General features: G+C 72.0%; 101 protein-coding genes and 2 tRNA genes (1 of these 103 cut by a window edge). 32 read left to right on the top strand and 71 right to left on the bottom strand.

Annotation, left to right across the window (positions count from 1 at the left end; translation table 11 throughout):
• Window positions 1-81: 81 nt before the first annotated feature.
• A complete protein-coding gene (gene argH / locus AB0F82_RS11605) occupies window positions 82-1,512 on the bottom strand; it encodes an argininosuccinate lyase (RefSeq protein ID WP_356814542.1) in 1,431 nt (476 codons plus the stop codon).
• 99 nt (window positions 1,513-1,611) lie between these two features.
• Window positions 1,612-2,805: an argininosuccinate synthase gene (locus AB0F82_RS11600; protein WP_362625933.1), complete on the bottom strand. Its 1,194-nt coding sequence runs from the start codon at window positions 2,803-2,805 to the stop codon at window positions 1,612-1,614.
• A 175-nt stretch (window positions 2,806-2,980) separates the two neighbouring features.
• Here AB0F82_RS11600 and AB0F82_RS11595 point away from each other — a divergent pair, with 175 nt between their 5' ends.
• The 3 genes from AB0F82_RS11595 to AB0F82_RS11585 are packed head-to-tail and all read left to right on the top strand — an operon-like array spanning window position 2,981 to window position 5,765.
• On the top strand, window positions 2,981-4,435 hold the full coding sequence (locus AB0F82_RS11595) for a hypothetical protein (RefSeq protein ID WP_362625930.1): 1,455 nt from the start codon (window positions 2,981-2,983) through the stop codon (window positions 4,433-4,435).
• Window positions 4,436-4,478: 43 nt separating this feature from the next.
• A complete protein-coding gene (locus AB0F82_RS11590; RefSeq protein WP_356813792.1) occupies window positions 4,479-5,060 on the top strand; it encodes a pyridoxamine 5'-phosphate oxidase family protein in 582 nt (193 codons plus the stop codon).
• Between the two features lie 6 nt (window positions 5,061-5,066).
• Window positions 5,067-5,765 (top strand): L,D-transpeptidase family protein, encoded by a 699-nt coding sequence (locus AB0F82_RS11585; RefSeq protein ID WP_362626130.1) that lies wholly within the window; start codon window positions 5,067-5,069, stop codon window positions 5,763-5,765.
• Here AB0F82_RS11585 and AB0F82_RS11580 read toward each other — a convergent pair.
• The 8 genes from AB0F82_RS11580 to AB0F82_RS11545 form a co-directional block, all read right to left on the bottom strand.
• The gene (locus AB0F82_RS11580; RefSeq protein WP_362625927.1) at window positions 5,752-6,654 is read right to left on the bottom strand and encodes a hypothetical protein; all 903 of its coding nucleotides are present in this window, start codon (window positions 6,652-6,654) and stop codon (window positions 5,752-5,754) included. The two genes, AB0F82_RS11585 and AB0F82_RS11580, sit on opposite strands and share 14 nt — an antisense overlap.
• A gap of 78 nt (window positions 6,655-6,732) precedes the next feature.
• Window positions 6,733-7,269 (bottom strand): arginine repressor, encoded by a 537-nt coding sequence (locus AB0F82_RS11575; protein WP_030027366.1) that lies wholly within the window; start codon window positions 7,267-7,269, stop codon window positions 6,733-6,735.
• Window positions 7,270-7,276: 7 nt separating this feature from the next.
• Complete coding sequence (locus AB0F82_RS11570) at window positions 7,277-8,482, bottom strand: acetylornithine transaminase (protein WP_356813794.1); 1,206 nt, start codon at window positions 8,480-8,482, stop codon at window positions 7,277-7,279.
• A complete protein-coding gene (gene argB / locus AB0F82_RS11565; RefSeq protein WP_356813795.1) occupies window positions 8,479-9,411 on the bottom strand; it encodes an acetylglutamate kinase in 933 nt (310 codons plus the stop codon). Before argB ends, AB0F82_RS11570 begins: the two co-directional genes overlap by 4 nt.
• Window positions 9,408-10,577 carry a bifunctional glutamate N-acetyltransferase/amino-acid acetyltransferase ArgJ gene (argJ, locus tag AB0F82_RS11560; RefSeq protein ID WP_362625923.1) on the bottom strand — a complete coding sequence of 390 codons (1,170 nt, stop codon included), beginning with the start codon at window positions 10,575-10,577 and terminating at the stop codon, window positions 9,408-9,410. Before argJ ends, argB begins: the two co-directional genes overlap by 4 nt.
• Window positions 10,574-11,602 carry an N-acetyl-gamma-glutamyl-phosphate reductase gene (gene argC / locus AB0F82_RS11555; protein WP_362625920.1) on the bottom strand — a complete coding sequence of 343 codons (1,029 nt, stop codon included), beginning with the start codon at window positions 11,600-11,602 and terminating at the stop codon, window positions 10,574-10,576. Before argC ends, argJ begins: the two co-directional genes overlap by 4 nt.
• A gap of 289 nt (window positions 11,603-11,891) precedes the next feature.
• The gene (locus AB0F82_RS11550; RefSeq protein WP_356813798.1) at window positions 11,892-12,467 is read right to left on the bottom strand and encodes a histidine phosphatase family protein; all 576 of its coding nucleotides are present in this window, start codon (window positions 12,465-12,467) and stop codon (window positions 11,892-11,894) included.
• A 31-nt stretch (window positions 12,468-12,498) separates the two neighbouring features.
• Window positions 12,499-13,947 (bottom strand): PLP-dependent aminotransferase family protein, encoded by a 1,449-nt coding sequence (locus AB0F82_RS11545; protein ID WP_362625917.1) that lies wholly within the window; start codon window positions 13,945-13,947, stop codon window positions 12,499-12,501.
• Here AB0F82_RS11545 and AB0F82_RS11540 point away from each other — a divergent pair.
• Complete coding sequence (locus tag AB0F82_RS11540; protein ID WP_362625914.1) at window positions 13,946-14,875, top strand: DMT family transporter; 930 nt, start codon at window positions 13,946-13,948, stop codon at window positions 14,873-14,875. The two genes, AB0F82_RS11545 and AB0F82_RS11540, sit on opposite strands and share 2 nt — an antisense overlap.
• A 33-nt stretch (window positions 14,876-14,908) precedes the next feature.
• On the top strand, window positions 14,909-15,106 hold the full coding sequence (locus AB0F82_RS11535; RefSeq protein ID WP_362625911.1) for a DUF1918 domain-containing protein: 198 nt from the start codon (window positions 14,909-14,911) through the stop codon (window positions 15,104-15,106).
• Window position 15,107: 1 nt separating this feature from the next.
• Here AB0F82_RS11535 and AB0F82_RS11530 read toward each other — a convergent pair whose 3' ends face one another.
• On the bottom strand, window positions 15,108-16,349 hold the full coding sequence (locus tag AB0F82_RS11530) for a glycoside hydrolase family 10 protein (protein WP_362625908.1): 1,242 nt from the start codon (window positions 16,347-16,349) through the stop codon (window positions 15,108-15,110).
• Between the two features lie 138 nt (window positions 16,350-16,487).
• Between AB0F82_RS11530 and AB0F82_RS11525 the strand changes: the two genes are divergently transcribed.
• Window positions 16,488-17,381 (top strand): 3-hydroxybutyryl-CoA dehydrogenase, encoded by an 894-nt coding sequence (locus AB0F82_RS11525; RefSeq protein WP_045937043.1) that lies wholly within the window; start codon window positions 16,488-16,490, stop codon window positions 17,379-17,381.
• A gap of 20 nt (window positions 17,382-17,401) precedes the next feature.
• Here the strand turns inward: AB0F82_RS11525 and AB0F82_RS11520 are convergent, their stop codons facing one another.
• The 10 genes from AB0F82_RS11520 to infC all read right to left on the bottom strand — a co-directional run bounded on the left by AB0F82_RS11520 (window position 17,402) and on the right by infC (window position 28,511).
• A complete protein-coding gene (locus AB0F82_RS11520) occupies window positions 17,402-17,935 on the bottom strand; it encodes an NUDIX hydrolase (RefSeq protein ID WP_030029331.1) in 534 nt (177 codons plus the stop codon).
• Between the two features lie 53 nt (window positions 17,936-17,988).
• A complete protein-coding gene (locus AB0F82_RS11515) occupies window positions 17,989-19,329 on the bottom strand; it encodes a transcriptional regulator (protein ID WP_356813803.1) in 1,341 nt (446 codons plus the stop codon).
• 337 nt (window positions 19,330-19,666) lie between these two features.
• Entirely contained in the window at window positions 19,667-20,728 is a 1,062-nt protein-coding gene (locus AB0F82_RS11510; RefSeq protein WP_362625903.1) for a PP2C family protein-serine/threonine phosphatase, read from the bottom strand.
• Window positions 20,729-20,880: 152 nt separating this feature from the next.
• Complete coding sequence (gene pheT / locus AB0F82_RS11505; RefSeq protein ID WP_362625900.1) at window positions 20,881-23,409, bottom strand: phenylalanine--tRNA ligase subunit beta; 2,529 nt, start codon at window positions 23,407-23,409, stop codon at window positions 20,881-20,883.
• The gene (gene pheS, locus AB0F82_RS11500; protein ID WP_356813806.1) at window positions 23,409-24,536 is read right to left on the bottom strand and encodes a phenylalanine--tRNA ligase subunit alpha; all 1,128 of its coding nucleotides are present in this window, start codon (window positions 24,534-24,536) and stop codon (window positions 23,409-23,411) included. Before pheS ends, pheT begins: the two co-directional genes overlap by 1 nt.
• 151 nt (window positions 24,537-24,687) lie before the next feature.
• The gene (locus AB0F82_RS11495; protein ID WP_362626127.1) at window positions 24,688-25,944 is read right to left on the bottom strand and encodes a sensor histidine kinase; all 1,257 of its coding nucleotides are present in this window, start codon (window positions 25,942-25,944) and stop codon (window positions 24,688-24,690) included.
• A 65-nt stretch (window positions 25,945-26,009) separates the two neighbouring features.
• Window positions 26,010-26,870 carry a TrmH family RNA methyltransferase gene (locus AB0F82_RS11490; protein WP_362626124.1) on the bottom strand — a complete coding sequence of 287 codons (861 nt, stop codon included), beginning with the start codon at window positions 26,868-26,870 and terminating at the stop codon, window positions 26,010-26,012.
• 135 nt (window positions 26,871-27,005) lie between these two features.
• Window positions 27,006-27,392, bottom strand: a complete 387-nt coding sequence (gene rplT / locus AB0F82_RS11485) for a 50S ribosomal protein L20 (RefSeq protein WP_007263143.1) — start codon at window positions 27,390-27,392, stop codon at window positions 27,006-27,008.
• A gap of 106 nt (window positions 27,393-27,498) precedes the next feature.
• Window positions 27,499-27,693, bottom strand: coding sequence for a 50S ribosomal protein L35 (rpmI, locus tag AB0F82_RS11480; protein WP_030012385.1), 195 nt, complete (start codon window positions 27,691-27,693; stop codon window positions 27,499-27,501).
• Between the two features lie 104 nt (window positions 27,694-27,797).
• Window positions 27,798-28,511 (bottom strand): translation initiation factor IF-3, encoded by a 714-nt coding sequence (gene infC, locus AB0F82_RS11475; protein ID WP_362625895.1) that lies wholly within the window; start codon window positions 28,509-28,511, stop codon window positions 27,798-27,800.
• A gap of 326 nt (window positions 28,512-28,837) precedes the next feature.
• Here infC and AB0F82_RS11470 point away from each other — a divergent pair, with 326 nt between their 5' ends.
• Window positions 28,838-29,221 (top strand): DUF1844 domain-containing protein, encoded by a 384-nt coding sequence (locus AB0F82_RS11470; RefSeq protein ID WP_356813809.1) that lies wholly within the window; start codon window positions 28,838-28,840, stop codon window positions 29,219-29,221.
• Window positions 29,222-29,286: 65 nt separating this feature from the next.
• Here the strand turns inward: AB0F82_RS11470 and AB0F82_RS11465 are convergent, their stop codons facing one another.
• From AB0F82_RS11465 to AB0F82_RS11455, 3 genes are read right to left on the bottom strand one after another with little or no spacing between them, the layout of a single operon-like run.
• Window positions 29,287-30,027 (bottom strand): SseB family protein, encoded by a 741-nt coding sequence (locus AB0F82_RS11465; protein ID WP_362625892.1) that lies wholly within the window; start codon window positions 30,025-30,027, stop codon window positions 29,287-29,289.
• 21 nt (window positions 30,028-30,048) lie between these two features.
• On the bottom strand, window positions 30,049-31,290 hold the full coding sequence (mycP, locus tag AB0F82_RS11460; protein ID WP_362625889.1) for a type VII secretion-associated serine protease mycosin: 1,242 nt from the start codon (window positions 31,288-31,290) through the stop codon (window positions 30,049-30,051).
• Window positions 31,287-32,117 carry a hypothetical protein gene (locus AB0F82_RS11455; protein ID WP_362625886.1) on the bottom strand — a complete coding sequence of 277 codons (831 nt, stop codon included), beginning with the start codon at window positions 32,115-32,117 and terminating at the stop codon, window positions 31,287-31,289. The genes mycP and AB0F82_RS11455 overlap by 4 nt, the downstream gene beginning before the upstream one ends.
• 634 nt (window positions 32,118-32,751) lie before the next feature.
• Between AB0F82_RS11455 and AB0F82_RS11450 the strand changes: the two genes are divergently transcribed.
• On the top strand, window positions 32,752-33,954 hold the full coding sequence (locus AB0F82_RS11450) for an amino acid deaminase/aldolase (RefSeq protein WP_362625883.1): 1,203 nt from the start codon (window positions 32,752-32,754) through the stop codon (window positions 33,952-33,954).
• Between the two features lie 802 nt (window positions 33,955-34,756).
• Here AB0F82_RS11450 and AB0F82_RS11445 read toward each other — a convergent pair.
• From AB0F82_RS11445 to AB0F82_RS11435, 3 genes are read right to left on the bottom strand one after another with little or no spacing between them, the layout of a single operon-like run.
• Window positions 34,757-35,548: a 3-oxoacyl-ACP reductase gene (locus AB0F82_RS11445; RefSeq protein WP_030829941.1), complete on the bottom strand. Its 792-nt coding sequence runs from the start codon at window positions 35,546-35,548 to the stop codon at window positions 34,757-34,759.
• Between the two features lie 5 nt (window positions 35,549-35,553).
• A complete protein-coding gene (locus AB0F82_RS11440; RefSeq protein ID WP_362625879.1) occupies window positions 35,554-36,918 on the bottom strand; it encodes an aldehyde dehydrogenase family protein in 1,365 nt (454 codons plus the stop codon).
• Between the two features lie 43 nt (window positions 36,919-36,961).
• Window positions 36,962-38,332, bottom strand: coding sequence for a glutamine synthetase family protein (locus AB0F82_RS11435; protein ID WP_362625878.1), 1,371 nt, complete (start codon window positions 38,330-38,332; stop codon window positions 36,962-36,964).
• 77 nt (window positions 38,333-38,409) lie between these two features.
• Here AB0F82_RS11435 and AB0F82_RS11430 point away from each other — a divergent pair, with 77 nt between their 5' ends.
• The 4 genes from AB0F82_RS11430 (at window position 38,410) to AB0F82_RS11415 (ending at window position 42,467) form a co-directional block, all read left to right on the top strand.
• Complete coding sequence (locus AB0F82_RS11430; protein WP_356813817.1) at window positions 38,410-39,156, top strand: FadR/GntR family transcriptional regulator; 747 nt, start codon at window positions 38,410-38,412, stop codon at window positions 39,154-39,156.
• A 135-nt stretch (window positions 39,157-39,291) separates the two neighbouring features.
• Complete coding sequence (eat, locus tag AB0F82_RS11425; RefSeq protein WP_356813818.1) at window positions 39,292-40,770, top strand: ethanolamine permease; 1,479 nt, start codon at window positions 39,292-39,294, stop codon at window positions 40,768-40,770.
• 45 nt (window positions 40,771-40,815) lie between these two features.
• Window positions 40,816-41,523 (top strand): gamma-glutamyl-gamma-aminobutyrate hydrolase family protein, encoded by a 708-nt coding sequence (locus tag AB0F82_RS11420; protein ID WP_362625874.1) that lies wholly within the window; start codon window positions 40,816-40,818, stop codon window positions 41,521-41,523.
• Window positions 41,524-41,660: 137 nt separating this feature from the next.
• Window positions 41,661-42,467: a hypothetical protein gene (locus tag AB0F82_RS11415; protein WP_362625871.1), complete on the top strand. Its 807-nt coding sequence runs from the start codon at window positions 41,661-41,663 to the stop codon at window positions 42,465-42,467.
• 390 nt (window positions 42,468-42,857) lie between these two features.
• On the opposite strand, the gene AB0F82_RS11410 is transcribed toward AB0F82_RS11415, so the two are convergent.
• Entirely contained in the window at window positions 42,858-43,781 is a 924-nt protein-coding gene (locus AB0F82_RS11410; protein ID WP_362625868.1) for a LysR family transcriptional regulator, read from the bottom strand.
• 70 nt (window positions 43,782-43,851) lie between these two features.
• On the opposite strand from AB0F82_RS11410, the gene AB0F82_RS11405 reads away from it, so the two are divergent.
• On the top strand, window positions 43,852-44,970 hold the full coding sequence (locus AB0F82_RS11405; RefSeq protein ID WP_362625865.1) for a TDT family transporter: 1,119 nt from the start codon (window positions 43,852-43,854) through the stop codon (window positions 44,968-44,970).
• On the opposite strand, the gene AB0F82_RS11400 is transcribed toward AB0F82_RS11405, so the two are convergent.
• The 3 genes from AB0F82_RS11400 to AB0F82_RS11390 all read right to left on the bottom strand — a co-directional run bounded on the left by AB0F82_RS11400 (window position 44,967) and on the right by AB0F82_RS11390 (window position 47,765).
• A complete protein-coding gene (locus AB0F82_RS11400; RefSeq protein ID WP_362625862.1) occupies window positions 44,967-45,584 on the bottom strand; it encodes a signal protein in 618 nt (205 codons plus the stop codon). The two genes, AB0F82_RS11405 and AB0F82_RS11400, sit on opposite strands and share 4 nt — an antisense overlap.
• Before the next feature lie 905 nt (window positions 45,585-46,489).
• Complete coding sequence (locus AB0F82_RS11395) at window positions 46,490-47,212, bottom strand: helical backbone metal receptor (protein WP_362625860.1); 723 nt, start codon at window positions 47,210-47,212, stop codon at window positions 46,490-46,492.
• A gap of 4 nt (window positions 47,213-47,216) precedes the next feature.
• On the bottom strand, window positions 47,217-47,765 hold the full coding sequence (locus AB0F82_RS11390; protein WP_356815995.1) for a helix-turn-helix domain-containing protein: 549 nt from the start codon (window positions 47,763-47,765) through the stop codon (window positions 47,217-47,219).
• A gap of 313 nt (window positions 47,766-48,078) precedes the next feature.
• Between AB0F82_RS11390 and AB0F82_RS11385 the strand changes: the two genes are divergently transcribed.
• The 4 genes from AB0F82_RS11385 to AB0F82_RS11370 all read left to right on the top strand — a co-directional run bounded on the left by AB0F82_RS11385 (window position 48,079) and on the right by AB0F82_RS11370 (window position 52,840).
• A complete protein-coding gene (locus tag AB0F82_RS11385) occupies window positions 48,079-48,984 on the top strand; it encodes a 5'-3' exonuclease (protein ID WP_362626121.1) in 906 nt (301 codons plus the stop codon).
• A 47-nt stretch (window positions 48,985-49,031) separates the two neighbouring features.
• Window positions 49,032-49,871, top strand: coding sequence for a siderophore-interacting protein (locus AB0F82_RS11380; protein ID WP_362625857.1), 840 nt, complete (start codon window positions 49,032-49,034; stop codon window positions 49,869-49,871).
• A 427-nt stretch (window positions 49,872-50,298) separates the two neighbouring features.
• Window positions 50,299-51,834 (top strand): serine hydrolase, encoded by a 1,536-nt coding sequence (locus AB0F82_RS11375; RefSeq protein ID WP_362625854.1) that lies wholly within the window; start codon window positions 50,299-50,301, stop codon window positions 51,832-51,834.
• Window positions 51,835-51,853: 19 nt separating this feature from the next.
• Entirely contained in the window at window positions 51,854-52,840 is a 987-nt protein-coding gene (locus AB0F82_RS11370; protein ID WP_362625851.1) for an RluA family pseudouridine synthase, read from the top strand.
• Window positions 52,841-52,903: 63 nt separating this feature from the next.
• Here AB0F82_RS11370 and AB0F82_RS11365 read toward each other — a convergent pair whose 3' ends face one another.
• From AB0F82_RS11365 to AB0F82_RS11310, 12 genes are all read right to left on the bottom strand, one after another.
• Window positions 52,904-55,744, bottom strand: coding sequence for a DEAD/DEAH box helicase (locus AB0F82_RS11365; protein ID WP_362625848.1), 2,841 nt, complete (start codon window positions 55,742-55,744; stop codon window positions 52,904-52,906).
• 46 nt (window positions 55,745-55,790) lie between these two features.
• Complete coding sequence (locus AB0F82_RS11360; protein WP_362625845.1) at window positions 55,791-56,678, bottom strand: diacylglycerol kinase; 888 nt, start codon at window positions 56,676-56,678, stop codon at window positions 55,791-55,793.
• An 82-nt stretch (window positions 56,679-56,760) separates the two neighbouring features.
• Complete coding sequence (tatC, locus tag AB0F82_RS11355) at window positions 56,761-57,729, bottom strand: twin-arginine translocase subunit TatC (protein ID WP_356810899.1); 969 nt, start codon at window positions 57,727-57,729, stop codon at window positions 56,761-56,763.
• A gap of 47 nt (window positions 57,730-57,776) precedes the next feature.
• The gene (gene tatA, locus AB0F82_RS11350) at window positions 57,777-58,064 is read right to left on the bottom strand and encodes a Sec-independent protein translocase subunit TatA (protein WP_356810898.1); all 288 of its coding nucleotides are present in this window, start codon (window positions 58,062-58,064) and stop codon (window positions 57,777-57,779) included.
• Between the two features lie 167 nt (window positions 58,065-58,231).
• Window positions 58,232-58,432, bottom strand: a complete 201-nt coding sequence (locus AB0F82_RS11345; RefSeq protein WP_362625841.1) for a hypothetical protein — start codon at window positions 58,430-58,432, stop codon at window positions 58,232-58,234.
• A 26-nt stretch (window positions 58,433-58,458) separates the two neighbouring features.
• On the bottom strand, window positions 58,459-58,686 hold the full coding sequence (locus tag AB0F82_RS11340; protein ID WP_362625838.1) for a hypothetical protein: 228 nt from the start codon (window positions 58,684-58,686) through the stop codon (window positions 58,459-58,461).
• 14 nt (window positions 58,687-58,700) lie between these two features.
• Entirely contained in the window at window positions 58,701-59,669 is a 969-nt protein-coding gene (locus AB0F82_RS11335) for a helix-turn-helix transcriptional regulator (protein WP_030025909.1), read from the bottom strand.
• Window positions 59,670-59,771: 102 nt separating this feature from the next.
• Window positions 59,772-60,728 carry a helix-turn-helix transcriptional regulator gene (locus AB0F82_RS11330; RefSeq protein WP_362625835.1) on the bottom strand — a complete coding sequence of 319 codons (957 nt, stop codon included), beginning with the start codon at window positions 60,726-60,728 and terminating at the stop codon, window positions 59,772-59,774.
• A gap of 126 nt (window positions 60,729-60,854) precedes the next feature.
• Entirely contained in the window at window positions 60,855-61,235 is a 381-nt protein-coding gene (locus tag AB0F82_RS11325) for an FKBP-type peptidyl-prolyl cis-trans isomerase (protein ID WP_326479019.1), read from the bottom strand.
• A gap of 38 nt (window positions 61,236-61,273) precedes the next feature.
• Complete coding sequence (locus AB0F82_RS11320) at window positions 61,274-62,215, bottom strand: FKBP-type peptidyl-prolyl cis-trans isomerase (protein ID WP_362625832.1); 942 nt, start codon at window positions 62,213-62,215, stop codon at window positions 61,274-61,276.
• A gap of 115 nt (window positions 62,216-62,330) precedes the next feature.
• Window positions 62,331-63,692: a Pup--protein ligase gene (pafA, locus tag AB0F82_RS11315; RefSeq protein ID WP_356810893.1), complete on the bottom strand. Its 1,362-nt coding sequence runs from the start codon at window positions 63,690-63,692 to the stop codon at window positions 62,331-62,333.
• Between the two features lie 139 nt (window positions 63,693-63,831).
• Window positions 63,832-65,094: an MFS transporter gene (locus tag AB0F82_RS11310; protein ID WP_362625829.1), complete on the bottom strand. Its 1,263-nt coding sequence runs from the start codon at window positions 65,092-65,094 to the stop codon at window positions 63,832-63,834.
• A 135-nt stretch (window positions 65,095-65,229) separates the two neighbouring features.
• Between AB0F82_RS11310 and AB0F82_RS11305 the strand changes: the two genes are divergently transcribed.
• Window positions 65,230-66,228, top strand: a complete 999-nt coding sequence (locus AB0F82_RS11305; protein WP_362625826.1) for a LacI family DNA-binding transcriptional regulator — start codon at window positions 65,230-65,232, stop codon at window positions 66,226-66,228.
• 99 nt (window positions 66,229-66,327) lie between these two features.
• Here AB0F82_RS11305 and prcA read toward each other — a convergent pair whose 3' ends face one another.
• The 6 genes from prcA to arc form a co-directional block, all read right to left on the bottom strand.
• Entirely contained in the window at window positions 66,328-67,092 is a 765-nt protein-coding gene (gene prcA / locus AB0F82_RS11300) for a proteasome subunit alpha (protein WP_030655938.1), read from the bottom strand.
• Between the two features lie 46 nt (window positions 67,093-67,138).
• Window positions 67,139-67,978 (bottom strand): proteasome subunit beta, encoded by an 840-nt coding sequence (gene prcB, locus AB0F82_RS11295; RefSeq protein WP_134074766.1) that lies wholly within the window; start codon window positions 67,976-67,978, stop codon window positions 67,139-67,141.
• Window positions 67,930-68,163 carry an endonuclease VII domain-containing protein gene (locus tag AB0F82_RS38660; RefSeq protein ID WP_436842074.1) on the bottom strand — a complete coding sequence of 78 codons (234 nt, stop codon included), beginning with the start codon at window positions 68,161-68,163 and terminating at the stop codon, window positions 67,930-67,932. The genes prcB and AB0F82_RS38660 overlap by 49 nt, the downstream gene beginning before the upstream one ends.
• A gap of 396 nt (window positions 68,164-68,559) precedes the next feature.
• Window positions 68,560-68,772 carry a ubiquitin-like protein Pup gene (locus tag AB0F82_RS11285; RefSeq protein ID WP_030233608.1) on the bottom strand — a complete coding sequence of 71 codons (213 nt, stop codon included), beginning with the start codon at window positions 68,770-68,772 and terminating at the stop codon, window positions 68,560-68,562.
• A 174-nt stretch (window positions 68,773-68,946) separates the two neighbouring features.
• Window positions 68,947-70,458, bottom strand: a complete 1,512-nt coding sequence (dop, locus tag AB0F82_RS11280) for a depupylase/deamidase Dop (RefSeq protein ID WP_362625819.1) — start codon at window positions 70,456-70,458, stop codon at window positions 68,947-68,949.
• Window positions 70,459-70,720: 262 nt separating this feature from the next.
• Complete coding sequence (arc, locus tag AB0F82_RS11275) at window positions 70,721-72,487, bottom strand: proteasome ATPase (RefSeq protein ID WP_356810888.1); 1,767 nt, start codon at window positions 72,485-72,487, stop codon at window positions 70,721-70,723.
• A gap of 264 nt (window positions 72,488-72,751) precedes the next feature.
• On the opposite strand from arc, the gene AB0F82_RS11270 reads away from it, so the two are divergent.
• Window positions 72,752-73,072, top strand: coding sequence for a ferredoxin (locus AB0F82_RS11270; protein WP_356810887.1), 321 nt, complete (start codon window positions 72,752-72,754; stop codon window positions 73,070-73,072).
• Window positions 73,073-73,076: 4 nt separating this feature from the next.
• Here the strand turns inward: AB0F82_RS11270 and AB0F82_RS11265 are convergent, their stop codons facing one another.
• The 3 genes from AB0F82_RS11265 to AB0F82_RS11255 form a co-directional block, all read right to left on the bottom strand.
• The gene (locus tag AB0F82_RS11265; protein WP_356810886.1) at window positions 73,077-73,688 is read right to left on the bottom strand and encodes a hypothetical protein; all 612 of its coding nucleotides are present in this window, start codon (window positions 73,686-73,688) and stop codon (window positions 73,077-73,079) included.
• Window positions 73,689-73,877: 189 nt separating this feature from the next.
• Window positions 73,878-74,774, bottom strand: a complete 897-nt coding sequence (locus AB0F82_RS11260; protein ID WP_030833375.1) for a tRNA (adenine-N1)-methyltransferase — start codon at window positions 74,772-74,774, stop codon at window positions 73,878-73,880.
• 18 nt (window positions 74,775-74,792) lie between these two features.
• On the bottom strand, window positions 74,793-75,926 hold the full coding sequence (locus tag AB0F82_RS11255; protein ID WP_390079239.1) for a site-2 protease family protein: 1,134 nt from the start codon (window positions 75,924-75,926) through the stop codon (window positions 74,793-74,795).
• A 223-nt stretch (window positions 75,927-76,149) separates the two neighbouring features.
• Between AB0F82_RS11255 and AB0F82_RS11250 the strand changes: the two genes are divergently transcribed.
• On the top strand, window positions 76,150-77,040 hold the full coding sequence (locus tag AB0F82_RS11250) for a RecB family exonuclease (RefSeq protein WP_362625813.1): 891 nt from the start codon (window positions 76,150-76,152) through the stop codon (window positions 77,038-77,040).
• 156 nt (window positions 77,041-77,196) lie between these two features.
• Window positions 77,197-77,868 carry a response regulator gene (locus AB0F82_RS11245; RefSeq protein WP_030655915.1) on the top strand — a complete coding sequence of 224 codons (672 nt, stop codon included), beginning with the start codon at window positions 77,197-77,199 and terminating at the stop codon, window positions 77,866-77,868.
• Between the two features lie 127 nt (window positions 77,869-77,995).
• Here AB0F82_RS11245 and AB0F82_RS11240 read toward each other — a convergent pair whose 3' ends face one another.
• From AB0F82_RS11240 to metH, 4 genes are all read right to left on the bottom strand, one after another.
• Entirely contained in the window at window positions 77,996-79,579 is a 1,584-nt protein-coding gene (locus AB0F82_RS11240) for an ABC transporter substrate-binding protein (protein WP_362625809.1), read from the bottom strand.
• Window positions 79,580-79,650: 71 nt separating this feature from the next.
• Window positions 79,651-81,255, bottom strand: coding sequence for an ABC transporter substrate-binding protein (locus tag AB0F82_RS11235; protein WP_362625806.1), 1,605 nt, complete (start codon window positions 81,253-81,255; stop codon window positions 79,651-79,653).
• Window positions 81,256-81,827: 572 nt separating this feature from the next.
• Complete coding sequence (locus tag AB0F82_RS11230) at window positions 81,828-82,529, bottom strand: HAD family hydrolase (protein ID WP_362625803.1); 702 nt, start codon at window positions 82,527-82,529, stop codon at window positions 81,828-81,830.
• Between the two features lie 111 nt (window positions 82,530-82,640).
• On the bottom strand, window positions 82,641-86,150 hold the full coding sequence (metH, locus tag AB0F82_RS11225) for a methionine synthase (RefSeq protein ID WP_362625800.1): 3,510 nt from the start codon (window positions 86,148-86,150) through the stop codon (window positions 82,641-82,643).
• Window positions 86,151-86,424: 274 nt separating this feature from the next.
• Here metH and AB0F82_RS11220 point away from each other — a divergent pair, with 274 nt between their 5' ends.
• From AB0F82_RS11220 to AB0F82_RS11200, 5 genes are all read left to right on the top strand, one after another.
• Complete coding sequence (locus tag AB0F82_RS11220) at window positions 86,425-87,192, top strand: IclR family transcriptional regulator (RefSeq protein WP_362625797.1); 768 nt, start codon at window positions 86,425-86,427, stop codon at window positions 87,190-87,192.
• A 314-nt stretch (window positions 87,193-87,506) separates the two neighbouring features.
• A complete protein-coding gene (locus tag AB0F82_RS11215; RefSeq protein ID WP_356810878.1) occupies window positions 87,507-88,289 on the top strand; it encodes an MIP/aquaporin family protein in 783 nt (260 codons plus the stop codon).
• A gap of 79 nt (window positions 88,290-88,368) precedes the next feature.
• A complete protein-coding gene (glpK, locus tag AB0F82_RS11210) occupies window positions 88,369-89,895 on the top strand; it encodes a glycerol kinase GlpK (RefSeq protein WP_356810877.1) in 1,527 nt (508 codons plus the stop codon).
• Window positions 89,896-89,935: 40 nt separating this feature from the next.
• Complete coding sequence (locus AB0F82_RS11205) at window positions 89,936-91,543, top strand: glycerol-3-phosphate dehydrogenase/oxidase (RefSeq protein WP_362625792.1); 1,608 nt, start codon at window positions 89,936-89,938, stop codon at window positions 91,541-91,543.
• 126 nt (window positions 91,544-91,669) lie between these two features.
• Complete coding sequence (locus AB0F82_RS11200) at window positions 91,670-92,665, top strand: PAC2 family protein (protein ID WP_356810875.1); 996 nt, start codon at window positions 91,670-91,672, stop codon at window positions 92,663-92,665.
• A 268-nt stretch (window positions 92,666-92,933) separates the two neighbouring features.
• Here AB0F82_RS11200 and mshC read toward each other — a convergent pair whose 3' ends face one another.
• The 4 genes from mshC to AB0F82_RS11180 form a co-directional block, all read right to left on the bottom strand.
• Window positions 92,934-94,163 (bottom strand): cysteine--1-D-myo-inosityl 2-amino-2-deoxy-alpha-D-glucopyranoside ligase, encoded by a 1,230-nt coding sequence (mshC, locus tag AB0F82_RS11195; RefSeq protein ID WP_362625788.1) that lies wholly within the window; start codon window positions 94,161-94,163, stop codon window positions 92,934-92,936.
• Window positions 94,164-94,273: 110 nt separating this feature from the next.
• Entirely contained in the window at window positions 94,274-95,122 is an 849-nt protein-coding gene (locus AB0F82_RS11190; RefSeq protein ID WP_356810873.1) for an SCO1664 family protein, read from the bottom strand.
• The gene (locus tag AB0F82_RS11185) at window positions 95,086-95,676 is read right to left on the bottom strand and encodes a DUF3090 domain-containing protein (protein ID WP_030655891.1); all 591 of its coding nucleotides are present in this window, start codon (window positions 95,674-95,676) and stop codon (window positions 95,086-95,088) included. Before AB0F82_RS11185 ends, AB0F82_RS11190 begins: the two co-directional genes overlap by 37 nt.
• Window positions 95,677-95,753: 77 nt before the next feature.
• Window positions 95,754-96,473 (bottom strand): histidine phosphatase family protein, encoded by a 720-nt coding sequence (locus AB0F82_RS11180; RefSeq protein WP_053613248.1) that lies wholly within the window; start codon window positions 96,471-96,473, stop codon window positions 95,754-95,756.
• Window positions 96,474-96,528: 55 nt separating this feature from the next.
• On the opposite strand from AB0F82_RS11180, the gene corA reads away from it, so the two are divergent.
• On the top strand, window positions 96,529-97,521 hold the full coding sequence (corA, locus tag AB0F82_RS11175) for a magnesium/cobalt transporter CorA (protein WP_362625784.1): 993 nt from the start codon (window positions 96,529-96,531) through the stop codon (window positions 97,519-97,521).
• A gap of 9 nt (window positions 97,522-97,530) precedes the next feature.
• On the opposite strand, the gene AB0F82_RS11170 is transcribed toward corA, so the two are convergent.
• Together AB0F82_RS11170 and AB0F82_RS11165 are read right to left on the bottom strand one after the other, a co-directional pair.
• Window positions 97,531-98,319, bottom strand: a complete 789-nt coding sequence (locus tag AB0F82_RS11170; protein ID WP_362625781.1) for a ferritin-like domain-containing protein — start codon at window positions 98,317-98,319, stop codon at window positions 97,531-97,533.
• Between the two features lie 214 nt (window positions 98,320-98,533).
• Window positions 98,534-99,583, bottom strand: coding sequence for an LLM class F420-dependent oxidoreductase (locus AB0F82_RS11165; protein WP_356810870.1), 1,050 nt, complete (start codon window positions 99,581-99,583; stop codon window positions 98,534-98,536).
• Between the two features lie 99 nt (window positions 99,584-99,682).
• On the opposite strand from AB0F82_RS11165, the gene AB0F82_RS11160 reads away from it, so the two are divergent.
• Window positions 99,683-100,666, top strand: coding sequence for an aldo/keto reductase (locus AB0F82_RS11160; protein WP_356810869.1), 984 nt, complete (start codon window positions 99,683-99,685; stop codon window positions 100,664-100,666).
• 254 nt (window positions 100,667-100,920) lie between these two features.
• Window positions 100,921-103,119: an ATP-binding domain-containing protein gene (locus AB0F82_RS11155; protein WP_362626118.1), complete on the top strand. Its 2,199-nt coding sequence runs from the start codon at window positions 100,921-100,923 to the stop codon at window positions 103,117-103,119.
• Between the two features lie 73 nt (window positions 103,120-103,192).
• On the opposite strand, the gene AB0F82_RS11150 is transcribed toward AB0F82_RS11155, so the two are convergent.
• Entirely contained in the window at window positions 103,193-103,873 is a 681-nt protein-coding gene (locus AB0F82_RS11150; RefSeq protein ID WP_356810868.1) for a hypothetical protein, read from the bottom strand.
• Window positions 103,874-103,920: 47 nt separating this feature from the next.
• Here AB0F82_RS11150 and AB0F82_RS11145 point away from each other — a divergent pair, with 47 nt between their 5' ends.
• Window positions 103,921-104,109 carry a DUF5703 family protein gene (locus tag AB0F82_RS11145; RefSeq protein WP_030037337.1) on the top strand — a complete coding sequence of 63 codons (189 nt, stop codon included), beginning with the start codon at window positions 103,921-103,923 and terminating at the stop codon, window positions 104,107-104,109.
• Between the two features lie 40 nt (window positions 104,110-104,149).
• Here the strand turns inward: AB0F82_RS11145 and AB0F82_RS11140 are convergent, their stop codons facing one another.
• The 3 genes from AB0F82_RS11140 to AB0F82_RS11130 all read right to left on the bottom strand — a co-directional run bounded on the left by AB0F82_RS11140 (window position 104,150) and on the right by AB0F82_RS11130 (window position 106,764).
• Window positions 104,150-104,875 (bottom strand): chaplin, encoded by a 726-nt coding sequence (locus AB0F82_RS11140; protein WP_362625776.1) that lies wholly within the window; start codon window positions 104,873-104,875, stop codon window positions 104,150-104,152.
• Window positions 104,876-105,073: 198 nt separating this feature from the next.
• Complete coding sequence (gene chpH / locus AB0F82_RS11135; RefSeq protein WP_356810866.1) at window positions 105,074-105,307, bottom strand: chaplin ChpH; 234 nt, start codon at window positions 105,305-105,307, stop codon at window positions 105,074-105,076.
• 131 nt (window positions 105,308-105,438) lie between these two features.
• On the bottom strand, window positions 105,439-106,764 hold the full coding sequence (locus AB0F82_RS11130; RefSeq protein WP_362625772.1) for a M20/M25/M40 family metallo-hydrolase: 1,326 nt from the start codon (window positions 106,762-106,764) through the stop codon (window positions 105,439-105,441).
• A gap of 171 nt (window positions 106,765-106,935) precedes the next feature.
• Here AB0F82_RS11130 and AB0F82_RS11125 point away from each other — a divergent pair.
• Both AB0F82_RS11125 and AB0F82_RS11120 read left to right on the top strand, forming a co-directional pair.
• Window positions 106,936-107,023: transfer RNA gene (locus AB0F82_RS11125), tRNA-Leu, on the top strand.
• A 145-nt stretch (window positions 107,024-107,168) separates the two neighbouring features.
• Window positions 107,169-107,256 (top strand) — tRNA-Leu (locus tag AB0F82_RS11120).
• An 81-nt stretch (window positions 107,257-107,337) separates the two neighbouring features.
• On the opposite strand, the gene AB0F82_RS11115 is transcribed toward AB0F82_RS11120, so the two are convergent.
• The 5 genes from AB0F82_RS11115 to AB0F82_RS11095 form a co-directional block, all read right to left on the bottom strand.
• Window positions 107,338-108,789, bottom strand: coding sequence for a hypothetical protein (locus AB0F82_RS11115; protein ID WP_362625769.1), 1,452 nt, complete (start codon window positions 108,787-108,789; stop codon window positions 107,338-107,340).
• 37 nt (window positions 108,790-108,826) lie between these two features.
• The gene (locus AB0F82_RS11110; protein ID WP_362625766.1) at window positions 108,827-109,708 is read right to left on the bottom strand and encodes an aminoglycoside phosphotransferase family protein; all 882 of its coding nucleotides are present in this window, start codon (window positions 109,706-109,708) and stop codon (window positions 108,827-108,829) included.
• A 199-nt stretch (window positions 109,709-109,907) separates the two neighbouring features.
• Entirely contained in the window at window positions 109,908-111,347 is a 1,440-nt protein-coding gene (locus AB0F82_RS11105; RefSeq protein ID WP_362625763.1) for an amino acid permease, read from the bottom strand.
• Between the two features lie 209 nt (window positions 111,348-111,556).
• On the bottom strand, window positions 111,557-113,101 hold the full coding sequence (locus AB0F82_RS11100; protein WP_362625760.1) for an APC family permease: 1,545 nt from the start codon (window positions 113,099-113,101) through the stop codon (window positions 111,557-111,559).
• Window positions 113,102-113,232: 131 nt separating this feature from the next.
• Window positions 113,233-113,581, bottom strand: the end of a protein-coding gene (locus AB0F82_RS11095; protein WP_356810860.1) for a hypothetical protein. The gene runs 599 nt beyond the window's last position; the window shows 349 of its 948 coding nt (coding positions 600-948); the start codon falls outside the window, past its right edge — the gene reads right to left on this strand; the stop codon is at window positions 113,233-113,235.

Raw genomic sequence — 113,581 nt, 5'->3', positions numbered from 1 at the left:
GATTCCGGCGGGCGTGCGGGCCGCAGGGCGGCGGGGGCAGCGGGCGGCAGGAGCGGCGAGGGCGGCTCCTGCCGGTGGCGGCTACTGCTTGTGGACGGCCCAGGCGTGCTGGATGACCAGATCGGCCTTCAGCTCGGTGAGCTGGACCGCGACCGCCGACGGGGCGGTGCCGCCGCGGCCGTTGCGGGAGGCGAGCGCGCCCTTGACGTTGAGGACGGTGCGGACCTCGGGGGTCAGGTGCTCGGAGATCTTCGCGAACTGCTCGTCCGTGAGCTCCTCCAGCTCGATGCCGAGCCCCTCGCACTCCTTGACGCACTCACCGGCCACCTCGTGCGCCACCCGGAAGGGGACGCCCTGCTTGACCAGCCACTCCGCGATGTCGGTGGCGAGCGAGAAGCCCGCCGGGGCCAGCTCCTCCATCCGCTCCCGGTTGACGGTGAGCGTGGCCATCATGCCGGTGAAGGCCGGCAACAGGACCTCCAGCGTGTCGCAGGAGTCGAAGACGGGCTCCTTGTCCTCCTGGAGGTCCCGGTTGTAGGCCAGGGGCAGTGCCTTGAGGGTCGCGAGCAGGCCCGTCAGGTTGCCGATGAGACGGCCGGACTTGCCGCGCGCCAGCTCCGCGATGTCCGGGTTCTTCTTCTGCGGCATGATCGACGAGCCGGTGGAGAAGGCGTCGTGCAGCGTCACGAAGGAGAACTCCTTCGTGTTCCAGATGATGATCTCCTCCGCGATCCGGGACAGGTTGATCCCGATCATCGCGGTGACGAAGGCGAACTCGGCGACGAAGTCCCGCGAGGCCGTGCCGTCGATCGAGTTGCCGGCCGAGCCGCGCTCGAAGCCCAGCTCCGCGGCGACCGCCTCCGGGTCCAGGCCCAGCGAGGAACCGGCCAGCGCCCCGGAGCCGTACGGCGAGACGGCGGTCCGCGTGTCCCACTGCCGCAGCCGCTCCGCGTCCCGGGACAGGGCCTGTACGTGGGCCAGTACGTGGTGGGCGAAGAGCACCGGCTGCGCGTGCTGGAGGTGGGTGCGGCCCGGCATCGCCACGTCGGCGTGGCTCTCCGCGAGGCCGACCAGCGCGTCCTGGAGGTCGGCGATCAGGCCGCCGATGATCCGGGCGTGGTCGCGCAGGTACATCCGGAAGAGGGTCGCCACCTGGTCGTTGCGGGACCGGCCGGCCCGCAGCTTGCCGCCGAGGTCGGCGCCGAGACGCTCCAGCAGGCCCCGCTCCAGGGCGGTGTGCACGTCCTCGTCGGCGATGGTGCCGGTGAAGGAGCCGTCGGCGACGTCGGCCTCCAGCCGGTCCAGGCCGGCGATCATGCGCTGGAGCTCGTCGGCCGTGAGCAGGCCCGCCGTGTGCAGCACGCGGGCGTGGGCGCGCGAGCCGGCGATGTCGTACGGCGCGAGGCGCCAGTCGAAGTGGACCGACGCGGACAGCTTCGCGAGGGCCTCGGCGGGACCGTCGGCGAACCGGCCGCCCCAGAGCCGGACGTCACCAGCGTTGTTGCTGCTCACAGCTACTGCTCCTCAAGACTGCATGGGTGGATGGAGAACGGCCTCCCCGCCGCGGAGGTAACGGGGAGGCCGTCCTCGGGCCGGCCGGGCGGAGGGGGATCAGGCCAGGTCGCGCTTGGCCGCGATCTTCGACGACAGGGCGAAGATGTCGATGAAGCCCTGCGCCTTGGACTGGTCGAAGGTGTCGCCGGTGTCATAGGTCGCGAGGTCGAAGTCGTACAGCGACTCCTCGGACCGGCGGCCGGTGACGACGGCGCGGCCGCCGTGCAGGGTCATCCGGATGTCACCGGTGACGTGCTGGTTGGCCTCGTCGATGAAGCCGTCCAACGCCCGCTTGAGCGGGGAGAACCACAGGCCGTCGTAGACCAGCTCGCCCCAGCGCTGCTCGACCTGCCGCTTGTAGCGGGCGAGTTCGCGCTCGACGGTGACGCTCTCCAGTTCGCGGTGGGCGGTGATCAGCGCGATCGCGCCCGGAGCCTCGTAGACCTCGCGGGACTTGATGCCGACGAGGCGGTCCTCGACCATGTCGATCCGGCCGACGCCCTGGGCTCCGGCGCGCTCGTTGAGCTGCTGGACGGCCTGCAGGACGGTGACGGGCCGGCCGTCGAGGGCGACGGGCACGCCCTCCTCGAAGGAGATGACGACCTCGTCGGCCCCGCGCGGGACGGCCGGGTCCGAGGTGTACTCGTAGATGTCCTCTACGGGTCCGTTCCAGATGTCCTCCAGGAAGCCCGTCTCGACGGCGCGCCCGAAGACGTTCTGGTCGATGGAGTACGGGGACTTCTTGGTGGTCGTGATCGGCAGGCCCGCCTTCTCGGCGAAGGCGATGGCCCTGTCCCGGGTCATCGCGTAGTCGCGGACCGGGGCGATGCACCTCAGGTCGGGGCCGAGGGCCTGGATGCCGGCCTCGAAGCGCACCTGGTCGTTGCCCTTGCCGGTGCAGCCGTGGGCGACGGTGCCGGCGCCGTGCTTGCGGGCGGCGGCCACCAGGTGCTTGACGATGACCGGCCGGGAGAGGGCCGAGACCAGCGGGTACCGGTCCATGTACAGGGCGTTCGCCTTGACCGCCGGGAGGCAGTACTCGTCGGCGAACTCGTCCCTGGCGTCGGCGACCTCGGCCTCGACCGCACCGCAGGCCAGCGCGCGCTTGCGGATGAGGTCCAGGTCCTCGCCGCCCTGCCCGACGTCCACGGCGACGGCGATGACCTCGGCGCCCGTCTCCTCGGCGATCCAGCCGATGGCGACGGAGGTGTCCAGGCCGCCCGAGTAGGCGAGTACGACGCGCTCGGTCACGGGACTCCTCCTCGGCGGGGTGCGTTCGACGACAGGCATAACTATGCACTGCTCCGTATGTTTCGTCAATCGACGGGAGGTGGCAGGCGCGTGCCCAGGGGAGATATTCCGAGCCCGAAACCGGACCCCCGCCTACGATCGGGGCCCGGAACACTTTCGGGAGGGGTGGCGACAGATGAACCGCACAGGGGCCGGCGCAGCGGCCGGCACCGACGCCGCGAGGGGGCGCGCCCTGGCGGAGGAGCTGCTGGACGGGTGCGCGGCCGCGGTGCCGGCGCCCGGTTCGGGGCCGGACGTCTGGCTCGCCTTCGCCGAGCAGGTCCGCAGCGGGGGCCACGGCGGGCGGCGGCCGCCGGTGCCCGCGCCCCCGGCGCTGCGGCTGTGCCACCCGCGGGGCTGGGTCCGCGAGGCGGCCCTCGCCGAGCCGGACGCCCCCGCGGAGCTGGTCGCCGTCCTGACCACCGACTCGGCGGCGCCCGTACGGGACCGGGCCCGCGTCGTGCTGGAGCGCATTCTCGTCGCCCGCCCGGAGGCCACCCTGCGGGCGCTGACCCCGCTGGCGCTGCGGCTGGGGCGGCGCTCGCGGGGCGGATGGATCCTGCAACTGTTCGAGGAGGCGCTGCGCCGGCAGGCCGCGGCCGCCTCGCCCTGGTGGCACCTGCCCGGGCCGTCGGCGCCGCCGGGCGGCGGTACGGGCGCCGTCCTCGCCGAACTGCTGGACTGCCCCGACCGGCAGGTGCGGCAGTTCGCCGTCCGGCTCGCCCTCACCGGGCCCGGGCGGGCCGACGCCCTGGAGTGCGCCCGTCGGGCCGCCGCCGAGTCCGACCCGGCGGCGGCCGGACTCTGGACCGACGCCGCTCTGGCCGCGGCGGACGACGCGGTGATCGACGTGCTGGCCGGCGCCCGGATCCCCGCCGTGCGCGCCGCCGGCGTCACAGCGCTGCGCCGGGCCGGCCGGGCCGCCGAGGGCGTCTCGCACCTCGCCGACAGCTCCGGGCTCGTCCGGTCCTGCGCCCGCTGGCTGGTCGGCCAGGACGGCGGCGACCCCCGCGAGCACTACCGCTGGCTGGTCTCCGATCCCGCCGGGCCGTCGCCGTACGCGGTGGCCGGACTCGCCGAGTGCGGCCGCGGCGAGGACACCGACCTGCTGCGAGGGCTCGTGGCGCACCCCGCCGGGCCGGTCCGGGCCGCCGCGCTGGCCGGCCTGCGGCGCCGGGACGCCGTCGTGGAGGACTCCGTCCTGCTCGCACTGCTGGACGACCCGACGCCTTCCGTGGCCCGCGAGGCGAGCCTGGGCCTGCTGCCCGCGGCCGGGCGCCTGGACCCGGCGCACCTGGCCGAACGGCTGGACCCGCGCGGCCCGCTGCACATCCGGCGCGCCGCCTTCCGCCTGCTGCGCGCCCGGGGCGGGATCCACGCGCTGCGGGCCGCCGTCGCACTGATCGACGACTGGGACCCGAGGACGCGCGAAACGGCGCGGACCGCCGTGCGCGCCTGCCAGTGGCACCCGGCGCAGTTCGAAGGAGAGGCGGACAGGGCGGAGCTGGCAGCCCTGCTGAAGCGGTCCGCGAAGCTCTTCGGCGACTACGGACTGGGGTTGCGTCGCAGCAGATTGGGGCTCGCGACGTGAAATCCTCCGGCCCGTTCCACACGTGCGGGCCGATAATCAGCCCATGGGAAAGCTCTACGAACGCATAGACGGCAGGCTCCGCACGTTCATCGAGGAGCAGCCTGTCTTCTTCACCGCGACCGCCCCGCTCTCGGGTGACGGCCACGTCAACCTGTCCCCCAAAGGCCGCGCCGGCACCCTCGTCGTCATCGACGAACAGCGGCTCGCCTACCTGGACTTCGGCGGCAGCGGCGCCGAGACCATCGCCCACCTCCGCGAGAACGGCCGGATCACCCTCATGTGGTGCGCCTTCAGCGGACCCCCGAACATCGTGCGCATCCACGGCGAGGGCGAGGCCGTCTTCCGCGACGACCCTCGCTGGCCCGAGCTGATCGGCCTGTTCGGCACGGCCGACGGGCCCGGCGCGCGGGCGATCATCCTGGTGCGCGCCCGCCGGATCGCGGATGTGTGCGGGTACGCCGTCCCCTTCATGGAGTACCGGGGCGAGCGCACCCTCCATGCGGACCACCTCGCCCGCAAGAGCGACGAGGAGTTCGCCGAGTACTGCGAGAAGAAGGAGCACATCGCGACGAGCCTCGACGGCCTGCCTGCACTGCCCCTGCCGCTTCCTGCACGTACCGTCTGACATGTGCTGCGTACCGCTCTCGTCACCGGCTCACTGATCGTCACGGCGCTGCTCCCCCAAGGGGCCGCGCCCTCACCCGGGCCCCTGCCCACCCGTCTCGCCGACACCGGCGGCGGCAGTCAGCTGATCACCGCCGTCGCGCCCGCGCCCGGATCCACGACCGGCCGGGTGACCTGGTGGGACCGGTGGGCGGGGCGCTGGTACGAGGTCGGGAGCGCGCCCGCCCGCTTCGGGGCCGGCGGCCTCACCGAGGGCGCGACCCGTACGCAGGGCACCAACACCACCCCGACGGGGCTGTACGAGCTGCCGTACGCCTTCGGGATCCGGCGGGCGCCGGCCGGGACGGCGTACGTCTACCGGCGGGTGAAGGCGGACTCCTGGTGGTGCCAGGACAACGCCTCGGCGGCCTACAACCGCTGGGTGGAGCCGCTGCCGGCGGACTGCGCGCCGGGCGAGGCCGAGCATCTGGTCACCTACGAGAAGCAGTACGCGCACGCGCTGCTGATCGCCTTCAACTACGACCGGCCGGTGCGCGGCCGGGGCGCCGGAATCTTCCTGCACGTGAACGGCAAGGGTGCGACGGCGGGTTGCGTGTCGGTGCCGGCGCGCGACATGCGGAGGATCCTGCGCTGGGCGGAACCCGGCCGGCGCCCGCACATCGCGATCGGCACGCAGGACGGACCGCTCGCCGTCACCCGCTACTAGCGTCCCCCGCTTGCTCCGACTCGTCCTCGTCGGCGGCCCGGTACTCGTACGCGTCCTCCCACCAGACCTTGTCGTCCAGCCACTCGTCGCCCTCGTCGCCGGCCTCCTCGTGGACGACCGTGTCGGCGCCGCGGCACGTGTGGCGGTCGCCGAGGCTCAGCAGCACCAGCGCGCGCTGCTCCTCGTCCAGCGCCGCGAAGGCCGGGTGCGGCTCGGAGCGCACCAGGTCGCCCAGCGGGTCGCCGCAATCGGTGCGCTCCCGGACCACCCTGCCGGCCTTCTCGGCCGTCAGCAGCGCCGACAGACCGAGGGCGGCCACCACGGCGCAGGCCCATTCCCGCAGACCGTGCGGGCGACCGGTCACCAGCAGCGCGCTCGCCAGGACCCATAAGAACATCACCAGGACGATGCCCACACAACTGCAGCAGGCCAGAAACCGGTTCCCCGCGCCGTCGGGCATCCGCGGGAGCTCGGGCAGCAGAGCGTCCCGTTCGCTCCGGTACGCGCCGCGCCGCTCCACGTACCCGGCGTCGCACCAGTCGATCCAGCCGAGCGAAACGGGCTCGGGATCGTGCCGGCGTAAGGCCTCCAGCAGGGCGGCGGGCATCGGATGGGCGGGGGTCCGGGCGGGGTCGCGGCCCTGCTCGGTCAGGAACGCTGCACCTTCTTCGTCGATCCGGAGGTACCCGCCGAGGACGAGTTCGGCGGCGGCCGCCTCGGTCGCCTCTTGCCGCAACAGGGCCATGTGGTACGGCTCCAGCTCGACGGCGGCGACGAGCCGGAGCGTCCGGCTGCGGATCCGGGCACGGCGCCACCACAGCAGGGCGATGGGCCCGTAGACCGCGGCGGTCACGGCGGACACCACCAGGGCGAGGGCGAGTTGGCGCACGCCCCGAGGCTATGTCGGCGAACGACGGTCCGGCACGGGGATTTCCGGCGCCCCGGACCGCCCGCCGGCCCGTCCCGCTCAGCCCTCCTTCTGCGCCAGCCGCAGGAGGTGGTCGGCGAGGGCCTGGCCGCCCGCCGGGTCCCGGCTGATCAGCATCAGGGTGTCGTCGCCGGCGATCGTGCCGAGGATCTCGCGGAGCTCGGCCTGGTCGATGGCCGAGGCGAGGAACTGCGCCGCGCCCGGCGGGGTGCGCAGGACCACGAGGTTCGCGGAGGCTTCCGCCGAGATCAGCAGCTCCCCGGAGAGGCGCCGCATGCGCTCCTCCTTCGCGGACTCGCCGAGCGGGGCCTGCGGGGTGCGGAAGCCGCCCTCGCTGGGCACCGCGTAGATCAGCTCGCCTCCGGTGTTGCGGATCTTCACCGCGCCCAGCTCGTCGAGGTCGCGGGAGAGCGTCGCCTGGGTGACGCTCAGCCCGTCGTCGGCGAGCAGCTTCGCCAGCTGGCTCTGGGAGCGGACCGGCTGCCGGTTGAGGATGTCCACGATCCGGCGGTGACGCGCGGTGCGGGTCTGCGGGACGGCCTGCCCGCCGTGCTCGTTGTCCTGCGCCTGGCTCATCGTCGTCTCATTCTCCGGATCCGTCCCCGTGGGCTGCGTCGAGGACGCCGGGCAGCGCCCGGACGAACGCGTCCGCCTCGGCCTCGGTGAGTACGTACGGGGGCATGAGCCGTACGACGTCGGGGGCGGGCGCGTTGACCAGGAAGCCGGCGTCCTGGGCCGCTTGCTGCACCTTGGGTGCGAGCGGCTCGGTCAGCACGATACCCAGGAGCAGGCCGGCACCCCTGACGTGGGATACCAGAGGGTGGCCCGAGGACTCGATCCCCGAGCGCAGCCGCTCGCCCCGCGCCTTGACCCGGTCGAGCAGGTCGTCGGCGGCGATGGTGTCGATGACGGCGAGGCCGGCGGCGCAGGCGACCGGGTTCCCGCCGAAGGTGGTGCCGTGCTGGCCGGGCCGCAGCAGGTCGGCGGTGGGTCCGAAGGCGACGACGGCCCCGATGGGGAGGCCGCCGCCGAGCCCCTTGGCCAGCGTGACGATGTCGGGCTCGACGCCCTCGTGGGCCTGGTGCTCGAACCACTGGCCGCAGCGGCCGATGCCGGTCTGGACCTCGTCGAGGACCAGCAGGGTGCCGGTGGCCCGGGTGATCTCGCGGGCGGCCGTCAGATATCCGGCGGGGGGAACGACCACGCCGTTCTCGCCCTGGATCGGCTCGATGACGACGAGCGCGGTCTCCTCGGTGACGGCGGCCCGCAGGGCCTCGACGTCGCCGTACGGGACGTGGGTGACGTCGCCGGGCAGGGGCAGGAAGGGCTCCTGCTTCTTCGGCTGGCCGGTGAGCGCGAGCGCGCCCATGGTCCGGCCGTGGAAGCCCCCGTCGGTGGCGACCATGTGGGTCCGCCCGGTCAGCCGGCCGATCTTGAAGGCGGCCTCGATGCTCTCGGCGCCGGAGTTGCAGAAGAAGACCTTGCCGGGGCGGCCGAAGAGCTGGAGCAGCCGCTCGCCGAGCGCGATGACCGGCTCGGAGGCGAAGAGGTTGGAGACGTGGCCGAGCGTGGAGATCTGCTCGGTCACGGCCGTCACGATCGCCGGATGCGCGTGGCCGAGGGCGTTGACGGCGATACCGCCGACGAAGTCCGTGTACTGCTTGCCGTCGGCATCCCAGACCTGGGCGCCCCGGCCGCGGACGAGGGCGAGGGCGGGCGTGCCGTAGTTGTCGGCCAGCGCGCCCTGCCACCGTGCGCCGTACTCCTGGTTGCCGGTGCCCTTCGTCATGCTGCTCCCCCTGGCTGTCGGTCGGGCACGACCATCGTGCCGATGCCGGAGTCCGTGAAGATCTCCAGCAGGATCGAGTGCGGGACCCGCCCGTCGAGGACGCGGGCGGTGCCGACGCCGTTGCGTACGGCGTGCAGGCAGCCCTCCATTTTGGGCACCATGCCGCTGGACAGCTCGGGCAGCAGCTTCTCCAGCTCGCTGACGGTGAGCCGGCTGATGACCTCGTCGCTGTGCGGCCAGTCGGCGTAGAGGCCCTCGACGTCGGTGAGGACCATCAGCGTCTCGGCGCCGAGGGAGGCCGCGAGCGCCGCGGCCGCCGTGTCGGCGTTGACGTTGTAGACGTGGTGGTCGTCGGCGCTGCGGGCGATGGAGGAGATGACCGGGATCCGGCCGTCGGCCAGCAGCGCCTCGATCGCGCCGGTGTCGATGTCGGTGATCTCGCCGACCCTGCCGATGTCGACGACCTCGCCGTCGATTTCGGGGCTGTGCTTGGTCGCGGTGATGGTGCGGGCGTCCTCGCCGGTCATGCCGACGGCGAGCGGACCGTGCTGGTTGAGCAGCCCGACCAGCTCGCGCTGGACCTGGCCCGCCAGGACCATCCGTACGACGTCCATGGCCTCCGGGGTCGTCACGCGCAGGCCTGCCTTGAACTCGCTGACCAGGCCCTGTTTGTCGAGCTGGGCGTTGATCTGCGGGCCGCCGCCGTGCACGACGACCGGCTTGAGGCCGGCCTGGTGCAGGAAGACGACGTCCTGGGCGAAGGCGGCCTTGAGGTCCTCGTCGATCATGGCGTTGCCGCCGAACTTGATGACGACGACCTTGCCGTTGTGGCGCCTGAGCCAGGGCAGGGCCTCGATGAGGATCCGCGCCTTGGGCAGGGCGGTGTGCTTGCGGGCGGTGCCGGGCAGGCCGGCCTTCTCGTCGCTCATGAGGAGTACGCGCTGTTCTCGTGGACGTAGTCGGCGGTCAGGTCGTTGGCCCAGATGACGGCGGACTCGCCGCCGGTGGAGAGGTCCGCGGTGATGCGGACCTCGCGGTCCTTCATCGAGACCAGGTCGCGGTCCTCGCCGACGGAGCCGTTCTTGCAGACCCACACGCCGTTGATGGCGACGTTCAGCCGGTCCGGGTCGAAGGCGGCTCTGGTGGTGCCGATCGCGGACAGCACGCGGCCCCAGTTGGGGTCCTCGCCGTGGATGGCGCACTTGAGGAGGTTGTTGCGGGCGATGGAGCGACCGACCTCGACCGCGTCGTCCTCGCTGGCCGCGCCGATGACCTCGATGCGGATGTCCTTGCTGGCGCCCTCGGCATCGCCGATCAGCTGGCGGGCCAGGTCGTCGCAGACGGTGCGGACGGCCTCGGCGAAGTCCGCGTGGGCGGGCGTACGGCCGGACGCGCCGGAGGCGAGCAGGAGCACCGTGTCGTTGGTGGACATGCAGCCGTCGGAGTCGACCCGGTCGAAGGTGGTGCGGGTGGCGGAGCGCAGCGCCTTGTCGAGGGCGGGGCCGTCCACGTCGGCGTCGGTGGTGAGCACGACCAGCATGGTGGCCAGGCCCGGGGCGAGCATGCCGGCGCCCTTGGCCATGCCGCCGACGGTCCAGCCGTCCCGGGTCACGGTGGCCGTCTTGTGCACGGTGTCGGTGGTCTTGATGGCGACGGCGGCGGCCTCGCCGCCGTCCTCGGACAGGGCGGCGGCGGCGGTCTCGATGCCGGGAAGCAGCTTGTACATGGGGAGCAGGACGCCGATCAGGCCGGTGGAGGCGACGGCGACCTCGCCGGCGTTGTGCTCGCCGAGGCCGTGCTCGTTGAGGGTGGCGGCGACCTTCTCCGCGGTGGCGTGGGTGTCCTGGAAGCCCTTGGGGCCGGTGCAGGCGTTGGCCCCGCCGGAGTTGAGGACCACCGCGCTGACGGTGCCGCCGCGCAGGACCTGTTCGGACCAGTGGACGGGCGCGGCCTTGACGCGGTTGGAGGTGAAGACGCCCGCGGCGGCGAGGCGCGGCCCGTTGTTGACCACGAGGGCCAGGTCCGGGTTGCCGTTGGCCTTGATCCCGGCGGCGATGCCCGCCGCCGTGAATCCCTGTGCTGCCGTGACGCTCACGGTGCGACTCCGATCGTCGAAAGGCCCAGGCCCTCGTGAAGCCCCAGGGCGATGTTCATGCTCTGCACCGCGCCGCCGGCGGTGCCCTTGGTGAGGTTGTCGATGGCGCTGACGGCGATGATCCGGCGGGCGGACTCGTCGTAGGCGACCTGGACGTGAACGGCGTTGGAGCCGTGGACGGACTTGGTGGACGGCATCCGGCCCTCGGGCAGCAGGTGCACGAAGGGTTCGTCGGCGTACGCCTTCTCGTACGCGGCGCGCAGCGAGTCCGCGGTCGTGCCGGGCAGGGCCTTGGCCGAGCAGGTGGCGAGGATGCCGCGGGCCATGGGCACGAGGGTCGGCGTGAAGGAGACGGAGACCCGCTCGCCGGCGAGCGGGCTGAGGTTCTGCACCATCTCGGGCGTGTGCCGGTGGCTGCCGCCGACGCCGTACGGGGTCACGGACCCCATGACCTCGGCGCCGAGCAGGTGCGGCTTGAGCGCCTTGCCCGCGCCGGAGGTGCCGGTGGCGGCGACGATCACGGCCTCGGCCTCGGCGAGCTGCGCCTGGTAGGCCGGGTAGAGCGCGAGGGAGACGGCGGTGGGGAAGCAGCCGGGGACGGCGATCCGCTTGGCGCCTTCCAGTGCGGCGCGGCCGCCGGGGAGTTCGGGGAGCCCGTAGGGCCAGGTCCCGGCATGGGGGGCGCCGTAGAACGCGTCCCAGTCGGCCGGGTCCTTGAGGCGGTGGTCGGCGCCCATGTCGACGACGAGGACGTCGTCGCCGAGCTGGGCGGCGACGGCGGCGGACTGGCCGTGCGGAAGGGCGAGGAAGACGACGTCGTGGCCGGCGAGCACCTCGGGGGTGGTCGCCTCCAGGGTGCGGCCCGCCAGCGGCACGAGGTGCGGTTGCAGGGAGCCGAGGAGCTGCCCGGCGTTGGAGTTGCCGGTGAGTGCACCGATCTCCACCTCGGGGTGCGAGAGCAGCAGGCGCAGGACTTCTCCGCCCGCGTACCCGCTCGCTCCGGCCACCGCTACACGTACCACCATCGGACCCTCCTCATCGATGGCATGACTATACGTACGTCCGCACGTTTATGCAATGTTGTGGATCTCGGCGGGAGGGCCTGGCCGAAGGAACGGGCGCGACACGCTCCCTCCGAAAGATGTCTAGCAGCAAAGCCCGCCGTCCGGCGGCGATTGCGCCGGTCGCGTCAGGAGCGGGCCCCGGAAGGGGACCGCACCGGACCGTGGCGGTGCCGCGGAGGCGGTCCCGTCGACGAGACGGCTGCGGGCCCGCGCGGCCCCGGCCGGGCCCGCCCGGGGTCTCACGCCGCGATCAGGCCGGCGCCTGGAGGCAGAGGTGCCATTGGCCGGACCAGCCCGTGAGGGTCATCGTCGACAGCGGCCGGACGTCCACGTTCCAGTAGGTCAGCGGGGGCGCCTTCAGGGCGTAGACCAGGGCGGCGCGGACCACGGAGGGTTCCGCCACCGCCACGATCGCACCGCCGTCGTCGGCGGGCCGGGTGTCGAGCCACCCACCGATCCGGGAGATGAAGGCGAGCAGCGACTCCCCTCCGTGCGGGGCGGCCCGCGGGTCGCTGAGCCACTGGTCGACCGCCCCGGGCTCCTGCGCGGTCACCTCGGCGAGGGTCAGCCCCCGCCAGCGGCCCATGTCGCACTCGCGCAGCGCCGGCTGGGCCAGGGGCGCGTACCCGAGGGCCTCGCCCGTGGCCCGGCTGCGCGGGGTCGGCGAGCAGTAGCGCAACTCTGCCGCGCCCAGGGGTACGAGGCCCTGCGCGGCGGACTCGACGGCCCGCCAGCCGGTTCCGTCCAGCGGGCGGTCGTCGTCGAAGCGCTCGGCGAGCAGCGAGGAACTACGGGCTGCGGCGACAAGCGAAACCCGAACATGCATGCGGCGATGGTGGGCCGCGCGCGGCGGCGGGTCAAGCGTCCGGAGTGCGCGGCTCCTCTCCCATGCCCGCGCGCAGCCTCTGCACGGCCTCCACCAGTTCGGCCGGGCCGGAGACGCCGGCGAAGCTCAGCCGCACGTACGGAGCGGGCGGTTCGGCGCAGAAGTAGGGGCGGCCGGGAGCCACCGCGACTCCGGCGCGCAGGGCCGCGGCCGCGAAGGCCGCGTCGTCGCCGCCACCGGCCATCCGGGCCCACAACTGGTAGCCGCCCGACGGCAGATGGGGCAGGGTCAGCCCGACCGGCTCCCGCCGCAGCGCGCCCGCGAGCACGTCGCGCCGGTGACGCAGTTCGGCGGCCACGGCCTTCAGGTGGCGCGGCCAGGCGGGCGCGCCGACCAGTTCCAGTGCGGCCTCCTGCAGCGGCCGGGGCACGAAGAAGCTGTCCACCACCTGGATGGCACGGAGCCGGTCGACCACCGGGCCCCGGGCCGCCAGGGCGCCGACCCGCAGGCTGGGCGAGGTGGCCTTGGTCAGGGACCGGACGTGGACGACCACCCCGTCGTGGTCCTCGGCGGCCAGCGTCGCGGGCAGCGGACCGGAGTCGTCGTGGCCCAGGGCGCGGGCGTAGTCGTCCTCGACCACGAAGGCCCCGGCCGCCCGCGCGATCCGCAGCACCTCGGCCCGCCGCGCGGGCGCGAGGACCGCGCCGGTGGGGTTCTGGAACAGCGGCTGGCAGACGAACACCCGCGCACCGGTCGCCTCGAAGGCGGCGGCCAGCAGTTCCGGCCGGACCCCTTCGGCGTCCACCGGGACGGGCACGGGACGGCATCCGGAGGCGCGGGCGATGGCCAGCAGTCCGGGGTAGGTCGGGGACTCCACCAGGATCGGCGCCCCCGGCGGGGCCAGCGCACGTACGGCGGTGGTCAGCGCGCTCTGCCCGCCCGCGGTGACCAGTACGTCGGCGGCCCCGACGGCTCCGCCGATCTCGCGGGCGAACCAGTCTCGGAGCTCGGGCAGCCCCTCCATGGGCGGCCGGTCCCAGGCTCCCGGGCGCCGCCCGGCCCGGGCGAGCGCCGCGGCCATGGCCCGCTCGGGCTGGATGGAGGCGTGCAGGTAACCGCTGTTGAGGCCGATCACCGACGGCGGCGGCGCGGCCAGGCAGGCCAGCACCCCGGACGCATCCACCGAGCGCGGCACGATCTCCCCGGGGGTCTCCGCGCTGAGGGCGACCTCCTGCCAGGAGGTGTCCCCGGCCGCGGGGAGCGGTGTGCGCGGCGCGGCGCGGAAGACGCCGGCGCCGGGCCGGGTGACGACGAGGCCCTCGGCGGCGAGCTGCGCGAGGGCCCGGGAGACGGTTACGGGACTGACCCGGTACCGCTCGACCAGGGCCCGGCTCGACGGGAGCTTTCCACCCACCGAGTAGCGGTCAAGCTCGGACCGCAGGCAAGTTGCCAGCTCCGCCACACTGCTACGCTCATACATGACAGCACAGAATAGCGCTACTCTCCCGACCGCGATAGCGGTGAAGAATCCGCTGCTGCGCGGCACGGCTCTCGCCTCGCTCGGCGTCGTCGCCTTCTCGCTGACCCTCCCCGCCACCGCCTGGGGGCTGGAGAGCTTCGGCCCGTGGTCGCTGGTGGCCCTGCGCAGCGTCCTGGCGGCCGCGATCGCGGGCGTCTTCCTGCTGGCCCGCCGGGTCCGGCCGCCGGCCCGCGAGCACTGGGCCGGCCTCGCCGTCGTCGCCGGCGGGGTGGTCGTCGGCTTCCCGCTGCTGACGACCCTGGCGCTGCAGACCTCCACCACCTCGCACGCCGCCGTCGTGGTCGGCCTCCTGCCGCTGACCACGGCCGCGCTGTCCGCGCTGCGCACCGGCACCCGCCCCCCGCGGGCCTTCTGGGCCGCGGCGGTGGCCGGGGCCGTGGTGGTGCTCGGCTTCACCCTCGCGCAGAGCGGCGGCTCGCTCTCGGCCGGCGACGGCTGCCTGTTCGCCGCCCTGCTGGTGTGCGCCGCCGGGTACACCGAGGGCGGACGGCTCGCCCGTACGCTGCCGGGCTGGCAGGTGATCGGCTGGGCCCTGGTGCTTTGCCTGCCGCTCACCGTGGCCGGCTGCGCGCTCGGGCTCGTGTACGAGCCGGTGCACCTCACCGGCCACGGGCTGGCCGGACTGGTCTGGGCGGCGGCCGGCTCCACCTTCCTCGGCCTCTACGTCTGGTACCGGGGCATGGCGGAGATCGGAGCGCCGCGGGCCAGCCAGCTCCAGCTCGCCCAGCCGCTGCTGACCCTGGTCTGGTCCGTGGCGCTCCTCGGGGAGCGGCTCGCCCCCGCCGCACCGGCCGCCGCCTGCGCGGTTCTCATCTGCATTGCGGTGACCCAACGGGTCAAACAGCCCCGGAACGACCTAAACTGCTAGCACCGGATCGGAGCGCCACCGAGGAGGTCAGACATGCGAGCGACCGAGGGCGACCAGCTGGTGCAGCACGGCAGGATCGTCGGACAACCCGACAAGGTGGGCGAGATCACCCAGATACTCGGCGAGAACGGGACGCCCCCGTACCGGGTCCGCTTCCAGGACGGACACGAAGCGCTGATGGCGCCCGGACCCGACTGCGTGGTCCGCCACCCCGCAGAGCCCGGTCACTGATTCACCGCGGCGGCACGGCCGAGCCGTAATGGTCGGCGACCACACGTGCCATCGCCCCGTTGGGGTCCGCGGCCACCTGCTTCGCCGAGAAGTAGACGTGGCCGCGGACCTCGGGGTAGCCGCGGGCGAACCGCACGTGCCGAGACAGCTCCGCCGGATCGCGCCAGGCCGCGGTGGGGCTGTCGGCCTCGCAGCGGTACAGCGCCTCCCCCACGTACAGGGCCACGCGGGTGCCGGCGACGGTCCGGGCCCACCAGGGGACGAGCGCCGCGTAGTCGGCCGTCGGGTGCCCGATGTGCCAGTAGGCCTGCGGCACGACGTAGTCGATCCAGCCCTGCCTGACCCAGTTGCGGGTGTCCGCGTACAGGTCGTCGTACGCGGACAGCCCCCGGGTCCGCGAGCCGGCCGGGTCCCGGTCGGAGTTGCGCCAGATCCCGAAGGGGCTGATGCCGAACCTGACCGCGGGCCGCAGGGCGCGCAGCCGCTCGGACATCTCGCGCACCAGGGTGTCGGTGTTGCTGCGGCGCCAGGCCGCCCGCGACGAGAAGCCACCACCGTGCTCCTCATAGGCCGCGTCGTCGTCGAAGTACTCGCCGTCCACCGGATAGGGGTAGAAGTAGTCGTCCCAGTGGACCGCGTCCAGCGGGTAGCGGGTGACCGCGTCGAGCATGGCGTCCTGCACGAACCGCCGCACCTCCGGCACCCCGGGGTTGTAGTAGAGCTTCCCGCCGTACTCGACCGTCCAGCCGTCCTGCCGCGCCGGATGCTCGGGCACCAGCCGGTCGAAGTCGGTGTGGTTGGCCACCCGGTACGGGTTGAACCAGGCGTGCAGCTCCAGACCCCGGGCGTGCGCCTCGGCGACGGCCGTTCCCAGGGGGTCCCAGCCCGGATCGACCCCCTGCTCCCCCGTCAGCCACTGCGACCAGGGCTCGTAGGGGGAGGGCCACAGGGCGTCGGCCGCGGGCCGGACCTGCAGGACCACGGCGTTGAGCCGGCGGCGCACGGCGGTGTCGAGGAGGGCGAGCAGCTCCTTGCGCTGCGTCGCCGCGGACAGCCCGCTGCGCGAGGGCCAGTCCACGTTCGAGACGGTGGCGATCCACATGCCCCGGAACTCCGGGGTTCCAGCACCCCCGCCGGGGAGCGGACCGGAGCTCCGCGGCCCGGCGAAGGCCGGTCCCCCCGTCGCGGCGGCGATCACCGCCGCCGCTCCCGCCAGCAGTGCCCGTCGACCGATGTACGCCATGTGACAGCTCCGTTTCGCTGAGTGACGATGCGAGGTGCCCGCTCAGCATGCCCGCCCCGGCCCGCCGCGCCGCGCAAGGTCGGGAGTAACGTCGGGGGGCGTGGCGGGCGCCGGAATCGTACGGGGGACCCGCCGAGGATGAGCTGCGAAAGGCACGAAGTGACTGACCTCCCTTCCGACATCACACGAGTCGGCGTAGTGGGCTGTGGCCAGATGGGCGCGGGTATCGCCGAGGTGTGTGCCCGAAGCGGCCTTGAGGTCAAGGTCGCCGAGACCACCGGCGAAGCCCTGGAGATCGGCCGTACCCGGCTGCACAACTCCCTGACCAAGGCCGCCGAACGCGGCAAGATCACCGAAGAGGAGCGGGACGCCACCCTGGCCCGCCTCACCTTCACCACCGACCTCGGCGAGTTCGCCGACCGCGACCTCGTCATCGAGGCCGTCGTGGAGAACGAGCAGGTCAAAACCGAGATCTTCCAGGTCCTGGACCAGGTGATCACCCGCCCGGACGCGATTCTCGCCTCCAACACCTCCTCGATCCCGCTGGTCAAGCTGGCCGTCGCGACCTCGCGGCCCGACCAGGTCATCGGCATCCACTTCTTCAACCCGGCCCCCGTGCAGAAGCTCGTCGAACTGATCCCGGCGCTGACCACGGGCGAGGAGACCATCAAGCGGGCAGAGGCCCTGGTGCGGGACGTGCTCGGCAAGCACGCGGTCCGCGCCCAGGACCGTTCCGGCTTCGTCGTCAACGCGCTCCTCGTCCCCTACCTGCTGTCCGCGATCCGGATGTTCGAGTCGGGCATCGCGAGCCGTGAGGACATCGACAACGGCATGGAGCTGGGCTGCGCCCACCCCATGGGCCCGCTGAAGCTGTCCGACCTCATCGGCCTGGACACCATCGCCTCGATCGCCGACTCGATGTACGCCGAGTACAAGGAGCCGCTGTACGCCGCTCCCCCGCTGCTCCAGCGCATGGTCGACGCCGGCCGCCTGGGCCGCAAGACGGGCGCGGGCTTCTACCCGTACGGCTGACCGCCCGGGGCGAGGTCCCCCTACCGGCCCAGCCGCAGGTGGTGCAGCAGGAGCAGCCCGGCCGCCATGTTGGCGGCCGGGATCTCCCCGTCCGCGATCATGTCGGGCACCAGCTTGAGGGGGACCCACTCCCGGCGCGAGGACTCGAAGTCGTCCTCGGGGTGGCCGGTGTAGGTGGCCCCGTCCGCCCAGTAGAGGTGGTGGCGGGCGTCGGTCAGCCCGTTGGACGGCTCGACGGTCATCAGGTGGTGGAGCGGGCCGGGCCGCCAGCCCGACTCCTCCTCCATCTCGCGGGCCGCCGCGGCGGCGATGTCCTCGCCGTCCTCGACCACTCCGGCGGGCAGTTCCCAGCCCCAGCTGTCGGTGATGAAGCGGTGCCGCCAGAGCAGCAGCACCTCATTGGCCTCGTTGACGGCCGTGGCCACGGCCACCGGACGCAGCCGGATCACGAAGTGGTCCAGGTGCCGGCCGTCGGGAAGTTCCACATCGGCGAGATTCACGTCGAACCAGCGGTTCTTGTACACAGTCTGCTCACTCAGGTTCGTCCACTGCACGGCTGTGCCACCTTCCGTTCGAGTAGGTGGCAAACATCGCAGCAGCTGCCCTGTCACAGCGGAACGCGCAGCGCCCCGTCGATGAGCCGCACGGTCTCCTGCGCGTCCGAGCAACCGCTGGTCAGCAGCTGTTCGCGGACCGCCCGAAGCCGGTCGCGCAGCCGCAGCGACTCCATCCCGCGGGCCCGCTCGGCCATCTCGGCCGCGCCCGCCGCGGCCCGGTCCGCCTCTCCCTGGCGGAGCTGGATCTCGCAGAGCATCGCCAGCCGGTGCACCCGCCCCCGGTCGTGCGCCGGGGTGCCGACGGCGGCGGCCGCCTGGACCCGCGCCGCCTCCAGATCCCCCAGACTGAGCAGTGCCTCGGCGACCTGGACGTTGACGAGGCCGGGCTGTACGTAGCCGGTCTCGTCCGGTTCGCTGCCCGGGTGGATCCGGGCGGCGGCCGTCTCGGCACCGCGGATGCACGCCAACGCGGCCTGCGCGTCGCCTAGTTGGGCGTAGGCCTTGGCCTGCATGGCGTGCAGGTCGGCGGCGAGCGCCGGGGTGGTGTGCCGGCCCGCGGCGCGCAGCGCGGCCTCGGCGAAGGCGACGGCCTGGCGGTACTCCCTCAAATGCAGGGACTGGTTGACGATCAGGGCGATCACGTACGCCCCGAGCCCCCGGTCCCCGCTCGCCTTGGCCAGCCGCAGCGCCTGGTGGAAGTAGCGCTGGGCCAGCCCGTGCGCGTCGGAGTCGTACGCGCAGATCCCCGCCACCGCCACCAGGGACCCGGTGGCCCGGTGCAGCCGACGCCCGAGGTCGTCGGGGTAACTCCCGCGCAGCATCGGCGCGGTCTCGGTGCCGAGGAAGCGGACGATCCGGTCGCGGGTGGCCATGCCGCCGGCCCGGCGGTACATCAGCTCGTAGTGGGCGCGGGCGGCCTTCAGGATCTCCACGTGCTCGGGGCCGATCCGGTTCGGTCCGTCGCGCGAGACGTCGGCGTCCTCGGGCGGGTTCTCCCATTCCCAGACCGGAATGACGGCCGGGGTGCCGGTCACCGCCTCGGCGGTGAGCAGTTGGGGCCGGGCCTGCCCGTCGGAGCGCCACAGGGCCGCGGCCCGGTCCACGAACCCGCTGAGCGGGGAGGCGTGCAGTGAGACCGGGTGGTCCGCCGCGCCGAGGCCGATGTCGTCCAGGCCGAGGGGCCGCCGCAGCCGGCCTCCGAGCACCTCGCAGATCAGGTCGGGGACCTGGCCGCGGGGGCGCTGCCCCTTCAACCACCGCGTCACGGCGGTGTGTTCGTAGCGCAGGGCCAGCCCGCGGGTGCGCCCCGCCTGGTTCACGTAGGCAGCGAGCCCGGCGTGGGACATGCCCGCCTCGGCGAGGAGGGCGTCGAGCAGGACATTGGGCTGCATGGGGCGCTCCCGGAGCTCGTCGGTATCAGGCTAGTGGGTGCGCGGTTCACACGGGGTGTGAAGTGAGTACCCGCATAAATGCGATTCGCACTCTGCCGCACGGACCCCTGGAGGCGCTTGACTGAAGACCCTCGCCAAGAGGAGCTCGGGTCGTCGGCTCCCCCTCGTACAGTGCGACGACCCGTCACCGCGCCGCCCGTCCTGCTGTCTGCCCGACACTCCATGGCAGGCGGGCGGCGCCTTCCGGTCCCGCCGGCGCCCGGTTGGTCGCCGGGCGCCGGCGGCTGACCGGACCGGACGCGCGCCGGGCCCATCCACCGGGCCCGGCGCGCGTGGGTCAATGCCGGTCGTTGCGGAGCACCACAAGGGCGACGTCGTCGGCGAGCCGCCCGCCGGTGTGCCGCAGCAGGGCCGCGTGCACGCCCGCGACCAGCCGAGCGGGCGTGAGCGGTGCCCTCGCGAGGACGCTCCGCAGGGGGAAGAACCGCCCGGCGCCGTCACGGGCGTCCTCCGCCCCGTCGGTGTGCAGGAACAGCGTCTCCCCGGGCCGCAGTTCCCCGCACGCGAGGGCCCGCGGATCCCGCGGTAACGGCACCACGCCGAGCGGCGGCAGGGTCTCTCCGGCGAGGGCTCTCACGTCGATGGCGCGCTGCGCAGAGCCTCCCCCGGCGCCGGGCTCCGCCCGGGAGTACCTCTCGGCGGAGCCCCGGCAGCGCGCCGCGCAGGGCTGCGGTACCGGCACCGGGCGGATCAGGTAGGGCCAGGGATGGCCGCAGTTCAGGGCCGTCAGGGCACCGTCCGGAGCGATCTGGAGGAGCAGGACCGTCACGAACTCCTCCGCCGCCGGGGACTCCGGCTCGGCCGGACAGGCCGACGGGTGCCCCGACCGGGCCCGGTCCCGTACGTGCCGGTGCAGGGCCCGTTCCATCCGCCGCAGGACACCGCCGAGCGAGGGCTCGTCGTACGCGGCTTCGCGGAAGGCCCCCAGGACGGCTGCCGCCGCGCCCAGCGCCGGCAGTCCGTGGCCCCGTACGTCCCCGATGACCACCCGGATCCCGTGGGCCGTCGGGACGGCCTCGTACAGGTCGCCGCCCACCGCGGCGCCCCGGCTGGCGGAGAGCTGCGCCGCGGCCAGGGCCAGACCGTCGATGCGGCCCGGCAGCGGCCGCAGCAGGGCCCGTTGTACGGCGCCCGCGATTTCCTCGGACCGGCGCAGCTCGGCCAGCAGCCCGCGCCGGATGTGCAGGGCGCACCCGGTGGCCAGCAGCAGGAAGGCGGCGCAGGTGGCCAGGCTCGGCACCAGCATTCCCGGGGTGGACAGCTCCCAGGACACGGCGGCGCCGCCCCAGGCCGCGACGCACACCCGGCGCACCCGGGTCGTCTCCCCGCGCGTGATCATCCGTAGGTCTCCCCTCCGGCCGGATCGATTGTGTCGACCGGACGGCGGCCTCCGACACGGGCGGCGGAGGTTCTCACCCGAATGAGTGAGGGGCGTATCCGATAGCGGATACGCCCCTCACCAGGCCTCGAACAGGTCCGAGGACCGTGCGGCTACGCGCCCCGGAGCACCGCTCCGGTGCGCTCGCCGGCGAGCGCCACCGCCGCGTCGCGCGCGGCCGTGGACTCCTCGGCGGTCAGCGTGCGGTCGCTCGCGCGGAAGCGCAGCGCGTACGCCAGGGACTTCTTGCCCGCGCCGACCTGCTCACCGGTGAACACGTCGAACAGGCGCAGCGACTCCAGGAGTTCGCCCGCGCCCTTGCGCAGGGCCGCCTCCACCGAGGCCGCCGGAACGGACGCGTCGACGATCAGCGCGACATCCTGGGTCGCCACCGGGAAGGAGGAGATCCGGGGCGCCTGGACTGCCTCTCCGCCGGCCGCCGCGAGGCGGTCCAGGTCGAGTTCCATCGCACTGGTGCGGGCCGGCAGGCCCATCGCCTTGACCACCCGAGGGTGCAGCTCCCCGGCGTGGCCGATGACCTGCTCCACACCGTCGACGGTGACGACCAGCTCGGCGCAGCGGCCCGGGTGCCAGGGGCCGTACTGGCCCTGGCGGACGACGAGCTCCGTGCCGGCCTCGACGGCCAGCGCGCGGGCGGCCTGGACGGCGTCGGCCCAGTCGGCCGGGCGGCCCTTGCCCCACCAGCCGGCCTGCTCGCGGGCGCCGGCCAGCACGACCGCGGCGTACCGCGGCTGCGCGGGCAGTGCCGCGTCCAGGGTGGCGACCTCTTCGTCGGTGGGACGCCGGTCGACGGGCAGCCGTACGGCGACACCCGGCCGGGCGGCGGCCCGGAAGACCGAACCGATCTCGAAGAGCGCGAGGTCGTGGCTGCCGCGGCTGTCGTTGCGGCGCAGCGCGCCGAGCAGACCCGGCAGCAGCGTGGTGCGCAGCGCCGGCTCCTCGTCGGAGAGCGGGTTGACCAGCTTGACGACCTGGCGGGCGGCGTCGTGCGCCGGCAGCTGGAGCTGGTCGAAGACGCCCTCGCCGAGGAACGGGTAGCTGAGCGCCTCGACATAGCCGGCGCCGGCCAGCGCGCGGCCGACGCGGCGGTGCAGCTGCTGCCGGGCGGTCGGACCACGGCCGGAGGGCACCTGCGGCAGGGTCGACGGGAGGTTGCCGTACCCCTCCAGCCGGATGACCTCTTCGGCGAGGTCGTTGGGCGCGGCGAGGTCGGGCCGCCACGACGGCAGCGTGACGACGAGCTCGTCCTGGCCGTAGACGTCGCAGCCGATCTCCTGGAGGCGGCGCACGACGGTCTCACGGCCGTAGTCCATGCCCGCGACCCGGTCCGGGTGGTCGGCGGCCATCGCGACGGTGCGCGGCGCGCCCGGGGCGATGACCTCGGTGACCCCGGCCTCGGCGGTGCCGCCCGCGAGGAGCACGAGCAGGTCGACGGTCCGCTGTGCGGCCGCGGCGGCGGCCAGCGGGTCGACGCCCCGCTCGAAGCGCTTGGAGGCCTCGGAGGAGAGCTTCATGCGCCGTGCGGTGCGCGAGATCGACACGGAGTCGAAGTGCGCGGCCTCGATGACGACGTCCGTGGTCCCGGTGACGGCGCCGGTCTCCGGGTCGGTGACGGAGTCGGCGATCTCGGTGTTGGCGCCGCCCATGACACCGGCGAGACCGATGGGCCCGCTGTTGTCGGTGATCACCAGGTCCTCGGCGTCGAGCGTGCGCTTGACCCCGTCGAGGGTGGTGAACTTCTCGCCCTGCTCGGCGCGGCGGACGCCGATGGTGCCGTCGATCCGCGAGCGGTCGTAGGCGTGCAGCGGCTGGCCCAGTTCGAGCATCACGTAGTTGGTGATGTCGACGGCGAGCGAGATCGGGCGCATGCCGGCCTTCTGGAGGCGGCGCCGGAGCCAGATCGGGGAGCGGGCCTCGGGGTCGAGACCGGTCACGGTGCGGGCGGTGAAGCGGTCGCAGCCGGCCGGGTCGTCGATCTTGACCGGGTAGCCGTACGAGTTCGGCCCGGGCACGTCGAGCAGCGCCGGGTCGCGCAGCGGCAGGCCGTAGGCGGTGGCCACCTCGCGGGCGATGCCGCGCAGGGACATGCAGTAGCCGCGGTCCGGGGTGACATCGATGTGCAGCACCTCGTCGACGAGCTGGAGCAGCTCGATCGCGTCGGTGCCGGTCTCGTGCTCCGGCGGCAGCACGATGATGCCGTGCGTGCCGTCGTCGCCCATGCCGAGCTCCTCGCCGGAGCAGATCATGCCGTGCGAGGTCTTGCCGTACGTCTTGCGCGAGGCGATCGCGAAGTCGCCGGGCAGGACGGCGCCGGGCAGGACCACGACGACCTTGTCGCCGACGGCGAAGTTCCGGGCGCCACAGACGATCTCCTGCGGCTCACCGGTGCCGTTGGCGGCGCCGACGTCGACCGTGCAGAACCGGATCGGCTTGCGGAAGCCCTCGAGCTCCTCGATGGTCAGCACCTGGCCGACGACGAGGGGGCCCTTGAGCCCGGCGCCGAGCTGCTCGACCGTCTCGACCTCCAGGCCGGCGTCGACGAGCTTGGCCGCGACGTCGCGACCGGTCTCACCCGCGGGGAGGTCGACGTACTCCCGCAGCCACGAAAGCGGGACCCGCATCAGATCTCCATCCCGAAAGGCCGGGTGAAACGAACGTCACCCTCGACCATGTCTCGCATGTCTTCAACGTTGTGACGGAACATCAGCATCCGCTCGATGCCGAAGCCGAAGGCGAACCCGCTGTACTTCTCCGGGTCCACACCGCAGGCGGTGAGCACCTTCGGGTTGACCATGCCGCAGCCGCCCAGTTCGATCCAGCCCTCGCTGGAGCAGGTACGGCACGGGCGGTCGGGGTTGCCCACCGACTCGCCGCGGCACACGTAGCACTGCATGTCCATCTCGGCGGACGGCTCGGTGAACGGGAAGAAGTGCGGGCGCAGCCGGGTGGTGGTCTCCTCGCCGAACAGCTCCTTGACCATGTGGTCGATGGTGCCGCGCAGGTCCGCCATGGTCAGGCCCTCGTCCACGGCGAGCAGCTCGACCTGGTGGAAGACCGGGGTGTGCGTCGCGTCGAGCTCGTCGGTGCGGTACACGCGGCCCGGGCAGACGATGTAGACGGGGGGCTTGCGCTCCAGCAGAGAGCGCGCCTGCACCGGGGAGGTGTGGGTGCGCAGCACGACGCCGGACTCGTCGCCCTCGGTGCCCTCGGGCCCCTGGACGAAGAAGGTGTCCTGCATCTGGCGCGCCGGGTGGTCGGGCGTGAAGTTGAGGGCGTCGAAGTTGAACCACTCCGCCTCGACCTCGGGCCCTTCGGCGACCTCGTACCCCATGGCGACGAAGATGTCCGCGACGCGGTCCATCAGCGTGGTCAGGGGGTGCCGGGCGCCGGTGGGGACGCGGTCGTACGGCAGCGTGACGTCCACCGCCTCCTCGACCAGCACCCGCTCGTCGCGCTCGGCCTCGAGCTCGACGGTGCGGGCCCCGAAGGCCTTGTTCACGGCGCCGCGGGCCTGGCCCACGCGCTTGCCCGCCTCGGCCTTGGCCTGCGGGGGCAGGGCGCCGATCTCGCGGTTGGCGAGCGCCAGGGGCGAGCGGTCGCCCATGTGCGCGGTCTTCGCCTCGCGCAGCGCGTCGAGGTCGCCGGCGGACGCGAAGGCGGCGAGCGCCTCGTCCCGCATGCGCTCGATCTCTTCCGGTTTCAGTGCCTCGACCTCGACAGGGTCGTACGACTTGTTCGGTGCCGACATCTCTTCCCGTACTTCCGATGGCTGGCTGGTGGGTCCCCGTACGGTGCGATCAGACCGATCGACACAGAGACACAAAGGTGCCAAAGGACGAGTCTAAAGGTCGCCGGGGGTGAAGGAGCCCGTGGGCCGCCCGGTGAGACGCTCCGCAGGACTACTGCGTGAGGTAGGCCGGGGCGCTCACGGGCAGGATAAATCGGAACTCGGCGCCGCCGCCGGGGCCGCGGCCGACCGTGATGGTGCCGCCGTGCGCCTCCACGATGCCCTTGACGATGTACAGGCCCAGGCCGGTGCCGCCGCGCTTGCTCCCCCGCCAGAAGCGGGTGAAGACGCGGGCCATCGACTCCTCGGGGATCCCGGGGCCTTCGTCGGACACGGTGACGGCGGTTCCCTTCTCATGCGGCGATACCCCGATGGTGACCGTTCCGTCGCCGTGGCGCACCGCATTTTCGAGGAGGTTGCCGAGGATCTGGTCGATCTTGTCGGGATCGGCCCACAGGTCGGGGAGGGGGCGGCTGATGCTGACGAGGAACCGCTCGGGGGCCTGGCCGTTCGCCGTGAGCGCCTGCACGTGCCGGCCCACCGCGGTGGCGATGTCGACCGGCTGGCGGCGGACCTCCAGGCGGCCCGAGTCGATGCGCGAGATGTCGAGGAGCTCGGCGATCAGGCGGGTGACCCGGTTGGCGTCGGCGTCGACGGTCTCCAGCATCAGCCGCTTCTGGTCGTCGGTGAACCGCTCCCACTTCGCCAGGAGGGTCGCCGTGAAGCCCTTGACGGAGGTCAGCGGCGAGCGCAGCTCGTGGGCGACCGTGGCGATCAGCTCGGCATGGCTGCGTTCGGTGCGGCGGCGGGCCTCCGTACCGCGCAGGGTGACGACGAGGCGGCGCACCGGCCCGGTGGGGTGGGTGCGGATGTAGCTCGCGGAGACGAGCACCTCGCGGCCGCCCGGCAGCAGCAGGTTCCGCTCGGGCTGGCCGCGACGGGTGGCCAGGCCCCCGTACGGGTCGGTCAGCGCCCACCAGCGGCGGCCTTCGAGGTCCTCCAGCGGGAGGGCCCGGTCGATGGGGGCGCCGAGCGCCTGCTCCGGCGCGAGGGCGGTGATCCGCGCGGCGGCCGCGTTGAAGCAGACCACCCGGCCGGTGTCGTCGGCGACGACGAGTCCGTCGGGCAGGTAGTCGGGGTCCACGGCGAAGCCGGGGCCGAACCCCGCGGCCGGTGCCCCGGCGGCCGTCTGGGCTGCGCGGACCGGGCGGGCGGCGGGTCCGGCGCCGCGCGCGCGGGCCGAGTCCACGGCCTGCGGTGGCACGCCGCACAGCCCGTCGGCGGCTGCGGCCGGGGGTCCGGGAGCGTCCCGGAACCGCTCCTCGGCCGCGGCAGCGGCCCCAGGTGCGCTGTTCGTACCGACGGTCATGTCCGTCATGTCCCCGTACCCCACATCTCCGAGTAGCGCCGTGGGCCCCCCGGGCCGCCACACTACTAGCTGGGGGTCACGGAGCGGCACCCTCCGGGCGCCCGCTGTGCTCGCGCGGACGCGTAGAGACACACGGCGGCGGCCGTCGCCAGGTTCAGGCTCTCCGCCTTCCCGTGGATCGGGACCCGTACGACGGCGTCCGCGAGGGCCCGGGTCTCCTCCGGCAGGCCCCAGGCCTCGTTGCCGAAGACCCAGGCGGAGGACCCGCCCATGGTGCCCGCGTCGAGTTCGGCGTCGAGGTCGTCCTCGCCGGCGCCGTCGGCCGCGAGGATCCGCACGCCGGCCGCGCGCAGTCCCTGGACGGCCTGCTCCACCGGAACGCCGACGGCGACCGGGAGGTGGAAGAGGGAGCCCACGGAGGCGCGTACGGACTTGGGGTTGTAGAGGTCCACGGAGGCGTCGGTGAGCACGACCGCGTCGGCGCCGGCGGCGTCCGCGCAGCGCAGCACCGTACCGGCGTTGCCGGGGTCTCGGACGTGCGCGAGGACCGCGACGAGCTTGGGCTCGGCCTTGAGGATCTCCTCGAACGGCGAGTCGAGGAAGTGGCAGACGCCGACGAGGCCCTGGGGCGTGACCGTCTGGGAGACCTCGGCTAGCACCTCGTCGGAGGCGTAGTGGACGCGCGCGCCGGCGCCCAGGGCCGCACCGATGATCTCGGAGTAGCGCTCGGCGGCCTCGACGGTGGCGAACAGCTCGATCAGGGTCGGCTCTCCCGTGGGTCCGCGGTGCTCGACGGCCTCCCGGACCGCCTGGGGGCCCTCGGCGATGAACCGGCGCTCCTTGGTGCGGAAGTTGCGCCGCGCCAGTCGCCTGGCGGCGGCCACCCGCGGGGATCGGGGGGAGATCAGCTCGGCGGGGTGACCCAGGTCAGCCATGGTCTCTGCGGTTCTCTCTCGGGGTGCGGGCGCCCGGGGCGCGACGGTGCGGGGAAAGCACTCGGACCCGCAGGCGCATCGCCTGCGGGTCCGAGGGTGCCGACCGCTCATGCGGCCGGCCAAGCCTTACGCGGCGGCCTTGGGGGCGTTGACGTCGGCCGGGAGCGCCTTCTGCGCGACCTCGACGAGCGCGGCGAACGCGTTGGCGTCGTTGACGGCCAGCTCCGCGAGGATCTTGCGGTCCACCTCGATGTTGGCGGCCTTCAGACCCTGGATGAGGCGGTTGTACGTCATGCCGTTCTGGCGGGCAGCGGCGTTGATGCGCTGGATCCACAGCTGACGGAAGTCGCCCTTGCGCTTCTTGCGGTCGTTGAAGTTGTAGACCAGCGAGTGGGTGACCTGCTCCTTGGCCTTGCGGTACAGGCGCGAACGCTGACCGCGGTAGCCGGAGGCCGCCTCGAGGATCGCCCGGCGCTTCTTGTGGGCGTTTACTGCCCGCTTGACGCGTGCCACTTTTTAACTCCTTGTAGCGGGGCCGTGGGTGTCTTCACACGACCCGGAAATTCGATGGGGTCCCGGTCTCGACATGCTTCCGCTCCCGAGAGGGGAGCGGAGGACGTCAGATGCCGAGAAGCTTCTTGATCTTCGCGGCGTCGCCGGGAGCCATCTCCGCGTTGCCGGTGAGGCGGCGGGTGACACGGGACGACTTGTGCTCGAGCAGGTGGCGCTTGCCGGCGCGCTCGCGGAGCACCTTGCCGGAGCCGGTGACCTTGAAGCGCTTCTTGGTACCGCTGTGCGTCTTGTTCTTCGGCATGGCGCCGTTATCTCCTCGTCGGTGGCGCTCCCTCGCCGGCCCGGTCCGGACCGGCTTGTGGGAGCGTCATGTTGTGTAGGTGATTCGAGACAGGTGCCTCGGAATCAGGCCTCGGCGTTCGCCTCACCGGCGTCGGCCTCGGTGACCTCGGCATCCTTGGCGTCCGTCGCCTCGACCGGGGCGGCCTCCTCGGAAGGAGCCGCCTCGTCGGCAGCGGCGACGCCCTGGCGCTCGGCCTTGCGGGCGGCCTGCGCCTCGCGGGCTTCGGCCATCGCCTCGGTCTTCTTCTTGTGCGGACCGAGGACCATGATCATGTTTCGGCCGTCCTGCTTCGGGTTCGACTCGATGAACCCGAGGTCCTCGACGTCCGAAGCGAGACGCTGCAGCAGTCGGTAGCCGAGTTCCGGCCGGGACTGCTCGCGACCACGGAACATGATCGTGATCTTGACCTTGTCGCCCTGCTTGAGGAACCGAACGACGTGACCCTTCTTGGTGTCATAGTCGTGCGGGTCGATCTTCGGCCGGAGCTTCATTTCCTTGATGACCGTGTGCGCCTGGTTCTTGCGCGCCTCACGGGCCTTCATGGCCGACTCGTACTTGAACTTGCCGTAGTCCATGAGCTTGCAGACCGGCGGGCGTGCGGACGCCGCGACCTCGACCAGGTCGAGGTCGTACTCCTGCGCGAGCTCAAGCGCCTTGGCAAGCGGCACGATGCCGACCTGCTCGCCGCTGGGACCGACGAGTCGTACCTCGGGAACGCGAATCCGGTCGTTGATGCGGGGCTCGGTGCTGATGGATCCTCCTCGGTAGCACCACACGACTGCCTGGCAGACAGCCGCTGACGTGTATTTCCGTCAGACCGACCACGGCGGGAGAATGCAAAAAGCCCCGCCGGGCACAGGCGGGGGCTCCAAAACAACCGGAGCACCGCCGCATGCGAAGATGCGGGGCGCAAACTCGGGCGGCTTTCCATCGTCCGTACGGAACGATGGATGCCGCCTGACCGGTGACCCGCCGCCCCGGAAGGCGGTCAGGTGGGAGAACGGAGCCTCCACTTGTGGGCCGGACACCACAGCATCCGGCCGGTCGATGTACATACTAGCACCCGCGTTGCAAGCCCGCCGCACGGCATATCGTGGTCCGCATGACTGACGCGACGCCCTCCACCTCCACCGAAACCACTGCCGACGGCACCCCCGACTACGACGCCATGACCCGCGACATCGCGGACGTGCCCGCCGTCGAGGTGATCACCACGGTGGCCGTGCACCTGCTGAGCGCCGCGGCGGTCAACCTGGGCCTGGACAAGCCGGACTCCGAGCACAAGGACCTCGACGAGGCCCGCAAGCTGATCACGGCCCTCGCCGGCCTGGTCACCGCGAGCGCCACCGAGATCAGCTCCTTCCACGCCGCCCCGCTGCGCGACGGCCTGAAGTCGCTCCAGTTGGCCTTCCGCGAGGCGTCGATCGTCCCGGACGAGCCGGGCCAGGGCCCGGGCGAGAAGTTCACCGGCCCCGTCTTCGGCTGATCCCGCTTTGAACACGACGAAGGAGGGGCGGACCGTGACACCACGGTCCGCCCCTCCTTCGTCGTTCAGCGGGTGAAGAGCGCCTCGCCGGGCGGGGCCGGGGCGTCCGACGGCAGCAGTGCCAGGTTCAGGCCGCGCACCAGGCGGGCCCGCAGGGTGGTGTCCGCCGCCAGGGCCTCTGCGACGCGGCGGGCAGCTGCGGGGGCCTGGGCGTCGGCGGCCAGCACGATCGCGAGGATCCCGTCGGCGTCAGCGCCGGCCGGGCCGAGGTGGGCGCGGAGCACGGCGGGCTCGGCGGACACGGCGGCCCGTACGGCCTCCCGTACGGCGGGGTCGGCCAGCGGGTCGGTGTCGGTACGGCCCTCGGCGAGCGCGAGCAGCGCGGGGCCGGTCAGCTGGTAGGCGACCGGGCCGGCCAGGTCGAGCACCACCGTGTCGGCCTTCTCGTGCGCGGCGGCCGCCAGCGCCTGGTGCAGCGGTACGGCCACCGGCCGGGCGGCCGGGTCCCAGAGCGCGAGCGAGGCGATCGAGGTGAAGGCGGGCAGGGCCCGCCGGTCGCCCGCCCGCAGGGTCGGGACGGCCATGTCGCTGGTCTTCTCCCGCTTCAGGCCGGTTTCCGGGTCGGTCTCCACCTCACCGAGCACGGCGACCACCGGGACCAGCAGCCGGGCGCCCTTGAGCGCCGCCAGCACCCGCGGCTCCTGGGTGCGGTCCTCGGCCCAGGCGGCGAGGGCCGCGGTCAGCTCGGGATCGGCGGAGCCGTCGTCGTCGGAGAAGCCCGGGTCGGGAATGTTCTTGTTCGCCATATTCGCCACAGTTACCCGACCCTACTGTGCCGGGTGTGCGTCGTGGCCCCGGGGACCCCGGCGCGGGCGGCGGGCCAGTACGGCGGCCAGGACGAGCAGCGCGGCTCCCGCGACCGCCGCCGCCGGGGCGCCGAGCCGGGCGCCCCGCTCGCGGGGACGGACCGGCTCGGGGCCCGGGCCGAAGTACCGGCTCGCGGCGGCGGCCGGCGCGGGCACCGCGGCCTCCGCCCGCATCGCCTCCGCGACCTGCAGTGCGGCGGCGGGGTCCACCGTTCCGTGACCGCGGGCGTCGTCGCGGCCGCCGGCCGGGGAGTCGGAGGCGGTGTCCTCCAGCAGTTTCTTGATCTGGGCCGGGGACAGGTCGGGGTGCGCGGCCTTGACGAGGGCCGCCGCGCCGGAGACGAAGGCCGCGGCGGCACTGGTGCCCCAGCCCTCGTAGTAGGAGCGGTCGGGGTCGGCGATGACGACGTCGACGCCGGGGGCGCTCACGGTCGCGTACCAGTTGCGCGTGGAGAACTTGGCCTTCCGACCGCGGCGGTCGACCGCGGTCACGGCGATGACCCCCGGATAGGCCGCCGGGTAGGAGACGCGGTCGCCGGACTCGCCTCCGTTGCCCGCGGAGGCGACGACGACCACGCCCTTGGCGAGGGCGTACTGGACGGCCTCGTCCTCGCCGGCCTCGTGGTGGGCGGAGTCGCTGTCGTCCCCGAGGGACAGGTTGATCACGTCGGCGCCGTGGTCCGTCGCCCAGCGGATGCCTTCTGCCAGGGCACCGCCCTTGCTCTCGCGGGCCTTGGCCCGGCCCGGGTCGCCCTCTTCGAGGATCACCCGCACCGGAAGGATCCGTGCCTGCGGGGCGATGCCGAGCACTCCCTGGCCGCGGCTCGGGCCGTGGCCGTGCCCGGCGATGATGCTCGCCATGGCGGTCCCGTGGCGGGCCCAGGCGCGGTCGCCGGGGCCGGCGCCCATGCCGATCAGGTCGGTGCCGGCGAGGACCTGCCCGGACAGGTCGGGGTGGGACTCGTCGACACCGGTGTCGAGGACGGCGACGGTCACGCCGTCGCCCCGCGTGGTGCCCCAGGCCTCCTCGGCGCGCAGGGCCAGGAGTCCCCACTGGCGGTCGCGGATGGTGTCGGCGGCGGCCGGGACGGCGGTGGCGGTGGCGAGCAGGGCGGTGGCGGCGAGTACGGCTGCGCCGCGGAGAGTGCGGGTGCGGATGCGGGTGCCAGTGCGGGCGGGGCCGGGGGCGGGGGCGGGAGTCATCGTGCGGCCTTCGGCGCGGGCGGGGTGGCTGTGGCGGGGGCGGTGCCTGGGGCGGGCGGTGCGGCGAGGGCGGCCAGGCCGTCCCCGAGGCGGGCGGCGAGCGCCTTGGCCTCGTGGCCGAGGCCCGCCTGGGCGGCGGCTCCCGTGGCGTCCTTCTTGACGAGGTCCTCGGCGGGGCGGGGGGCGTCCTGCGGGCGGCCGTCGGCGAAGGCGGAGACGGCGTAGACGACGACGGGGGCCTCGGTGCGTACGGAGGTGGCCCAGGCGGCCCGCTGGTTGTCGGCGAACCCGTAGGCGGGCGGGGCGGTGAGCCGGCCGTCGAGCGAGCGCATCGTGGGCTCGTCGGCAGGGGTGAAGACCATGCCGACGGCGATCAGGGAGCTGCGCGTGGCGTCGGTGTAGGTGGCGCGTAGAACGCGGGTGCAGCCGGTGGGGGCCAGCAGTGCCTGCCAGTCGGCCGCGAGGGCGGCCGGGCAGTCGGCGTCGGGGGCGAGCGCGATGCGGGTCCATGTGCGGTCGGCGCCGCCGGGGCCGGCCGAGGGGCCGTCGAGGACGGGCGGGAGGAGGCTGTCCGCGGGGGCGGCGCGCCACAGCGAGCCGGCCTTGCGGTAAGCGGCGTCGGCGGGCAAGGGGCGGTTCGCGGCGCGGTGTTCGGCCCAGGTGGTGACGGCGGCTCCGCCGACGAGGCCGCCGCCGAGGACGAGGCAGAGGGTCGCGGCCGCGACACGGGCGGGGCGGCGACGCGGCGGGGCGTGTGCGGGCTGGGGCGGCGGGGACCAGGGGTCGGGCTCGCCCGGGATCGTGGTCCGCGGTGTCGTCGTGGTCATCCGGCGGCTCCGCCCCCCGTTCCGTACGGCTGCCTGCCCGTACTCTACGGGGTTCGCGGGTGCCGCCTGGCTGGGCGGGTCGGGCGGAGTCCGGGGTCCGGCGGGGGCGGGGGTCCGCGGGGGCGGTGCCGGGCCCGGCGGGCCGGGCGGCGGTGGAACACGGGGCCGGCGGGGGGCGGTGCCTGGCCGGGGGCTCGGCCGGGCGGGGGTGGAACACGGGGCCGGCAGGGGGTACCGGGCTGGTGCCCGGCCGGGGGGCTCGGCCGGGGCTCGGCCGGTCGGGGGTGGAACACGGGGCCGGCCCCGGGGCCGGGTCGGGGTGTCGTCCGGGACTGCATGATTTATGGCGCCTGGGGCGGACCGGCCCGTACAGGCGCCTACCGCGCCACAAATCACGTTTTACGTCCCGGCCAACACCCCGCCCCGTCCCCACCCCCGTCCAGCAGGTCCAGCCCGACCGACCACCCCCTCCAGCCCCACCGGCCTCCCCCTCAGCCACGCCGGCTCCCACTTCAGCCACGCCGGCCTCCCCTTTTCCAGTCTCGCCGGCGATTGAGGCGCGGGGTCCGGGGCGGAGTCCCGGGGTTGGGCCGGGGCCTACCCACCGGTAGAGACCTCTGGCAAGCTGCCGCCCATGAACTCCGCCGCCGCCGACCGCGCCCGGTACGACCGGGCGACCGCGCACCTGGACGCGCCGCTGGCCATCGTGGATCTCGAGGCCTTCGACGCCAACGCCGACGATCTCGTGCGCCGGGCCGGCGGCAAGCCGGTCCGGGTCGCCAGCAAGTCGGTCCGGTGCCGGGCCCTGCTCGAACGGGTACTGGCCCGGCCCGGGTTCGCCGGGGTCATGTCGTACACGCTCGCCGAGTCGCTCTGGCTGGCCCGCTCCGGGTTCGAGGACGTGCTGCTCGCCTATCCGTCCGCGGACCGGGCCGGTTTCGGCGAGCTGGCGAACGACGCCAAGCTGGCCGCCGCCGTGACCGTGATGGTGGACGATCCCGCGCAGCTGGAGCTGATCGACGGGGCCCGCGACGGCGGCGGCGAGGAGATCCGGGTCTGCCTGGAGCTGGACACCGCCCTGCGGCTGCTCGGCGGCCGGATCCGCGTGGGGGCGCGCCGCTCGCCACTGCGCGAGCCCGGGCAACTGGCCGCGCTGGCCCGTACGGTCGCCGGGCGGCCCGGATTCCGGGTGGTGGGGCTGATGGCGTACGAGGGGCACGTCGCCGGGGTCGGGGACGCGCTGGCGGGGCGCCCGCTGCGGTCGCGGGCCATCCGGCTCATGCAGGGCGCGGCGCGCAGGGAGCTGGTGGCGCGGCGGGCCGAGGTGGCGGCGGCGGTGCGGGCCGTCGTGCCGGACCTTGAGTTCGTCAACGGCGGCGGTACGGGCAGCGTGCAGCAGACCGCGGCTGAGGACGCGGTGACGGAGATCGCCGCCGGGTCGGGGCTGTACGTGCCGCGGCTCTTCGACAACTACACCTCGTTCAGCGGGTGTCCGGCGGCACTGTTCGCGCAGCCGGTGGTGCGCCGCCCCGGGGTGGGGGTGGTGACGGTGCTCGGCGGCGGCTATCCGGCCTCGGGGGCGGCCGGCCCGGACCGGCTGCCGGTTCCCCACCTGCCGCAGGGGCTGCGCTACGACCCCCAGGAGGGTGCGGGTGAGGTGCAGACGCCGCTCCTGGGGAGCCCGGCCGACGACCTGCTGATCGGCGACCGGGTGTGGTTCCGCCATGCGAAGGCGGGCGAGCTGTGCGAACGCTTCGACACCTTGCACCTCGTCGAGGGCGATCGGGTCACGCAGAGCGTCCCCACCTACCGGGGCGAGGGCCGCACCTTCCTGTGACGGTCTGCGGGAACACGGTGTCCGCCTGGTCCGGGACGACGCCGGTGTCGACGCGGCGGACCGGTCCGGTGGTGCCGTCGCTGCTGTCGTAGGCCCGGCACATCAGTTCGTTCTTGTTCCGGTTGAGGACGAGCCGCAGGGCGGTCGCGTCCCGCAGGAACGAGATGTCGGTGTCGGAGTCGCCCGCCGCGGACACCTGGCGGCGGGCGGCCGGCTGGAGCGGAGGCGGGTGGTGTACGCCCCGGCGCGGGCCGTGGTGTTGCGGATGCCGATGGCGTGGTCCGCGTCGATGCCGACGCCCTCGGCCCAGACCTCGACGACCGGCTGCGGGGAGGCCGAGCTGATCCAGACGTCGAAGCCGGCTCTCCGGAGGCCCTCGCTCAGGCGGCGGAGCCGCGGATCTCGCAGGCGGACCAGCCCTGCATCAGCTGGGGCAGCCGGGCGTGTCCGGGTTCCATGGTGCGGCGGTCCGGCCGGCGAAGGCGGCGGCTCCGGTGCGGTCGCGGCGGTGCCGTAGACCGCGTGGATCTCGTCCGCGCAGCCGGCGCCGGCGGGGGTCCCGGTGGGCAACCGGGCGCCGGGGCGGGTGAGGGCGTCGCAGGCGTCGGCGACTGGCCTGGCGCGCGGGACCGGTAGGGGTTGCAGCGGCCGTACCGGTCGATGAGCTGCTGGAGGCGCCGAGTGGTGTTGCGCGGAAACACGGGTGAACGCTGCTTGGCGGTGAAGGCGTCACGGGCGGTTGGAGCACGACAGCCGGGCGTCGTGCGACGCCCGGCTGTCGGGTGGGGGGAGGCTGCGGGGGCTACAGCGGGGTGACGTACGCGCCCGAGATGCCGCCGTCGACGAGGAAGTCGGTGGCGTTGATGAAGGACGAGTCGTCGCTGGCGAGGAAGGCGACGGCGGCGGCGATCTCGGTGGGCTCGGCGAACCGGCCCAGCGGGATGTGCACGAGCCGGCGGGCGGCGCGCTCGGGGTCCTTGGCGAACAGCTCCTGGAGCAGCGGGGTGTTGACGGGCCCGGGGCACAGGGCGTTGACGCGGATGCCCTCGCGGGCGAACTGCACGCCGAGCTCGCGCGACATCGCGAGGACGCCGCCCTTGGAGGCGGTGTAGGAGATCTGGGAGGTGGCGGCGCCCATGATGGCGACGAAGGAGGCGGTGTTGATGATCGAGCCGCGGCCCTGGCGCTGCATGTAGGGCAGTGCGGCCTTGCAGCAGAGGTAGACGGACGTGAGGTTGACGTCCTGGACGCGGCGCCAGGCGTCGAGCTCGGTGGTGAGGATGGAGTCGTCGTCCGGGGGCGAGATGCCGGCGTTGTTGAAGGCGATGTCGACGGAGCCGTAGGTGTCGAAGGCGGTCTTGAAGAGGGCGTCGACGTCTTCCTTGTCGGTGACGTCGACCTTGACGAAGAGGCCTCCGACCTCCTCGGCGGCGGCCTTGCCGGCCGTTTCGTCGATGTCCGCGCAGACGACGTCGGCGCCTTCGGAGGCCAGTCGGCGGGCGGTGGCGAGGCCGATGCCGCTGCCGGCTCCCGTGATGACGGCGGTGCGGCCGACGAGGCGGCGGCAAATGATCTCGGTGGGCTCTACGGACATGTGGTTCAGGCCTCCGTGCTGATGAAGACGTTCTTGGTCTCGGTGAAAGCGGTGAGGGCGTCGGGTCCGAGCTCGCGGCCGAGTCCGGACTGCTTGTAGCCGCCGAAGGGGGTCCAGTAGCGGACGCTGCTGTGGGAGTTGACGGACAGGTTGCCGGCGGCGACGGCGCGCGAGACGCGCAGCGCGCGCCCGATGTCGCGGGTCCAGAGGGAGCCGGAGAGGCCGTATTCGGTGGCGTTGGCGAGGCGTACGGCGTCCTCCTCGTCCTCGAAGGGCAGGACGACGGCGACGGGGCCGAAGACCTCCTCGGTGGCGACGGGCGCGGTGGGGGCGACGTCGGTGACGAGGGTCGGCGGGTACCAGAAGCCGGGGCCCTCGGGGGCGGTGCCGCGGACGGCGGTCAGGTCGTCGGGGACGAAGGACCGTACGCGGTCCAGCTGGGCCCGTGAGATCAGCGGGCCCATCTGCGTCTTCTCGTCGAGCGGGTCACCCACGGCGACGGCCTCGATGCCGGGGGCCACGAGGTCGAGGAAGCGGTCGTAGGCGGAGCGCTGTACGAGGATGCGGGTGCGGGCGCAGCAGTCCTGGCCGCTGTTGTCGAGGAAGGCCATGGGGGCGGCGGCCGCGGCGGCTTCCAGGTCCGCGTCGGCGAAGACGATGTTGGGGCTCTTGCCGCCGAGTTCGAGGGTGACGCGCTTCACCCGGCCGGCGCACTTGGCCATGATCTGCTTGCCGACGCGCGTGGAGCCGGTGAAGACGATCTTCGCGACGCCGGGGTGTTCGACGAGCGCGTCGCCCGCGGTGTCGCCGTGGCCGGGGAGCACCTGGAAGAGGTGTTCGGGGATCCCGGCTTCGAGGGCGAGTTCGGCGAGGCGCAGAGCGGTAAGAGGGGTGGTCTCGGCGGGCTTGAGGATGACGGCGTTGCCGGCGGCGAGCGCCGGGGCCAGGCCCCAGGCGGCGATCGGCATGGGGAAGTTCCAGGGGGCGATCACGCCGATGACGCCGAGGGGTTCGAGGAAGGTGACGTCGATGCCGCCGGCGACGGGGATCTGGCGGCCGGAGAGCCGTTCCACTCCCCCGGCGGCGAAGTCGAGGAGGTCGCGTACGTTGCCGGCTTCCCAGCGGGCGTTGCCGATGGTGTGCCCGGCTTCGCGGACTTCCAGCCGGGCCAGTTCCTCGATGTTCGCGTCGACGACCGCGGCGAAGCGGCGCAGCAGGCGGGCCCGGTCGGCGGGGGCAGCCGCCGACCAGGCGCGCTGGGCGGCGGCTGCCCGGGCGACGGCGGCGCCGACGTCGTCCCGTGTGGCGGCCGGGACGACGGCGACGAGTTCCTCGGTGGCCGGATTCAGTACTTCCAGCGCGTCGGACACGTGGTGCCTCACAGTTTCGGTTCGATGGCGAGCGTGAGCGTGGCTACAGGCGTTCGAAGGAGCGGCGCAGCTCCCAGTCGGTCACCGCGGAGTCGTAGGCGTCGAGTTCCACGCGGGCCATGTTGCGGTAGTGGGCGACGACCTCGGGGCCGAAGGCGGCCTTGGCGATCTCGCTGTTCTCCCAGAGGTCGGCGGCCTCGCGCAGGGTGGCGGGTACGTGTGCGTAGTCGCCGGTGTAGGCGTTGCCGGTGCACATCGGCGGCAGCTCCAGGCGGTTCTCGATGCCGTAGAGCCCGGCCGCGACCAGGCCGGCGACGGCGAGGTAGGGGTTGACGTCGCCGCCGGGGAGGCGGTTCTCGAAGCGCATGGAGCGGCCGTGGCCGACGACGCGCAGGGCGCAGGTGCGGTTGTCGAGGCCCCAGGCGACGGCGGTCGGTGCGAAGGATCCCGGCCGGAAACGCTTGTACGAGTTGATGTTCGGGGCGTAGAGAAGGGAGAAGTCGCGCAGCGCGGCGAGCTGGCCGGCCAGGAAGTGGCGCATCACGGGGGACATGCCGTGTTCCTCGTGGCCCTCTCCGGCCATCGCGTTGCGTCCGTCGGCGTCGGTGAGCGAGAGGTGGATGTGACAGGAGTTGCCCTCCCGCTCGTCGTACTTGGCCATGAAGGTGAGCGAGACGCCTTCCTGGGAGGCGATCTCCTTGGCGCCGGTCTTGTAGACGGAGTGCTGGTCGCAGGTGGTGAGCGCCTCGTCGTAGCGGAAGGCGATCTCGTGCTGGCCGAGGTTGCACTCGCCCTTGGCCGACTCGACGGTCAGGCCGGCGGCCTGCATCTCGTTGCGGATCCGGCGCAGCAGGGGTTCGATGCGGCCGGTCCCGAGGACGGAGTAGTCGATGTTGTACTGGTTGGCGGGGGTCAGGCCGCGGTAGTTGGCGTTCCAGGCCTGTTCGTAGGTGTCCTGGAAGACCATGAACTCCAGCTCGGTGCCGACCATCGCGGTGTATCCGTGCTCGGCGAGGCGTTCCAGCTGGCGGCGCAGGATCTGGCGGGGTGCGGCCACGACGGGCGTGCCGTCGTTCCAGGCCAGGTCGGCGAGGATGAAGGCGCTGCCGGGGTTCCAAGGGATGCGGCGCAGGGTGGCGGGGTCGGGGTGCATGGCGAAGTCGCCGTAGCCCCGCTCCCACGAGGACATCTCGTAGCCGTCGACGGTGTTCATGTCGGTGTCGACGGCCAGGAGGTAGTTGCAGCCCTCGGTGCCGTGCTCGAGGACTTCGTCCAGGAAGAACTGTGCGGCGAACCGCTTGCCCTGGAGCCGCCCCTGCATGTCGGGGAAGGCCAGGACGACTGTGTCGATCTCACCGCTGGCGACGAGGATGCGGAGCTCCTCGGGCGCGAGCGGCGGCTTGCGGTCTACCACGGGATTCTCTCCTTCGGTGAGCCGAGGAGGCCTAAGGTATTGAATAGAACCATTGCTTGGGAAGGGGAGGAGTCGAGATGACCGATACGGCGAGCGAAGGCGACGCCGCCCGGCGCCTGAACCCGGTGCTGCGCCAGGTGCGGGCGGGCAACGGGTTCGAGGAGGCGCTGGAGCAGATCCTCCAAGTGGTCCGCCTGGGGCTGGTCCCCGGCGGCGAGAGGCTCCCGCCCGAGCGCGAGCTCGCGGAGCGGATGGGGATCAGCCGGGTCACCCTGCGCGAGGTCCTGAAGGTACTGCAGGACCAGGGCCTGGTGGAGGCGCGGCGCGGCCGGTACGGCGGAACGTTCGTGCTGCCCCGCCCCGACACCCCGGCCGGCGGCACGGAGGAGGAGCTGCGCAGACGGGTGGCGGGCGTCGACATCGAGGACGCCCTGCGCTTCCGCGAGGTCCTGGAGGTGGGGGCGGCCGGGCTGTGCGCCTCCCAGGGGCTGACCGAGGAGGGCACCGAACGGCTGCTCGCCGCGCTCGGGGCCACCCACGACGCCCCGCTCGCCGACTACCGCCGCCAGGACACCCTCTTCCACCTCACGCTGTGCGAGCTCGCCGGGTCCGCCACCCTGACGGCCCAGTACGCCGCCGTCCGGGCCACCGTCAACGACCTGCTCGACTGCATCCCGCTGCTGGTGCGCAACCTGGAGCACTCGCAGCAGCAGCACAGCACGCTGGTCGAGGCGGTGCTGGAACGGGACGCGGCCGGGGCGCGGGAGACCATGCGCGAGCACTGCTGCGGCACGGCGGCGCTGCTGCGGGGGTTCCTCGCCTGAGGTGGACGGGACGAGGGGGGAAAGGGGTGTCCGAGAGGCTTTCGTAACGTCTGTTTTACGCAGAGGTCTTGCGCGCTCCGCTCCACTGCGGCAAAGGTACGCCCCACAACCATTGCCCTGAGGCAGGAGCGCACGATGGCCGACGACATCGAGGCACGGCTGACAGCCGTCCCCGCACCCACCACGTCACCCGCCGGCGGCGACGGCCCGGACGACTACCTGGAGCGCCGCACACTGCGCCGCGGCAGCGCCGGCTGGCTGCTCCTGACCGGGCTCGGAGTCGCCTACGTCGTCTCCGGTGACTTCTCCGGCTGGAACGTCGGCCTCGACAAGGGCGGCTTCGGCGGCCTCGCCATCGCCACCGTCCTCATGGGCGCCATGTACGCCTGCCTGGTGTTCTCCCTCGCGGAGCTGTCCACCGTCCTGCCGACCGCGGGCGGCGGGTACGGCTTCGCCCGCCGGGCGCTGGGCCCCTGGGGCGGCTTCCTCACCGGCACCGCCATCCTCATCGAGTACATCCTCGCCCCGGCGGCGATCGTCATCTTCATCGGCGACTACGTCGAGTCCCTCGGCCTCTTCGGCCTCACCTCCAGCTGGCCCGTCTACCTCGGCTGTTTCGTGGTCTTCATCGGCGTGCACCTGTGGGGCGTCGGCGAGGCGCTCCGCTTCAGCCTCGTCGTGACCGCAGTCGCCGTCGCCGCGCTGCTGATCTTCGCGGTGGGCGCCTTCACGGAGTTCAGCGCCGACGGCCTGAACGACATCCCGGTCGACACGAGCGCCTTCGGCTCCAACTCCTGGCTGCCGTTGGGCGTGCTCGGCATCTGGGCCGCGTTCCCCTTCGGCATGTGGTTCTTCCTCGGCGTGGAGGGCGTACCGCTGGCGGCCGAGGAGGCGAAGGACCCGGTCCGCTCCATGCCGAAGGCCCTGTCCATCAGCATGGGCATCCTCGCCCTGCTGGCCCTGATCACTTTCTTCGCGGCGACCGGCGCGCAGGGCGCCGACGCCGTCAAGTCGGCCGGCAACCCCCTCGTCGTCGCCCTGGAGGGGGACGGCGGCCCGACCGCGCTGAGCCGATTCGTGAACTACGCGGGCCTGGCGGGCCTGGTGGCCTCCTTCTTCTCGCTGATCTACGCGGGCTCGCGCCAGCTCTTCGCCCTCTCGCGCGCCGGCTACCTGCCCCGCTTCCTCTCGCTCACCTCGAAGCGCAAGGCCCCGTACCTGGGCCTGATCATCCCCGGCGCGATCGGTTTCGCCCTGGCCGCGGCCACCGGCAACGGCGCCCGCATGCTCAACATCGCCGTCTTCGGCGCCACCATCTCCTACGCCCTGATGGCGCTCTCGCACATCGTGCTGCGCCGCCGGGAGCCGCAGCTGGAGCGCCCCTACCGCACCCCGGGCGGGGTCCTGACCTCCTCGGTGGCCTTCGTACTCGCCCTGTCGGCCCTGGTCGCCACCTTCCTCGTGGACAAGGACGCGGCGTTCATCGCCCTGGCCGTGTACGCCGTCGCCCTGGCCTACTTCGCGCTCTACAGTCGCCGCCACCTCGTGGCGTCGGCCCCCGAGGAGGAGTTCGCGGCCCTCGCGGAAGCCGAGGCGGAACTGGCCCGCGACTGAAACCCTGTCACCGTCCGCCCCCGCCCCCTTCCGGAGGTATCGAACGTGCCCAGGCCGCTCATCGGCATCACCACCTACGTCGAGGAATCCACCCGTTACGGGGTGTGGGACCTCCCGACATCGCTCGTACCGACCGGGTACCACCAACTCGTCCAGGCGGCGGGCGGCGCGGCCGTGCTGCTTCCCCCGGACGAGCCCGGATCGGCGGCGGAGGTGCTGAGCCGGGTGGACGGCCTGGTCGTCGCGGGCGGCCCGGACGTGGACCCGGTTTACTACGGAGCCGCGCGCGACCCCCGTACGGGCGCCCCCGCGACGGTCCGCGACCAGTGGGAGCTGGCCCTGATCAACGCCGCCCTGGAGGCGGACGTGCCCGTGCTCGGCATCTGCCGCGGGATGCAGGCCCTGAACGTGGCCCTGGGCGGCACCCTGATCCAGCACATCGACGGCCACGTCGACACCCCGGGCGTCATGTCCCGGCACCCGGTCCGCCCGGTCCCGGGCACCCGGTACGCGGACCTCGTCCCCGAGGAGGCGCAGGTGCCGACCTACCACCACCAGGCGGTCGAGCGCCTGGGCCGCGGCCTGGTCGTCTCGGCGCACGCGCTCGACGGAACGGTGGAGGCCATCGAGCTGCCCGACCCCGCGCGCTGGGTGCTGGGCCTGCAGTGGCACCCGGAGCAGGACGAGGACACCCGGGTGATGGCGTCCCTGATCGAGGCCGCCGCCGTCCGCAGCGCGGTACCGGTGGCCTGACCGACCGCCGGCCGCGGGACTCCGGTGCCTTCCCCAGCGCCGGGGCCCGCGGCCGGCCCCCGCACCCCGCTCGCGCCCCGCGCCGGGCGCGGCCGCCACGAATGGCCCTCCGGCCGACGGGCGGGCACGCTGGACGGGTGAGCACCGACGCGCACCGCACGGCGAAGGGACCGGTGGCCCGGTTCCTGGACAACCCGGTCGTGGGCATGGCGCCGTGGATCATCTTCTCGCTACTGGTCGGCCCCGGACGGTTCGAACTGGCCGTCGGACTGGCCCTGGCCGCGGCGGTCGCCCTGATCGCGGTGGGCCACCTGGTCAACCGCGGCAGCTCCTGGAAGCTGCTGGAACTGGCCGACGTGGTCTTCTTCGCGTCGATGGCCGTCATCGGAGCCCTGGTCGACGAAGGGACCCTGCGCTGGCTGGAGACGTACGCGGGCGAAGTGGCCAACATCGCGCTGGCGGTGATCGCCTTCGGCTCGATGGCCGTGCGGATGCCGTTCACCCTCCAGTACGCCCGCGAGCAGGTCGACCCGTCCCTCTGGCACACCCGCGGCTTCCTGCGCACCAACTACATGATCACGGGGGCGTGGGGCATCGCCTTCCTGGTGGCCGCCGCCGCGGGCGCGTACGGGGACCTGGTCCTGCACAACCCGAGCAACCTCTGGACCGGCTGGATCATCCAGATCCTGGCGATCGTCGCCGCGGTGAAGTTCACCGTCTGGTACCCGGACGTCGCCCGCGCCCGGGCGGTCCGCGAAGCCGCCGGACTGCCTCCCGAGCCCACACGGTGGGCGGGCTTCCTGGTGCCGCTGGCGGGCCTGCTCGTACCGATCGGCATCGCGGTCCTGATCTTCGACACCATGTGGTGGCTGGGAATCGCCCTGATCGTCCTGGGCTCGCTCCTGACGAAGCGCCTGCAGTCGCGCTCCCAGGCCCCGGGCTGACACCCGCCGGGCCTGTGGCGGCGGCCCGGCGGGCGCGATACGTGCCGGAGCCACCTTTCTTCCGGGTCTACCCATAGCCCCCCGTGCCCCAGCGAATCGCCCCTCCTCGCCCTAACGGACGTACGCCCTCCGCCCCGGCTGTCCGGCCGGTCGGCCACGCCGAACAGATCCTCACCGTGCGCCCCCTGCCGGGAGGTCAGGGGGCTTCCTGTCGAGCAGGCCGGATCCAGGAGCGCAGTCCGGCGTCATAGGGCATCCCCAGCCCGCAGGGCCGAGGGGAAGGATCGCAAGGCGGATGAAGGAGGCTGCGCGGAGCGTCGTCGAGCGAGGACAACGCGGCGAGGCGCGGCGCAGGGCGCGCCGCCGGCCCGGCCTGACCCGGGGCACTCCTCAGGGGGTGCCCCGGGTCAGGGACAGCAGGTCCCGGGCGGGGCCGGCCGGGCGGGCGCCCGCCGGCCAGACGGCCCGCAAGGCCCGGCCGAGTTCCGCGCCCGACACCGGCACCTCCACCAGCCGGCGCGCCGCCAGCTCGTCCACCACCGCCAGCTCCGACAGCACGCACGGCCCCGCACCGCCCAGCGCGGCCGCCTTCACCGCCGTCGTCGACGCCAGCTCCAGCAGCGGCGCGGCCAGACCGCCGTGCCCGGCGAGCGCGGCGTCCAGTACCTGCCGGGTACCCGATCCCCGCTCGCGCAGGATCAGCGGGGTCGCCGCCAGTTCCGCCGCCTCCACGCCCCGCGTGCGCCGCGCCCACCGATGGACGGGCGCCACCGCCACGACGAGGCGGTCCTGCGCGATCACCGCCGAGTCCAGTCCCTCCGGCACCGTCAGGCCCTCCACGAAGCCGAGGTCGGCCTCGTGCGCGAGGACCCGCTGCACGACCACCGCGGAATTGCCCGCGTGCAGCGACACCGCCGTGTCGGGCCGCTGGCCGCGCAGCGCGATCAGCCACCCCGGCAGGAGGTACTCCGCGATGGTCATGCTGGCGGCCACCCGCAGCCGCGAGTCCCGCCGCCCCCGCAGTGCCTGCGCCCCCGCGTCGAGGGCCTCCGCCGCCTCCACCACCCGCCGGGCCCAGTCGGTGACCAGTGCGCCTTCGGCCGTCAGCGTCGACCCCCGCGGGGAACGGTCCACCAGCGCCACACCGAGCCGGGTCTCCATCGCGCGGATCCGGCTGCTCGCCGCGGGCTGGGTGATCCCCAGCCGCCGGGCGGCGCCGCTGAGGCTCCCGACGCGGGCCACCTCCAGCAGCAGTTCCAGCGCGCCCAGGTCCGGTACGCGGTGCGCCAGCGGAACCCACTTCTCATCACCCATAACATCAGTTTATGGCCTTATAGAAAGGTGATCCCTGCCGTTCGTCCCGCCCCGGCATGACGCTGGACCCATGGCCACCACCCTCGTGCGACCCCGCACCCTCTCCGAACCCGCGCCCACCGCCCACAAGGCACCGGCGCTGCGACACCTCGGCCCGAACTGGTACGCCTCCGTCATGGGCACCGCGATCGTCGCCAACGCCGGCGCGGCCCTTCCGTACCAGCTCCCCGGCCAGCGCGTGGCCTGCCAGCTCGTCTGGGCGCTGTCCGCCGCCGCCCTCGCCGCCCTGCTCACCGCGCGCGCCGGGCACTGGCTCCACCACCGCGACCAGGCCCGCGCCCACCTCCTCGACCCCGCCGTCGCCCCCTTCTACGGGTGCCTCTCGATGGCGTTGCTGGCCGTGGGCGGCGGCACCCTCATCGTCGGCAAGGACCTGATCGGGACCGGCGCCGCCGTGGCCGTGGACGCCGTGCTCTTCACCGCGGGCACCGCGATAGGCCTGGTCGCGGCAGTGACCGTGCCCTACCTGATGGTGGTGCGCCACAAGGTCGAGCCGAAGCAGGCCACCCCCGTCTGGCTGCTGCCCCTCGTCGCCCCCATGGTCTCGGCGGCCCTCGGCCCGCTGCTGATACCCCACCTGTCGCCCGGTCAGCCCCGCGAGGCCATGCTGCTCGCCTGCTACGCCATGTTCGGCATCAGCCTGCTCGCCACCCTGCTGATGCTGCCCCTGATCTTCGGCCGGCTGATCGTGGGCGGCCCCCTCCCCCTGGCCCTCACCCCGACCCTGTTCCTGGTCCTCGGCCCCCTGGGACAGTCGACCACCGCCGTGAACCAGCTCGCCGACATGGCCCCCCAGGCCATCGGCGCCCCCTACGCCGGCGCGCTCGGCGCCTTCGCGGTCGTCTACGGAGTGCCCGTGATGGGATTCGCCCTGCTGTGGCTGGCCCTCGCCGTGTGCATGCTGGTCCGGGCGGCCCGGGCCGGCATGGGCTTCGCGATGACCTGGTGGGCGCTGACCTTCCCCGTCGGCACCTGTGTCACCGGCGCCGCAGGCCTGGCCCGCCACACCGGGCTCAACGCGCTCGGCTGGCTCGCCGCGGCCCTCTTCCTCGCCCTGCTGACCGCTTGGCTCCTCGCCGCCGCCCACACCCTGCGGGGCCTGTTCTCAGGCCGCCTGCTCGCCGGCTAGTACGTCCACTTGCCGACCTCGAGCTCGTAGGTGACCGAGAGCGAGAAGGATCCCGCCGTACCGTCAATGGTCAGGGTGCCTGTGCCTCCGGGGACGGGCCCCAGCCGGACCCACAGCCCGCAACCGTACGTATTGACCGTCTCCGCCGTCTGCGTCACCGGGTTGCCTTCGACCCCCTTGATCCGGATGGCGGTGGGCTCCATGCGCTCCACCGCCACGTCGCTGCTGCCGATCACGACCTTGCCTTCCGCTTCGGCCATCTTCGCCGCGCACTCGGCCTTCGTACCGGTGAAGTTGACCACCGGGAAGACCACGGGCCGTGCCACCGGGATCGCGCAGCGGCGCCCGGCCTTGCCGCCGAAGGTGCCCGCGAGGAACCAGGCGTCGGCAGGCTGGTTCTCGGCGCAGAAGCGGCCGTCCGGGTCGGACACCGGGTTGGTGGCGGCCGGACTGGAGGCGGCCCAGCTCCACCAGCGGCTCTGGATCTCGGCGGTGCTGAGCTCGGCGATCCCGCGCGGCGGGCGCCGGGGGTCGTCCTCGGCCTGCCCGGCCGAACACCCTCCGACGAGCAGGGCCGTCACCGCGAGCAGCATGAATGATCTTCCAGTACGCATCCGCGCATGCTAGTTCGCATCGTCAGGCGGACCGACCCAAGGACCGAAATCCGACCACGGCGCCCTTCCTTCGGCGGGGCGGGCGGGTACATCGCCCTGCGGACCGGCCCGCTCACCGGGATCCGGGTGCGGCGCCCTTCCTTCGGCGGGGCGGGCGGGTTCGGATCGTCCTGCGGACCGGTCCGCGGGCCCGGATCCGGGCGCGGTGCCCTTCCTTCGGCGGGGCGGGCGGGTTCGGATCGTCCTGCGGACCGGTTCGCGGGCCCGGATCCGGGCGCGGTGGGGGCGGGTCCGCGGGGCCGGGCAGGGGTGTCTCCTCGGCTCGGCGCGTGCGAGCGATCGCGGCAGTACCCGGTGGTTGCGCGCTCGTCCTGCGGGGACACCCCTCCCCGCCCCCGCTCCCCACGCGTCGGGCCCGCTCCGGGAACCATCCGGCCAGTCCGGGGCCGGTTCCCGGGGCGGGATCCGGGCACGGTGGGGGCCGGTCCGCGGGGCCGGGCAGGGGTGTCTCCTCGGCTCGGCGCCTGCGAGCCATCGCGGCTGTGCTCGGTGGTTGCGCGCTCGTCCTGCGGGGACACCCCTCCCCGTCCCCGCTCCCCACGCATCGGGTCCCGCTCCGGGAACCGTCCAGTCGGTCGGGGGTGTTTTCGGGGCACTGTCGGAGCCCTGCCGTGGGGTGGGGACACGGCGGAGTGTCCCCGCAGGACGAGGCGCGACCTTGCCCGCCTGGCCGCGACATGCCCGCGGGCGCCGAGCCGAGGAGACGCTCCGGCGGGGCACCGCCCCACACCACCAAGCCCCGCCGGCGATTGAGGCGCGGGGTCCGGGGCAGCGCCCCAGCACCACCGGCCAGCCCCAGCCGAACCGCAGGGCCCGGGCGGCAGCCACCGGCGGACCGGCGAGGATCAGCCCGCGGAGCGCAGCGCCTGCGCCAACACCCCCGGCGCCTCCGCCAGCGAAGGCCCGTACCAGGTCAAGTGCCGTCCGCTGACCAGGGCCGCCGGCAGGCCGGGGAAGGCCTCCGGCCCGTCGCCCGCCGCGAAGGCGTACGGCTCGTCCGGCAGCACCACCAGATCGCAGCCAGCCGCGGCCAGCTCCTCCACCGCGATCCTCGGATACCGCTCCGCGTGGCCGGCGTAGACGTTCCGGACGCCGAGCCGGCCCAGCAGGTCACCCGCGAAGGTGTGCCGGCCCAGCACCATCCACGGCCGCCGCCACACCGGTACGAAGGCCGTGAGCTCTCCCACCCGCTCCGCCCGGGCCCACGCGGCCTCCGCGTCCGCCAGCCACGCCGGCCTCGCCAGTCCCAGCGCGCCCACCAGTACCCGGTCCAGTTCCCGCAGCGCCTGCGGCAGGTCCCGGACCTCGGTGACGAGCACCTCCAGTCCCGCCGCGCGCAGCGCGGCCAGGTCCGGTGCCCGGTTCTCCTCCTCGTTGGCGATCACCAGGTCGGGCCGGAGTTCCGCGATCCTGCGCACGTCGGGGTTCTTCGTCCCCCCGATCCGCTCCGCCGCCCCGAGATCGCCGGGGTGCGTGCACCAGTCGGTGACCCCGACCAGCAGCCCCGGCGCGCTCACGGCCACCGCCTCGGTCAGCGACGGCACCAGCGACACGACCCGCCGCCGCACCCTTTCAGCGCCCCGGCGACGGCGGCTCGGACGTCGCGTGGATGTGGTCGCCGACGGCGACCACCAGGATCCGGGTGTCCTCGGAGACGGCCCGCCACCGGTGGCGCACGCCCCCGGACAGGAACAGCGCGTCCCCGCTCTCCAGCCGGTACGCCCGTCCCTCGGCCTCCACCTGGCAGGCGCCCTCGACCACGTACATCAGCTCGTCGTTGCGGTGCTGGTACTCGCGCCCGGCGTCCTGGTCCCCGGTGAACTCCAGTGCGTGCAGCTGGTGGTGTCCGCGGACGAGGGGCCGTACGCCCGGCACCGGGGTCAGCGCCGACTCGTCGCCGGCCCGCACGAGGTCCACCGTGCGCGCGGTGTCGGAGGCGGCCAGCAGCTCGACGGCCGTAGTCTCCAGGGCGTCCGCGACGCGCTCCAGGGACCGCATGCTGGGCCGGGCCCGCTCGTTCTCTATCTGACTCAGGAAGGGCACCGACAGACCGCTTCGCGCCGACACGGCGGCCAGCGTCAGGTGGAGCGCGCGGCGGCGCTTGCGCACGGCCACACCCACCCGCAGCGGTTCCTTGCCGTCCTTGTCCTTGCGCTTGTCGTCCACGTCGTTCAGCTTGCCGCTCAGACCGTCCGTGCCGTCCCTGTCGTTCATGTCGGGGCTGCCCTCCCCATGTCCGTCGCACATCGGTGTGCTGTAAGCACCTTACGCAGCAACCGCCTCCGGTTTCGCCCGCACCGACCTTCCCGTATCCGCCCGCTCACCGTCAGTGGCGCTCCGGGGGCGTTCGGGCGCGCGCCGGGGCGCCCCGGCGACCGGAAACGCCCCCGCGGACCGTTGCGGCATCATCGTCTCCGTGACGACACGACGCCTGATGCTCCTGGACACCGCCTCCCTCTACTACCGCGCCTACTTCGGCGTGCCGGACTCCGTGAAGGCTCCCGACGGCACCCCGGTCAACGCCGTGCGCGGGCTCCTCGACTTCATCGGCCGGCTCGTCCAGGACCACCGGCCGGACGACCTGGTGGCCTGCATGGACGCCGACTGGCGGCCGCACTGGCGGGTGGAGCTGATCCCCTCGTACAAGGCCCACCGGGTCGCGGTCGAGACCGAGACGGGTCCCGACGTGGAGGAGACCCCGGACACGCTCGCCCCACAGGTGCCGATCATCGAGGCCGCCCTGGACGCGTTCGGCATCGCCCGGGTCGGCGTCGCCGGCTACGAGGCGGACGACGTGATCGGGACGCTCACCGCCCGTGCGACGGGGCCGGTCGACATCGTCACCGGTGACCGGGACCTCTACCAGCTCGTGGACGACGCCCGGCAGCGGCGGGTGCTGTACCCCCTCAAGGGCGTGGGCACGCTCCAGGTCACGGACGAGGCGTGGCTGCGGGCGAAGTACGGGGTGGACGGCCCCGGTTACGCAGACCTCGCCCTGCTGCGGGGCGACCCCAGCGACGGCCTGCCGGGCGTCCCCGGGATCGGTGAGAAGACGGCGGCGAAGCTGCTCGACGCCTACGGCGACCTGGCCGGGATCATCGCGGCGGTCGACGACCCGAAGTCGAAACTGACGCCCACCCAGCGCAAGCGGCTGGACGAGTCGCGGCCGTATCTGGCGGTGGCTCCGAAGGTGGTCAAGGTGGCCTCCGACGTGCCGCTTCCGCGGTTCGACGCGGCTCTTCCGGCGGTCCCGGCCCAGCCCGAGCTGGTCGACGCACTAGCCCATCGGTGGGGATTGGGAGGCGCTGTCTCCCGTCTGAGCGGCGCCCTGCACCCCTGAGGTGCTAACTTAGGTAAGGCTAAGTTTCATGGGAGTCAGGGGATACCGTGGCAGAAGGACGCGGCCGCACTGTCGGCACCGCCGTTGTCGTACGCACCGAGCGGCTCTCGCCGCACATGGTGCGGCTCGTGCTGGGTGGTGAGGGCCTGGCGGACTTCGGCGCGGGCGAGTACACCGACCATTACGTGAAGCTCCTTTTCGCTCCCGAGGGTGTCACTTACCCCGCCCCGTGGGACCTGGAACGCATCCGCGGCGACTTTCCGCGGGCGCAGTGGCCGCGCCAGCGCGCCTACACCGTGCGCAACTGGGACGTGCTGCACCGGGAGCTGACCCTGGACTTCGTCGTCCACGGCGACGAGGGCCTGGCCGGCCCGTGGGCGGCCCGGGCCCAGCCGGGCGACCTCGTACGGTTCCTCGGCCCGGGCGGCGCCTACGCCCCGGACCCGGCGGCGGGCTGGCACCTCCTGGTGGGTGACGAGAGCGCGCTGCCGGCGATCGCCGCTGCGATGGAGCGGATGCCGGCGGGCGCGGAGGTCCACGCCATCGTGGAGATCGACGGCCCGGCCGACGAGCTGAAGGTCGCCACCCCGGACGGCGTCGTACCGGTCTGGCTGCACCGCGGCGACCGCCCGGTCGGCGAGGCCCTCGTGGAGGCGGTCCAGGCCCTGGAGTTCCCCTCGACGGACGTCCACGCCTTCGTCCACGGCGAGGCCGGCTTCGTCAAGGACCTGCGCCGCCACCTCCGCCTGGAGCGCGGCATCGCCCGGGAACGCCTGTCGATCTCGGGCTACTGGCGCCTGGGCGAGACGGACGAGGGCTGGCGCGCGATCAAGCGCGACTGGAACGCGTCGGTGGAGGCCGAACAGGAACACCGCGCCGCCGCCTGACCCCTCCGGGGCGGTCGGCGGTCATGGGGCCCCGTTCCCGCCGGGCTCGCCCCGGCCCTTGCCCCACAGGCGCCATGGGCCCGGGCCTGCCCCGCCCGTCCGGCCCTCCGGGTCCAACCCAGCCCCGCCGACGTTCGGAGCGCGGGCGCCAAGGGGCGGCGCCCCCACCCAGCCCAGCCCCGCCGACGTTCGGAGCGCGGGGGCCGGGAGGCGGCGCCCCCGCCCTACCCCAGCCCCGCCGACGTTCGAGGCGCGCGGGCCCGGGGGCGGCGCCCCCGCAGAGACGGCGCCCCCGCCCCGTGACGTCCGCGCCCACGGGGCCGGGGCAGCGCACCACCCGCGCTCCAGGCGCGCCGGCCCGGCGGGGCCGGCACCCTCGGAGGTGGCGCGCCGCGCGCCGCGAGGCGTACGGCGGGACAATGTCCCCATGCGTACGCTCCGCGCCCTCGGGGCGGCAGCGGCCGCGGCCCTCCTCACCGCCTCGGCGGCGACGGCCGCACCGAGCCCGCCCCCACCCCCGCAGCCCCAACTCACGGACGCCGCCGTCGACAAGGCCGTCGCCCGGCTCGACGGCACGGTCACGGACATGATGCGCCGCACCGGCGTTCCCGGCGTCGCGGTGGCCGTCGTCCACGACGACGAGGTGGTCCACCTCAAGGGCTTCGGCGTCCGCCGCACCGGCGAGCCCGCCAAAGTCGGCCCCGACACCGTCTTCCAGATCGCCTCCGTCTCCAAGCCCGTCTCCTCCACCGTCATCGCCGGCGCCTTCACCACCCCCGACGAGTGGGACCGTCACGTCACCCTCCCCGGCTTCGCCTTCAAGGACCCCTGGGTCACCGACCACGTCACGACCGCCGACCTGTTCTCCCACCGCAGCGGCCTGCCCGACCACGCCGGCGACCTCCTAGAAGACCTCGGCTACGACCAGTCGTACATCCTCGACCACCTGCGCCTGGAGCCCCTCACGCCCTTCCGCGCGAGCTACGCCTACACCAACTTCGGCCTGACGGCCGCTGCCGAGGCCGTCGCCCGCGCCAAGGGCACGAGCTGGCAGAAGCTCGCCGACGACACCCTCTTCAAGCCCGCGGGCATGGCGCACACCAGCACCGAGTTCTCCGCCTACGTCAACGCCCCTAACCACGCGGCCACCCACGTCAAGAATTCGGACGGCACCTGGAGCCCCCGCTACGTCCGCGACCCGGACGCCCAGGCCCCCGCCGGCGGCGTCAGTTCCACCGCCCGCGACATGTCCCGCTGGCTGCGGCTCCAGCTGGCCGACGGCACCCTCGACGGCAAGCGGATCATCCCCGCCGCCACGCTCGCCCGCACGCACGTTCCCGAGATCGTCTCGCAGCCGCCCACCTCCCCCTCCGGCCGCGCCGGCTTCTACGGCCTCGGCTGGAACGTGTCCTACGACGACGCGGGCCGGCTGCGCCTGAGCCACTCCGGCGCCTTCGAACTCGGTACCAACGCCAACGTCACGATGCTCCCCCTGGAGAAGCTCGGCATCGTCGTCCTCACCAACGGCGCCCCCGTCGGCCTGGCCGACGCCGTCGCCCTCGATTTCTTCGACGTCGCCCAGCACGGCAAGGCCACGACCGACTGGCTGCCCCTGCTCGCGTCCGTCTACGCGAAGGAGGTCGACAACGCCCGGTCCCCCACCGACTACGCCCACCCGCCCGCCTCCGCCAAGCCCGCCAAGGACAGCGCCGCGTACACCGGCACCTACGACAACCCGTACTACGGCAAGGCGACCGTGACGGCCGACGACAAGGGCGCGCTGACCCTCGCCCTCGGGCCGAAGCCGCTGCGCTTCCCGCTGACCCACTACGACGGCGACACCTTCAGCTTCGAGACCACCGGCGAGATGGCGGCCGGCCGCACCGGGGTGACCTTCGCCGACGGCACGGTCCGCGTCGAGTCCCTCGATGCGAACCACCTGGGCACCTTCACCGAGCAGTAGCCGCATAGCCTGTTCCCCGATGAGACGCAGATCCCCGGCACCCCCCTCGCCCCTCCCCCAGCGGGCCGGCATCGACCCGGTCCGGCTCCGGCTGCCACCCGACCCGGACGGGACGTGGCCGGACCTCGGCAGCTACCTCGCCGCCCGCTACGCCGGCACCCGCGGCGAGGAGTCCATGGCGCGCCTGCTGGCCGCGGGCCGGGTCCTCGGCCCCGGCGGGCGGGTGCTGCACGCCGGGGACCCGTACGAACCGGGCACCCACCTGTGGTTCCACCGGGACATGGACCCGGAACCGCGGGTGCCGTTCCCGGTGCGCGTGGTCCACCGGGACGCGCACCTGCTGGTCGTGGACAAGCCGCACTTCCTGGCGACCACTCCGCGCGGCAGCCACATCACCGAGACCGCCCTGGCCCGGCTGCGCGAGGAGCTGGACCTGCCCGGGCTCAGCCCGGCGCACCGCCTCGACCGGCTCACCGCCGGCCTGGTGATGTTCAGTGTCCGGCCCGAGGACCGGGGCGCCTACCAGCTCCTCTTCCAGCGGCGCGAGGTGCACAAGGAGTACGAGGCGCTCGCCGCCCGCGACCCGGCGCTCACCTTCCCGCGCACGGTCCGCAGCCGGATCGAGAAGGTCCGCGGGGTGATCGCCGCGACCGAGGTCCCCGGCCCACCCAACGCCGAGACCCTGGTCGAGCTCGTCGGCGTCCGCGGCGGCCTGGGCCGCTACCGGCTGACCCCGCACACCGGCCGTACCCACCAGCTGCGGGTGCACATGAGCGGCCTGGGCCTGCCCATCCTGGGCGATCCGGTGTACCCGGAGGTCACCGACCCGGCCCCGGACGACTACCGGCGGCCGCTGCAACTCCTCGCCCGCGTACTGGCCTTCACCGACCCGGTCACCGGCGCGGCGCACCGCTTCGAGAGCGCCCGCACCCTCCAGGCCTGGCGCGACCGTCCCGGCTGGGAGACCGGCCCCCGGGCGGACACCCCGCCCACGCCAGCGCCCTGACACAACTCGGCCGCCGCGCGGAGGAGTTCCCCGCACGGCGGCCGATCACTGCATGTGTGCCGTCTAGCCGACGGAGCTGTAGGCCACCACGCCGCGAAGCAGCGCGTCCACGGCCTTGCGGGCGTTCTTCGCCACCGTGCTGCCGCTGTCGCCGGAGGCCGAGGGGGCCGCCGCCGCGACCTGGCCGAGCACGTCGATGACCTGCTTGCACCAGCGCACGAAGTCACCGGCCGGCATCTCCGCCTCGCGCAGCACCTCGTCCAGGCTCTTGTCGGAGGCCCACTGGTACGCCGCCCACGCGAAGCCCAGGTCCGGCTCGCGCTGGCCCACGCCCTCCGCCTGGTTGATGCGGTGCTCCTCCTCCAGGGCGTCGAGCCGGCCCCAGATGCGGACCATCTCGCCGAGCGCCACCTTCGCCGCGCCGCCCGGGACCTTCGGCGCGACCGCGTCGTCGGACTGCCGGGCCTCGAAGACCAACGCCGAGACACAGGCGGCCAGTTCCGCCGGGTTCAACCCCTCCCAGATCCCGGCGCGCAGGCATTCGGACGCCAGCAGGTCGAGCTCCCCGTACAGCCGGGCGAGCCGCTTGCCGTGCACGGTGACCTCGTCCTCGAGCAGGTAGTCCAGCTCGGTCAGCAGGGCGTGGATCCGGTCGAAGGTGCGGGCGATCGTGTTCGTCCGGCCCTCGATCCGCCGCTCCAGCTGCTGGGTGTCCCGCCGGAGCCGGTGGTACCGCTCCGCCCAGCGGGCGTGGTCCTCGCGCTCGTCGCAGCCGTGGCAGGGGTGCGCCCGCAGCTCGGCGCGCAGCCTGGCGATCTCGCGGTCGTCGGCGGCCGCGGCCCGGCCGCGGGAGCGCCGCTCCGGCGCGATGTGCCCGGCCTTGCTCCGCAGCTGGGAGGCCAGGTCGCGACGGGACTGCGGCGAGCGCGCGTTGAAGGACTTGGGGATCCGCATCCGGTCCAGCGCCTCGACCGGGACGGGGAAGTCGATCGCGGCGAGTCGCTTGACCTGCCGCTCGGCGGTGAGCACCAGCGGCCGCGGGCCCTCCGCGTACTCGTACCCGCGGTGCCCGTGGACCCGTCCGGCCGGCACGCCCGGGTCGAGGACCAGCGCCAGCCCGGCGAACTTGCCCGTCGGCACGTGGATGATGTCGCCCGGCTTGAGCTTCTCCAGCGAACTGGCCGCCTGCACCCGCCGCTGGGCGGCGCCCTGCTTGGCCAGCTCCGTCTCACGGTCCTTCAGGTCGCGGCGCAGCTGCGCGTACTCCTCGAAGTTCCCCAGGTGGCAGGTCATGCCCTCCCGGTAGCCCTCCAGGCCCTCCTCGTTGCGCTGCACCTGCCGGGAGATCCCGACGACCGAGCGGTCGGCCTGGAACTGCGCGAAGGAGGTCTCCAGCAGCTCGCGCGAGCGGTGCCGCCCGAACTGGCTGACCAGGTTGACGGCCATGTTGTACGAGGGCTTGAAGCTGGAACGCAGCGGATACGTACGGGTGCCCGCGAGCCCGGCGAGGCCGGCCGGGTCCATGCCCCGCTGCCAGAGCACGACCGCGTGGCCCTCGACGTCGATGCCGCGCCGTCCGGCCCGGCCGGTCAGCTGGGTGTACTCACCGGGGGTGATGTCGGCGTGCTGCTCGCCGTTCCACTTGACGAGCTTCTCCAGGATCACCGTGCGCGCGGGCATGTTGATGCCCAGTGCCAGGGTCTCCGTGGCGAAGACGGCCTTGACCAGGCCGCGGACGAACAGCTCCTCCACGACCTCCTTGAAGGTGGGCAGCATGCCCGCGTGGTGCGCGGCGATGCCCCGCTCCAGCCCTTCGAGCCATTCGTAGTACCCGAGGACGTGCAGGTCCTCGGTGGGGATGGAGGCGGTCCGCGCTTCGACGATCTCGCGGACCCTGATCCGCGCGGATTCGTCGTTGAGCCGCAGGCCCGCGAACAGGCACTGCTGGACCGCGGCCTCGCAGCCGGCCCGGCTGAAGATGAAGTTGATGGCGGGCAGCAGCCCGTCGTTGTCGAGGCGGGCGATGACCTCGGGGCGGGACGGGGTCCAGATCCGGCCGCGGGAGCGCCGCTCGCGCTCGCGGTCGGCCTCGCGGACCATCTTGCCGCGCCGCCGGTCCTTCGGGCTGTAGGTGCGGCTGTTCTCCTCGCGCGCCATGCGCAGCAGGTCGGGATTGACCTCCCGGCGCGCGGAGCCGCGGCCGCCGTGGTCGGACTCCTCCTCGAAGAGGTCGTAGATCCGGCGGCCGGCCAGGACGTGCTGCCACAGCGGTACGGGCCGCTCCTCGGAGACGATCACCTCGGTGTCGCCGCGCACGGTGTCCAGCCAGTCGCCGAACTCCTCGGCGTTGGACACGGTGGCCGACAGGGAGACCAGGGTCACCGACTCGGGGAGGTGGATGATCACTTCCTCCCAGACGGCTCCGCGGAACCGGTCGGAGAGGTAGTGGACCTCGTCCATCACGACGTAGCCGAGGCCGCGCAGCGACTGGGAGCCCGCGTAGAGCATGTTGCGGAGCACCTCGGTGGTCATCACGACCACCGGCGCCTCGGAGTTGACGCTGTTGTCACCCGTCAGCAGGCCCACCTTGTCGGCGCCGTAGCGCTTGACGAGGTCGGCATACTTCTGGTTCGAGAGCGCCTTGATCGGCGTCGTGTAGAAGCACTTGCGGCCCTGTGCGAGGGCCAGGTGCACGGCGAACTCGCCGACAATGGTCTTGCCCGAGCCGGTCGGAGCGGCGACGAGGACGCCCTTGCCGGCCTCCAGCGCCTTGCATGCCTCCACCTGGTAGGGATCCAGGTCGAAGTCGTACATCTCCCGGAAGGGGGCCAGGGCGGTGGCCTCTTCGGCGGCGCGGATCCGGGCAGCGGCGTACCGCTCGGCGGGTGAGAGTTCTTCGGTCATCTTGCTGTCGAGCCTACCCGCCGGGTCTGACAACAGTCGCGATCATTTATGTGAGGAGCCGGACCGCTCCGGGCACGCACTCGGCGGTCACCGGGAGGGGCCCCAGCGGCTCCCCGTCGGCGTACGCGGTCAGGCCGGGCGCCTCCAGGGTGATCTTCCGGGCCCGGTGGACGCTCACCTTCGGGTGGGAGATGTGGCCGCCCCGGTAGACCTGCGGGAACACCTTCAGCAGGGTGGCCCGGCTGCAGTCGCCGACGACCGTGACGTCGAAGAGGCCGTCGTCGGGGACCGCGCCGGGGCAGATGCGCATGCCGCCGCCGTAGGAGGAGCCGTTGCCGACGGCCACCAGCGTGGCCCCGGTCTCGATCACCGGGCCGTCGTCGAGGGTGATGCGGTACGGGAAGGGCCGGAAGGCGGCCAGTTCCGCGATCATGGCGAGGTCGTACTTGAAGCGGCCCGCCGGCAGCCGCATCCGGTTGCCCCGGTCGTTGACCCTCGAGTCGAAGCCCGAGCACAGCACGGTGCCGTACCAGGTGCCGCCCACGCGCCCCAGGTCGATCTCCCGGGTCCGGGCCTCCTTGAGCGCCTCGGCGGCCGTCCGCCCCGCCCGCGCGGGATCCCGTACGGGCAGTCCCGTGGCCCGCGCGAAGTCGTTGCCGGTGCCCACGGCGACCACACCGAGCGGCACCCGGGTGCCCGCGACCGCCTGGAGCGCCAGGGAGACCATCCCGTCGCCGCCGACCGCGACGACGGCGCCGGCGCCTTCGCGGACCGCGGCCGTCAGCCGGGCCAGCGCGTCCGGCGCGTCGGTGCCCACCAGGGTCCGTACCGAGAATCCTGCGTCCCGCAGAGCGGAAGCGGCCGGCTGCGCGGCGTGCGCGCCCCGGCCGCGCCCCGCGGTGGGATTGACGAAAAGGGTGACCTCGTAGCTCACCCACGGGAATGTACCGGAGCCCTTCCCCGGACCCCGGTGACCCCCGTGGGGCACCTCCCGGCCGTGGCCGGGGGCATACCTGTCAGGTGGCGTCGTCGTACCCGTTGATCCGCTGTCGTCCGCCGTCGGCCTGTTCGGGCAGGGCGGCGGCCGGGGCGGGCACCGCGTCGATCGCGCCGATCGGCGCCGGGGTGAGGTCGAGCTCCGAGGCCTCGTCGTCGCTCAGCCCCGCGTCGGGGTCGTTGCGCCGACGGCGGCGGTCGTTGAGGAGGCAGATGCCGACGGCCGCGAAGTAGAGGGCCACGATGGGCAGGGCCAGCGCGAGCATGGTCGGCGGGTCACCGGTGGGCGTGGCGAAAGCGGCGAAGACGGTGATGCCGAGGACCATGCCCCGCCACCAGCCGGCGAGCCGCTTTCCGGTGAGCACGCCGGTGAAGTTCAGCAGGATCAGCAGCAGCGGCAGCTCGAAGGCCAGGCCGAAGACGATCACCATGCGGGTGACCAGGTCGAGGTAGTCGTCGACGGGCAGCAGGTTGCGCGCGTGGTCGGGGGTGAACTCGAGCATGATCGTCGCGGTCTGCGGGAGGATCTTGTACGCGAGCACGGCGCCGGCCATGAACAGGGGCGCGCCGACCGCGACGAAGCTGCGCGCGTACTTCTTCTCGTGGCTGTGCAGCCCGGGCGCGGCGAACGCCCACAACTGGTAGAGCCACACCGGAGCGGAGAGCACCACACCGGCCATCAGCGAGACCTTCAGGGCGATCGAGAACGCCGAGATCAGGCCGTTCACGGTCATGTCGGCGCAGGGGCGCCCGTTGCGCTGGGTCACCACCCCGTTGGTGCAGCCGACGGAGTCCAACATCGGCTTCAACAGGAAGTTGATGATGTCCCGGTAGAAGAAGGCCGCGACGATCGTGATGACGAGGATCGCCAGCACCGACTTCAGCAGGCGGTTACGCAGTTCACGCAGGTGCTCGACGAGAGGCATGCGCCCTTCGGCGTCCTTTGCCTGTCGTTCTTGTTTCCCCTGCTTGCGGGCAGACTTGAGCAACCCACGTCCCTTGTCTCGTTGCAGATGACTGGCGTGAAGGGCGTCCGTCAGCCCTGGGCGGTGCGGTTCGGCTCGCTGACCGGCCGGGAGCTGGTGACGTCACCGGGCGCGGCCTGGATGGTGCGCGGGGCGACCGGCTGCTGCGCGGACTGGTCGGCCGGGGCGGCGGCCGCGTCGTCGGCTTCGCCGTCCTTCTTCATGGCCTTGGCCTCGCTCTTGAGGATGCGGGCCGACTTGCCGAGGGAGCGGGCCATGTCGGGGAGCTTCTTGGCGCCGAAGAGCAGGATGATGACTCCGACGATGACGAGGATTTCCCAACCCCTGAGGTTGCCCATGAAGTCTTCCTTTTCTCCGAGGTTTGCAGCGCACCGGTACGGGCGCCTGGGACTGTCTCTACCGAGGATCGTAACCCCCGGGGGTTAACGCCCGGCAATCCCCCGACGTATCCCGTCTTGCGTCCTGGCCGGTTGTCAATCCCCCGGTCACACGCCTGTCGCGTTCGTTACGGCCGCGCGTCGTGGCCCGCCCGGGCCAGACCCGCCGCCTCCCGCTCCAGATCGGCCGACGCGGAGGCGATCCGGCGGCTGGCCAGCGCGACCTCTGCGGAGAGCCGGCGCACCTCCACGTACACGCGCACGGCCAGCACGGCGAGCACGGACACTCCGAGGAAGCCCAGGGCAATTGCGAACATCGGCCACAGCATGGGCCGAGCCTAGGCCACCGGGCGCCTCAGATGCTGCGCAGGGTGCTCACGCCGCCACCGGTCAGCAGCTCCACGATGCGGTCCCCGGCCGGTTTGCGGACGGCGGCACCGCATTGAGGACACGTGAAGGAGTAGAAGGTGGCCCTGCGGCTGCCGCCGATGGCCAGCCGCAGGGCTCCCGCGTCCAGCTCGAAGCGGGCGCGGCACTCGGGACAGGAGGCCTTGAAGGCGACGGGCCCGGACGTTGGCGACATCGACCGCGCTCCCCTCAGACCTGTTCCCCGTACCCCGCGAGGGCCTCCCGGGCGGCGCTGCGCGCGCTGTCCGCCAGCTCGGCGGGGGCGGTGATCCGCCCCTCTCGGCCCAGCCGCAGCGCGAGGCGGCGCAGCGAGCCCGGGTCCGGGGTGCGCAGCGTGATCCGCAGGCCGCCGTCCGCGAGCTCCTCGGCGCTGTCGTGCGGGTAGTACTCGGCGACCCAGCGTCCGCCCGGTCCGACCTCGACCACGACCTCGGGGTCCTCGGCGGACGGCTGGACGAGGCCCACCGACAGGTCGCGCGGCTCGATGGCGGGCGGCTCCGCCCGCTCGTCCAGCAGCCGGATCTCGGCGACCCGGTCGAGGCGGAAGGTGCGCCGGGCCTCGGAGAGGTGGCACCAGCCCTCCATGTAGGTGTGTCCCACCGCGAAGAGCCGGATCGGGTCGACCTCGCGCTCGGTGAGCTCGTCACGGGCCGGCGAGTAGTAGCGCAGCCACAGCCGCCGGCGTTCCGCGATGGCCCGGTCGACATCCGCGAAGACCCCGCCCTCGGACTCGAAGGTCACCGAGAGCCGGGAGCTGGCCCCGGCCGCCTCGCCCGCGGCCGCCTCCAGCTTCGCGGTCGCCCGCAGCAGGGCGTCCCGGTCGCTCTCGCGCAGCCCCGGCAGGGTCGCCACCGCACGCGCGGCGACCAGCAGCGCGGTCGCCTCGTCGGCGGCGAGCCGCAGCGGCTCGGCGGTGGACTCCCCCGAGGCGTCGGGATTGCGCCACCAGATGCGCTCCCCGTCGGTGTCGATGTCGAGCAGGTCCCCGCCCCGGAAGCTGGTCCCGCACATGGGCAGCACGTCGAGGTCCGAGATCAGCTCGTCCTCGGTGATGCCGAAGGCGCGCGCGACGTCGGCGACGTGCGCACCCGGGCGCTCGCGCAGGTACGTCACCAGGGACAGCATCCGGCGGGTCTGGTCGATGGCGTTGGCAGCCATGCTGGTACGTCTCCCCCTCAGGGCACGTCTGTGGATGTCGCGGTTCGAAAAAGGGTGCGGCGGCGGACGGGCGCCGCACGGGCGGCGGTTCCGGGAAGCCCGTCAGGCCCCGGCGACGGCCCGCAGCCGGTCCACCACGTCCGCCCGCAGATCTGCCGGCCCGACCACGACGACGTCGGGCCCGAACTCCACCAGCCAGGCGTCGAGCCCGTGCCCGTAGGGGATCTCCAGCTCGTCCCAGCCGTCCGTGCCCTCGCGCACCGCCGAGGCCTTGGCCCGCAGCGGGTAGCCCGCCCCGGCCCGCAGCCGGATCAGCGCGGAGCGGTCCGCGCTCTCCCCGGCCCAGCTCGCCACGGTCTCCCGCACGGTCACCACGTCCGGCACCTCCGCGGTGTACTTCGCCGCGCGCGAGCGGACCTTCCCGGTGATCCGGGAGAGGCGGAACACCCGCTCCGCCCCGCGCTCACGGTCGTAGCCGGCCAGGTACCAGTGACCGCGCCAGCACTCCAGCGCCCACGGCTCCACCTGGCGGGTCTCGGGCCGGGCAGCGGTCGACTTGCGGTAGTCGAAGACCACCGGCCGGCGGTCGCGGCACGCCAGCATCAGCGGCTCGAAGGCCGCCTCGTGGACCGGGATGCGCGGCTCGATGGCACTGTGCTGGCCCTCGTACGGGTTACCGGCCTCGGGCATCCCGCCCGCCCGCAGCTTCTGCAGGGCGCCGCTGGCGGCCCCCGCGAGACGGGCCTGCTGCCAGACCTTGGCGGCCAGGCCCAGGGCGGCGGCCTCCTCGGCGTCCAGGGAGACCGGGGGCAGCCGGTTGCTGTCCCGGCGGGCCATGTAGCCCGTCTCCCCCTCCAGGTTCTCCACCGTCTCGATGACCAGACCGAGTTCGCGCAGGTCGTCCTTGTCCCGCTCGAACATCCGGTTGAAGGACTCGTCGTTGCCGGCTTCCATGTAGGCCTCGATGGAACCGCGCAACTCGCGCTTGCTCAGCGGCCGGCGGGTCCCCAGCAGACACAGCGCCAGATTCATCAGCCGCTCGGCCTTGGCAATCGCCATCGACGCCCAACCCCCGTTCTCGACACACACCCGTGACCGCTGACCGTACCGCCCCGGCGGTCGCGGACAAAAGCGAGGGCCCCCGCCTCACGGCGGGGGCCCGGCAACTGCTCACGGATGTTCCGCTCAGCCGACCTTGACCAGGTCGCAGACGAAGATCAGCGTCTCGCCCGGGGCGATCGCACCGCCCGCACCACGGTCGCCGTACGCCAGGTGGGCCGGGATGACCAGCTTGCGGCGGCCGCCGACCTTCATGCCCTGGACACCGCGGTCCCAGCCGCTGATTACCTGACCGACACCGAGCTTGAACTGGAGCGCGGAACCGCGGTTCCAGGAGGCGTCGAACTCCTCGCCGGTGGAGAAGGCCACGCCCACGTAGTGGACGGCGACCATGTCGCCGGCCTTGGCCTCGGCACCGTCACCCAGCCAGATGTCCTCGATCACGAGGTCCTTGGGGGCCTCGCCCTCGGGGAAGTCGATCTCGGGCTTTTCGAGCTTGTCGCTCACGGAACTGCTCCTCAAACTATGGGACAACCGGGACAGTCTTACATCACCGCGAGGATGTCGAGGCTGAAGACCAGCGTCGAGTTCGCCGGGATGGTCCCCTGCTCCTTGTCGCCGAAGCCCATGTCCGGCGGGATCACCAGCAGGATGCGGCTGCCGACCTTCTTGCCGACGATGCCCTCCTTGAGGCCCTTCACCTGCAGCTGCTCCAGCGGCCAGGTCACCGACTGGTCGGAGGTGTAGGTGCTCTCGAAGGTCTTGTCGTCCTTCCAGGTCTTGCCGTGGAACTTGACGACGACGCTGTTCTTGTCCGTCACGGCCGGGCCGTCGCCCTCCAGGACGTAGTTCGACACGAGCTTCGCCGGCGGGGTGACGTCCTTCGGGACGGCCACGGAGACTTCCTTGCCGTCCGTGTTCGTACCGACCTTCGGCAGGTCCTTGTTGTCCTGGGCCACTTCCTTGCCCGTGGCCGAGACCGGGACCGTGGCACCCTTGACGATGTCCACGACGAACACCAGCGTGGCGTTCCCCTTGATCTTCGGGGGCGACCCCTGCGCTCCGTAACCGAGGTCCGGCGGGATCACCAGCTCGACGCGGCTGCCGACCTTCTGGCCCTCGAGGCCCTGGTCCCAGCCCTTAATGACGGCGCCGGCGCCGATCGTCACGTCGAACGGCTGGCCCTTGCCGAAGCTCTGGTCGAACGGCTCGGTACCGTCCCACACCTGGCCGTAGTAGTTGACCTGGGCGATGTCGCCCTTCTTCAGCACCTGCCCGGTGCCCTCCTTGACGGTCACCACCTTCAGCTCCTTGGGCGGCTCGCCCTTCCCCTTCGACAGGGTGGGCGTCTCCCCGAACTCGGCGCCCTTCGTGATCGCGGGCGCTCCGTTCTTCATCTGGGCGGAGTCGGAGCCGCTGTCGTCGCCACACGCCGCTGTCGACAGCAGCAGAAGGGGTACGACAAGCAGGCCGGCAAGTCGGCGCACGTGTTCCTCAGATCTCAGACGGCAAGGCGGTCGCCCGCCACTCTAAGCCGTGCGCAGGGCCCCGTACGAGAGACGTACGGGGCCCTGGCGAGATGGGGGACGTCACCCCGCCCGCTCACATACCGGCGATGAGCTTCTCCACACGGTCGTCCACCGACCGGAACGGGTCCTTGCACAGCACCGTCCGCTGCGCCTGGTCATTGAGCTTCAGGTGCACCCAGTCGACCGTGAAGTCCCGCCGCTGCTCCTGCGCACGGCGGATGAAGTCGCCGCGCAGCCGCGCCCTCGTCGTCTGCGGGGGCACCGACTTGCCCTCGAAGATCTTGAGGTCGTTGCAGATCCGCGCCGCCTGCCCCTTGCGCTCCAGCAGGTAGTACAGCCCGCGCCGGCGATGGATGTCGTGGTAGGCGAGGTCTATCTGGGCGACCCGCGGATTCGACATGGTCATGTTGTGCTTGCCCCGGTACCGCTCGATCAGCTGGTACTTCATGACCCAGTCGATCTCGGTGCCGATCCGGTCCAGGTCCTCCGCCTCGACCGCGTCCAGCGTGCGGCCCCACAGCTCCAGGACCTGGTCCACCACGCCGGTACGGATGCCCCGGCGCTCGGCGAAGTCCACCGCCTTGTCGTAGTACTCCCGCTGGATCTCCAGCGCGGAGGCCTCCCGGCCGGACGCCAGGCGCACCTTGCGCTGGCCCGTGATGTCGTGGCTGACCTCGCGGATCGCCCGGATCGGATTCTCCAGGGTCAGGTCCCGCATCACCGTGCCCGCCTCGATCATGCGCAGCACCAGGTCGGTCGCCCCGACCTTCAGCAGCATGGTCGTCTCGGACATGTTCGAGTCGCCCACGATCACGTGGAGGCGGCGGTACCGCTCCGCGTCCGCGTGCGGCTCGTCGCGCGTGTTGATGATCGGCCGGGAACGCGTCGTCGCGGAGCTGACGCCCTCCCAGATGTGCTCGGCCCGCTGGCTCACGCAGTAGACCGCGCCCCGAGGGGTCTGCAGCACCTTGCCGGCACCGCAGATCAGCTGCCGCGTGACGAGGAACGGAATGAGGATGTCCGCCAGGCGGGAGAATTCCCCGTGCCGGGCCACCAGGTAGTTCTCGTGGCAGCCGTACGAGTTGCCCGCCGAGTCGGTGTTGTTCTTGAAGAGATAGACGTCGCCCGCGATTCCTTCCTCGTGCAGGCGGCGTTCGGCGTCGACGAGCAGTCCTTCGAGAATGCGCTCGCCTGCTTTGTCGTGCGTGACCAACTCGGTCACGTTGTCGCATTCGGGAGTTGCATATTCCGGATGCGAACCCACGTCGAGGTACAGGCGGGCGCCGTTCCGCAGGAAGACATTGCTGCTGCGGCCCCATGACACGACACGGCGGAAGAGGTAGCGCGCCACTTCGTCAGGAGACAGTCGGCGCTGTCCCCTGAACGTGCACGTGACGCCGTACTCGTTCTCCAGCCCGAAAATGCGGCGGTCCATGACTGAACATTACGCCTTCTGCCCTCTTCTGAAACCGGGTTCGCAGCCGCCGTTTCGATCAGTTCCCCCGAGGAGGTCGCCGAACGGCGGGCGGGAGCCCCGCGAACCCACGGGCGCGCCGCACCGACGCGCCCGCCCGTCACTGCGCCGACCGGGCCTGCGCAGCCACCTCACCAGAGCCGTCCGGCACTCCCCGGGCCGAACCCGCCACCGCACGGCTGCGCCCCGCAGTTGACAGCGCCCCCTGAGTCACCATCAGCACCAGCAGCGCCGAACCGCCCGCGGCACACGCCACGCCGAAGCCCCACGCCGTGCCCCCCAGCTCCACCGCCGGTCCCGCCGCCGCCGTGCCGATCGCCGCCCCCACCCCGAAGAAGGTGACCAGCCACGAGAACGCCTCCGTCACCGTGCCCGCCGGCGCGTGCCGGTCCACCACGATGAACGCACACGCCAGGGCCGGCGCCAGGAACACACCCGACACCGCCGCCAGGGCGGTCATCGCCACCGGCCCCGGAGTCAGCAGCAACGGCAGGTAGCAGACCGCGAGCAGCGCCACCAGCAGCCGCAGCCGCCGCTCGGGCGCACCCACCCACTGCCGCGCACCGTAGAACACACCGCCGATCAGCGCGCCCAGACCCAGCGCCGCCATCAGCCAGCCGTACACCGCCTGGCCCCCGTGGCCGTCGGCGTACGCCACACCGGCCACCGTGATCGAACCCAGCGCCATACCCACGAAGAAGAACGAGCCCAGCAGCGCCAGCAGCCCGCGCGAGCGCAGCGCGCCCAACCAGTGCGCATCCCGCGGCTCCGAGCGCCACGCCCGCGACGGCTCGCTGACCACCACCGACAGCGCGCCCAGCACCCCGATCGCGTTCAGTGCCAGCAGCGCCCCGGCCGGCGACCACACCGCGACGAACAGCGTCACCAGCAGGGGACCGACGGTGAACATGATCTCCTGGGCCACGGCGTCCATCGCGTACGCCGCGTGCACCCTCTCCTCACGGCCCCCCAGCACGCTCGGCCACAGGGCTCGCAGCCCGCCCTCCAGCGGGGGCGTGAAGAGCCCGCCGACCACCACGGCGGAGTACGCCGCGACCACCGAGCCGGTGCCCGCCAGCGCCAGCCACACCATTCCCAGCGCGGACAGCAGCGCGGCCGGCAACTGCACCCGCGGCTGGCCGAACAGGTCCACGGCCCGCCCGAGCAGGGGCTGACCCACCGCGTTCGCCAGCCCGTACACGGCGGCCAGCGCCCCCGCCAGGCTGTAGCTGCCGCCCTCCGCACGCGTGAACAGCACGATCGCGATCGGCGCGGTGGCGTTCGGCAGCCTGCCGATCAGCGTGCCCGCCAACAGCCTCGCGGCGTGCCGGGTCCCCAGCAGCTCCGCGTATCCCGCGGCCATGACTGCCCCCTTCTGCCCGGACCCAGCCGGGGTAATACGTATAACTTGACGCGTCATACGTACCATGGCCCCAGTCCACGGGTCCACCCCGCGGACCACGAAACCACCCCTGACCTCGCACTACAGGAGCACCGTGTGACGAGACCCACCAGCCGGGACGTGGCCACCGCCGCCGGGGTCTCCCAGGCCACCGTCTCCCTCGTCCTCGGCGACAAATGGCCCGGCCGCGTCTCCGAACGCACCGCCGCCCTCGTCCGCGAGACCGCCACCCGGCTCGGCTACCGCCCCAACCTCGCCGCCCGCAACCTCCGCCTCGGCTCCACCCGCACCGCCCTCCTCGTCGTCCCCGCCCTCACCAACGAGTTCTTCGCCCGCGTCTACACCGGCGCCGCCCGCGTCGCCGCCGAACACGGCTTCGGCGTGGTCCTCTACCCCTCCCCCGACGGCACCGGCCCTGCCCGCGACCCCTTCGCCTCCGCCCGCGCCGCCCTCGACGGAGTCATCGCCTCCTCCATGGCCGCCCACGCCCTCCACGCCATCGGCGGCGACACCCTCCCCCTCGTCATGCTCGACAGCGACCCCCGCGCCGGAGCCGCCGCCGCCCACGTCAACCTCGCCATGGCCGACGGCATGCGCCAGATCACCGAACACCTCCTCGCCCTCGGCCACCGGCGCCTCCTCCACCTCGCCTCCGCCGTCGACTCCTGGACCTTCGACACCCGCGCAGAGGCCCTCACGACCCTCCTGGGCCCCGGCACCGAGCTGCGCACCGTACGGTCCCCCCTCACCGTCGACGGCGCCCGTACGGCCATGGAGGCCTCCCTCGCGGCCCCCGAGGGCCGACCCACCGCCATCGTCTGCGACGACGACATCCTCGCCGCCGGCGCCTGCAAGGCCGCCCGCCGCCTCGGCCTGCGCGTCCCCGAGGACCTCTCCGTCACCGGCTTCGACGACCTCGCCCTCGCCACCGCCGTCGAACCGGAACTCACCACCGTCCACCTCCCCGCCGAACGCGTCGGCGAACAGGGCATGACCGCCCTCCTCGCCGTCCTCGAAGGCACCCCCTGGACCGCCCCCGACATCCCCGTCACCCTCGTCCCCCGCGACTCCACGGGCCCCGCCCCCACCCCGTAGCGCGCCGCGACCTCCGCCCGGACACGACGAAGCCCCGGCCACCCCCTGCGGGGCGACCGGGGCCGCATACACGTCCTGCCCGGCGTCCTACTCGACGTCCTACTCGGCGTCGTCCTCCGGCGCCTCGTCGTTCGACACCGCGTCCGCCTGCGCCGCTGCCGGCACGTCCGCCTCCAGCAGCCGCGACAGCTGCCGGCCCCGAATCCGCTTGAACTTGCGCTGCTGCGAGCGCGTCCGGTCCAGCACCGCCACCTCCAGCCGCTCGGCCGGAATCGCCTTGTCGGCACCGTTGGCCTGGCTGGACAACGCCGCCACCGCCAGCTTCAGCGCCTCCGACAGCGTCATCCCGTCCTGGTGGCGCTGGTCCAGGTAGGTGCTGATCTGCTCGGCGTTGCCGCCGACCGCGACCGAGCCGTGCTCGTCCACGATCGACCCGTCGTGCGGCAGCCGGTAGATCTGGTCACCGGCGGCCGTCGCACCGACCTCCGCCACCACCAGCTCCACCTCGTACGGCTTCTCACCGGCCGAGGAGAAGATGGTGCCGAGGGTCTGCGCATACACGTTGGCCAGCCCACGCGCCGTCACATCGTCACGGTCGTAGGTGTATCCGCGCAGATCCGCGTACCGCACACCGCCGATCCGCAGGTTCTCGTACTCGTTGTACTTGCCGGCGGCCGCGAAGCCGATCCGGTCGTAGATCTCGCTGAACTTGTGCAGCGCGCGGGACGGGTTCTCACCGACGAACACGATGCCGTCGGCGTACTGCAGCACGACAAGGCTGCGACCGCGGGCGATGCCCTTCCGGGCGTATTCCGCCCGGTCGGCCATGGCCTGCTGGGGTGACACATAGAACGGAGTCGACACCGGCTTTCCGTCCCTTTCTTCTGGGTTCCTACGAAGCGACGGATGGTCAGAGCAGGGCGGCGCGCGGGCCGTCGGGCTGCTCCAGCCGACGGTTGGTGACCGTACGGGCGAGCTCCTGCGACTCGTCGTCGGTCAGCCTGCGGAACCCCTCGTCCGTGATGACGGTGACGATCGGGTAGATGTGGCGGTACAGGTCCGGCCCGCCGGTCGCCGAGTCGTCGTCGGCGGCGTCGTACAGCGCCTGGACGACCAGGGTGGTGGCCTGCTCCTCCGTCAGATCGGGGCGGAAGAGCTTCTTCATGGAGCCCCGCGCGAAGATCGAGCCGGAGCCGGTCGCCGCGTAGCCGTGCTCCTCGGAGCGACCGCCCGTGACGTCGTAGGAGAAGATCCGCCCCTTCTCCTTCGCCTCGTCGTAGCCCGCGAACAGGGGCACGACGGCCAAACCCTGCATGGCCATCCCCAGATTGCTCCGGATCATGGTGGAGAGCCGGTTGGCCTTGCCCTCCAGGGAGAGCGTCGTCCCCTCCACCTTCTCGAAGTGCTCCAGCTCCAGCTGGAACAGCTTGACCATCTCCACGGCCAGGCCGGCCGTACCGGCGATGCCGACGGCGGAGTACTCGTCCGCCGGGAACACCTTCTCGATGTCCCGCTGCGCGATCATGTTCCCCATGGTCGCCCGCCGGTCACCCGCGAGCACGACCCCGCCGGGGAAGGTGGCGGCCACGATGGTCGTCCCGTGCGGCGCCTCGACGACACCTTCCGGCAGCTTGCGGTTCCCGGGCAGCATCTCGGGCGAGTGCGCGCCCAGGAAGTCCATGAAGGACGAAGACCCCGGCGTCAGGAAGGCTGCCGGTAGACGCCCTGTGCCACGATTGTTGGCTTCCACGCGTGTCCCTCCAGGTATGAGATGGCCCGACGCAGAGTGTCGGGATCGTCTCCCAACTTGCCGATGGCCGAATTGCAGTTGAAGCACAGTACGCCTCGGACCTTACCCGTCTCGTGGCAGTGATCCACATGCACGGCCGGAGCCTTTAGGCAGATACAGCAAAGCCCACCCTGAGCTGAGATCATTTCGTCACGTTGAACCTCTGTGATGCCATAGGCGCGCATGAGGTGGCCCGCCCGGCCTTCGACGGCACGACACGCCTTGCATCGCGTCGACAGCCCGTCCGAGGCCGTCTTGTTCCGGTCCCATTCCGCGTGAGGCTTGATCTCCCCACACCGACGGCAATACTTGTGCCCCGCTGGGGCTTCGACGCGGGGACGTACGTTCTTCCCCTTGGCCTTCTGGCGCTGCTGGTGGTACTCGGCTGCGCACGGCCTGCAGTAGCACTGCAGGCCGTCACGCATGGCCTTGGTCGAAGCGAAATCCGCGAGCGGCTTGAGTAAACCGCACCGTGGACACTGCTTCCCCGCCCCCGCCACTCACCCTCCCCTAGCGATCCAACCTTCGATTCGAAGGTGAAATCACTCGCCACCCTTCTGAACGAAGGAGCGCACGAAGTCCTCCGCGTTTTCCTCGAGCACATCATCGATTTCGTCGAGTACGGAGTCGACGTCGTCGGAGAGCTTTTCCTGGCGCTCCTTGAGGTCGGTCGATTCCTCGACCGCCGCCTCCTCGACCTCCTCGGTCGAGCGCGTCGCCTTCTGCTGTCCGCCGCCGGTGTCCTTGGTCGCCATGTCTACCTCACCCCGCTCGGTTCGCACGCTCATGTCGAGAGACCCCGGGATTCGGGATCTCTCAAGATCAGACCCTACGTCGGACCCTATAGGGAGGGTCCGACATTCGTCCCGGCACTTTCACAACGTCCGGTTCTCCTCATGATTCCCGGACCGATCGCATTTCAGGCCCGCTCACTGCCCCGAAAGCACCCGGACCAGGTCCTCCGCCGTGCGACAGCGGTCCAGGAGCTCCTTGACGTGGTTGCGGGTCCCCCGCAGGGGTTCCAGCGTCGGGACGCGCTGCAGCGAGTCCCGGCCCGGGAGGTCGAAGATCACCGAGTCCCAGGAGGCCGCCGCCACGTCGTCCGCGTACTGCTCCAGGCAGCGCCCGCGGAAGTAGGCCCGCGTGTCCTCCGGAGGCTTGCTCTGAGCCCGCTCGACCGCGGTCTCCTCCACCAGCCGCTTCATCTTGCCGCGGGCCACCAGGCGGTTGTACAAGCCCTTCTCGGGCCGTACGTCCGCGTACTGGAGGTCCACCAGGTGCAGTCGCGCCGCGTCCCAGTCCAGCCCGTCCCGGCGCCGGTAGCCCTCCAGGATCTCCCGCTTGGCGATCCAGTCCAGCTCACCGGACAGGCTCATAGGGTCGCTCTCCAGCCGGCCCAGCACGTCCTCCCAGCGGGCCAGCACGTCCTTGGTCTGCTCGTCGGCGTCGGTCCCGAAACGCTCGTCCACGTACTTGCGGGCCAGCTCGAAGTACTCCATCTGGAGTTGCACCGCGGTGAGTGTCCGGCCGCTGCGCAGCGTGATGAGGTGCCCCAGGTCCGGGTCGTGGGAGACCTGGTGGAGGGTGCGTACGGGCTGGTCGACGGCGAGGTCGACGCTGATGAACTGGTCCTCGATCATGGACAGGACCAGGGCCGTCGTGCCGAGTTTGAGGTAGGTGGAGACCTCGGAGAGGTTGGCGTCTCCGATGATCACGTGGAGCCGGCGGTACTTCTCGGCGTCGGAGTGCGGCTCGTCGCGGGTGTTGATGATGGGCCGCTTCAGGGTGGTCTCCAGGCCGACCTCGACCTCGAAGTAGTCCGCGCGCTGGCTGATCTGGAAGCCGTGCTCGCGGCCGTCCTGGCCGATGCCCACGCGTCCCGCTCCGGTCACGACCTGTCGCGAGACGAAGAAGGGGGTCAGGTGGCGCACGATCTCCGAGAAGGGGGTTTCCCGCTTCATCAGGTAGTTCTCGTGCGTGCCGTAGGAGGCGCCCTTGTTGTCGGTGTTGTTCTTGTAGAGGTGGATGGGCTGGGCCCCGGGCAGCTGGGCGGCCCGTACGGCGGCCTCGGCCATGATCCGTTCGCCGGCCTTGTCCCAGAGCACGGCGTCCAGCGGGTTCGTGATCTCCGGGGAGCTGTATTCGGGGTGTGCGTGGTCGACGTAGAGCCGTGCGCCGTTCGTCAGGATGACGTTGGCGAGGCCGATGTCCTCGTCGGTCAGCTGGCTGCTGTCGGCGGCCTCGCGGGCGAGGTCGAAGCCGCGGGCGTCCCGCAGCGGGTTCTCCTCCTCGAAGTCCCAGCGGGCGCGTCGCGCCCGGTGCATCGCCGCCGCGTAGGCGTTGACGATCTGGGACGAGGTGAGCATGGCATTGGCGTTCGGGTGACCGGGGACGGAGATCCCGTACTCCGTCTCGATCCCCATTACTCGCCGTACGGTCATGCGGCCCTCCTTGCCCGGCGGCGCCCCCCTCCGGGGGCGGCGCTCAAGTACCGCTGGTGCTCCGGTGCGTGTGACTGTGCGGTGCCCGTCCCCGCACTGCGCGACCGGCGGTACGGAAGAGCCTAGAACCACTGCGCGCTCGTGGGGAGATCATTTCCGTCATTGAATCTGCCCTGTCACCGGCTGGAATACGGCCGGTCAATCGGTCGGGTAAAGCAGTCGGCTGCGGATGCCCGGGGAGGGCATCCGCAGCCGCTCCGGTTCAGAGGTACTGACCGGTGTTCGCCACCGTGTCGATGGAGCGTCCGGTGTCCGCGCCTTGCTTTCCGGTGACGAGAGTGCGGATGAATACGATCCGCTCGCCCTTCTTGCCGGAGATTCGGGCCCAGTCGTCCGGGTTGGTGGTGTTGGGCAGGTCCTCGTTCTCCTTGAACTCGTCCACGCAGGCCTGGAGGAGGTGGGAGACCCGCAGGCCCTTCTGGTTGTGTTCGAGGAAGGCCTTGATGGCCATCTTCTTGGCCCGGTCGACGATGTTCTGGATCATCGCGCCCGAGTTGAAGTCCTTGAAGTACAGGACTTCCTTGTCGCCGTTGGCGTACGTGACCTCGAGGAAGCGGTTCTCCTCGGTTTCGGCGTACATCTGCTCGACGACGGTCTGGATCATGCTGTGGACGGTGCCGGCCGTGGAGCCCTGGTGTTCGGACAGGTCGTCCGTGTGCAGGGGCAGCGAGGCCTTGAGGTACTTCGCGAAGATGTCCTTCGCGGCCTCGGCGTCCGGACGCTCGATCTTGATCTTCACATCGAGGCGGCCGGGGCGCAGGATGGCCGGGTCGATCATGTCCTCGCGGTTGGAGGCGCCGATGACGATGACGTTCTCCAGGCCCTCCACGCCGTCGATCTCGGCGAGGAGCTGCGGGACGATGGTGTTCTCGACGTCGGAGCTGACTCCGGATCCGCGGGTGCGGAAGAGGGATTCCATCTCGTCGAAGAAGACGATGACTGGGGTGCCCTCGCTGGCCTTTTCGCGGGCCCGCTGGAAGACCAGGCGGATGTGCCGCTCGGTCTCGCCGACGTACTTGTTGAGGAGCTCGGGGCCCTTGATGTTCAGGAAGTACGACTTCCCCTGGGCCTGTCCGGTCACCTCGGCGACCTTCTTGGCAAGGGAGTTGGCGACGGCCTTGGCGATGAGCGTCTTGCCGCAGCCGGGCGGGCCGTAGAGCAGGATGCCCTTCGGGGGCCGCAGTTCGTGTTCCTTGAACAGGTCGGGGTAGAGGTAGGGGAGCTCGACCGCGTCGCGGATCAGCTCGATCTGGTCGCCCAGGCCGCCGATCTTGTCGTAGTCGATGTCGGGGACCTCTTCGAGGACCAGGTCCTCGACCTCGCTCTTGGGGACGACCTCGTAGACGTAGCCGGAGCGGGGTTCGAGCAGGAGGGCGTCGCCGGGACGGATGGTGATGTCCAGGAGCGGCTCGGCGAGCCTCACCACCCGCTCCTCGTCGGTGTGCCCGACGACCAGGGCGCGCTCGCCGTCCTCGAGGATCTCCTTGAGGGTGACGATGTCCCCGGCCCGCTCGTAGGCCATGGCCTCGACCACGTTGAGGGCCTCGTTGAGCATGACCTCCTGGCCGCGCCGGAGGTCTTCCGGGTCGACGCTGGGGCTGACGTTCACGCGGAGCTTTCGGCCTCCGGTGAAGATGTCGACGGTGCCGTCCTCGTTCGCCTGGAGGAAGACACCGAAGCCTGCCGGCGGCTGTGCGAGCCGGTCGACTTCTTCCTTGAGGGCCACGATCTGGTCCCGGGCCTCACGGAGGGTATTCGCCAGTCGTTCGTTCTGCGCGGAGACGCCGGCCAGATTTGTCTGGAGCTCGACGATCCGCTCTTCGAGAATCCTCGTGTGTCGCGGAGAGTCGGCGAGCTTGCGTCGCAGGACGGCGATTTCCTGCTCGAGATAGGCAACCTGGCCGGCGGGGTCCTCGGACCCTCGCGCGGGCCGGATGCCGCGGTTGATGTCGTCGTCGTGGGCTGCCACGGTCCTCACCTCCTCCAAGGGGAGCTGGACGCTTCCTGACCCTACCTGGGCTGGTGGTGATTGAAACCCCTAGATCACAAAGACGATAGAGGTGTGTCCGATCTTCACCCTTGCGTACTCCCTCACGCCAAGGAAATACCCACCCATCAAACTCGGGAAGCCGCCGGTTGTAAGGTCGAAGTGTTCAACACCCGTCAGGGCCCGTGCGACTTGCTGCGGGTTGTGACCGGGATGGATCACTCACCGCAGGGAACGGCAGGAGATATGACCGTGCAGCAGGAGGCTCCGACGGGCGGCGCCGGTGGGGCGGGCGAGCCGCTTGAGGTCTGGATCGACCAGGACCTCTGCACCGGGGACGGCATCTGCGCGCAGTACGCGCCCGAGGTGTTCGAGCTGGACATCGATGGTCTGGCGTACGTGAAGAGCGCGGACGACGAGCTGCTGCAGGAGGTGGGGGCGACCGCTCCGGTGCCGCTGCCGCTGCTGCGGGACGTGGTGGACTCGGCGAAGGAATGCCCGGGCGACTGCATTCACGTAAGGCGCGTTTCGGACGGTGTGGAGGTCTTCGGTCCGGACGCGGAGTGACGTTTCAAACACTCCTGGCGGCTGAGTCCGTCAGCTCCTGGCGGAATTTTCCGTCGCCCCAGCGCCACTTGGCAAGCTGCTTCTTGTCGGGGCAGCAGCGGGGGACCTCGGGTCCGGAGTAGCCGAGGAGGGTCGCGGTGACGGTGCGGTCGCGCACGGTGAGTTCCGTGGCGGTCCGGCGCTGCGGGGTGTCCAGGAGGGTGGCCACGACGCGGGGGCGGGAGCCTTCGGCGGGGTCCTGGGTGAGTACGTAGATGGCGTGCGGCGGGGTGCCGGAGCCCGCGTCGCAGCGGACGGCCGCCACGGTCTCGGGGCGGCCGTCGCCGTCGAGGTCGCCCTGGGCGGTGGCGGTGACGGCCCGGGGTGCGCCCTTGCAGTCGAGGGGGTAGGTGGCGGCCGCGGCGTCGGGGGCGGTGGCTCCGGGACCTTGCGCGGCGGGTTCCCCGGCGGCGGTGGTGGCGGTGGCGTCGGCGGGGGTGCCGGTGGCCGGCTGTACGAGTCCCGCCGCGGCGATGACGGCGGCCAGGGCGGTGGCCGTGGCGAGCCAGTGGAGGGGCCTGGTCCGGGTGTGGGCCGGGGTGTGGGGCGTTGCCAGCGTGGCGGGGGTGTGCAGCACGCGGGGTGTCTCCTGTGCGAAGGGTGACGGGGAGCCAGCATCGTGCCACACGTCACACGGGGGTGGAACGGCAGGGTCCGGAGTCGGTGCGCAGACAACCGAAAGGCGCTGCGGCGCAGTTCCCCGGTGGTGGGGGGAACTGCGCCGCAGCGCCGTCGTGTTGGGTCGGCGGAGGGTCCTTGGGGGCCGTTACGCGGAGCGGTCGCTGCCGGGGCCCTCGTAGTCCTCGCCGTAGGCGCCCTTGGCGGGGCGGCGGCGGCGCATGGGGGGCTCGACGCCGTCCGCGAGGCGGCGGGCGGTGACGAGGAAGCCGGTGTGGCCGATCATGCGGTGGTCCGGGCGGACGGCGAGGCCTTCGACGTGCCAGTTGCGGATCATCGATTCCCACGGCTGCGGCTCGGCGAAGCAGCCGATCTCGCGGATGGACTCGACGGTCTTGGACAGCTGGGTGGTGGTGGCCACGTAGCAGCAGAGGATGCCGCCGGGGACGAGGGCCTTGGAGACGGCCTCCAGGCATTCCCAGGGGGCGAGCATGTCGAGGATGACGCGGTCGACGTCGGTGTCGGACAGGTTGTCCTGGAGGTCGCCGACGGTGAGCTGCCAGGCCGGGTGGGGGCCGCCGAAGTAGCGTTCCACGTTGGCGGTGGCGATCTCGGCGAAGTCCGCGCGGCGCTCGTAGCTGTGGAGCATGCCCTGGTCGCCGATGGCGCGCAGCAGGAAGCTGCTCAGGGATCCGGAGCCCACACCCGCTTCCACGACGCGGGCGCCGGGGAAGATGTCGGCGAAGGCCAGGATCTGGCCCGCGTCCTTGGGGTAGACCACGGCGGCGCCGCGGGGCATGGACAGGACGTAGTCGGGGAGCAGGGGGCGCAGCGCGAGGTACGCGACGTTCCCCGTGGTACGGACAACACTGCCTTCGGGAGCACCGATCAGCTCGTCGTGGGGGAAGGAACCCTTGTGGGTGTGGAAATTCTTCCCGGCTTCGAGCGTGAACGTGTAGTGGCGGCCCTTGGGGTCGGTGAGCTGAACCTGGTCCCCGACCTTGAAGGGCCCGCGTCGGCGGGCGGCACCGGTCGGTTCGGACATGTGAACAGTGTATTGGCTTCAGGACTGGGGCCGTGCCATGGCCTTCACGAAGGCCTTCTCGACGTCGAGGGTGGACAGGACGCCGTAGATGGCGCCGCCGGGTTCGAGGACGAGGTATTCGGTGGCGGGGGTGGCGCGGAGGTGGTCGAGGAGTTGTTCGCCGGTGAGTTCCGAGGAAACCTTCATGCCGTCGGTGAGGTCCTGGGCGAGGGTGCTGACGGCGACCCAGGGGCGGCGGTGTTCGGGGACGGAGGCGATGGCGCTCTCGCGGACGATGGCGGTGGGGTCTCCGTGGCCGTCGACGACGACGAGGGCGCGGGCTCCGGCTTCGTTGGCGCGGCGGAGGGCTTCGGAGAGGGGGGTGGCGTTCTCGACGGGGATGGCGCGGCGGGTGAGGGTGCGGGCGCGCAGTTCGGGGAGGTGTTCGCGCAGGCGGGCCATGCGGAGGCTGTTGCCGGCGCCGGTCCAGATGATGGCGGCCAGGATGGCGGCGAGGAGGGCGTCCATGACGGTGTCCATGCCGCCGGTCTCTTCGGTGCGGTTGCCGAGGAGTCCGGTGTGGGTGAGGAGGGGCAGGCCGAGGAGGACGGCGACGGCGAGGGCGCGGCCGACCCAGGCGGCGGCGACGGTGCCGGCCATGGGCTTGCCGGTGATGCCCCAGATGACGGCGCGGAGCATGCGGCCGCCGTCGAGGGGGAGGCCGGGGAGCAGGTTGAAGGCCGCGACGAGCAGGTTGGAGATCATGAGGCCGGCGAGGAGGACGCCGGGGACGGTCGCGGGGTCGACGGCTTTCATGCCGAGGTAGAAGGCTCCGGCGAGGAGGAGGGAGAGGAGGGGGCCGACGAAGGCGAGGACGAATTCGCGGCCGGGGGTCTCGGACTCCTTCTCGATCTCGGAGACTCCGCCGAAGAACTGGAGCTGGATGCGGCGGACGGGGAGTTTGAAGCGGAGGGCGGCGACCGTGTGGGCGAGCTCGTGGACGAGGACGGAGGCGTAGAAGGCGACGGCGAAGAAGAGGGAGACGAGGTAGCGGACGGGTCCGAGGTCGGGCAGGACGCGGTCGAGCTGGTCTCCGAAGACCCAGGTGATGAGGGCGGCGACGAGGAACCAGCTGGGTGAGACGTAGACGGGCACGCCGAAGGGGCGGCCCATGAGGAGTCCGCCGCCCGGTCCGGAGCGCCGGTTATCGCGCTCGCCGGTCTGGTCGGTGTCTGCCACGTCTGTCCTTCGTTCGGTGCCGGGGGTTCGCGTGTGGTTCTCGTGGTGTACGGCGCGGTGTGGACAGCGCCTGGTGATGCTCCGATCATGCAGTGCGAGGGGGCTTGGCGTCGATGGTATGCGCGTGCTGTCGGTCGCGGGTCGTAGGGTTTTGTCCATGACGACGAGCCCCGGTGCCGTGCCCGGCGCGGCCCAAGCCGCAAGCCCGAGCGCTGTGGCACCTTCTTCCCTCTCTCCTTCCCGGGCGAGCGATTTCATGCAGTGCCCTTTGCTGTACCGGTTCCGGGTGATCGACAAGCTGCCGGAGAAGCCGAGTGCGGCGGCGACGCGGGGGACGCTGGTGCACGCGGTGCTGGAGCGGCTCTTCGATCATCCCGCGATGGAGCGGACGGCGCCGCGGGCGAAGGAGCTGATTCCGGGGCAGTGGGACCGGTTGCTGGGGTCGCGTCCGGAGCTGGCGGAGCTGTTCCCGGAGGGTGACGAGGGGGCGGGGCTGGCGCGGTGGCTGACGGAGGCGGAGGCGCTGGTCGATCGCTGGTTCACGTTGGAGGACCCGACGCGGCTGGAGCCGGTGGAGCGGGAGTTCTTCGTGGAGACGGAGCTGGAGTCGGGGCTGCGGCTGCGCGGGATCATCGACCGGGTGGACGTGGCGCCGACGGGTGAGGTGCGGATCGTCGACTACAAGACGGGGAAGGCGCCGCGGCCGGAGTACGCGGAGGGTGCGCTGTTCCAGATGAAGTTCTACGCGCTGGTGGTGTGGCGGCTGAAGCAGGTGGTGCCGCGGCGGCTGCAGCTGGTGTATCTGGGCAGTGGGGACGTGCTGACGTACGACCCGGTGGTGGCGGACCTGGAGCGGGTGGAGCGCAAGCTGCTCGCGTTGTGGGAGGCGATCCGGGAGGCGACGGAGACGGGTGAGTGGCGGCCGCGTCCGACGAAGCTGTGCGGCTGGTGTGATCACCAGGCGTCGTGTCCGGAGTTCGGCGGTACTCCCCCGGTGTATCCGCTGCCGGTCGTGCCGCGGCCCGGCGGTGCTTCGGCGGGTAGCTAGGCCTCTTGGGGATCGCGTCGGCCGGTCCGGGCGTTGATTCGCCGCATACCCCCTGGACGGCCAGGGGCCCGGGGCGGGGGCGGATTTCTTGATCGTCGGGTCAGGGCAGAATGGGCGTGTCCGCCGAAGCCGTCCGACGAATACGAGGTATCGCCCGTGGCCATCCGCGTTCTTCTGGTCGACGACCAGCCACTGTTGCGCACCGGTTTCCGGATGATCCTGGAGGCGGAGGAGGAGCTGGCTGTGGTCGGCGAGGCCGGGGACGGCCTGCAGGCGCTGGACCAGGTGCGGGCGCTGCAGCCGGACGTGGTGCTGATGGACATCCGGATGCCGCGGATGGACGGGGTCGAGGCGACGCGGCAGATCACGGGGCCGGGCCGGGACGGTCCGGCGAAGGTGCTGGTGCTGACCACGTTCGATCTTGACGAGTACGTGGTGGAGGCGTTGCGGGCGGGGGCGAGCGGCTTCCTGTTGAAGGACGCGCCGGCGAACGAGCTGGTGCAGGCGATCCGGGTCGTGGCGGCCGGCGAGGCGATGCTCGCGCCGAGCATCACGCGGCGGCTGCTGGACAAGTACGCGGGGCATCTGCCGTCGGGTGAGGAGCGCGTCCCGGACACGCTGGGGACGCTGACCGAGCGCGAGGTGGAGGTGCTGAAGCTGGTGGCGCGGGGGCTGTCGAACGCGGAGATCGCGGCGGACCTGTTCGTGAGCGAGACGACGGTCAAGACGCACGTGGGGCACGTCCTGACGAAGTTGGGGCTGCGTGACCGGGTCCAGGCGGCGGTGTACGCGTACGAGAGCGGTCTGGTGCGGCCCGGGGCGCAGTAGCCGGTGGCCGGCTGTGGCCGCGGGCACAGTGCCCGTGACGGCCGAGGGGCCGCACGCGCGGCGGAACGTCGGTGGACGTCCGCGCCGCTGCGTGCGGCCCCTCGGTGCGTTCGGGGCGCGGCCCGCGTCAGCCCTTGCTGATCTCCCAGAAGCGGAAGACCGTCGAGGCGTCCAGGGACCACTGGAGGCCGTTGACGTTCTGGCGGGTGACGGCGTACTGCTTGCCCTGCCAGAGCGGGAGGAGCGGGAGCTCCTCGGCGACGATGTCCTGGAGGCGGTTGTAGTCGGTGTTGGCCGCGGTGCGGTCGGACTTCGCGGAGGTCGACGGGATGATCGTCCCGGTGATCTCCTTGTTGTCGTAGTTGTTGTTCAGGACGTTGCCCGGGCCGAAGAACGGCTGGGTGAAGTTGTCGGCGTCCGGGTAGTCGGGGACCCAGCCCTTGACGTAGATGCCGTACTTGCCGGCCTGGATGTCCTTCTCGTACTGCTCGTACTCGACGGACTTGACGTCGGCTTCGAAGAGGCCGCTGTCGTTGAGCTGCTTGGCGATGACCTCGAACTGCTGGTCGGTGGAGGGGCCGTAGCGGGACGGGGTCGAGTACAGGGTGACCTTGACCTTGCCGTTGATGTTGGCGGCCTTGAGGACGGCCTTGGCCTTCTCGGGCTGCGGGGTGCCGCCGTAGCGGTCGAAGAACGGCGTGGTGTGGCCGGCGATGCCGGTGGGGACGATGGAGTACAGGGCGGTGGCGGTGCCGGCGTACACGTCCTTGACGAGGGCTTCGCGGTCCACGAGGTAGGCGATGGCCTTGCGGACGGGGAGCTTGCCGACGACGGGGTCGTTCACGTTGAAGACCATGTGCTCGACTTCGGCGCCGGTGCCCTGGACGACGTCGACCTTGTCGTCGCCGGTCTTGGTGGAGGCGAGGGCGGCGATGTCCTTGGCGGCGAGGCCGCGGAAGGCGAAGTCGACGTCTCCGCTTTCGAGGACGGTCTTGAGGCCGGCCTGGTCGCCGTTGAAGAACTTCAGCGTGACGCCGGTGTTCTTGGCCTTGGCCTTGCCCGTGTAGGACTCGTTGACGGAGAAGGTGGCGCTCTTCTCGCTGAAGGAGTCGAGCTTGTAGACGCCGGAGCCGACGGCCTTGTTGTCGGTGCGGAGCTTGTCGGCCGGGTACTCGCGGTGGTCGACGATGGAGCCCGCACCCGAGGCGATCTTGCTCGGGAAGGTGGCGTCGGAGGTCTTCAGGCGGAAGACGACGGTCTGCGCGTCAGGGGCGTCGATGCCGGCGATCGAGGCGAGCATGACGGCGGGGCCGTTCTCGTCGTTGATCTTCAGCGTGCGCTCGAAGGAGTACTTGACGTCCTTCGAGGTGAGCTCGTGCCCGTTGCTGAACTTCAGGTCCTTCTTCAGGGTGCACTTGAAGAGCTTGCTGTCGCCGCCCTCGAAGGCGCAGCTCTGGGCGGCGTCGGGCTCGGGGGTGGTGCCGCCCTTGGGGAAGCTCAGCAGCGACTGGAAGACGTTGTTGAAGAGCAGCCAGGAGCCCGGGTCGTAGCCGGACGCCGGGTCGGTGGACTTCACCTTGTCGGATATGCCCATGACCACGCCCTTGCCGCTGCCGGCATTGGAGCCATCGGTCGAACCGCAACCGCTGAGCAGCGCGGCGGCGGTGGCTGCGCCGAGCGGGGCCGCCAGCCACTGGTTACGTCGATTCACGCGAACGTCCTTCACAGTCGAACTGTTTCGTTGCTCCGGCCCGCGACACCCGCTGCCGGTCTTTGCCTTGCTCAGCCGCTTACGCCGCGGCCGAGCTCCCACAACTGGAGGTCGGAGATGGCGTTGACCGACCACTCCACTCCGGTGATCCCGTCGCGTGCGGCGACGTACTGCTTGCCCTGCCACAGGGGCAGGACGGGTACGTCCTCCGCGACGATGTCCTGCATCTCCGTGACCGCGGGCGCGGCGACGTTACGGTCGACCGCGCGCCGGGACTCGGGGAGGAGCCTGGTGCGCACCGCGCTGTTGGCGTACGGCGTGCCCAGGAAGTTGTCCTGCTCCAGGAACGGGGCGAGGAAGTTGTCGGCGTCCGGGTAGTCGGGGAACCAGCCGAGCCCGTAGGCGGCGTGGTCGCCCTTCTTCTGCGCGGGGCGGAAGTCCGCCCATTCGCTGCCCTGGACGGTGATGTCGAAGAGCTGGGTGGAGTTGAGCTGGGCCTTGAGGGCCTCGAACTCGGCCGCCGTGCCGTCGCCGTAGTGGTCGCTGGTGTAGTGCAGGGTCAGCTTGACCGGGGTCTTGATCCCGGCGTCCTTCAGCAGCGCGGCGGCCTTGGGCGTGTTGGCGTCGCCGTACTTGTTGTAGAAGGAGTTGACGTGGCCGGTCACGGCGGTGGGCACTAGCGAGTAGAGCGGCTGGGCGGACTTGCCGTAGACCTTGGAGATGAGCGCGCTGCGGTCGACGGCGGCGGCGAGGGCCTGGCGGACGGCCTTGTCCTTGACGACGGGCGCGTCGGTGTTGAAGCCGATGTAGCGGATCTCCAGGCCGGGCATGGGGACCAGCTTGACGCCCTTGGGCGGGTTGGCGCTGAGCTCGTTGATCTGGGCGGGCGACAGGGTGCGGGAGACCACGTGGATCTTGCCGTCGGTGAGTGCCTTGCCCATGGCCGGGGAGTCGGGATAGGTGCGCAGCTCGACCTTGTCGTTCTGCAGCTTGAGGTCGCCCTTGTAGTGGGGGTTCTTGCTGAAGACGGCGCGGACGAGGTGGTTGTCCTTGACCTCGGCCTTCATGGTGTAGGGCCCGGAGCCGTCGACTGCGAAGCCTTCGCGGAGCTTCTTGGCGTCGTAGTTCTTCTCGCTGACGATGCCGGCGGCCGGGGTGGAGAGTTTGAAGGGGAAGGTCGCGTCCGGGGTCTTCAGGTGGAAGACGACGGTTTCCTGGCCCTTTACCTCGACGTTGTCGAGGGTGGAGAGGAGCGAGGAGGGGCCGTTCTCGTCCTTGATCGCGAGGACGCGGTCGATGGAGAACTTGACGTCCTTGGCGGTGAGCGGGTCGCCGCTGGCGAACTTCAGACCGGGGCGCAGGGTGCAGCGGTAGCTCTCGTTGCCGGAGTCGGTGAAACGGCAGGCGGAGGCCGCTTCGGGGACGGGCTGGCCGCCGCCGCGCGGGGTGTGCATCAGCGTCTGGACGGTCTGGCGCAGGATGTTCCAGGCGCCGGCGTCGTAGGCGTATGCGGGGTCGAAGGGGGCGGGAGCGAAGTCTGCGGCCTCGAACCGGTCGGTGGTCCCGACGACGATCGCCGCGGATCCTGCTCCTCCGCCGCTCGCGGTGCCGCATGCGGCCAGCGAGGGGGTGAGCAGTCCGGCCGCGGCCGTCAGCACCATGGTCTTGCGGTTCATGCTGGAAGTACTCCCTGTAACCGGCGCTTGCTCAAAGCGGTGTGAAGGGCACTTCGCGGCGGTCGCCCGTTCGGGGCGGAACGATCGGGCCGGTGTTGTGACGATCGGTCCACGCGGTTCCGGCACAGGGGTGTGTGTCCGGGACGGCTGGGTGCGGCGCAGTGCCCGGCTCGACACTAGTGGTCCGGGGCGGGATGGCTGGAACTGGCCGGACTTGGGACGTAATCGCACTGTGATCGGAGCGAACTGCCTGTTCACAGGCAGGGCTGCGCAGATGCGGTCAGGGGCTGATCAATGTGGACACATGGGAAGCCGTGGGGGCCCCTGGACAGGCCCGTCGGGGGTGTGACGCGTGACCAAGGTCACCCTGTGCAACAGCCCCGGAGAGGATGGAATTTCAGCCTCCGGGGCCTACGGCGGAAGATCCTTCCGTCAGAGCGCGGCGCGACAGGGTTCCGTTCGGCACGGAGCGTACTCGGGAGATTCCGGTGCGTGGTGATGCATACCGATGTAGGTCAGTGCATGCCGATGTGTCCGCTTGGGTGGGCGCAGGTCCGGACGGACGCGCGGGCTCAGTTCATGGGGACGATGAGGGAGCGCAGGAACTCCAGGTCGACCTCCTCCAGCGAGCGGACGACCGTGCGCCCGGGGGCCGGTTCGATGACGCCCACGGAAGGGACGGCCACGACCCGGCAGCCGGCGGCCTCGGCGGCCGCCACACCGGTGCTGGTGTCCTCGATGACCGCGCACCGCGAGGGGTGGGCGCCGAGCGTCCGCGCCGCGAGCAGGTACGGGTCGGGGTGCGGCTTGGTACGGGCGACCTCGTCGCCGGCGACCGTCATCGTGAAGCGGTCGCGGCCGAGGGTGAGGAGCACCTGGTCGATGACCCGGCGGTGGGAGGCGGAGACGAGGGCGGTGGGCACGTTGTGCCGGGCCAGCTCGGTCAGCAGCCGCTCGGCGCCGGGCATCAGGGGGACCCGGTCGGCGATGCGGGCCTCGAAGCGCTCGTTGAGCAGGACGCTCAGCTCGGCGATGCCGATGGCGGCGCCGGTCGCCTCGATCAGGAAGCCCGCGCTGCGGGTCATGGGGCCTCCGACGACCACGTGGCGCCAGGCGTCCTCCAGGCGGTGGCCGAGTTCGCGGAAGATCTCCGCCTCGATCTCCCACCAGAAGCCCTCGGTGTCCACCAGGGTGCCGTCCATGTCGAGCAGCACCGCCTGCAGGGCCGAGCCGTCGGCCGTACGGGTGACCGGGGCGGGAACGGTGCTCGTCATGCGCGTACCTCTCTGAAGGGACGAGAAGGCCGGTCACCTCTTCCCGCGGGGCATCCCCGGGGGAACAGGCGACCGGCCTGTATGGGACCGACAAGTCTACGTCGGTGAAGCTCAGCGTGCGTTGAAATACTTCGCTTCGGGGTGGTGAATCACGATGGCGTCCGTCGACTGCTCCGGGTGGAGCTGGAACTCCTCCGAGAGGTGGACGCCGATCCGCTCCGGCTGGAGGAGGCCGGCGATCTTCGCGCGGTCCTCCAGATCGGGGCAGGCGCCGTAGCCGAGGGAGAAGCGGGCACCGCGGTACTTGAGGTCGAACATGTCCTCGACCTTGGCCGGGTCCTCGCCACCGAATCCGAGCTCGGCGCGGACGCGGGCGTGCCAGTACTCGGCCATGGCCTCGGCGAGCTGGACGGAGAGGCCGTGCAGCTCCAGGTACTCGCGGTAGGAGTCGGACTCGAACAGCTTGGCCGTGGCCTCGCCGATCTTCGAGCCGACGGTGACCACCTGGAGGCCGACGACGTCGGTCTCGCCGGACTCCTCGGGGCGGAAGAAGTCCGCGAGGCACAGGCGGCGGCCGCGGCGCTGGCGCGGGAAGGTGAAGCGGGTCCGCTCGTTGCCGTCGTCGTCGAGGATGATCAGGTCGTCGCCCTTGGAGACGCAGGGGAAGTAGCCGTAGACGACGGCCGCCTCCAGCAGGTTCTCGGTGTGCAGCTTGTCCAGCAGGCCGCGCAGGCGCGGGCGGCCCTCGCTCTCGACGAGCTCCTCGTACGTGGCACCGCCCGCGCGGGCCTGCTTGAGGCCCCACTGGCCCTTGAAGAGGGCTCCCTCGTCCAGCCAGGAGGCGTAGTCCTTGAGCGGGATGCCCTTGACCACCCGGGTGCCCCAGAACGGCGGGGTGGGCACCGGGTTGTCGACGGCCACGTCCGAGCGGCCGCCGGACTCCTCCGGCTCCTCCACCTGCAGGGGGGTGTCCCGCTTGGCGACGCGGCGCTGCTTGAGCTCGGGCAGGGCGGCGCCGGGCACGCCGCGCTTGACGGCGATGAGGGCGTCCATGAGGCGCAGGCCCTCGAAGGCGTCGCGGGCGTAGCGGACCTCGCCCTCGTAGATCTCGTGGAGGTCCTGTTCGACGTAGGCGCGGGTGAGGGCGGCGCCGCCGAGGATCACCGGGTAGTCGGCGGCCAGCTTGCGCTGGTTCAGCTCCTCCAGGTTCTCCTTCATGATCACGGTCGACTTCACGAGCAGGCCGGACATGCCGATGACGTCGGCCTTGTGCTCCTGGGCGGCTTCGAGGATCGCGGAGACCGGCTGCTTGATGCCGATGTTGACGACGTTGTAGCCGTTGTTGGTCAGGATGATGTCGACGAGGTTCTTGCCGATGTCGTGGACATCGCCGCGGACCGTGGCGAGGACGATGGTGCCCTTGCCCTCGTCGTCGGTCTTCTCCATGTGCGGTTCGAGGTGGGCCACGGCCGTCTTCATGACCTCGGCGGACTGCAGGACGAAGGGGAGCTGCATCTGGCCGGAGCCGAAGAGCTCGCCGACGACCTTCATGCCCTCCAGGAGGGTGTCGTTGACGATGTCGAGGGCGGGGCGGGTCTGGAGGGCCTCGTCGAGGTCGGCCTCCAGGCCGTTCTTCTCGCCGTCGATGATGCGGCGCTGCAGGCGCTCGTCCAGGGGCAGGGCGAGGAGTTCCTCGGCGCGGCCGGCCTTGAGGGACTTGGTGTTGACGCCCTCGAAGAGGGCCATCAGCTTCTGCAGCGGGTCGTAGTCCTCGGTGCGCCGGTCGTAGATCAGGTCGAGGGCGGTGGTGACCTGCTCCTCGTCGAACCGGGCGATCGGCAGGATCTTGGAGGCGTGCACGATGGCCGAGTCGAGGCCGGCCTTGACGCACTCGTCGAGGAAGACCGAGTTCAGCAGGACGCGGGCGGCCGGGTTCAGGCCGAAGGAGATGTTCGACAGGCCCAGCGTGGTTTGGACGTCGGGGTGGCGGCGCTTGAGTTCGCGGATCGACTCGATCGTGGCGATGCCGTCGCCGCGGGACTCCTCCTGGCCGGTGCAGATGGTGAAGGTCAGCGTGTCGATGAGGATGTCCGACTCACGGATGCCCCAGTTGCCCGTCAGGTCCTCGATGAGGCGTTCGGCGATGGCGACCTTGTGCTCGACGGTGCGGGCCTGGCCCTCCTCGTCGATGGTCAGCGCGATGAGAGCGGCGCCGTGCTCCCGGGCCAGGCGGGTGACCTTGGCGAAGCGGGACTCCGGGCCGTCGCCGTCTTCGTAGTTCACCGAGTTGATGACGGCGCGGCCGCCGAGCTTCTCCAGGCCCGCCTTGATAACGGGAACCTCGGTGGAGTCCAGGACGATCGGTAGGGTGGAGGCGGTGGCGAAGCGTCCGGCCAGCTCCTCCATGTCGGCGACGCCGTCGCGGCCGACGTAGTCCACGCAGAGGTCGAGCATGTGCGCGCCCTCGCGGATCTGGTCGCGGGCCATCTCGACGCAGTCGTCCCAGCGGCCCTCCAGCATGGCTTCGCGGAACTTCTTGGAGCCGTTGGCGTTGGTGCGCTCGCCGATCGCCATGTACGAGGTGTCCTGGCGGAAGGGCACGGTCTGGTAGAGCGAGGCGGCCCCGGGCTCGGGCTGGGGGTCGCGCGGGGCGATCGCCGTGCCGCGGACGCGCTCGACGACCTGGCGCAGGTGCTCGGGGGTGGTGCCGCAGCAGCCGCCGACCAGGGAGAGGCCGTACTCGCGGACGAAGGTCTCCTGTGCGTCGGCGAGCTCGGGGGCGGTCAGCGGGTAGTGCGCGCCCTGCTTGGTCAGGACGGGCAGGCCGGCGTTGGGCATGCAGGAGAGCGGAATGCGGGCGTTGCGCGCGAGGTAGCGCAGGTGCTCGCTCATCTCGGCGGGGCCTGTGGCGCAGTTCAGGCCGATCATGTCGATGCCGAGGGGCTCCAGCGCGGTGAGGGCCGCGCCGATCTCGGATCCCAGCAGCATGGTGCCGGTGGTCTCGACGGTGACGGAGCAGATCAGCGGGACGTTGACGCCGAGCGCCTCCATGGCGCGCCGGGCGCCGATGATGGAGGACTTGGTCTGCAGGAGGTCCTGGGTGGTCTCGACGAGCAGCGCGTCGGCGCCGCCCGCGAGCAGGCCCTCGGCGTTGGTCTGGTAGGCGTCGCGGATCTGCGCGTAGGTGATGTGGCCGAGGGTGGGCAGCTTGGTGCCGGGGCCCATGGAGCCGAGCACCCAGCGCTGCTGCCCGGTGGAGGCGGTGAACGCGTCGGCGGCCTCGCGGGCGATGCGGGCGCCGGACTCGGAGAGTTCGAAGTTGCGTTCGGCGATGTCGTACTCGGCGAGGGCGGCGTAGTTCGCGCCGAAGGTGTTGGTCTCGACGCAGTCCACGCCCACCGAGAAGTACGCCTCGTGCACCGTGCGGACGATGTCGGGGCGGGTGACGTTGAGGACCTCGTTGCAGCCTTCGAGCTGCTGGAAGTCGTCGAGGGTGGGGTCCTGTGCCTGGAGCATCGTTCCCATGGCCCCGTCGGCCACGACCACGCGGGTCGCGAGCGCCTCCCGGAGGGCGTCGGCCCGGGTCTGGGTGTCGGCGGGCGGGTTCGGCAACGAGGCCATGGAGTGCTCCCTGGGATGCGACGGCTGTCGGCTTTGCACCCCCTCTGCGTCAGGGGTGCACGCGGCCAGCGTAACCGCGGGGCACCGGCCCCGGTGCGGGTGTCCCACGTGGCGGACTGCATTCTGTGGCGGGGGCTTGTCCGAGGTGTCCCGGTGGCGGTACGGCGAACAGATCTCCTACGGTGCGCGAGGTCGGCATCGACCGATACTGTTCAGCATTGTCGAACCACGTCAAGATGGTCAGTGATACCGAAGGTCAGCAGGAGGCTGCGCGATGGCACGGAACATCCAGTCGCTCGAACGAGCCGCTGCGATGCTGCGACTCCTGGCGGGCGGCGAGCGCCGGCTGGGGCTCTCGGACGTGGCGTCCTCGCTGGGCCTGGCCAAGGGCACGGCCCACGGCATCCTGCGCACCCTGCAGGCCGAGGGCTTCGTGGAGCAGGATCCGGCCTCCGGGCGCTACCAGCTGGGCGCCGAGCTGCTGCGCCTGGGCAACAGCTATCTGGACGTGCACGAGCTGCGCGCCCGCGCCCTGGTGTGGACGGACGACCTGGCCAGGGCGAGCGGCGAGAGCGTGTACGTGGGCGTGCTGCACCAGAGCGGGGTGCTGATCATGCACCACGTGTTCCGGCCCGACGACAGCCGCCAGGTGCTGGAGGTCGGGGCCATGCAGCCGCTGCACTCGACCGCGCTGGGCAAGGTGCTGTCGGCGTACGACCCGGTCGCGCACTCCCAGGCGATGGAAGTGGAGCGGGACCCCTTCACCCCCCGTACGGTCACGGACGCGGTCGGCTTCGAGGAGATCCTGGGCCTGACCCGGGCGCGCGGCTGGGCCGCGGACGTCGAGGAGACGTGGGAGGGCGTCGCCTCGGTGGCGGCGCCGATCCACGACCGCCGCCGGATGCCGGTGGGCGCGGTGGCGGTCGCGGGCGCCGTGGAGCGGGTCTGCGGCGAGTCCGGGGAGCCCCGCGCGGCCCTCGTCGCCTCGGTACGGGACTGTGCGCGCGCGGTTTCACGCGATCTCGGCGCAGGCCGGTTCTGACCTCCCTTTAACAGGCGCCGGCCATCACCTGGCCCCCTTCTGCCTATTTTTCGCCATAACTCGACCTTGAGATGGCCGGATTTGGCTGATCGCACGTGCTGGTAACGATCCGACACATTGGCCTGCCCGACCCTTGACGCTTTCTTCACCTGGGCGGAAAACTGCCGTTCACCGGTCGGCATTGTCGAACACCTAACGGCAATACGCGCTAGGATGCGGCAAGGCCAAGGACCGGTGCAGCACTCACCGAGTGCGCGGAACCACCGGAGGGACCCGGGTTCCGCCCACCCCTGGACGTACGTAAGGAGTCGCGGGTGTCCAGCTCCGACATCTTCATCGGCGAGACCATCGGTACCGCCCTGCTCACTCTGCTCGGCGGTGGCGTCTGCGCCGCAGTGACACTCAAGAGCTCCAAGGCCCGCAACGCGGGCTGGCTCGCCATCACCTTCGGCTGGGGCTTCGCCGTACTGATCGCGGCCTACGTGTCCGCGCCGCTCTCCGGTGCGCACCTCAACCCGGCCGTCACCGTCGGCCTCGCCGTCAAGACCGGCGAGTGGGGCGACACGCCCGTCTACTTCGCCGGCCAGCTGCTGGGCGCCATGCTCGGCGCGGTGCTGATGTGGGTGACCTACTACGGCCAGTTCCGCGTACACCTCTCCGACCCCGAGCACATCCGCGACGCCAAGCTCGGCCCGGAGGACCCGCACCCGCACGACGTGGCCGGCCCGGTGCTCGGCGTCTTCTCCACGGGCCCCGAGATCCGCAACGTCGTGCAGAACCTCGCGACCGAGATCATCGGCACCGCCGTGCTGATCCTGGCGATCCTCACCCAGGGCCTCCAGGACGGCGGCAAGGGCCTCGGTGTCATCGGTGTCCTGATCACGTCCTTCGTGGTCGTCGGCATCGGCCTCTCGCTGGGCGGCCCGACCGGCTACGCCATCAACCCGGTCCGCGACCTCGGCCCCCGAATAGTCCACGCCCTGCTGCCGCTGCCCAACAAGGGCGGCTCCGACTGGGGATACTCCTGGATCCCGGTGGTCGGCCCGCTCGTCGGTGCCGTGCTCGCCGGCGGTCTTTACAACATCGCGTTCGCCTGATCAGCATCTGCCGCGCTCGTAAGATCCGCACCGCACTCCTGATTCCGCCTACTCACCAGACCTGCCAGGAGCAGCCATCATGACCAGCAGCACCGGCCCCTTCATCGCCGCGATCGACCAGGGCACCACCTCCTCCCGCTGCATCGTCTTCGACCGCGACGGCCGCATCGTCGCCGTCGACCAGAAGGAGCACGAGCAGATCTTCCCGAAGCCGGGCTGGGTGGAGCACGACGCCACCGAGATCTGGACCAACGTCCAGGAGGTCGTCGCCGGCGCCATCGCCAAGGCCGAGATCACCGCCGCGGACGTCAAGGCGATCGGCATCACCAACCAGCGCGAGACCACGCTGATGTGGGACCGCCACACCGGCGAGCCCGTCCACAACGCGCTGGTCTGGCAGGACACCCGCACCGACACCCTGTGCAAGGAGCTCGGCCGCAACGTCGGCCAGGACCGCTTCCGCCGCGAGACCGGCCTGCCGCTGGCGAGCTACTTCGCGGGCCCCAAGGTCCGCTGGCTGCTCGACAACGTCGAGGGCCTGCGCGAGCGCGCCGAGGCCGGCGACATCCTCTTCGGCACCATGGACTCGTGGGTCATCTGGAACCTCACGGGCGGCGCCCAGGGCGGAGCGCACGTCACCGACGTCACCAACGCCTCGCGCACCATGCTCATGAACCTGCACACCCTCGCCTGGGACGAGAAGATCGCGGAGTCGATGGGCGTCCCGCTCAACGTGCTCCCCGAGATCAAGTCCTCCGCCGAGGTCTACGGCCACGTCAAGGACGGCGTGCTCGCCGGCGTCCCGGTCGCCTCGGCGCTCGGTGACCAGCAGGCCGCCCTGTTCGGCCAGACCTGTTTCGCCGAGGGCGAGGCGAAGTCCACGTACGGCACCGGAACGTTCATGCTGATGAACACCGGCGACAAGATCATCAACTCCTACAGCGGCCTGCTGACCACGGTCGGCTACCAGATCGGCGACCAGAAGCCGGTCTACGCCCTGGAGGGCTCCATCGCCGTCACCGGCTCGCTCGTCCAGTGGATGCGCGACCAGATGGGCCTGATCAAGTCCGCGGCCGAGATCGAGACGCTGGCCTCCTCCGTCGAGGACAACGGCGGCGCCTACTTCGTACCGGCCTTCTCCGGCCTGTTCGCCCCGTACTGGCGCTCCGACGCCCGCGGTGTGATCGCCGGCCTCACCCGGTACGTCACCAAGGCGCACATCGCCCGTGCCGTCCTGGAGGCCACCGCCTGGCAGACCCGCGAGATCACCGACGCCATGACCAAGGACTCGGGCGTCGAGCTCGCCGCCCTCAAGGTCGACGGCGGCATGACCTCCAACAACCTGCTGATGCAGACGCTCTCGGACTTCCTGGACGCCCCCGTGGTGCGCCCGATGGTCGCCGAGACCACCTGCCTCGGCGCCGCCTACGCCGCCGGCCTGGCCGTCGGCTTCTGGCCCGACACGGACGCCCTGCGCGCCAACTGGCGCCGCGCGGCGGAGTGGACCCCGCGGATGCCCGCCGAGCAGCGGGACCGCGAGTACAAGAGCTGGCTCAAGGCCGTGGAGCGGTCCATGGGCTGGGTCGACGACGAAGACGGCAGCTGACCGCACCAGCTGAGTCAATCGACGAGGAGCTGAAAGAGATATGAGCACCCTGCAGAGCGTCCCCGCCCTGGGTACGCACCCGACCGCCGGCGCGAACGCGAGCCGTGCCGAGACCCGTGAGCAGCTGGCGAAGGCCACGTACGACCTGCTGGTCATCGGTGGTGGAATCCTGGGCACCTCGGTGGCCTGGCACGCCGCGCAGTCGGGTCTGCGGGTTGCCATGGTGGACGCCGGCGACTTCGCCGGCGCCACCTCCTCGGCTTCCTCCAAGCTCGTCCACGGCGGCCTGCGCTACCTGCAGACCGGCGCGGTCAAGCTGGTCGCGGAGAACCACCACGAGCGGCGGGTGCTGGCCAAGGACGTGGCCCCGCACCTGGTCAACCCGCTCACCTTCTACCTGCCGGTCTACAAGGGCGGTCCGGTGGGTGCGGCCAAGCTGGGCGCGGGCGTCTTCGCCTACTCCGCCCTCTCGGCCTTCGGCGACGGCATGGGCAAGGTCATATCCCCGGCCCGTGCCGCCGCCGACAACCCCGGTCTGAAGACCGACAACCTCAAGGCCGTCGCGGTCTACTACGACCACCAGATGAACGACTCCCGCGTCGCCGTCATGACGGTCCGCGCGGCCGTCGAGTCGGGCGCGGTCGTCCTCAACCACGCCGAGGTCACCGGGCTGCGCAAGACGCACGGCCGGGTCACCGGCGCCGAGCTCAAGGACCGCCTGGACGGCACCGAGTTCGGGATCGACGCCCGCGTCGTGCTCAACGCCACCGGCCCGTGGGTGGACCACCTGCGGCGCATGGAGGACAAGCACTCGATGCCGTCGATCCGCCTCTCCAAGGGCGCGCACATCGTCATGAAGCGCAAGTCGCCGTGGAAGGCCGCCATGGCCACCCCGATCGACAAGTACCGCATCACCTTCGCCCTCCCGTGGGAGGACCAGCTGCTGCTCGGCACCACCGACGAGGTGTACGAGGGCGACCCGGCGGACGTGCGCGCCACCGAGTCCGACATCCAGCAGATCCTGGACGAGGCGGCCTTCTCGGTGAAGGACGCCGACCTCGACCGCTCGCTGATGACGTACGCCTTCGCCGGCCTGCGCGTGCTGCCCGGCGGCCCCGGCGGCGTGGAGAAGGCCAAGCGCGAGACCGTCGTCTCCGAGGGCGCGGGCGGCATGCTGTCGGTCGCCGGCGGCAAGTGGACCACGTACCGCCACATCGGCCGCGTCGTCATGGACAAGCTGGCCAAGCTCCCGGGCAGCCCGCTGACCGAGGACATGGAGCCCGTGAAGTCCCTCGTACGCCGGATCGCGCTGCCGGGTGTCGCCAACCCGAACGCGGTCGCGCACCGGCTGCTGGTGGACCGTGAGCCCGGCTCGCGGATGGACCCGCTGACTGCCCGCCACCTGGCCTCGCACTACGGCTCGCTGGCCTTCGACATCGCGCGCATCGCGAACGAGGACCCGGCGCTGGCCGAGCGCATCCACCCGGACGGTCCGGAGATCTGGGCGCAGGTCGCCTACGCCCGTGACAACGAGTGGGCCGAGACGGTCGACGACGTGCTGCGCCGCCGCACGACGGTGACGATCCGCGGCCTGGACGACGACGCCGTCCGGGCCCGTGTCGAGGAGATGCTGGCACGCAAGGCATAGCTCTCACGCAGGTGGGGAAGAGGGGCGGTTCCGAGGGGAACCGCCCCTCTGTCGTGGGCTGTGGCCGGTGTCCCCTCAAGGCATAGGCTGACCCACGTACGCAAGGAACTTCGGAAGGAGACCTGGGTGATCGAGCTTGAGGGCGTGCCCGAGCTGATCGACCCGGTCATGGTGGCCGCGTTCGAGGGCTGGAACGACGCGGGTGACGCGGCCTCCGGTGCGGTCGCACACCTGGACCGGGAGTGGAAGGGCGAGGTCTTCGCGGCTCTGGACGCCGAGGACTACTACGACTTCCAGGTCAACCGGCCCACGGTGTGGCTGGACAACGGGGTACGGAAGATCACGTGGCCGACGACCCGGCTCTCGGTGGTCCGCATCGGCGGCGCCAAGCCGCGCGACCTGGTGCTGGTGCGCGGGATCGAACCGTCCATGCGGTGGCGGTCGTTCTGCAACGAGATCCTGGGCTTCGCGCACGAGCTGGGCGTGGAGATGGTGGTCATCCTGGGCGCCCTGCTCGGGGACACGCCGCACACCCGGCCGGTGCCGGTGAGCGGGGTCACCTCGGACGCGGACCTGGCGCGGACGATGGACCTGGAGGAGACCAAGTACGAGGGCCCCACGGGCATCGTGGGCATCCTCCAGGAGGCCTGTACGCATGCGGGCGTGCCCGCGGTGTCGCTGTGGGCGGCCGTCCCGCACTACGTGTCGCAGCCGCCGAACCCGAAGGCGACGCTGGCCCTGCTGAACCGGCTGGAGGACCTGATCGACATCAGGATCCCGCTGGGCGAGCTGCCGGAGGACGCGCGGGCGTGGCAGCTGGGCGTGGACCAACTGGCCGCCGAGGACAGCGAGGTGGCGGAGTACGTCCAGACGCTGGAGGAGGCGCGCGACACCGCCGACCTGCCGGAGGCGTCGGGTGACGCGATCGCCCGGGAGTTCGAGCGGTACTTGCGGCGGCGTGACCCTGCGGCGGGCCCGGCGGCGGATCCGGGTGACGGCTCGTACCTGCGGGACACGTCGAGCGGTCTGACGCGTCCGCCGAAGCGGAAGCCGGACCCCGCGGGGGAGGAGGCGCCCGCCGATCCGGCGGAGGAGCAGGGGGACGACACCCCGGAAGCGTGACCCGCGCGGCGCCGCGGCGCAAGCACCCCGGGCTGCGCCCGGCCGGGTGGGGCTCCGCCCCGCACCCCGCGCCTCGAACTCCGGCGGGGCTGGTTCTCCCAGCCCGTCCGGCGTTGCAGAAGGACCGGGTCCAGGAGAGCCCTCGGAGCGGTGGAAGGGCGGGTAGGGGACGGCTCCGCGCCAGCGGCGGCCCGGACCTGCGCGCCCGGACAGGGCGATGCCCCCGGCCCGGGTGGGGCCGGGGGCATCGGCGCCAGGGCCGCGGCGGCTACAGGGCCACGCCCAGCAGGGCGTCCACGGTGCGGGAGACCAGGCCGGGGGCCGACTCGTCGTCGCCGTCGGTGGCGTTCTGGAGCTCCACCCAGCGGTCCACGGCCGCGAGCGCCGCGGGGGCGTCCAGGTCGTTCGCCAGGGCCTCGCGGACCTCTTCGAGGACCGCGTCCGCCGCGATGCCGTCCGGCCGGGAGACCGCCGCGCGCCACCGCTCCAGCCGGGCCGCGGCCTCGTCGAGGACGGCGTCCGTCCACTCCCAGTCGGCCCGGTAGTGGTGCGAGAGCAGGGCCAGGCGGATCGCCGCCGGGTCCACGCCGGCGCGGCGCAGCGCCGAGACGAAGACGAGGTTGCCCTTCGACTTCGACATCTTCTCGCCGTGCAGGGCGACCATGCCGGCGTGGACGTACGCCTTGGCCATCGGGAACTCGCCCGTCAGCGCCTGCGCGTGCGACGCGCCCATCTCGTGGTGCGGGAAGGCGAGGTCGGAGCCGCCGCCCTGGATGTCGAAGCCCATGCCCAGGTGGTCCAGGGCGATCGCGACGCACTCGATGTGCCAGCCCGGCCGGCCGCGGCCCAGCGAGCCGCCGTCCCAGCTCGGCTCGCCCGGGCGAGCCGCCATCCACAGCATCGGGTCCAGCGGGTTCTTCTTCCCCGGGCGCTCGGGGTCGCCGCCCCGCTCCGCCGAGAGCAGGCGCATCGCCTCGGCGTCGAGGCGGGAGACGCCGCCGAAGTGCGGGTCGGACTCCACCGAGAAGTAGACGTCGCCCTCCAGCTCGTACGCGGCGCCCGCGTCCCGCAGCCGCTCGACCAGCGGCACGATGCCGGGTATGGCCTCGACGGCTCCGATGTAGTGCTGCGGCGGCAGCATCCGCAGGGCCGTCATGTCCTCACGGAAGAGCGCGGTCTCGCGCTCGGCCAGCTCGGTCCAGTCGTGGCCGTCGCGCAGCGCCCGCTCCAGGAGCGGGTCGTCGACGTCGGTGACGTTCTGGACGTAGTGGACCTGCCGCTTGGTGTCGAGCCACACGCGCTGTACGAGGTCGAACGCGTTGTAGGTCGCCGCGTGACCGATGTGGGTCGCGTCGTACGGGGTGATGCCGCAGACGTAGATACGGGCGACGGGACCGGGGGCGAGGGTGATCGTCCCCTGGGTCGCGGTGTCGTGGATCTGGAGGTCGCGGCCCTTACCGGGAAGGGCGGGGACCTCAGAAGCGGGCCAGGCATGCATGTGTCGAGCCTAACCGGACGGATGTTCCGGAAACGAACTGGACCTGCACTGTTGTCTTGATCGGCACTCTTGCGGTCTGGCCGGTTCTGTGCGTATGGCCGGTGGCCGGTTCAGACCGGTGGCCAGGGGATCGCCGGCCACTGCCCGGACGGCTGGGGGTGCGTTCCGGTGCGCAGCATGTGCGCCACCCGCTCCCGTGCGGCGGCCAGCTCGGCCGCCGTGATCAGTTCGGCCAGCCGGGTGGCGAGGGGGGCTCCCTCGGCCAGCTCCGCGGCCAGCGCGGTGAGCGCCCGGCGGGCCTCGTGCGTCAGCGGCTCCCCCGCCCAGCCCCACAGCAGGGTGCGCAGCTTGTCCTCGGTGTGGAAGGTCACTCCGTGGTCGATGCCGTAGATCCGTCCGTCGGGAGCGGGCAGCAGGTGCCCGCCCTTGCGGTCACCGTTGTTGATCACGGCGTCGAGGACGGAGAGCCGGCGCAGCCTGGGGTCGTCGGCGTGGACGAGCAGGGCGGTGCGGCCCTCTCCCACCTCGGCGAAGGCCACGGGCTTCCAGCCCTCACCGGCCTCCTCGCCGTCGACGAGGGCGAGGAGCCCGTCCTCCGGGGAGTCGCCCTGCGGCTGCCGGGCTTCGATCCACTGCTGGACCATGCCCTCGCCGTAGGGCCCGTCGCGCAGCACGGTGGCGGGCACCAGGCCCCATCCGGTGGCCTCGGAGACCAGGTAGGCGGCGACCTCCCGCTGGGCGAGGCTGCCGTCGGGGAAGTCCCACAGCGGCCGTTCGCCCTTGACCGGCTTGTAGACGCAGTCGGTGCTCGCGCCGTCGTACGTGACGGTGCACAACAGCACCGCGTTGGACGCCTCCCGGATCCGGCCGACGACGGTCAGCTCGCCCTTGGCGAGCAGTTCCTCCATGTCCCCCTGGCCGGTCACGCCTGGCGCCGGTAGCCGTTCTGGCGCGGGCACACGTGTCCCTCCGGGTCCAGCGGCAGACTGCACAGCGGACACGGCGGGCGGCCGGCGTTGACCACGTCCAGGGCGCGCTTGGCGAAGGCGCGCGCCTGGGCGCCGGTGAGGCGGACCCGCAGCATCGGCGGGCCGTTCTCCTCGTCCTGGAGCAGCCGTTCCTCCGCCTCGGCGAGGTCCTCGTCGGACTCGGCGTCCAGCTCCACCAGGGCCTGGGCCTCGACGATCATCCGCTGTTCCTCGCCGTCCCAGGCCAGGGCCATGGTGCCGACGCGGAACTCCTCCTCGACGGGGACGTCCAGCGGGGCGGTGTCGGCGGCCTCCGCGGGGGCCATGGCCGGGACCGGGGCGTTTCCGCCGGTCCGCCGCACGACCTCGTCCAGCAGCTCGTCCATCCGCTCGGCGAGTGCGGCGACCTGGGTCTTCTCCAGGGAGACGCTGGTGACGCGGGGGCCGGCAGAGGCCTGCAGGAAGAACGTACGGCGTCCCGGCAAGCCGACCGTGCCGGCCACGAAGCGGTCCGGCGGGTCGTAGAGGAACACCTGACGGGGCACGTCCAGTCTCCAAGTCTCGGCGGCGGGGGCCGGTCTGCGCCCTTGTGTGGGCCCGTCCACCCTACTGCGCCCTGCGATCACGCCGCGCCCGCGCCGCCTCCCACGACCGCGTTCCCGGAGTCCTCGGCGTCCTTGTCCGAGGCGACCGGCTCGGGCGCGGCCGGCCGCCGTACGAGCGAGCCGAAGTCCCCGGTGTCGCCCAGCCGGAACACGAACGGCCGGGTCTGCGTGTAGCGGATCGCCGTCACCGAGCAGGGGTCGACGTGGATGCGCTGGAAGAGGTCCAGGTGCATGCCCAGGGCGTCGGCGACAAGGGACTTGATGATGTCGCCGTGCGAGCACATCAGGAAGACGGCGTCGCTGCCGTCCCGCTCCTCGATCCGCGCGTTCCAGTCGCGTACGGCGTCCACGGCGCGCGCCTGCATGGCCCGCATGGACTCGCCGCCGGGGAAGGCGGCCGCCGACGGGTGCTGTTGCACGATCTTCATCAGCGGTTCTTCGGAGAGTTCCGAGAGTTTGCGCCCGGACCAGTCGCCGTAGTGGCACTCGCCGATCCGCTCGTCCGTGTGCAGTTCCAGCTCGGGCCTCGCGGCCAGCAGGGGTGCGAGGGTCTCCCGGCAGCGCTGCAGGGGGCTGGTGACGGCGGCGGCGAGCGGCACGCCCGCGAGCCGTCCGGGGAGCGCGGCGGCCTGCTCGGCGCCGCGCTCGTCGAGGGCCACGCCGGGGGTCCATCCGGCGAGCAGCCCTGCGGTGTTGGCGGTGGACCGCCCGTGTCGTACGAGGATCAGCGTGGCCATGGGGGCCAGCGTAGGCGGTGCGGGAGGGGTGCGGGGGCCTCGGCGGCGGGGGACAATGTTCGGCGTGATTGTCGACTGCGCGATTTATCGGGACGGTCGCCGCGCCAAGGGTCCGGAGGACTTCTCCGACGCCCTGGACGAGGCCCGGGCGAGCGGTGACGCCTTCCTCTGGATCGGCACCTACGAGCCGACGGAGGCGGAGTTCGATCACGTCCGCCGGGAGTTCGGCCTGCACCCGCTGGCAGTGGAGGACGCGCTCAACGCCCACCAGCGCCCCAAGCTGGAGGTGTACGACGACTCGCTGTTCGTCGTGCTGAAGCCGGTGGTCTACGACGAGGCCACGGACACCGTGACCGCGGGCGAGCTGATGGTGTTCATAGGCGATTCGTTCGTCGTCACGGTCCGGCACGGCGAGGGGGCCCCGCTGGCCGCCGTGCGCCACCGGCTGGAGCAGGAGCCGGACGTGCTGCGGCACGGCCCGACGGCGGTGCTGTACGCGGTGTGCGACGCGGTGGTGGACCACTACATCGAGGTGGCGGCCGAACTCCAGTCGGACCTGGAGGAGCTGGAGGCGGAGGTCTTCGCTCCGAACGCCTCGGACACCAAGAACACCGCGGCCCGCATCTACGGCTTCAAGCGGCAGGTGCTGGAGTTCCGGCGGGCGACGAACCCGCTGCTGGCGCCGATGGACCGGCTCGCCTTCGGGCAGGTCCCCTTCGTCCACGAGCACGCCCGGCCGTTCTTCCGCGACGTCGCCGACCACCTGACCAAGGCGAGCGAGTACATCGAGGGCCTGGACCGGCTGCTGTCGGACGCGCTGGCCGCGCACCTCGCCCAGACGGGGCTGCGGCAGAACGACGACGTACGGAAGATCTCGGCCTGGGCGGCGATCGCGGCGGTGCCGACGATGGTCGCGGGGATCTACGGGATGAACTTCGACCACATGCCCGAGCTCCACCGGTGGTGGGGCTATCCGGGGGTGCTCGTGCTCATGGCGGGCACCTGTCTGGGCCTGCACCGGCTGTTCAAGCGCCGGGGCTGGCTCTGAGGCCCCCCGCTACGCGAACTCGGGGGCGGTGGCGGATGCGCCGCCGAGGGCGTTGCGCCGCTCGGGCATCCGCAGGTCGACCATCCGGTGCCAGCCGCTGAAGCGCTCGTACCCGTACGTCGCGCGGATTCCGGCGGCCAGCAGGGCGGCCTTCGGCGCGGGCCAGTGCAGCAGCCGTCCCATGTGGTCCATGACGGCGAGGCTCACGTCGCGGTACACGGCGATCTCGGCGAGGGCGCTCTCGCGCAGTACCCGGTGGATGGTCCGGCCGTGGCCGGCGCGGGCCAGGCGCAGCAGTTCCTCGTGGCAGTAGGCGAGGTGGCTGTCCTCGTCGTTGCTGATCATGTGGATGGCCTTGCCCACCACGGGGTGGTCGCCGAAGTGCTTGACCAGCATGTCCATCTGGTCGGCGGCGCGCTGTTCGGTGACGCGGCTGTGCGCGAGGTAGACGACGACGTCCTCCTCGCTCAGCGACTCCTGGCGGCGCAGCTTGTCGTGGGCGAGGCCGATGCCGCGGCGTTCGAGCAGCATCGTGTAGTCGGTCTCGGGCGGTACGGGGACGGTTTCCAGGCCGCGTTGGCGGAGCAGGGCGTGGAAGATCCGGCCGTGCTTGTCCTCGTCGGCGCCGTGCCGGGTGATCTTGGGCGCGAGGTCGCGCATGCCGTCCGGGACCAGGGCCGCGATACGGGCGTTCTCCCAGCCGCCCTGGGCTTCCCCGCTGGCGGCGATGGAGCAGAACAGCTGGAAGGAGTCGTCGTTGTCGACGATCTCCTGGAACAGGCTGCGGGCAGAGAGCATGCAACGAGTCAAACGCCGGTCCGGGGGCGGGGCAACCGAGAGGTGGCACTACTCGTCCGAATGAACGAACCGCCGGTCGGGCCGGGGTGCGTAACCCCTTGGACGTCCGGCGCGTTGTTGGCTGTGTCGGCCGTGGCGGGGAAGACCCCCCGAGCCCCCACCACGGCCGCAGAGCTTTCAGGCGGCGTCCGGCCCCGCCCGTCCGGCCTCCGGCTCAGGCGAGGCCCGCGAGCTCCATGGCCTCGGTGCCGGCGCGCAGGGCGGCGATCCGCTCGTCCAGGGTGAAACCGGCCGGCGCCAGCGTGAGGGTGGTGACCCCGGCCTCCGCGTAGGCCCGCATCCCGTCGGCGATCCGCTCGACCGGGCCGAGCAGCGTCGTCGAGTCGATCAGCGAGTGCGGGACGGCCTCGGCCGCGCCGTCCTTGTCGCCGGCCAGGTACTTGTCCTGGATCTCGGCGGCTTCCTTCTCGTAGCCCATGCGCTGGGCCAGCTGGTTGTAGAAGTTCTGCTTCCGGCTGCCCATGCCGCCCACGTACAGGGCGGTGTAGGGGCGGAACATGTCGGCGAGGGCCGTCACGTCGTCGCCGAGGGCCAGCGGCACCGTCGGGCAGACGTCGAAGCCGTCCATCGTCAGTCCGGCCTTCTCGCGGCCCGCCCGGATGTGGGCGAGCGCGGTGGCCTCCAGGTGCTCGGCGGCCGGGAAGATCAGCAGGGCGCCGTCGGCGATCTCGCCGGTCTGCTCCAGGTTCTTGGGCCCGATGGCGGCGATGTAGAGCGGGATGTGCTCGCGCTCGGGGTGCACGGTCAGCTTGATCGGCTTGCCCGGGCCGCCCGGCAGCGGAAGGGTCCAGTGCTCGCCCTCGTAGCTCAGCCGCTCGCGGGACATGGCCTTGCGGACGATCTCCACGTACTCACGGGTGCGGGCGAGCGGCTTGTCGAACTTGACGCCGTACCATCCCTCGGAGACCTGGGGGCCGGAGACGCCGAGGCCGAGCCGGAAGCGGCCCTTGGTGAGCGAGTCGAGGGTGGCTGCGGTCATCGCGGTCATGGCGGGCTGCCGGGCGGGGATCTGGAGGATCGCCGAGCCGACGTCGATGCGCTCGGTCTGGGCGGCGACCCAGGCCAGGACGGTCGGGGCGTCCGAGCCGTATGCCTCCGCCGCCCAGCAGACGTCGTAGCCGAGGCGGTCGGCCTCCTGGGCGACGGCGAGGTTGTCGGCGTCCATGCCCGCCCCCCAGTAACCGAGATTGATGCCGAGCCGCATGTTCGTCCCCTTACCGGTGTACCGATCAGTAACGTTGGTGTGCGGGGACTGTAGCGCGCCCGGGTCCTCCACGTCAGCGCCCCAGTAGTCTCAGCGCTCATGGAGCAGAGGCATCTCGGCCGCACCGGACTGCGCGTCTCCCGGATCGGCCTCGGCACCCTCACCTGGGGCCGCGACACCGGCGAGGAAGCCGCCGCCGAACAGGTGAAGGCGTTCTGGGAGGCGGGCGGCACCCTCGTCGACACCGCCGACGTCTACGGCGGCGGTGAGGCGGAGTACCTCCTCGGGCGGCTGGTGGGCGGGCTCGTCCCGCGCCGGGACCTGGTGATCGCGACGAAGGCGGGCAGCGTCCCGGACCCGGACCGGCGCTTCGACGGCTCGCGCGGCCATCTGCTCGCGGCCCTGGACGACTCGCTGGACCGGCTGGGCACCGACCACGTCGACCTGTGGCAAGTCCACGCCTTCGATCCGGCGACGCCGGTGGAGGAGACGCTGCAGGCCCTGGACCTGGCGGTGAGCAGCGGCCGGGCCCGGTACGCGGGGGTGGCGGGCTTCTGCGGCTGGCAGCTGGCGAAGGCGGCCACCTGGCAGCTCGCGGCCCCCGGGGTACGGACCCGGATCGCCTCGACGCAGATGGAGTACTCGCTGCTCCAGCGCGGGGTGGAACGGGAGGTGCTGCCGGCCGCGCTGGACCTGGGGGTCGGTCTACTGCCGTCCTCCCCGCTGGGGCGCGGGGTGCTGACCGGCAAGTACCGGGACGGCACCCCGGCCGACTCGCGGGGCGCCTCGGAGTCCCTGGCCGCGCTGGTGGAGCCGTACCTCGACGACGCGGCGGGCCGGATCGTGGACGCGGTGGTGACGGCGGCCCAGGGCCTGGCCGTGACCCCGCTCCAAGTGGCTCTGGCGTGGATCCGGGACCGGCCGGGTGTGGTCGCGCCGATCGTCGGCGCGCGGACGTCGGCGCAGCTCGCGGCGGCGTTGTCGGTGGAGGCGCTTAGTCTTCCGGAGGAGATCTGCCGGGCGCTGGACGACGTGTCGGCGCCGGAGCACCGCTATCCCGATCAGGACTGGAGCACGCTGTGAGTACGGACCGTCAGGCCGAAGCCGCCACCGCTGCCGCGGAGGCCCTGAGCGGGCCCGACGCCGAGCGGGCCGCGCCGCACGTCGAGGACGGCCGGGCGGCGCAGACCGAGCCGGGCGAGCGCGAGCCCGAGCCCGAGCCCGAGGCAGGCTCCGCCGCACCCCACGGCGAAGCAGACGGGGACGGCCCCACCGATGACGAAGGCCAGGGGTCGAAGCACCCGGCCGGTGACGTGGGTCCGGGGGCAGAGCCCCCCATGACCGCCGCTGACGGTGACTCGGGCGCGGAGCCGGCCGTGGACGCCCCCGCCGGGCACGCGGACCAGGGAGCGGAGCCCCCGGTGGACGCCCCGGCCGGGGACGGGGGTCCGGGGGCGGAGCCACCGGTTTCGGGAAGGGGCGGGGTGGGGGAAAACCCCGCAGGGCCAACCTCCGAGCCCGGGGCGCAGGCTCCCGCGGCAGCCGCCGACACGGCCGGGGCCGAGCCCGCCGCAGGCGGCGGGCTCAGCGAGGCCCAGGCCGAACTGGCCGCGCAGAAGATCGAGCGGGAGCGGATCGCCCGGCGCAAGGCCGAACGCGAAGGACCCGTCGAAGCAGGCGCGAAGCTCAGCGGGAAGGCCGCCGACCTGCTGGCCGCCGTACGGGCGGTGGAGGGCGGCGCGAAGCCCTCCGCCGCCTACTTCGACGACGCACCGGCCGCCCCCCGCAAGGCGGCCCCCGCTCCCCAGGCGCCACGTCCCGCCGCCGCCCCGGCTCCGGCGGCCGCGCCCGTCGCACCCTCCGCCGACGCCGTCGACGGCGTACGGGCCGTCCTGGCCCGCGGCGGCGCGCCCGAGTCGCTGGCGGGACCCGTCGCGGCGGCCCTCGGTGACGGCGCCGCGCAGGAGCTCTCGCAGAACCCGTGGCGCCTGCTGGCGGTCCCCGCCGTGCGTCCGACGCAGGCGGACGGCTTCGCCCGCGCCCTGCTGGGCGCGGGGGCCGGTCCCGGGGACGAGCGCCGCACGGCCGTCCTGGTGGGCTGGCTGCTGGCCCAGGCGGGTCTGAAGGGGCACACCGCGCTGGAGGTTCCGGTCCTGGAGAAGGCCCTGGCCCAGTACGGCGTGCCGGATCCGGCCGAGGCGCTGGAGCAGGCCGTCGCGGAGGCCTCGGTACTGGTCTTCCACGAGCCCCTCGGCCCGCCGGTGGAGGAGGGCGAGGAGCAGCCCGTACGGATCCTAGTGGGCCTGGAGGGCGCCGCGATGGCCGAGGAGAGCCTGGCCGACGGCCTGGCCCGGCTGGCCGGCACCTTCGGCGACCCGGCGGACTGGGAGCAGGCCGCCGCGGCCGCGCCGGACCGGTCCTCCGCCGAGCTGATCCGCGCGGTCGCCGGCCATGGTCTGGTCACTCATACGGGTGGCGAGGCCTCCCGGGCCGAACCGCTCGCACTGGCCGCGGCGGCCCGTGGACTGGGCCTGCGCGTCTGCGTGGCCGCGCACGCCCCCGGCGGCCCGGATGCGGTGACGGTGGCGGAGCTGCTGTCCGGCCAGGAAGGGCCCGGGCGGGACGCGGACGGGCAGTTCGCACTGGACCTGCTGGTCGTGCTGGACGCGCCGCAGCTGGACGTGGAGAGCGCCGCCGCGCTGGTCGAGGGCATGGCGGACGGGACCCGGCTGGTCCTGTCCGGAGACCCCGGAGTGCTCGGCTCCGCGGGCGCGGGCCGAGTGTTCGCCGATGTACTGGCAGCGCGTACCTGCCCCCAGCTGGTCTCCCGCACCCCTGACCCGGGGCCCGTCGGCGAGCTCGTCTCCGGCGTGGGGATCGGGGAGCTGAACCAGGTCGACGCCCCCGGCAAGGAGGTCGTGATCGTCCCGGTGCAGGACGCCGGGGAGGCCGTGCACCGCGCGGTGCAGCTGGTGGCGGAGTCGGTGCCGCGGGCCTTCGGGATCCCGGCGGACAGCGTGCAGGTGATCACCCCGGGGCACGGCGGGTCCGCGGGGACGCGGGCGCTGAACGCCGCGCTCAAGGAGCGGCTCAATCCCGGCCCGGGCCGGTTCGGCGGCTTCGACCCCGGCGACCGGGTGGTCCACGTCCCCTCCCCTGGGCGGGCGCTTCCGGCCCGTGTGGTGTCGGCCGACGCCCAGGGGCTGCACCTGGACCGCGCGGGAGTGCGGATCGTCGTACCGAAGGACCTGGTCGAGTCCCAGGTCCGGCACGGCTGGGCGGTGACGGCGCACCAGGCGGTCGGGGCGCGCTGGCCGGCGGTCGTGGTCGTACTGCCGGGCGACGCGGCGCAAGCCCTGTCGCGGGACTGGGTCTACACGGCGTTCGGGCGGGCCGAGCGGCACCTGTCGGTGGTGCACGGCGTCGACCAGGCACTGCCGCGCGCGGTCGCCGAGGTACTGCCGAAGCCGCGTACGACGCGGCTGGCGGGTCTGCTGAAGGCGCTCGCGGCGGCGGGCGAACAGCCGGAGCAGTAGACGGCCGCGGCCTCCCGCCACGAAGGGCGGGAGGCCGCGGTGCCGGCATGTGTCAGGGGTCGGGGGGCGGGGGTCAGGCGGGAGTAAGGCCCGGCCGGGTGGTTTCGTCCTCCTCCTGGGCGTCGTCGACGTCCTCGGCGTCGTCGAACTCGTCGGCCTCCTCGTCGAAGACGGAGCTGACGTCGAACCGGTGCAGCACGTCCTGCGGGTCGATGTGCCCGAAGGGCGAGCCCAGCCACTCCCCCGGTTCCGCCATGTCCTCCGAGGCGGCGACCCAGAGCGTGGAGTCGCCCTCCTCCAGTCCGAAGTCCTTGTACCGGGAGGCGATCTCGTCGGGCTCGTACTCCCCGAAGAGGACGCCGAGGGCGTCGGCGGTGCCTCCGTCGTGGACGAAGTCGGCGTCCCGGTCGTGTGCGGCGACCCGTTCCGCCTGCGCGATCAGCCGCGCCGGTTCGACGACGGCGTAGTCGCGGCGGATGAGCACGCTGAAGGCGGCCGGTTCGGCGGGACCGGTGTACGGGACGCCGTCCTCGGGCGTCGGGATCTCGAAGGGAGTGACCTCGTCGTAGCGGTCGTAGAGGAGCTCGTCGTATTCCTCGGCGGCGGCGGCGAGTTCGTTGAAGGCGGCGTAGACGTCCGGATCCTCGTCCCCGATCCTGCGCTCGACCGCGGCGAGGTGGCGGTCGAGCGCGGCCTTGACCGCCTCGGCGGCGGCGCGGACCTCGGCAACAGTGGGCAGAGCGGCATCAGACATAGAGCAGACGCTATCCGTAGCAGGGCTCTGCCCGCACAATAGATGCGATGCCGGAATACGAATTTGTCGACGTGTACGTGCCCCGCGGCGTCCCTCGCAAGGAGGCGACCCGCCTGCTGACCGACCATGCCGAGTACGGAAACTGGGAGATCGACCGGCTGAGCCTGCACCGGGACGGCAGCCGCCGCGTGCGGCTGCGCCGCCGGATCATCCGCCAGGTCCGCGCGACCTGGTGAACGCGGGCCCCGGGGGCGGGGCCCGCGTCGTGAGCGACCGTCAGGCGGCGTTCCTGGAACGCCGGTAGAGCACGGTGCCGGCCAGCAGCAGGCCACCCGCGATCGGGAGGCCGGCGGTCAGGACGTCACCGGCGCCGGTGGCGGCGAGGCCGGGGTGCGCCTCGGTGCCGCTTCCCGTGCCGGGGTGCGTGACGGGGGTGACGGAACCGGTACCCGGGTTGGCCGGGTTGCCGGGGGTACCCGGGGTTCCGGGGTTGCCGGGGTTACCCGGAGTGCCGGGGTTACCCGGAGTGCCGGGGTTGCCCGGGGATCCGGGGTTGCCGGGGGTACCCGGGTTACCCGGAGTGCCGGGGTTCCCCGGGGTACCGGGGTTACCCGGAGTGCCCGGGTTCCCGGGGTTGCCGGGGTTGCCGGGCGTGCCGGGGTTCCCGGGCGTGCCAGGGTTCCCGGGGTTGCCCGGGTGGTCGTCGCAGGGTTCATCGTCGCCGGGGTTGCCCGGCTGGCCGGGGTTGCCGGGATGGCCGGGGTTGCCCGGCTGGCCGGGGTTGCCGTGGCCCGAGGCGTTGGCGCAGTGGTTGCCGAAGGCCGGGTTGAGGCCTCCCACCACCGTCACCGTGTTCCCGCAGGCGTTCACCGGCGCGTCCACGGGCGCCTGCACGGTGTTCCCGGACAGCAGGCCCGGAGAGTTCTTCGCATGCCCTGTAGCGGCTGAGTCCGCGTGTGCGTAGCCCCCGCCCAGCGCGAGGACACCCCCCGCGGCAGCCATGGTGATCAGGGTCTTTCTGGTGACCTGTGCCGGTCGTCGCATCTGTACTCGTCCCCTGGTGTGTACGTGTCGGCCGGCGCTCGGAGGCCGGCCGCCCAGACTCCCCCGCCTGGTACGCCGATAAGTGGTTCCGGGCCGGAAAAGCCCGGTGGCCCCGGAGCGCTGGAATGCGCTCCGGGGCCGAAGACTTCAGATGCGTCAGGCGTTGACGCAGGTGTTGCCGAAGGCCGGGTTCAGCAGGCCGACGATGTTCACGGTGTTACCGCAGACGTTGACCGGGATGTGGACCGGGACCTGGACGACGTTGCCGGACAGGACACCGGGGGAGCCGATGGCCGCACCCTGGGCACCCGCGTCGGCGACGGCCAGACCCGCACCCGCGAGAACCAGACCACCGGTAGCAGCCGCAGCGGCGACAACCTTCTTGAGCATTGTTCCTCCTAGTAGGCAAAGTGCGGTCCCAGCCGCGGACCGCACCACCTGTAACGAGGAGGGATCACCAGGGCTACGAGCGTATGAGTGCATTCACTCTTCTCAGTGGAATGCGCACACCTTCTCGAATGTCAGGCGTTGTCGATGAATCGGTCGAGCACCCGCGCCCCGAACTTCAGTCCTTCCACCGGCACCCGCTCGTCCACGCCGTGGAACATCCCGGCGAAGTCCAGCTCCGGCGGCAGCTGCAGCGGCGCGAAGCCGAAGCAGCGGATGCCGAGGTCGTCGAAGGACTTGGCGTCCGTGCCGCCCGAGAGCATGTACGGCACCGCCCGCGCGATCGGGTCCTCCGCCTTCAGGGCGCCCTGCATGGCCTCGACCAGCCGGCCGTCGAAGTCCGTCTCCAGAGCCTTGTCGCCGTGCACGTCCTCGCGCTTCACGCGGGGGCCGAGGACGCGGTCCAGGTCGGCGAAGAACTCGTCCTCGTAACCCGGCAGGAAGCGGCCGTCGACGTGGGCCGTCGCCTGGCCCGGGATGACGTTGACCTTGTAGCCGGCGCCGAGCATCGTCGGGGCGGCCGAGTTGCGCAGGGTCGCGCCGACCATCTTGGCGATGCCGCCGAGCTTGGCGAGCGTGGCGTCCATGTTGTCCGGGTCCAGAGGGGTGCCCAGCGCGTCCGAGAGCTCGTCCAGGAAGGACCGTACGGTCTTGGTCACGCGCACCGGCCACTGGTGGCGGCCGAGCCGGCCCACGGCCTCGCACAGCTCCGTGATGGCGTTGTCGTTGTTGGTCATGGAGCCGTGGCCCGCGGTGCCCTCCACCGTGAGCCGCATCCAGTGCATGCCCTTCTGGGCGGTCTCCACGAGGTAGAGCCGGAGGTTCTCGTTCACGGTGAAGGAGAAACCGCCGACCTCGCCGATGGCCTCGGTGACGCCCTCGAACAGACCCGGGTGCTTGTCGACGAGGTACCGGGCCCCGTAGATGCCGCCCGCCTCCTCGTCGGCGAGGAAGGCCAGCACGATGTCCCGCGGGGGCTTGCGGCCGCTGCGCATCCGGTCGCGGACGACGGCCAGCGTCATCGCGTCCATGTCCTTCATGTCGACGGCGCCGCGGCCCCACAGGCATCCGTCGGCGATCTCGCCCGCGAACGGGTCGTACGTCCAGTCCGCGGCGTTCGCCGGAACCACGTCGGTGTGCCCGTGGATCAGCAGCGCGGGCCGTGAGGGGTCCTCGCCCTCGATCCGCGCCACCGTCGAGGCGCGGCCCTTGTGCGATTCGAAGATCTGCGGCTCCAGCCCGACCTCGGCGAGCTTCTCGGCGACCCACTCCGCCGCCTTGCGCTCCCCGGGGCCCGAGTGGTCCCCGTAGTTGCTGGTGTCGATCCGGATGAGGTCCCGGCAGAGGTCGACGACCTCGTCCTCGCCGGAGACGGTCCTGCCCGCGCTCGACTCGCTCACGCTGCTTCCTCCCACTGATCCACTCAGTACCGAACATTCCCATCCTCGCGCTCCGGGCCGCTCTCCCCAAGGGCGATCCCCGGCCGTCGGGGGGTGTGATCGAGGACCTCCTGCCGTTTGGTAGTGTTTTCCACGTCGCAACGGCCCGCGAGGACGTACGGCAGACACCCGGTCCGGGTGGCGGAATGGCAGACGCGCTAGCTTGAGGTGCTAGTGCCCTTTATCGGGCGTGGGGGTTCAAGTCCCCCCTCGGACACCAACGGAAGGACCCCGCTTCGGCGGGGTCCTTCTTCGTTCCCGGAGGCGGCCGCCCGGCGCCGCCGGGCGCGCGGCGGCGGCCCCGGAATGTTTGGTAGTGTTTCGCTCGTCGCAACGGCCCGCGAGGGACGCGAGACACACACCCGGTCCGGGTGGCGGAATGGCAGACGCGCTAGCTTGAGGTGCTAGTGCCCTTTATCGGGCGTGGGGGTTCAAGTCCCCCCTCGGACACCACGGCAAAGGCCGGTCAGGAGAGATCCTGACCGGCCTTTCGTGCGTCCGGGCACCTTGTCGCACGTGCACGCGGCCCGTCACTCAGGGTGAGGATCGGGTGGGCCGGGACGGTTCGGTGTGGGCTCCGGCGACTTCCGCGCTTCGTGGCTGCGGAACGGTTGGCGGCCGACCGTCGAGAAGTGCCGTGCCCAGCTCGGCGGCGAGCAGTCTGTGGGTCCCGTGCCATGTGGGCGCGGGCGCTGCGAACCGGCGCAGGGCGGCCCGGTCGACGGCGTGCAGGATGCTGTACACCAGGAAGCCCAGCACGAGCACGGTGACGATAAGGCCATAGATCGGCATGTAGGCCGGGTCGAACATGGAGCGCCCCTCGTCGACTTCCCTGGCGTTGATGCCGAAGAAGGCGAAGAGCAGTCCCAGCGTCGCCGTGATGGTCGTGATGAAGGTGACGGCGACCACGGTCCGTACTCGCCGTCGGTCCGCAGCGCGGAGCTCCGTCGATTCGACCGAGGTCAGTTCGGCGGCTGTGGCGTTGCCGAGGCGCTGGAGCGTCTGGCTGACGGCTGCCGCGCGGTCGGTGAGCCCCATGGCCTCGTAGAGGGCCGAGTGGTAGGCGGTGGGGCGTAGCGAAGGGATGAGGGTGGCGAAATCCGCAGGGATCTCGACGCTGTAGCCGAGTTCCAGTTCCAGGTGGCCGTGAGCCGTCGTGATCTTCTCCAGGAGGGCGCGGCGATCACGTGGCGAGGCGTTCCCGTCGGGCCGTGCGCGGAATCGGCGGGCGTACGATTCCGCCAGCACCCGGATCTCCCGTAGGCGGGCGGCCGAGGCGACGGCCTGGATGGCCGACAGGAAGGCCGCGTTCTCCACGTAGTCCTGGTGGCCGGTCAGCAGGCTGACGTAGGGGCCCAGGACTCCGAAGGTGGTCGGGCGCCGGTTGAGCTCGTCGGGCGCGCACAGCGGATCCAGCCCCGGGCGGACGGGAAGGTCGGCCCGGTAGATGATCCGCTGCGCGACATCGGGTGTCGGGACGTCGCTCTCCGAGGGAGAGGCCCGGAGAACGAGCTGGTGTCTCTCGGGCAGCAGCCCCGAGGGGACCGTTCCGATCCGGGCGGCCGCCAGCTGCTCGACATCCTCACCCCCGAAGGTGACCTCGGCGTAGTACAGGTCCTCGAGGAGCGGGATGCACCGCAGGAGCGGAGCGGCGACATCGAGGGTCAGGGCGATCATGATCTGGCCTGACGGTGCCGCGAACTGCCAGAGGGTGGCGGCCGTCGGCGGGTCCTGCCCGGTGGCCCGCCACCGGCGCGCGTCGAAGAGCGAGAGGTCCAGGCGCCCGGTCTGCAGGACGCGGGGCAATTGGTCGGCGTGGCGGTCGTAAGCCGCGGCGAGACGCCCCAGATTCAGCAGCGCGGAGGGGCGCAGGGACGCGACCTCGCTGTCGCCTCCGTCACTCGTGTCGGGGGCGTAGGTCCAGGAGGTGGCGTACACCGTGGTCAGCCTGGTGCCGAGGCGGGAGACGTACGGGTCGAACGGCACCGTGCCCTCTGGTGACGCCGTGGACCCCGCCTCGGACTCAGAGGGCGTGCCAGCGGGCGACATGGTCCCCCTCTCGCAAGGAAGCCATACGGACGGCGAACTCCTCGGCGGCGGCAGCCGAATGGGGGACGTTCTGCATGAGCCACGTCGTCATACCGAGTTCGCGCACGGTGCGCAGCAGCCGGTACTCGTGCCGACGGGTGACGTCCGCTCCGTACAGGGCGCAGAACTCGTCGTACTCGGACGCCGCCAGGCCGAACCGGTCCACGGCCGTCGCGGTCGGGAGCAGGTCCCAGCTGCGCGGACCGAGCGCCACGGCTTCGTAGTCGATCAGCAGCACCCGGTCGCGGTCGCGCAGCAGGTTGCCCCTGTGCGCGTCACCGTGGACGAGACCGACGTCGGGATCAGTGGCGACCAGGTCACGGAACGCGGCTTCGTTGGCATCGCACGCGGCACTGAGGAAGGCGAGGTCCTTCTCGGAGACCGCCGCGTCCGATCCGGCGGTGACGGCGGCGCCTGCCGTGCGGAGCCGGTCGCGCATGACCGGGAACGGGTCAAGGGTCGGCAGCGGGAAGTCGGGGGCGGGCAGTGCGTGCAGGTCGCGCAGGAGCGCGGCGAGATCAACCAGCGCGGGTGGGGGATCCGCGGGTGGTACGTACTCCCAGAAGGTGACCAGTCGGCCGTCCGCGGGTAACGGCTGGGAGAGCTCGTCACGGGGCGGCAGGCCGGGGAAGCGCTGTGCGAGCAGCCATCGGGCAGTGGCCAGCTCCTTCTCGACCTTGTCCCGCACGGTGTCGGAACGGGCGACCCGGTAGACGAGGCCCTGTGCGGGACTGGCGAAGAGGGCGTTCTCGCCCAGACGGAGGAGGCGCAGATCGTGGGGGTGTGGGGCATCTGAGTCCCGGACGGCCTCCAGCACTGCGCGTGTGGCCGCGGCTTCAGTGAACGGGCTTTTACCTGCGGGAAGTTGAGGTCGACTCATAGCCGGTTCAGCTTCACGAGCCCGCGAGGGGGTGTCAAGGGTGCCACTCCCCCTGGCGAGCAGGCCGTGCTACGACGCACTGGACCCCGCGCCGGGGCGGGCGCGGGGTCCGAAACGGTGCTGCGACGCGCCGGGATCAGTCGCGGGATGCGGACAGGGTGGCGACTCGGCCGCGGACCAGGAACCAGCCGCCCACGAGGGCGGCGGCGATGACCGGGACGAGCATGACCGTGGTGCGGCCGACGCCGCCGTCGCTCCACATCAGGACCAGGACCGTGGCGAGGAAGACCAGGGTCACGATCTGGGTGTAGGGGGCCCACGGCAGGCGGTAGGACGGGCGGTCGACCAGGCCGTTCTTCGAACGGTGCCAGAAGAAGAGCGAGCAGAGCATGACCATGCCCCAGGTGCCGAGGATGCCGACGGAGGCGAGGTTGAGGACGATCTCGAAGGCCTCGCCGGGCATCCAGTAGTTCAGGCCGACGCCGGCGACGCCGAAGGCGGCGGTGAACAGGACGCCGCCGTAGGGGACCTTGCCCTTGTTCATGACGCCGGTGAACTTGGGGGCGGAGCCCGACAGGGCCATCGAGCGCAGGATGCGGCCGGTGGAGTACAGGCCCGAGTTCAGCGAAGACAGAGCGGCGGTCAGGACGACCAGGTTCATGATGCCCGCGGTGCCGGGGATGCCCAGCTTGTCGAAGACGGTCACGAACGGGGACTGGTCGGCGGAGTAGGCGGTGTACGGGAGCAGCAGGGCCAGCAGGACGACCGAGCCCACGTAGAAGACGCCGACGCGCCACATGATGGAGTTGATCGCCTTCGGCATGATCTTCTCGGGGTTCTCGGTCTCGCCCGCGGCGACGCCGCACAGCTCGACGGAGGCGTACGCGAAGACGACGCCCTGGACCACCATGAGCATCGGGATCACGCCGGAGGGGAAGAGGCCGCCGTTGTCGGTGATCGTCGCGAGGCCCGGGGTGTGGCCGTCGATCGGGTGGCTGGTGGCGACCAGGTAGATGGCGACCACCATGAAGATCACCAGGGCGCTGACCTTGACGATCGAGAACCAGAACTCCATCTCGCCGAAGTACTTCACCGAGATCAGGTTCGCGGTGAGGACGATGGCGAGGGCGATGAACGCCAGGACCCACTGGGGCACGTCGGTGAACGCGGACCAGTAGTGGGCGAACATGGCGGCGGCCGTGATGTCCGCCACGGTGGTCGTGGACCAGTTCAGGAAGTACAGCCAGCCGGCCGTGTAGGCGCCCTTCTCGCCCATGAACTCACGGGCGTAGGAGACGAAGGCGCCGGATGAGGGCCGGTAGAGGACGAGCTCGCCGAGGGCGCGGACCACGAAGAAGGCGAAGACGCCGCACACCGCGTAGGCGATCGCGAGGGAGGGGCCGGCGCCGGCGAGGCGGCCGCCGGCTCCGAGGAACAGGCCGGTGCCTATCGCCCCGCCGATCGCGATCATGTTGATGTGGCGGGACTTCAGGTCCTTGCTGTAGCCCTCGTCACCAGCGTCGACATGGCGGGAGGACGCCGGGGCGGGTGCCTCGGTCAAGGTGCGGTCACTCATGTATGACTTCGCCTTCGTGGGTGGGACAGGCAGCCCGGGAAGGCGTCGCAGGGGAGCTGGGTGGTGTCCCCTGTGGCGCGTTCCGGGTGTTTTGAACGCCCCAGGAGACCACGGCGCTCCGCCGGCCGCCAAAATCGCCCCTACGCACCGAAGCCCCCGACGACCTTGGAAACGGTCGTCGGGGGCTCTGCAGAGCCTGGAAAGCGAGGTCAGTCGCCGGGTGTGGCCTCGGCCGCCTGGTCGAGGCGGAAGGCCTCGTTGCCGAGGCCTATGCGGGCGTGGACCTCCGGGCGTCGGCGGCGCAGGAGGGCCCCGTACAGCAGTCCGCCGAGGACGGCGGCGCCGATGATGCCCGGCAGGACCCAGCTGAGGGCGGAGCCCTTCTCGGCGCCGACGAGGACCCCGAAGTCCTTGACGGTGTAGGCGGCGATGGCGAGCAGGGCGAGGCCGGAGGCTCCGGCCGCGACGAGCCGCCAGACCTGGGCGCCGGCGGTGCCGCGGCGGACGAAGAAGGCGATCACGGCGAAGGAGGCGGCGGCCATGAGGAGCGTCACACCGAGGGCGCCGACGCTGCCCATCCAGGTGAACAGGTGCAGGACGGGCGCGGTGGGGTCGCCGGCCGGCAGGTCGTCGGTGACGGCGAAGGCGGTGACGACGAGGGCCGCGATGCCCGTCTGGAGCAGCGAGCCGGTGGCGGGGGCGCCGGTGCCGGCGTTGGTGCGGCCGAAGGCGGCGGGGAGCAGGCCCTCGCGGCCCATGGCGAAGGCGTAGCGGGCGACGACGTTGTGGAAGCTGAGCATGGCGGCGAACATGCCGGTCACGAAGAGGACGTGCAGGACGTCGGTGAAGGTGGTGCCGAGGCGGGACTCGGTGAGCTGGAAGAGCAGGCCGGGTCCGGCTTCGCCGGCGGCCCTGACGACTTCGCCGGGGCCGGTGGCGACGGTGAGGGCCCAGGCGCTGAAGGCGAAGAAGAGGGCGACGAAGCCGACCGCGAGGAACATCACGCGGGAGACGACGATGTGCGGCCTGCTGGTCTCCTCGGCGTACACGGGGGACTGCTCGAAGCCGACGAAGGCGGCGATGCAGAAGCACAGGGCGGTGCCGAGACCGGCTCCGCCGAGGGTCTCGGGGTTGAAGGCGTGGAGCGAGAGGCCTTCGGGTCCGGGCTTGGCGAGGGCGGCGGCGTCGAAGACGACGACCAGGGCGCACTCGATCAGGAGGAGGACGCCGAGGACCTTGGCGTTGAGGTCGATCTTGAGCCAGCCGAGCGCGCCGGTGACGGCGACCGCGAGCAGGGCGGGGATCCACCAGGCGAGCTCGGTGTCCAGGTAGGTGGCGAAGAGGCCGGAGATCTCGAAGCCGAGGATGCCGTAGACGCCGACCTGCATGGCGCTGTACGCGACGAGGGCGACGAGCGAGGCGGCCGCGCCGGCGGTGGGGCCGAGGCCGCGGGCGATGTACGCGTAGAAGGCGCCGGCGTTGTGGACGTGGCGGCTCATCTCGGCGTAGCCGACGCTGAACAGAGCGAGGACCAGGCCCAGGATGACGAAGAGCAGGGGCTGGCCGACGACGCCCATCAGGCCGAAGGTCGTGGGCATGACACCCGCGACCACCATCAGGGGGGCGCTCGCGGCGAGTACGGAGAGCAGCAGACCGGCGGTGCCGAGGCGGTCGGCGCGCAGCGCGCGGTCCTGGCCCTTGTAGGTGCGTATCTCGGCCGGGTCCTGGAGCGTGGTGGATCTGCCCGTCGGCATGGCGGCGTCCTTTCGGGGGCGCGGTTCTTTTCGGGGCGGATGGGGGTGGATCGGGGCGGAGCGGGGTGGATCGGGTGGATCGGGGCGGAGCGGGGCGGAGCGGGGGTGGGGCCGTGGGGTCCGGTCCGGGGTCAGGCGGTTCCGAGCGCGACGTTGCGTGCGGCGAGGAAGGCCTTCTGCGGGTCCCGGTCGGGATAGGACCAGGGGGCGCGGGTGGCGTGGCTGCCGATGCGGTGGAAGAGCGCGGCGGCCTCGGCGGGGCGGCCCTCGCAGAGTTTGGCGTGGGCGAGGAAGTTGAGGTCGACCCGGTTGCGGGGGTGGTCGTCGCGCTCCCACTCCAGCCACCAGTCGAAGGCGGAGCGCAGGACCTGGCGGGCGCGGCGGCCCGCCCAGTGGGCGGCGGCCGTCTCGGGGGTGTGGCCGTGCGTGGCGGCGAGCACGCGGTAGCGCTCGGCGTGCGCGACGACGGGGAGCACGGCC

This window comes from Streptomyces virginiae, from assembly GCF_040638905.1.
In the GTDB taxonomy this organism is placed as follows: Bacteria; Actinomycetota; Actinomycetes; order Streptomycetales; family Streptomycetaceae; genus Streptomyces; species Streptomyces virginiae_B.
This window is presented reverse-complemented; position numbering and strand designations above follow the sequence as displayed.

Coding starts and splice junctions, on each gene's coding strand:
- AB0F82_RS11595 (WP_362625930.1), top strand. CDS start 2,981: ATGAACCGCACAGGGGCCGGCGCAGCGGCCGGCACCGACGCCGCGAGG.
- AB0F82_RS11590 (WP_356813792.1), top strand. CDS start 4,479: ATGGGAAAGCTCTACGAACGCATAGACGGCAGGCTCCGCACGTTCATC.
- AB0F82_RS11575 (WP_030027366.1), bottom strand. CDS start 7,269: ATGAGCCAGGCGCAGGACAACGAGCACGGCGGGCAGGCCGTCCCGCAG.
- AB0F82_RS11570 (WP_356813794.1), bottom strand. CDS start 8,482: ATGACGAAGGGCACCGGCAACCAGGAGTACGGCGCACGGTGGCAGGGC.
- argB (WP_356813795.1), bottom strand. CDS start 9,411: ATGAGCGACGAGAAGGCCGGCCTGCCCGGCACCGCCCGCAAGCACACC.
- argC (WP_362625920.1), bottom strand. CDS start 11,602: ATGGTGGTACGTGTAGCGGTGGCCGGAGCGAGCGGGTACGCGGGCGGA.
- AB0F82_RS11550 (WP_356813798.1), bottom strand. CDS start 12,467: ATGCATGTTCGGGTTTCGCTTGTCGCCGCAGCCCGTAGTTCCTCGCTG.
- AB0F82_RS11540 (WP_362625914.1), top strand. CDS start 13,946: ATGACAGCACAGAATAGCGCTACTCTCCCGACCGCGATAGCGGTGAAG.
- AB0F82_RS11545 (WP_362625917.1), bottom strand. CDS start 13,947: ATGTATGAGCGTAGCAGTGTGGCGGAGCTGGCAACTTGCCTGCGGTCC.
- AB0F82_RS11535 (WP_362625911.1), top strand. CDS start 14,909: ATGCGAGCGACCGAGGGCGACCAGCTGGTGCAGCACGGCAGGATCGTC.
- AB0F82_RS11530 (WP_362625908.1), bottom strand. CDS start 16,349: ATGGCGTACATCGGTCGACGGGCACTGCTGGCGGGAGCGGCGGCGGTG.
- AB0F82_RS11525 (WP_045937043.1), top strand. CDS start 16,488: ATGAGCTGCGAAAGGCACGAAGTGACTGACCTCCCTTCCGACATCACA.
- AB0F82_RS11515 (WP_356813803.1), bottom strand. CDS start 19,329: ATGCAGCCCAATGTCCTGCTCGACGCCCTCCTCGCCGAGGCGGGCATG.
- AB0F82_RS11510 (WP_362625903.1), bottom strand. CDS start 20,728: ATGATCACGCGCGGGGAGACGACCCGGGTGCGCCGGGTGTGCGTCGCG.
- pheT (WP_362625900.1), bottom strand. CDS start 23,409: ATGCGGGTCCCGCTTTCGTGGCTGCGGGAGTACGTCGACCTCCCCGCG.
- pheS (WP_356813806.1), bottom strand. CDS start 24,536: ATGTCGGCACCGAACAAGTCGTACGACCCTGTCGAGGTCGAGGCACTG.
- AB0F82_RS11495 (WP_362626127.1), bottom strand. CDS start 25,944: ATGACCGTCGGTACGAACAGCGCACCTGGGGCCGCTGCCGCGGCCGAG.
- rpmI (WP_030012385.1), bottom strand. CDS start 27,693: ATGCCGAAGAACAAGACGCACAGCGGTACCAAGAAGCGCTTCAAGGTC.
- AB0F82_RS11470 (WP_356813809.1), top strand. CDS start 28,838: ATGACTGACGCGACGCCCTCCACCTCCACCGAAACCACTGCCGACGGC.
- AB0F82_RS11465 (WP_362625892.1), bottom strand. CDS start 30,027: ATGGCGAACAAGAACATTCCCGACCCGGGCTTCTCCGACGACGACGGC.
- mycP (WP_362625889.1), bottom strand. CDS start 31,290: ATGACTCCCGCCCCCGCCCCCGGCCCCGCCCGCACTGGCACCCGCATC.
- AB0F82_RS11455 (WP_362625886.1), bottom strand. CDS start 32,117: ATGACCACGACGACACCGCGGACCACGATCCCGGGCGAGCCCGACCCC.
- AB0F82_RS11450 (WP_362625883.1), top strand. CDS start 32,752: ATGAACTCCGCCGCCGCCGACCGCGCCCGGTACGACCGGGCGACCGCG.
- AB0F82_RS11445 (WP_030829941.1), bottom strand. CDS start 35,548: ATGTCCGTAGAGCCCACCGAGATCATTTGCCGCCGCCTCGTCGGCCGC.
- AB0F82_RS11430 (WP_356813817.1), top strand. CDS start 38,410: ATGACCGATACGGCGAGCGAAGGCGACGCCGCCCGGCGCCTGAACCCG.
- eat (WP_356813818.1), top strand. CDS start 39,292: ATGGCCGACGACATCGAGGCACGGCTGACAGCCGTCCCCGCACCCACC.
- AB0F82_RS11410 (WP_362625868.1), bottom strand. CDS start 43,781: ATGGGTGATGAGAAGTGGGTTCCGCTGGCGCACCGCGTACCGGACCTG.
- AB0F82_RS11405 (WP_362625865.1), top strand. CDS start 43,852: ATGGCCACCACCCTCGTGCGACCCCGCACCCTCTCCGAACCCGCGCCC.
- AB0F82_RS11400 (WP_362625862.1), bottom strand. CDS start 45,584: ATGCGTACTGGAAGATCATTCATGCTGCTCGCGGTGACGGCCCTGCTC.
- AB0F82_RS11385 (WP_362626121.1), top strand. CDS start 48,079: ATGCTCCTGGACACCGCCTCCCTCTACTACCGCGCCTACTTCGGCGTG.
- AB0F82_RS11375 (WP_362625854.1), top strand. CDS start 50,299: ATGCGTACGCTCCGCGCCCTCGGGGCGGCAGCGGCCGCGGCCCTCCTC.
- AB0F82_RS11370 (WP_362625851.1), top strand. CDS start 51,854: ATGAGACGCAGATCCCCGGCACCCCCCTCGCCCCTCCCCCAGCGGGCC.
- AB0F82_RS11365 (WP_362625848.1), bottom strand. CDS start 55,744: ATGACCGAAGAACTCTCACCCGCCGAGCGGTACGCCGCTGCCCGGATC.
- tatA (WP_356810898.1), bottom strand. CDS start 58,064: ATGGGCAACCTCAGGGGTTGGGAAATCCTCGTCATCGTCGGAGTCATC.
- AB0F82_RS11345 (WP_362625841.1), bottom strand. CDS start 58,432: ATGCTGTGGCCGATGTTCGCAATTGCCCTGGGCTTCCTCGGAGTGTCC.
- AB0F82_RS11340 (WP_362625838.1), bottom strand. CDS start 58,686: ATGTCGCCAACGTCCGGGCCCGTCGCCTTCAAGGCCTCCTGTCCCGAG.
- AB0F82_RS11335 (WP_030025909.1), bottom strand. CDS start 59,669: ATGGCTGCCAACGCCATCGACCAGACCCGCCGGATGCTGTCCCTGGTG.
- AB0F82_RS11330 (WP_362625835.1), bottom strand. CDS start 60,728: ATGGCGATTGCCAAGGCCGAGCGGCTGATGAATCTGGCGCTGTGTCTG.
- pafA (WP_356810893.1), bottom strand. CDS start 63,692: ATGGACCGCCGCATTTTCGGGCTGGAGAACGAGTACGGCGTCACGTGC.
- AB0F82_RS11310 (WP_362625829.1), bottom strand. CDS start 65,094: ATGGCCGCGGGATACGCGGAGCTGCTGGGGACCCGGCACGCCGCGAGG.
- AB0F82_RS38660 (WP_436842074.1), bottom strand. CDS start 68,163: ATGATCTCAGCTCAGGGTGGGCTTTGCTGTATCTGCCTAAAGGCTCCG.
- AB0F82_RS11285 (WP_030233608.1), bottom strand. CDS start 68,772: ATGGCGACCAAGGACACCGGCGGCGGACAGCAGAAGGCGACGCGCTCG.
- dop (WP_362625819.1), bottom strand. CDS start 70,458: ATGACCGTACGGCGAGTAATGGGGATCGAGACGGAGTACGGGATCTCC.
- AB0F82_RS11270 (WP_356810887.1), top strand. CDS start 72,752: ATGACCGTGCAGCAGGAGGCTCCGACGGGCGGCGCCGGTGGGGCGGGC.
- AB0F82_RS11260 (WP_030833375.1), bottom strand. CDS start 74,774: ATGTCCGAACCGACCGGTGCCGCCCGCCGACGCGGGCCCTTCAAGGTC.
- AB0F82_RS11255 (WP_390079239.1), bottom strand. CDS start 75,926: ATGGGCCGCCCCTTCGGCGTGCCCGTCTACGTCTCACCCAGCTGGTTC.
- AB0F82_RS11250 (WP_362625813.1), top strand. CDS start 76,150: ATGACGACGAGCCCCGGTGCCGTGCCCGGCGCGGCCCAAGCCGCAAGC.
- AB0F82_RS11235 (WP_362625806.1), bottom strand. CDS start 81,255: ATGAACCGCAAGACCATGGTGCTGACGGCCGCGGCCGGACTGCTCACC.
- AB0F82_RS11230 (WP_362625803.1), bottom strand. CDS start 82,529: ATGACGAGCACCGTTCCCGCCCCGGTCACCCGTACGGCCGACGGCTCG.
- metH (WP_362625800.1), bottom strand. CDS start 86,150: ATGGCCTCGTTGCCGAACCCGCCCGCCGACACCCAGACCCGGGCCGAC.
- AB0F82_RS11220 (WP_362625797.1), top strand. CDS start 86,425: ATGGCACGGAACATCCAGTCGCTCGAACGAGCCGCTGCGATGCTGCGA.
- glpK (WP_356810877.1), top strand. CDS start 88,369: ATGACCAGCAGCACCGGCCCCTTCATCGCCGCGATCGACCAGGGCACC.
- AB0F82_RS11205 (WP_362625792.1), top strand. CDS start 89,936: ATGAGCACCCTGCAGAGCGTCCCCGCCCTGGGTACGCACCCGACCGCC.
- mshC (WP_362625788.1), bottom strand. CDS start 94,163: ATGCATGCCTGGCCCGCTTCTGAGGTCCCCGCCCTTCCCGGTAAGGGC.
- AB0F82_RS11180 (WP_053613248.1), bottom strand. CDS start 96,473: ATGGCCACGCTGATCCTCGTACGACACGGGCGGTCCACCGCCAACACC.
- corA (WP_362625784.1), top strand. CDS start 96,529: ATGTTCGGCGTGATTGTCGACTGCGCGATTTATCGGGACGGTCGCCGC.
- AB0F82_RS11170 (WP_362625781.1), bottom strand. CDS start 98,319: ATGCTCTCTGCCCGCAGCCTGTTCCAGGAGATCGTCGACAACGACGAC.
- AB0F82_RS11165 (WP_356810870.1), bottom strand. CDS start 99,583: ATGCGGCTCGGCATCAATCTCGGTTACTGGGGGGCGGGCATGGACGCC.
- AB0F82_RS11160 (WP_356810869.1), top strand. CDS start 99,683: ATGGAGCAGAGGCATCTCGGCCGCACCGGACTGCGCGTCTCCCGGATC.
- AB0F82_RS11155 (WP_362626118.1), top strand. CDS start 100,921: ATGACCGCCGCTGACGGTGACTCGGGCGCGGAGCCGGCCGTGGACGCC.
- AB0F82_RS11150 (WP_356810868.1), bottom strand. CDS start 103,873: ATGTCTGATGCCGCTCTGCCCACTGTTGCCGAGGTCCGCGCCGCCGCC.
- AB0F82_RS11145 (WP_030037337.1), top strand. CDS start 103,921: ATGCCGGAATACGAATTTGTCGACGTGTACGTGCCCCGCGGCGTCCCT.
- AB0F82_RS11140 (WP_362625776.1), bottom strand. CDS start 104,875: ATGGCTGCCGCGGGGGGTGTCCTCGCGCTGGGCGGGGGCTACGCACAC.
- chpH (WP_356810866.1), bottom strand. CDS start 105,307: ATGCTCAAGAAGGTTGTCGCCGCTGCGGCTGCTACCGGTGGTCTGGTT.
- AB0F82_RS11105 (WP_362625763.1), bottom strand. CDS start 111,347: ATGAGTGACCGCACCTTGACCGAGGCACCCGCCCCGGCGTCCTCCCGC.
- AB0F82_RS11100 (WP_362625760.1), bottom strand. CDS start 113,101: ATGCCGACGGGCAGATCCACCACGCTCCAGGACCCGGCCGAGATACGC.